Raw genomic sequence first — 115,343 nt, forward strand, 5'->3', positions numbered from 1 at the left:
GTCAATTCTACAGAAGCAAAACTCGCTCCTCCTATCCCATCTCTCCCAGTAGATGCTCCTACATACATAACTAAATTTCCAACACCTGCTGCAGTTCCTCTGTGAATTTTATCGTGCTCAATAACTCCGATACACATAGCATTTACTAAAGGATTACCTTTGTATGATTTATTAAAATATACTTCTCCACCTACTGTTGGAATGCCGATACAGTTTCCATATCCTCCAATTCCTGAAACTACTCCACTAAATAAATATCTCATCCAGTCATCATCTTCTATTTCTCCAAATCTTAGAGAATTTAGAAGTGCTATCGGTCTTGCTCCCATTGCAAAAATATCTCTAATAATTCCTCCAACACCAGTTGCAGCTCCTTGATAAGGCTCTACTGCAGAAGGGTGATTGTGGCTTTCTATTTTCATTGCTACAGCCTTATTATCTCCTATATCAATAATTCCAGCATTTTCACCAGGCCCTTGAAGTACTCTTTCATTTGAAGTCAGAAAATGCTTAAAAAGTGCTCTTGAATTCTTGTAACTGCAATGTTCAGACCACATAACGCCATACATATTTAACTCTAAATTATTAGGTTCTCTACCTAGAATTTCTAATATTTTATCATACTCTTCCTTAGTAAGTCCTACACTTTTCCAAGGCTTATTATTCATCACTTGAAATGTCCCCTCTCTAAATAATCTATCATGGATTTAAATAGAGCTAATCCGTCTTCATTTCCTAACAGTATTTCTGAAGCCCTCTCAGGATGAGGCATCATCCCCAATACATTACCTGCTTTATTGCATATTCCTGCAATACTATTTACAGAACCATTCGGATTTGACTTATCATCTATCAAACCTTCTTTACTGCAATATCTAAAAACAATTTGATTGTTCTTTTCAAGTTCAGCTAGACCTTCTTCATCAATAAAATAATTACCTTCACCATGAGCTATAGGTATATTAATAACTTGACCTTCTTTATAATTTAAAGTAAAAGGTGTAGTATTGTTTTCAATTCTAATAGGAACAGTTTTACATATAAACTTAAGATTATTGTTTCTTATAAGTGCTCCAGGAAGTAATCCTACCTCTGTTAATATCTGAAACCCATTACAAATTCCTATTACTAATTTCCCTTTATTAGCATGTTTAACTACACTATCCATGATTTTAGAAAATCTCGCTATCGCTCCACATCTTAAATAATCGCCGTATGAAAAACCTCCTGGCAAAATTATCACATCATATTCTTCTATATTTTCTGTATCATGCCAAATATAATCTACATCCTTCTTAAGAACATTTGATAACACTTTATAACAGTCTATATCACAATTAGAACCTGGGAAAACAACAACTCCAAATTTCATTTTTAACCCTCCAGTATCTCAAAACTGTACTTTTCCATAACTGTATTAGCCAATAATTTCTCACACATCTCTTTTATCTTGCTTTCAGCTTCTTCTCTTTTTATATCTTCAAGTTCAAGCTCAATTATCTTTCCTATTCTTACTTTGTCAACTTCTTTATAACCTAAAGAATTTAATGCTTCTTTAACTGCATTACCTTGAGGGTCTGAAATGCCTTTCTTTAAAGTTACATAAACTACTGCCTTCATTATAAAACCTCCTCTACTCTCCTTAATACTTCTCTATAAGCGTCCTTTACCTTACCTAAATCTTTTCTAAACCTATCTTTATCCATTTTTTGATTTGTTTCTTTATCCCATAATCTGCATGTATCTGGTGATATTTCATCAGCTAAGATAATTCTACCATCATATCTTCCAAACTCCAATTTAAAATCTATAAGTCTTAAACCAACCTTTTCGAAAAAATCCACTAATATCTCGTTTATTTTTAATGCCTTTTCCTTTATAGCTTCTAATTCTTCCTTATCTGCAAGTTTTAATGCTTGTATATGATAATCATTAATTAATGGATCACCTAATTCATCATTTTTATAACAAAATTCAAGAACTGTAGTTTCTAACTGTGTTCCTTCTTTAAACCCAAGTCTTTTTGCTAAAGAACCTGCTGCAACATTTCTAACAATAACTTCTATTGGTACAATTTCTACAGCTTTAACAAGCATCTGTCTTTCGTCTATTAATCTAACAAAATGTGTTTCTATTCCAGCATTCTCTAATAATTTAAAAAGCATTGCTGACATTTTATTGTTTATAATACCTTTGTTTTCTATTATTCCTTTCTTTTCTCCGTTAAATGCTGTTGCATCATCCTTGTATTCAATCAAATATACTTTTTCATCATCAGTTTTATAAACTCTTTTCGCCTTACCTTCATAAACAAATTCTTTTTTCATTCTAAACCCTCCTAATTTTTTTAATAAAATCAGTTGCCAGTTACCAGGGAACAGGGGACAGGATAATACTAGTTACCAGTTGCCAAGGAACAGTTGCCAGTCCCCTGTTCTCTGTTTTTAATTTTTTAATCCCTGTCCCTGTCATCTGTTCTCTGTTCTCCATTCACTATCAACTATTTACTAAATTCTACATTTTACATTTTCAATTTTACATTTCTATATTCCCAGTACCCAACACCTTCTTATCCTTCTCTTCGACAATTCTTTTCATTTCTTCTCTGTACTCTCTTAGCTTATCCTTTAATTCTGTATATTTTAGTGACAATATTTCAACTGCTAATAATCCTGCATTTTCTGCTCCATTAATAGCTACAGTTGCAACTGGTATACCTTTTGGCATCTGAACAATTGATAATAAAGAATCCATACCATCTAATGTTGATGATTTAATTGGTAAACCAATAACAGGTAAAATAGTTACTGCTGCTAAAACACCAGGAAGATGAGCTGCTTTTCCTGCCGCTGCAATTATCAAGTCAAATCCATTGTTTTCTGCATTTTTTGCAAATTCTAAGGCTTTATACGGTGTTCTGTGAGCCGATAATACTCTTACTTCCCTCTCTATCCCGAACCTATCTAATATTTCTAACGCTTTTGAAACTATTGGAAAGTCTGAGTCACTTCCCATTACCACAGCTACTTTCATTTCAAAACCTCCTTTTAATTATCGTCATTCGCTATTCGTGATTCGTTTTTCGATATTCGATATCTCTGCAGCATATCATACCACCTGTAGCAGAGAATTAGTTCTCCGCTACTAGTATACCCAGTACCTAGTACCCAGTACCAAGTCATAAACATAAAAGTCCGAAATGATAATACTTTATTCCGGACTTTTACTACTAAGCTGACCCCTCACACTCATTAGTGTGGCATTATAAACTTTAATACAAACAATATTCCTAAAATATACATTATAGGTGAAACTTGCTCTCCTTTACCTGTTAATAGTTTTAGTAAAATGTAAGAAATTATACCAAATACTATACCTTCAGCAATACTATAAGTTAATGGCATCATTATTATTGTCAAGAATGCTGGAATTGCTTCTGTAAAATCTTCTAAATCTATTCTTTTAATTGGTGACATCATGAATAAACCAACCAATATTAAAGCTGGTGCAGTAGCAGCACTTGGAATCATTATAAATAATGGTGAGAATAATAAGGCTATTGCAAACATACCTGCAGTTGTTAATGCTGTTAAGCCTGTTCTACCACCTTCAGCTACTCCTGATGCACTTTCTACATAAGTTGTAACAGTGCTTGTCCCTAAAATAGCTCCAACAGTAGTACCTACAGCATCTGCAAATAGAGCCTGTTTTGCTCTAGGTAGTTTACCTTCCTTATCAAGCATATCTGCCTTAGATGCAACTCCTACCAAAGTACCAACAGTATCAAACATATCAACAAATAAGAATGTAAATAAAACTATTAACATATCTAAACTAAAAATATTTGAAAAATCAAATTTAAATGCTATAGGTGCTATTGAAGGAGGCATACTTATAAATTTCATTCCTTCAGGTAACTGTGTTACACCCATAGGTATACCTATTATCGTAGTAACAACAATACCTATTAATAATGCACCCTTTACATTTCTAGCTAATAAAATACCTGTAATTACTAAACCTATAAGTGCCAATAAAGGTGCTCCACTTGTTATATCCCCTAATTTAACTATTATTCCACCTAATTTATCGTTTCCAACATGAAACATACCAGTTTTAACAATTCCTGCATTAACTAGACCTATAAAAGCTATAAATAAACCAATTCCCACTGAAACAGCATGTTTTATATTTAATGGAATACAATTTATAATTGCTTCACGAATGTTTAAAAATGTTAATATAATAAATATAATTCCTTCTAAAAATACTGCTGTCAGTGCGAATTTCCATGAATATCCCATTCCTAAAACAACTGTATAAGCAAAGAATGCATTTAACCCCATACCTGGTGCTAAAGCAAAAGGATAATTTGCATATAAAGCCATTACTAATGTTGCAGCAATAGCTGATAAAGCGGTTGCAGTAAATAATGCTCCAAAATCCATCCCAGTTGCAGATAAAGTCAATGGATTAACTATAAGTATGTAGGCCATTGTCATAAAAGTTGTTATACCTGCTGTAATCTCTGTTCTGATGTTTGTGTTGTTTTCTGTTAGTTTAAAGAACTTATCCATTACTAGCCCCTCCTTAATTATTATTATTGCTTAAAAATAATTTAAGCCCAGTCAGGGTAGGTTTACGCTATAAGTGAAACCTACCCGACCGGGCTTTTGTCCCCTCGGTGTGATATTACACATAGTAATACCTGTACCGCTCGGACCAGACAAAAACATTACATAAAAGTAAGTTTTTCGGAACCCTAGGTACACTTTCACTCATAGTCAGGCAATTTACGGTTGCCTGGTAGAAACTCCCCAGCCATATTCCAGGGATTATATGAGTGGTAAATATTTTATTTTCCTAAGCTAATAATAACAAATTAAAATATATAAGTCAATACATTTTGCGAATATTAAATATAATTAATAAAAATAAAGTTTGTTATAATACGAACATTTTTTATTCCCATTCGATGGTTCCAGGTGGTTTAGATGTTATATCGTATACTACTCTGTTTACATTTTCTACATTATTAACTATCTTATTTGATATTTCCTCTAATACATCAAATGGTATTTTAGCCCAATCTGCTGTCATTCCATCTGTACTAGTTACCGCTCTTAACACTATCAAATGACTATATGTTCTTTCATCTCCCATAACTCCTACACTTTTTACGTCTGGTAGAACAGCAAAGTACTGCCAAATCTTTTTATCAAGTCCATTTTTCTTAATCTCTTGCCTAAATATCCAATCAGCTTCACGAACTATTTCTAATTTTTCTTCAGTTATTTCTCCTAGAACTCTTATAGCCAATCCAGGTCCAGGGAAAGGTTGCCTATTTACTATTTCATCTGGAATGCAAAGCTTCCTTCCAACATCTCTCACTTCATCTTTAAATAATAATCTCAAAGGTTCTATTATTTCAAAATCGACATCTTCAGGAAGTCCACCTACATTGTGATGACTCTTTATAACAGAAGCTTTATCAGTTCCACTCTCTATAACATCTGGATATATTGTACCTTGAACGAGATAATCGACTTTCCCAAGCTTACTTTTCTCTTCTTCAAAAACTCTAATAAATTCCTCTCCTATTATCTTTCTTTTTTTCTCTGGATCTGTTACCCCTTTAAGCTTATTTAAAAATCTATCCTTTGCATTAACTCTTATTAGATTCATATTGAATTTTTCTCTAAATATTTTCTCTACCTGATCCCCTTCATCTTTTCTAAGCAAACCATGATCAACAAAAATACAAGTAAGATTATGTCCAATCGCTTTATGAACTAATACTGCTGCAACAGAAGAATCTACTCCTCCTGACAATGCACATATAGCTTTTTTGTCTCCTATTTTCTCCTTTATTTCTCTAATAGATTGGCTGATAAAATCCTCCATAGTCCAATTAGGCTCACACTTACAAATGTTATATATGAAATTTTTAATTATATCTCTACCTCTTTGAGTATGTTCTACTTCTGGATGAAACTGAACTGCAAAAATTTTATCTTCATTTTTCATTGCTGCAACAGGACAAGAATCTGTGCTTGCTATAACTTTAAAACCTTCAGGAAGTTTTTCAATAAAATCAGTATGACTCATCCAGCATGTTATACTTTCTTCTAAACCTTTAAATAAATCACCATTATCGATAATTTCTAATTTAGTCTTTCCATATTCTCTAGAATCAGCTTTACTCACTTCTCCACCAAAAACTTGTGCTATCAACTGACCACCATAACAAATTCCTAAAATTGGTACATTTAAACCAAAAACTCCTTGCTTGCATTTTGGAGAATCTGATGCATAAACACTAGCAGGTCCTCCTGAAAAAATAATTCCTTTTGGAGATTTAGCTTTTATTTTTTCAATATCATAATCATAAGGTACTATTTCACAATATACATTTGCTTCCCTTACTCTTCTAGCTATTAATTGACTATATTGGCCCCCAAAATCAAGTATTAAAATTAAATCGTTCTTCATCATACTACCTCCGTTTTCTCACTATTCGTCATTTGATATTCGTCATTCGCTTTTCGCTACTCGCTATTCGATTGTCGAGAAACGAAAAGCGAATAGCCAATGCTAGTACCCAGTACCAAGTACCTAGCACCTAATATCTATCTCCTACTATAATTAGGTGCTTCTTTTGTAATTTGTATATCATGAGGATGACTTTCAATCAAACCAGCCTGAGTTATCCTTATGAATTGTCCTCTTTCCTGTAACTCTTTGATTGTTGGTGTACCACAATAACCCATTCCTGCCTTAAGCCCACCAACTAATTGGAATATAGTATCTTTAAGTGGTCCCTTATATGGAACTCTTCCTTCTACACCTTCTGGTACTAGTTTTTTACTATCTTCTTGGAAATATCTATCTTTACTTCCAGAAGCCATAGCTCCCATCGAGCCCATACCTCTGTATACTTTAAATCTCCTACCTTGATATAACACAGTTTCTCCTGGACTTTCTTCAGTTCCTGCAAATAAAGATCCCATCATAACTACATCTGCTCCTGCAGCTATAGCCTTAACTATATCTCCAGAATATTTAATACCTCCATCTCCTATAATAGGAACATTGTATTTCTTTGCCGCTTGTGCACAATCATAAATAGCTGTAATCTGAGGTACTCCTACACCAGCTACAACTCTTGTTGTACATATTGAACCAGGCCCTATACCTACTTTAACAGCATCCGCACCAGCCTTTATCAAATCTTCAGTAGCCTCTGCAGTTGCAACATTTCCAGCTATTAACTGAAGTTCAGGAAATTTATCTTTTATCTTGCTTACAGCTTCAAGAACCCCTTTAGAATGACCATGTGCTGTATCTATAACAACAACATCTACCTGTGCATCTACCAATGCTTTAACCCTATCAAGCATATCTTTTGTAACTCCAACTGCTGCTCCAACTAATAATCTACCCTTACTATCCTTAGCAGAATTTGGATATTCTATAGATTTTTCAATATCTTTGATTGTAATTAATCCTGCTAATCTTCCATCATCATCGATTAATGGAAGCTTTTCTATTTTATATTTTTTCATTAATTCCTGAGCTTCTTCCATAGAAATCCCTTTTTTAGCTGTAACAAGGTTATCTTTAGTCATAACTTCTTTGATTTTTTTACTTGTATCAGTTTCAAATCTAATGTCTCTGTTTGTTATAATCCCTACTAATTTTTTATTTTCGTCAGTTATTGGTACGCCAGATATATGATACCTTTCCATAAGTTCTAATGCGTCCGATACATTATGCTCCGGTGAAAGATAAAAAGGATTAGTTATAACTCCGTGCTCTGACCTCTTAACTTTATCTACTTCCATAGCCTGACTTTCTATAGACATATTTTTATGAATAATACCGATTCCACCTTCTCTTGCAATAGCTATAGCCAACCTAGATTCCGTAACCGTATCCATACCCGCACTCATTATAGGAATATTAAGCTTGATTTTTCTTGTAAGATAAGTTTCAACACTTACTTCTTTAGGCAGTATCTCAGATTTAGCTGGTATTAAAAGAACATCATCAAATGTTAATCCTTCTTTTAAAAACTTTTCCATTAAAATTCCTCCCCAATTTATTATTAGACAATGAAAACAAAAAAACACAAACTCCTGAGTGGAATTTGTGTTTTGGGTACAAAAACTACACCATAGCTACAAATATAGCTAGGTTTAATACAAAATCCCACTCATAGTCAGACAATTTACGGTTGTCTGGTAGAGACTTTCTGGCCATATTCCAGAAATTATATGAGTGACAGCCGCTATTTAGTTTTCTTTTTAAGTTAACAGAAATTTATAGAGTTGTCAAGATTAATTTATATAGAAAATTGTGTATCTTGTTTGAATTAGAAAAAAGAGGTATCTCCAAAGATACCTCTTTTACTTATCTTTTTTTATTGCAACATATATATTAAAAACCAAACCAATAATTAATATATACATAACAAAGTCATTAACATAATATTCAGAATATCCAATTATATTCGTCCCAAAAAGAGTTGCAGTTATATTTTTTAGCTTCTCACTATTTAAAACTAATCCAATACTATAATTCAGCCTGCTTACATAAAATATTTTTAATATGATAACAGCAATAAATAAAATCACATTAACTATTGAAGTTTTTTTCAACACTACCTTTCACCATCCGAATTAGTTTTTACTAATTTCTCTTTAACAATTCTTCTCATTCTACCATTTCTGACATCTTGCTGTACAATATCTGCTAAACTGTTATCTGATTTAGATTTATTTCTACTGCCAATTATTCTTCCTATTTTATTATTATATAAATCCATTTCTTTTTCAATTTCAGGTTGACCGGATGCTCCTATTTCATGCGCTGTTGCCCATCTATAAGCCCAACATAATCAATATGTTTAACCATTAAAGCATTCCAATAAGCATGTCTAAAAGCATCTCCATTCCCATTATGTAACCCAGAAGAATATCTTTCATTTGCCTCATTAAATGCTTTTTTGCCCTGCCATATTGCTTTCAACCCTTTAGTAGGATTTTCATTATATAACTTTTGTTCTTCTGGATTCAAATCAACTGGTGCTGGATAATTTGAATAAGCTATAACTTCATTAACTTTAATATTTTTATTTAAGTATTTTTTACGCATTTCAGCTTTAAGAAATCGATTTAATTCTTCATTAGTTGCATCTGGATTTTGTTTAATATAATCATTCAATTTCCCCATAAAATATTCAACATCTTCTAATTTTAGAAGTTTTCCATAATTGATCTCATCATAAACATGACTTGGACTAATTTTTTCAATATTAGATGTCGCAAAAACTGTAGATACTCCTGTCAAGATAGTTAACACACATACAAAAACAATAAAGAAAGTTTTTAGATGTCTCATTTGTCATCCCCCTCTTAATTTTTAATTATTATAGTTAATTACAGAACTCTACAATTGTTAAAAAAAACTAATATTATTTAATAATAATGATGTGTTATACGATATAAATTATATATATATAATATATGAAATGTCAATTATTTTTTTAAATGTAATTATTTTGTAATAATGTAGTCTTAATATCATATTTTTTAAAATATTACTCTAATGATAATATAAAGAAGAATTAAATATCCATCGTTAAACCTAAACGTAATAAAAAAGATAAAGATATTGCTTTAACTAAAAGCAAAACTAAAAAGTTTATAGACATCCTAAAGGTCTTTCTAAAAACAAGAACATAATAAACTTAAAAAATTTACGTTTTAAAAAAGTGATAGAGGTATACTTAACATGCTGGAAGAAATCTTTTTTAAGCAGCGTGCTTAATTAAAGCACGCCACTTATCCTTAAATAACAAGCAAAATAACTAAACTATACTCAATCCGTACAGTTTTTTATTTTATCTTAAATAACACTTTCTCACGATAATTTTACACTATCTCCATATATAACTCTTAAAGACCCTAAAAGTTCCGTATCCCTCTTACCTAATCCATACCCAATTTTCTCAATACTTATTCTAGGTAATGAAACAAAATCTTCTGCAATACTTTTTATTATGGCAGCACCAGTAGGAGTAACTAGTTCGCTCCTTATTCCTGTACTATATATAGGTACTCCTTTTAATATTTCTAATGTTGCAGGAGCAGGTATAGGTAATTTACCATATCTATAATCCATAAGACCTGTTCCGACATGTATATAGGATGATAATATTTTGTCTACTTTAAGCATATTTATGCAAATACACGCACCGACAATATCAATTATTGAATCTATAGCTCCTACCTCATGAAAATATACCCTCTCTATTGGTCTATTATGTATTTTACTTTCAGCTTCAGCTATTAATTTAAATATTTTTTTACTCATTTCTTTAATCTTTATATCAAGTTCGCTATCTTCTATCAGCTTAATAATATCAAATAAATTTCTCTTATTATCCTTTAAAGAACCAGTCAATATTACATCAAAATCCGTTCCCGCTATACCTTTCTTTTTCTTTTTTTCAATATTTATCGAAAAGCCTTCAATATTAATCTTTTTTAATTCTTTTAAAAAATCGTCTTTGTTTATACCTAAATCTAATAAAGCTCCGATAATCATATCTCCACTTATACCAGATAAACAGTCAAAATATAACATTTTTTTCATTTAATCACCTCATTTTTAAAATCGTTTATCGTCTTTCATCATTCGCTGTTCGTGAAATTATTAAAAACAAAAGTCTCAGTTTTTCACAAGACTTTTGACTTTATCAATCGTTATTCCATCAAAGTAAATTATATCTTACTTTTTCCCTTTTTTTCAATTTAAACTATTTTATTGTTTGCTATCTCTTTTTTTCATGCTATATATTTTTTTATAAGTAAAATACTAATAATGAATGAAATTAATTCGTCGTTCGTCATTCGCTGTTCGATATTCGAAAGACGAAAAGCGAATAACGAATATCGATTTATTAAAAATTGGAGGTATTGCCATGGCAAATTTTAATTCTAAGTTAGATTATAAAACACTTTCATTAATCGAAGAGCAATTAAAGCAAGAGAAACTGCTATATAAAAAATACTTAAATTATGCAGAAATGTGTTATGATAGTGAACTTAAAAACTTATGCTACAACGCCAGTAAGAGACATAAGAAAAATTATAAGAAAGTACTTAGTTATTTAGTCGATAGTCGATAATCGATAGAGAAATTAAAAATTGAAAATGTAAAATTTAGAATTAGTTAACGGTTGACAGTCAACAATCAATAGTCGATAGATAAAAAAATATTGGCTGACAACTAACAGTTTTCAGGTATCAGTTATTCTTTAAGTCTTAATTTTCAATTTTAAATTTTACAATTTCCTGTTCTCTGTTAACTGGCAACTCACATAAAAGGAGGCATGCCTCATGTACATTATTAATAATTTATCAGAACAAGAAATATTAAATGACTTAGTCTTATCGGAAAAAGAATTAGCAATTTCTTATAACAATACAATTGTTGAATCAACTTGCCCAGTTTTAAGGAAAATACTATCTGAATGTCTAAATGATATTCAAGATATTCAATATACAATATATAAGATAATGGATGAAAGAGGATGGAATCGAAGCCGTTTGGTAAGCGAATCAGATTTACTTAATACAGTAGAAAAATTTCAATCTATACAATAAAAAAATCTTCGATTTAAAAAAACTTAAATTAAGGATGATTTTTTTGAAATCCATTACGGAAATTATATCTTAAATTATCTACAATTCAATAAGGAATATAATTTCCTATAAATTATAAAAAACCTCCGGCAAAAAACCGGAGGTTTTCATTACATCATTGGCATTCCGCCTGGCATTCCGCCACCCATTCCCATATCTTTTTCTTCTTCTTTATCTGCTACTACAGCTTCAGTAGTTAATACCATTGCTGCTACTGATGCAGCATTTTGAAGAGCTGATCTTGTAACTTTAGTTGGGTCTACTATACCAGCTTCAATCATATTTACATATCTTTCATTTAATGCATCAAATCCTATACCTTTTTCGCTTGATTTAACTTTTTCAACTATAACTGAACCTTCTAAACCAGCATTTGCGGCAATTTGTCTTACTGGTTCTTCTAAAGCTCTTCTTATTATATCTACACCTGTCTTAACATCTCCTGTCTCAGTTTCAAGTACTTTTTCAACTGCAGGAATTACGTTGATTAATGCAGTTCCACCACCAGGAACTATACCTTCTTCAACTGCTGCTCTTGTTGCAGCTAAAGCATCTTCTATTCTTAATTTCTTCTCTTTTAATTCAGTTTCAGTAGCTGCACCAACTTGGATAACAGCAACTCCACCTGATAATTTAGCTAATCTTTCTTGTAATTTCTCTCTATCAAAATCTGAAGTTGTTTCTTCAATTTGAATCTTAATTTGTTTAATTCTATCTTTAATAGCTTCTTCTGAACCTGCTCCACCTACAATTGTAGTATTTTCTTTATCAACTTTTACTCTGCTAGCTCTACCTAACATTTCAATTGTAGCTTCTTTTAAGTCATATCCTAACTCTTCTGAAATAACTTCTCCACCAGTTATGATAGCAATATCTCTTAACATTTCTTTTCTTCTATCACCAAATCCTGGAGCTTTAACAGCTACACAAGTGAATGTACCTCTTAATTTATTAACAACTAATGTAGCTAAAGCTTCTCCCTCTACATCTTCTGCTATTATTAATAACTGCTTTCCTTGTTGTACAATTTGTTCTAATACTGGTAATAGATCTTGTACATTTGATATCTTTCTATCTGTGATTAAGATGTATGGATCATCTAATACAGCTTCCATCTTTTCTGCATCAGTTACCATATATGGTGATAAATATCCTCTATCAAATTGCATACCTTCAACTACTTCTAATGTAGTTCCCATTGACTTTGATTCTTCAACTGTAATAACGCCATCTTTTCCTACTTTCTCCATAGCTTCAGCAATTAATTTTCCAATTTCTTCATCAGCTGCTGAAATTGAAGCAACTTGAGCTATAGCTTCTTTACCTTCAACTTGCTTTGATAAAGCTTTAAGTTCTTCTACTGCAGCATCTACTGCTTTATGTATACCTTTCTTAATTAACATTGGATTAGCACCAGCAGCTACATTTTTTAATCCTTCTCTTATAATAGCTTGAGCTAATAATGTAGCTGTTGTAGTACCATCTCCAGCAACATCATTAGTTTTTGTAGCAACTTCTTTAACTAATTGAGCTCCCATGTTCTCATATGGATCTTTTAACTCAATTTCACGAGCTATTGTAACACCATCATTTGTGATAAGTGGTGAACCAAACTTTTTATCTAAAACAACATTTCTTCCTTTTGGTCCTAAAGTCACTTTAACAGTATCTGCTAATTTATTTATACCTCTTTCCATTGCACGACGAGCTTCTTCACTAAATTTTATTTCCTTCGCCATCTTAAATTACCTCCTTTTTCTTTTTTTAACATAAAACCGTCTTTCACTTCTCACTATTCGCTACTCGTAATTCGCTATTCGATTTTCGAAAAGAAAGTAGCGAAAAGCAAATAGCCAAAACAATTTTACATTTTACATTTTCAATTTTACATTTCTTTATCCCAGCGTCTATTCAATTACAGCTAAAATATCTACTAATTTTAAGATAGTATATTCTTCACCATCTACCTTAACTTCTGTACCAGCATATTTTGAGAATATTACCTTATCTCCCACTTTTAATTCTTCTTTTTTCTTCTCATCATTAGCAATACCAGGTCCTACAGCTATTACTTCTGCCATTTGAGGCTGCTCTTTAGCTGAACTTGGTAAAACGATACCGCTTTTAGTTTTTTCTTCAACCTCGATTTTCTTAATAACCACTCTGTCGCCTAATGGTTTAATTTTCATCTTATAACCCTCCTTATCATAATTTATATTAAATAATATTACTTTCTCGGTTGTTAGCACTCACCACTATCGAGTGCTAATGTTTACAAATATATGTTATAAAATAGATTTTATGTAGGCAAACACTTTCACTCTCTATTTTTTTGAACTATAGGCGATTATACTCGTTTATTTTAATATTTATTCTATTTTCTTTGTTTTGCGTTTATTTACTACATAAATCGCTAATTGCCAGAGAAAAGGAACAAATTGCCATATTCGTCGTTCGTCATTCGCTGTTCGTCATTCGAAAAGCAAGTAGCGAAAAGCAAATAGTCAAAATAATTTTATATTTTCCATTTTTAATTTTACATTTTCTAATCCAGTCCCTAATCCCTAGCACCAATCCCATTCTCTCTTGCATAATAAAACAGATATTGCTGTGCAAAACCTGCATATTCACCAAATTTGTTTTGTGCATATCTTTGTATATCTTTAAGTTTAGTATCTTTTTTAAGATAAAAATACTCCATTACCCTCTTTACCCAAACATCTATCGGAAAAGCATCATATTTCTCCATAGAAAATAGCATTATACAATCAGCAACCTTAGGTCCTACACCAGCAAATAGCATCAATTCTTTTTTCGCTTCTTCTGTAGATAAGTTTTTCAACCTATAGATATCCATCTGCTTATTCGAAACAATCACTGCAGCATTAAATATGTATTTAGCTCTAAATCCTGTCTTACAATCTCTTATATCATCTATTGTCAGCTTACTAAGAGTATCTGCTTTAGGAAAACTATAATATTTTTTTCCATTATATTCACCAATAAACTCTCCATATTTTTGACTTAAATTTTCTATAGCTCTTTTTATCATCGGTATTCTATTGTTAGCCGAAATAATAAATGATATTAAAATTTCCCAAACATCCTGCTTTAATATTCTTATACCATAGCCATATTCTACAGCTTTTTTTAAAATTGTATCCTTTGAAAGCTCTCTTTTTATTTCACTATAATCTCTACCTAAATCAAAATATTCAAACCAAACATCATTAAATTCACTTAGATTAGTATTAGAAAAAACAATCTTTCCATCTTCTTTTTTTACATTTATAATTTTTCCATTTGCTACACCTGTATAGCTACCATCTTCCTCTTTATTCCATCTAAAACATTGTCCACATTCGAATATATGCTCAGGTTCAAAATCTTCTAGATTTTCAATGATAACTTTATCTCTCTCTTCAATTATCTTCAAAGTGATACACCCTTCCTCTTTAAAGGTCGTCCAATGAAAAAAAGCTGGCATTACGCCAGCTTTTTATTAATACCAACCTCTTAACTTCATAGCTTCAGCTATTCTCTTGATTGACATCATGTATGCTGCAGTTCTCATGTCAACTTTGTTTTCTTCCATTAATTCATATATTTCATTGAATGCCTTAACCATTAATCTTTCTTGTTTTTCTTGTACTTCTTCAAAGCTCCAGTAGTAGTTCATTAAGTTTTGTACCCACTCGAAGTATGAAACAGTAACTCCACCTGAGTTAGCTAAGATATCAGGAATTACTAATACTCCTTTATTGTATAGTATTTCGTCTGCTTCAGGAGTTGTTGGACCATTAGCTCCCTCACTTATAATCTTAGCTTTTATGTCATTAGCGTTTTTACTAGTTATTTGGTTTTCTAATGCACATGGTAATAATACATCAACATCTAATGTAAGTACTTCATCTCTGTTAACTTCTTTTTCAGCTCCAGGGAAGCCTTTTACATGTCTGTTTTCTTTTACGTATTCCATTAATTCTTTTACATTTAATCCGTTTTCATTGATTATACAAGCTGATGAATCAGATACACCTATAACCTTAGCTCCCATTTCTTCCATATACATAGCTGCATAACTTCCAACGTTACCAAAACCTTGAACAGCTACTTTTAAGTCAGCTATATTTAATCCTAATCTCTTAGCTGCTTCTCTAACCATTATAGCAACACCATATCCAGTAGCTTCAGTTCTTGCTAATGAACCTCCGAAGCTAACAGGCTTTCCAGTGAATACTCCTGGAACATTGTGTCCTTGTAATTTTGAATATTCATCAACCATCCAAGCCATTATTTGTCCATTTGTATTAACGTCTGGCGCTGGTATATCCTTTTTATCTCCAATAATTGGAGCTATTGCTCTAGCATAAGCTCTTGATAATCTTTCTAATTCTCCTTCTGATAATTCACGTGGGTCAACTATAATTCCACCTTTTCCTCCACCATATGGAAGACCAATTACTCCACATTTGAAAGTCATCCAAGTTGATAAAGCTTTAACTTCGTCTCTAGTTACATCTTGATGGAATCTTATACCACCTTTTGTTGGTCCAGGCGCGTCATTGTGCTGTGATCTGAATCCTTTGAATACTCTGATACTTCCGTCATCCATTCTTACAGGAATTGACACTTCTAGAACTCTCATTGGCTCTTTTAATAATTCATATACTTCTGGTTCTGCTCCAAGCTTATCACATGCTGTCTTAATTTGTTGTTGGGCAATCTCAAATGGATTTAAAGTTTTTTCAGCCATTATAGGACCTCCTTATAACATATAGTAATTTAATATTGTTAAAATATTAACATTTATATATTTTAGGAAAAGGTTTTCAAATTGAAAACCTAACCTTTTATAACGCTACCGATATGTAGTATTTCTGTCCCACATGGGAATTATAACATATATATTTTTTTTTGTAAATAAATATTAAATTTTTATCATTTTTTTGACACTAACATCAACAGAAAGTATGTTTAAGGAAGTCATATATTCAACTTCATCTACTATCTGCTCCTGCATTCTTCTCACAAGAGGTTTTATCGGATTTCCATATACCATTTCCACATCTAAAGAAATTATTATTCCTTGTTCTTTAGTTTTTATATCTATATTTCCTACCTTAGAAATACCTATAACCTTGTAAGCAGCATATTTAACTAAATCTCTTATTACATTGCGTGATATGGTGTATTTGCCTAAGTAACTGAATGTAGGTCTTACTACTGTTTTTTCAAAATACTGCTTATCATTGTTTGTTTTTTTAAAAAATACTTTTAAAGTATCTATAAAATATCCTGAAAACTCCTTTTTTATCTCAAAAGTAGGTACAGGAATAACATGTTTCCCTTCTAACTGCCTCTGTTTTTTTGCTAAATCAATTTCATATTTATCAGATATGTCTTGTATATATATTCTTTTAGATATCGCAGGAATTTCTAATATTTCAACAATTTTATCTACCATTCTATCTGATGTGCCTAATATTAATAGAGCATCAGGCTTAAGATTTTTTATAGCTTCCTTCATTTCTTTTCTATGGTCCTTGTCCATAAATAAAGCTCTTTTTACTGCACTTACAATAGTGTCTTCCCTCTTAGCAGACTTTCCTGCCAAAACTTTTGTCCCTTTTATCAATAATCCATCGTCAATTATATATTCAATTCCTAATTCTTTAGCCAGCATAATAGCCTTGTAACTCTTACCCGTACCACTTTCGCCAATAAGAGCTGCCACTTTCATAAACATTCCTCCAAAAAAATTAACTATATGGACATTGTATCATATGTTATTAGTTGATAGTCAATAGTCTGTTCTCTGTCTCCTATTTTTCACTATTGAAATAACTAATACTAACGCTGGGATTATAATTTGAAATGGAATAACATAATAAGGATAAACTTCACCAGCCCATCTTACCATATCTGGCAAATTATCATACACCCATATAGAAATCACAACTGCAATTGCAACTACAGGAATAACAAATGGCTTATAATCATCTAAGTCAAATAATTGAGTAATTCCAATAAGTGAAGCATAAAGACACATTACTATTTTCATGCTTCCTGCTATAAGCAAATTCACTGAAATAAATGGCTCAACAGCTATTCCAGGAATCAAACTTATTGTCACATGCGACGGAAATAAATCTCTATTTAACATATCTGCTCCTAAAACCATCAAATTACTCATTACTACACTTAACAAAATAAAGCCAATAACTGTAAGTGAAATATAAGATACCTTCAGCAAATCTTTTTGTTTTTTCAGATAAGGGAATATCATTAAAAGCACTACAGTTTCACCAAACGGAAAAGTTAGTACAGAAAAACTCACTTTTAATACTCTAAAAAAACCATATTCTAAAAAAGGCAAGAGATTCTTCACTTCATAATGACCCATTACCAATAAAAATATCGAAAGAACCAAAATTAACATTACTGGAACAGTTATTTCTCCTACTCTAACGATAACTTCTAACCCTTTTTTTAAACTATAAGTTAATACTAAGGCTATAGAAATTATAATAAAAATAAGTGGTGTTTCGGTATAAATAGATGTTACCATAAACTCGCCCAAATTTCTGAAGACAAGTCCTGCTAAATGAATAAAATACCAAATATAAAATATCCCAATAACACTACCGATGTATTTACCAAAAGTATCTCTTAATATTTCTATAAATGTTTTTGATGGATTTAATATCGATATATATGCATACATTCCAATTAGTATATAACCTCCAGCCCAGCCAAAAATATAGGCTAACCATGAATCTTGACAAGCAGCTACTGCTGGCGTTATTATAGCAGAACTTCCAAAAATAAATCCCATTATTACAAATGATAATTGGACTGGTGAGATTTTTTCATTGCTAATCAATTTCTTCACCTCTTAAAAACAGATTTTACTAGATTTTCAATAACTATAGAAGGAGTTGTTGGCATTTTTTCAAACATCAGAAGTATACTTACAATAAAACTTAATCCTAACAATATCGAATATACAATAATAGTTTTTTTCTTTTTATTTGTTCTTGATATTACTGGTATATCAAAAACTACAATCAAAATATATATAGTAATCAAACCTATTACCATACCGACCCCTGCCTTCACCTAACTTTAGATGGCTTTCCTATAATTCCAGTACCCCTAATTTTTACTTCTACCTTTATTTCAACTGGAGCATTACTAAAAATATCTGACCAATCGTCTTTAACTTGCTTCCAATAGTTTAAATGTTTCTTATAAACAACTTCTCCAAAGCCAAAAATGTCACTTTTATATTTTTTTTGTGCAATATTTACGACATCTTGAATATCTCTCTTTATAGCTTTTTCTGCCTGTTTACTTAACTTTTTAAAAATCTCTTTTGTAGTTAAATCACCATTTCCCTGCTGGTCTGCTATATTTCCTATTGCTTTAACTTCTATTAACAAAGCTAACTTTCCATCAACTATTTTAACATCTATTTTCCCATTTGAATTTGATATCTCTATTGCTACTTTTTTACTTTCATCTAAAGGATTATCCACATTGTAAACTGCATTTTTAACTTCATCTTGTATAAATAAAAGCCCCCGAGTTTGAGTAGTATTAAGATAACCTATCAATTTATCACCTTTAAAAACAGCAGTACTATCTATTTTCATATTTTCAATTTTTTGTACTTTTTCTTTTTTAGCAACTTTTATAGCCCCTATAGCTGGACTTAACCCAGGCTGAATAAGCTGCTTTAAAACATCAATAATAGTAACTTTCTTTATTTTAGCAAGCGCTTTATTATTTTCTAATATACTTTTTATATGTATAGAAGGTATTTTTTCTAAATCGCTCTTAGCTTTTAATATTTCCTCTGCAGTCGTCCCCTTAGCGACAAGAATATCTGCACCTAATCTCGGTTCATGATTTCTCTCCCAGAAATCTAATGCTTCCATAATACCATTTCGCGCAAATTCCTCTCCTATAACCATTAAATCTGCATGATTATAAAAAGGTTTTCTATTTACCGTAATCATCTGATTTTTAGCTGCTTCAAAAATGGTATCTCCAGTAGTTGTAAAAACCCAAAATGCTTCCTCTTGCGCAGCCCCTTGCTCTCCTGCTTTCATTATGGTAGGCTTAACTATCTGCAAAGTCAACTGTATTTTGCCTTCGCTAGTTTTATCAACACCTACAGCAGTAACAAATGCTTTTTCTGTCAAGTCCTTATTATCCCAACAAGCAGAAAATATTACAATATTAAAGATAATCATCAACAATAGAACTAAAATTTTCTTTAGCTTAATCATATCAATCCTCTTTCTTTATATGATTAACTTTCATTCTATACTCAATCCTTCTGTTTTTATTGCCAGTAATAGCTTTTGGCCTTGTAATCATACTCCATATTGGAAATCTTACAATAGAATCTTTTAATCCCATACCATCAAGTGGAGCAAATGGAGACGTATAAGGTACTCCAAATGATCTTAATGAACATAGATGAATAAGAACTACAAATATAGATAAAAACAGCCCCATAAACCCCAATGTATTTGCAGGAATGAGAAATAGTACTCTTAATATGGGAATAGTGCCACCCATCGGAGGTACTACAAAACTACTAATAGCAGTCAATGCAGTAACCATAATCATCAAATTACTAACAAGACCTGCTTTAACTGCAGCTTCACCAAGTACTAAAGCACCTACTATACTTACGGCTTGACCGATTGGCCTCGGCATTCTAACACCTGCTTCTCTTAACAGCTCAAAAGAAAGTACCATTAATAGAGCTTCAGTAAAAGCAGATGTAGGCAATCCCTCTCTCGATGCAGATACTGACAATAATAACTTAAATGGAATTACATCAGCATGAAATGAAATTAATGCTACATAAAAACTAGGCAGTATAACTGAACCTAAGAAAGCTAACACTCGTGCAAATCTTGCTATTGAAGCAAAATACGGTCTTGAATAATAATCTTCACTTGCTTGTATTGTTTCTATTAATAAATATGGAACTGTTAATGCAAAAGGAGTTCCATCACAAAGAATCGCAATTCTACCTTCTAGTAGCTTAGCTGCTACAACATCTGGTTTTTCGCTATTCCCTACAGTAGGAAATAGTGAAAATGGTTCATCTTCAATAAATTCTTCTATATATCCTGACTCAAGTATTGCATCTATCTTTATCTTTTCTAGTCTTCTTTTAACAGTTTCTATGATATCTGGATTAGCTATACCCTTTATATAACAGATACATACCTCTGTATTAGTCTGCTCTCCTAATTTAATCATTTCAAACTTCAGTTTAGGATTCCTAATTTTTCTACGTAAAAGTGCTGTATTAGTTCTCAAAGTTTCTGTAAAACCTTCTCTAGGACCTCTTACAACTGCTTCTGTATCAGGTTCCTCAACGCCTCTTGACTCCCAACCTTTAGTATCCGCTTTAAATGCTACAGTTTTGCCATCGATATATATAACAGTATCGCCCGAAAGAATATCATCTACCGTTTGTTTAAAATCACTGATAATTTTAAGGTCCCCAATGCTTAACAAGTTCTCCTTAAGTATATCTATAATAGTTTCTTTGTTTACTACTCTATTTAAATTTGATATTCTGGACTCTATCATCAATGCTTTTAAAATATTTGTATTTACAGTTTGCTTATTAGTTAATCCATCAATAAATGCAACTAGTATTTTAACTTCTGAATTTTCACCCATTACTATCTCTCGTAAAACAAAATCACTTGAATCAGAAAATATCTCTTTAAGTTTCGCTTTAACACTCTCAATAGACCTTGGTATTTTTTCAGTCTTTGTATAATACTGCGAATCTTGTGCACTATCATTTTTAGCTTTTAATACAAAATAATTTAACAATCTGGTGAAATATCTTAACACCTTAATCACCTCATAAATAATACATTTGACTCAATTATTAGTATTTCATGGAATGAAAAATATATTCAAACATAAAAAAAGCCAATCCCATTTGAATTTCTTGGGATTGCTTTAAATAATCTAAATACTTTTCATAATTATATACTTATTAAAAATGAAAATCCTTTTTGAAATCATGATTTTCTTAAATTTACATATTCTTATACTTTATCAAAATCTAAAGTCTACTTATAAAATAGTAAGCTAATTTAATATCCTTGTATTACAACATCGCCTGCACTTGGTGGCTTAATATATAGTTTTACTCCATTTGCATCTAATTTTACATCATCTAATCTCATATGAGCCTTTTGCATACCATTAATACTAACTTTAGTATTTTTAGGAATTTTAATTTTCATAAATCCAGTTTTGGACTCAAACATATATTGCCCATCATAGCTTATTGTTCTTAAATGTACACTAATGTCCCCTATTTTTGATTTAACATTTGCATTTACTAGTTTTTCTATATCTAAATTAATGTTTCCAACTTTTGTTGAAATATCAACTTTTTCACTTTGACCTTTTACTTTAATATCTCCTGTATCAGATACTAACTTAGTTTCTTTTGCCTTCTCCAAACTAGCATTTATACTTCCAATTTTCGTTTCTACATTTATCTTTTCTAATGTTGTATCTATATTTATATCTCCAATTTTAGTAGTAACGTCAATTGCCAATAATTTCTCTGGTATGCTAAGTTTTAGCTTTCCAGTTATACTATATATGCCTTCTGGCTGATTGTCACTAATAGAATTAATTTCTATTATATCCCCTTCTTTTTTTATTCTATAATCCATATTTCTGAGCATTTTCTCTACAACTTCTTTATTTTTACCTTCAACTTCATTAAATACTGCTATGTTAATTGAATTACCTTTGACTGTCTTTACTTCTACATCTGATATATTGGCATTTATTTTAAGCTTTTCACAATTAATTGCATCTACTTTTTTTTCATATGATATATTTTTTACATAACCTTTTTTAGAAGCAAAATCATTTATTTTGATATTGTTACTACAACCCACAAATAAACTAACTGCAAATATAGTTAATAAAAATAGTTTAACTATTTCTTTTACCATTAACTTACCTCCGTTTATTTTAGTTTAAAATATCATATAGCTTGTTTTTCACTTCTTTTTTTAATTTCTTTATTTTTTTCATTTCTTGTCTTATAAACATAAGTATATTTTAATATTTCTTCTAAATTATATTTCCATTTTTCACAATTAGGTTTCCCTAACCTTTTTAGATTATATGGACATCCTCCCATACACACAGGTAAAAGTTTACATTCCAAACATTCTTCATGTTCAAAAGGTACTGAAGTAAGCCAATTCACATGGTTCATAATCATTTTTTCATCTGTTAAACTTTTTATGGTTTTAATATTTCCTACTGCCATATCTTTATTTCCAACATTATTCCAACATTTATACATATATCCTTTAGGATCGATTACAAAAGAATTTATTTGATCAGCACAACAATAATTTGCTTTTATTCCAGGATAATATGGATATCTTTCAGCTTTAAATCCTTTTTCGTGTAATAATTTTTGATATTCTAAGTTTAAATCAGCATATTCTTTAGTAGTTAAACATGAATCAGAAATTGAACTACAAGCTTCAGTATAAGGAGTTATATGGCCAAAAGAAACATCTAAATTAGTAAGATTATTATCTTTTAGTATATCTAATAATTCGGGAATAAATTTTGAATTCTCTTTATCTATATTTATTCTCAATCCTACTTGCATATCTGCGTCTTTTAACTTTTTAATATTTTTTAAAATAACATCAAAAGTACCTTTTCCTGTTCTAAGAATTCTGCGATTATTATGAATATGTGGTGGACCATCAAGTGTAATTTGTGCTCCTTTAACTTTATATTTTTTAAAATTTTTAATTATCTCATCATCAATTAAATATCCATTAGTAACTATATAAGCATCATACTTACAATTATTCTCCTTGCTTATCTTAATAAACTCCTCTGATAATTCGTATATTATATCTTTCACTAATAAAGGTTCTCCACCGTACCATGTTATATGAATTTCCTTAAGTGTTTTGGCTGATTCTCTAACAAAATTTACTATTGCTTGTCTTATCTCTTGGTTCATAATATGTGTATCGAGTGTCTCATAACAATATGGACATTTAAAATTACAATTTAAAGTAGGAGCTATTGTTAATCCTAACCCATTTCTACCAAATTTACCTTGATAATGCTTAAACTTTAGCATTTTTAGTTCATCAATATAATCATGGACTATAAAATTTCCTAAAAGCATATTATCTACTAACTCTTTTTTTGCTCCTTTTAATTCCTCATATTTTATTTTTTCAACATTTTCTAATATTTCTAAAAATTCATCATTAACCTCTGCTAATCCACAGCTCATAGAATTAAATGCTAATTTATTACCATTTTCTAAATCCCATATAAAATTATATTTAGAAGCTTTCATTATCCCCCTCCTAATCCCATCTATTTATACTTATAAACTAATAAGTTATATAGTAATTACACATAGTAATCACATCTATTTACACACTCTTTAGTACAATTTTTACAATAACAATATATTCCTTCTATTCTATTTTGTGGTTTGATAATATATTTCACCTTTTCACCTCCTTAAATCAAGTATAGTTAAAAGTTTTAATATACTTTTCAACTCAAAGTTTACATTACATTTGCCTTTTTAATATATCCTGCATAAACCCCATTACTTTTTACTAACATTTCATGCTTTCCTTCCTCTAAAATAGAGCCATCTTTAAAAACAAATATTTTATCAGCACTCATTATTGTAGAAAGCCTATGTGAAATAATTATAATAGTACATTGTTTTGACAACCTTTTTATTAAATCACATATTTTCTTTTCACTTTCTGGATCTAATGCAGAAGTCGGCTCATCAAATACCATAATTAATGGCTTTCTAACTATAGCTCTAGCTATTGCAATTTTCTGTTTTTGTCCTCCAGAAAGATTAGGCATTTCATAAATCATTGTATTATAACCCTTTGGTAGTTTAATAATATCCTCGTGTATCCCTACATCTTGACAAACTTTTATAATTTCAGTATGTTTGATAGTTTTATTTCCACATCTAATATTTTCAATTATTGTTGCATTTAATAAATCTATATCTTGAGATACATAAGCTACATTACTTCTTAAAACACGTAACCCAAGAGATTTAATATTGACTCCACCAATATATATATTCCCTGATGAAGGAGAATATAGGCCTAGCAATAATTTAACTAAAGTACTCTTTCCAACCCCAGATGGTCCTACAAAAGCAACTATGCTATTTTCTTTTATACTCAAATTTATATTCTTTAATATATAATTGTTTTCATATTTGAACCATAAATCTTTTATAATTATGTCTCCTTTAAGAATATTTTTTTTGTTTTGTATAATTTTATTTTCAATTTCATCTTTATTAACTTCTTCATTTTCTAATTCTAAATATTCATATATCCTATCAAAAATAGGAATAATTTTCTGTATTCCAATATTACTATTTAATAGTTCAAGAACCGGATATATAAGCATTTGAAAATATAGTCCTAAAGCTACTACTGTTCCTAAAGTCATCCTATCTTGTATTACATATACAGTCCCTAATCCATAAATAATCGTTATAGATATAACTGTTAATGCCTCAGCTGAACTATTTAAAAATATTTCTAGATAACGGAACTTAATATTATCTTTATAAGCTTTATCTAATATCTGAGAATATTTTCCTATAAAATATTCTTCTAATTGATATACTTTCGCAGTTATTATCGAATTAGTTGCTTGCTCAATCATCGTGCAGGAATCGTCATAGTTTTTTCTTACCTCCAAAGAGATTTTTCGAAATTTTTTGCTTAAGTAAAAATTAAATATAAGAAATAGAGTGCTTATAACTAAAACTATTGATGTTATTGTTATAGATAAGTAGAACATTCCACCTAAAATGATTATTACTAAAATTATGTTTTTTATTATAACTATAAATAAATTTGTAATGAAATTACTTGCATTTCGGCTGTCATCAATAATTCTTGACACAATTGCACCTTTTTTAGCCTTATTAAAAAATTTTAAAGGTGCATACATTATTCTAGTAAACATATCTCTCCTAAGATGAAATGTAATGCTTTCAGATATCTTCATAAATAATAAGTTTTTGAAATAGCCAGTTATAGGCTGTGATATACAGACAACAAAAAAGATAGCAAGTCCATAATAAACTTTATTAATAGAATTACTAGGTAAAACTTCATCAATCAAATACCTCGAGACAATTGGTGCTGCAAAATAAGTAGCAGAATATAAAATTGTTAAAAATAACCCTACTACCTGCAATTTTGTATATGGTTTTATTACCTGAATAATTTTTTTTAAGAGTTCTTTCATATACACACCTCTTTGAAATCCAGCTTATTATTTAAATAGGTTTCACGAGTCTAGTCCTATAACTCAATAATCCAAGATACCGCAATCCTTCAATCACTCTTGAATTATGCTGAAATACATCTGCTTGCAGGTATTTAGCATCATTTTCTTTTGCCCAATTTTCTGCTGCTAAAAACAATCTTCGTGTTAATTTATAGTTTCTAAACTCTTCTTCTACAAAACAATGTAAAATATATGCATAATCATCTATAAAAAAATAAAAATCTTTTTCCTTAAGCCATATTTCAATAAATCCAATTACCTTATTTTCGCTTTCTGCTACAAAAATACAACATTTTGGATTTTTTATTGCATTTAAAAAAGTAGTTTTTTCATCCCCAAAGTCTATTTTGCCTTTATAATATGGATCTTTGCTTAACTGATCTACAGATAACTTTTTCCAAAGATCAACTATTGAATCTACATCTTCTATAGATGCTTTTCTTATTTTTGCCGACCTCACTTCCCACCTCTCCCTTTTTTTAATAACACCTATCAGAAACAATGATATTTTTAGTACAAATTCCACTTATTTTTTGCAAAATTTTTGACATAATCAATATAATTTATATATTTCAGATATATTAAATAATAGCTATTTAGCTATTTGTTTTACACAATCTACACCTATAATTTCATCTTGTAAAAAATTAGTTTTATAATTAATTTTAGAAATAATTTTTTCCAAACCATGTCTCTTAATAAGCAGTAAAACAATATACGCCGAAATTTGGTAGAAATTCGGATCATTATAACTTAAATCTAATAACGATATGCTAGCTAAATTTTTCTTCTGAATAATAGATTCATTATTGATTTGGTTAGCAAAGAACATTGCTAACCCTTCGTTTAACCATAAAGGACATCTATATCTAGTAATTTCATTAATTATAATATGAACCATTTCATGAATTACTATTTGTGAAAATGACTCAGTATGACGATTTTTCCAAATATTGTAATCTAAGATCAGGACATTATTTTTGAAATTAGTACCAATAACCCACTTAGGAAGCTCACTCCCTACATAATTAGCTAATTGATACAAGCTATCAAATACTAAAATATTAATCCTCTTATCATAACAAAATAATTGCCTTAACTGGGATATTCTAATTAAATATTTTTTTTCTTTATATAATAAAGGTAATGAACTTAAATCTTTCATACTCAATTTTAATTTTTTCATAACTATTTCCATTTTTGTTTAATTTTGCTATAATTTAATTGTAAAGGGGGAAGGTGCATAGTAGCGATATATTAGAAAATTAAATTATCTATATTATACAAAATTTATTTTATAGATTATCTTATAAAATATATCGCTACTAGCAACCCATTAAATAAGTACTTTCTTTACGTATTTATAGTTTGTTCTCCACACTTATTTTGACACTGTGTTCCACATACATAACAATATCCTTCTTTATAATCAGTAGCTGGTTTTACGATATATTTCATACTTTCACCTCCTTTCTAAGCAACTTTAAGCGTGTATAGTACATTGGTCATAGCATTTATAATCGCACTTGTTACAATAACAATAGCCATGATGAAATAAAGTATTAGGTTTAATTATAAACTTCACTAAAACTTCCCCCTTTAGCTTGTTTTATCAATGCATTGAGTTGTGCAATCATTTTGGCATTGTTCAGTGCACACATAACAATATCCTTCTTTATAATTAGTAGATGGTTTTACTATATATTTCATACTTTCACCTCCTTTCTTTTTAACTATAATTTAATTGCAATTAACTTATGCATTGTTAATGCAATGTTCTATGCAGTCATTACCACAATGAATATCGCATACTGTTTTACATGCAAAACAATATCCTAAAACTTCAGATTTCAAAGGTTTTACTATATATTTCATCTTAATTCACCTCTTTTCTTTATTCTGAAATTAAACTAAAATATCACATCCGCAATTATAAGAACAATAAGTACCTATACAATTATCGCATTGATCACATATTATACAATATCCATTTGTGAAATAAGATGTAGGAAAAACTATGTAATCCATTAACTTATCGCTCCTCTCTTTTTTAAATTATTCAAATTTATAGTTTGTACATTTTATACTATGTTCTCTATTCTCCAAATATAATAACTCTCCCTATCCATTTTCTTAAATAGCCAAATATAATGAATAAATAACCTTTTTAAAAACCTGAAAAGTAAATTTTTTAAAAGAATTGGTACTCTTCACATGGCATATCATACATAAATTTGATATAAAAATAAAATATTACATATTCTAGAAGTTCTTTTGGCTTATGAATATAAATAAGAAAAGATTATCCCTTTAAACTTCAGGGATAATCTTTTCTTTTAATTCTTCAAACTTATATCTGCTCATTAAAGCAATTTTACTTGTATTAGAAAATCTAATTTCAAAAGATCTGTTGCCTATATTTGTTATTCTTGTGATTTTATCCTTATTTACTATATAGGATTTATGGACTCTTAAAAAATTCTTTGGTAACTTGTTTTCTAGTTCATTCAACGTCTGTTTTGACAAATATTCCTTATCTCTCACATGAATTATTGTATCTTTATTTTGTTTTTCTATAAATAAAACAGTGTCTAATGGAATAAAAAATATTTCTTTTTTATTTTTTACTACTATTTTATCAGTTTTATTATTTTTCACTATTTGATTTATTAAGCTGTTTAATACTTTCATAAATTTTACAACATTAACTGGTTTGAGAATATAATCATATGGATGCACACTAAAAGAATCAATCGCATATTTTGAATATCCAGTGATAAAAATAAAATTTATATCTGGTTTAATATTTTTTATTATTTTTGCAATCTCTACTCCATTTAGTTCTTCGTTCGAACTAAGTTCAATATCTAGCAAAGCAATACTGGGGCTAAATTTTCTAATATAATTAAGAGCTTCTTCACTGTTTTGAGCTTCAAAAACTCTATATACTAATGGATTCTCTTGTACCAATTTTTTAATAAATCTTAAGGTATAACTTTCATCTTCTAAAATCAAAACATCAACCATTCAAATCATTCCTTACTTTTTAAATTTTTAGGAATGTCTGGCTCATAGAAAAACCATAAACTATTTACACTAGCACTTACTGTAGCAATAAAAGTTAGAAAAACTATAAAACTAGATATCATCAATTTATTTGCTTTTCTTAACATCCTTTTCTCCTCCTTTCTTTTAAAAAACTTAATGTTTTAAACCATTCAAAAAAGCTGTTTAATGTGTCAATAATTGCATATCCTAATGTTGTCATAAATAAAAAGCTGACTAATACACCTAAAATACTTGCAGTTGCAAAAGAAATATATAATTTTTTTATTAACATCATAACACCTATCATCCATACTACCAATACTAGTAATGTATTTCTTTTCGCTTTTATTATTTTTTTACTATTGGTAATTCTTCTTTTTTCTGTATCTGCTGGTACATACTTAATAGTCACATATAATCCAAATAAAATTACCAATAATAATAAAATCATTAATATATCACTTGAAATATTTATCTTTGACAATTTTCCAATCATAAGAAAAATAATAATACTTAATGACAAACACCCAAGATATGTATCTAAATGTGCACCCCCTCCAATAATCCTAAAGGTAACAAAATTTAAAATGCATATAAAAGTAGTATCAAAAATTTGCAGCATTAATGATAATATTACAGTCATAAAAATCTTTATAATTGTTCTAACTGCAATTTCCATTCCATATGCTAAAATTTCTATATCAGTTTTTTCAGACTCTGATTGATTCTTTAAAAAACTTGCTATTTTTATAGAAAATCTCTTAATCAACCTTATCACCACTTTTAAAAGGTAAATGTACTATAAAAACTGTCCTTTTATCTGATATTACTTCAATCCAACCATTATACTTTTTTACTATATTACTTACAATATACAATCCAAAACCACGTCCTATAGATTTTTTAGTCGAATAACCCGCAGTAAATATTTTTTCTTTTTCAATAATTTTAGGCCCATTATTATATACATATATTACATGCTCATTATTATCAAATTTTATTTCTAAACCAACTTTTCTATTCTTTTCTTCTTCAAGAACTGCCTCAAATGCATTATCAATAAGATTCCCTAATATACTACATAAATCCCAAGAAGAGATTTCCAATTTCCTTAAGTCGCATTTTATAGCAAAATCAAAGTTTATTCTTTTAGACTCTGCAACTTTAATTTTGCTATTTAACAATGCTGTTAAAGCAGGATTGTTTTTAATAACAATAATATCATTTCTATCATTTTTATATTTTTCAGATATACCATCTATATATTGTTTAGCACTACTTATCTCATCTAAATAAAGCATGGCTTGCAGTGTTTGAATATGTCTTGTATGCTCATGTTGCTGCATTTGCAAAGTTAATATCAATTTTTCTACTTGGTCTAAATGTAACTTAAGAAAATTTATTTCCGTTTTTTTTCTTATTTCATCTCCAAGTCCTCTTATTACATATAATACTGAAACTGTCAAAGTCAAAATTATTAAATCTACAAATAACAAAACACTCTTTATTTTACCTAAAGTCTCAATAGCATAAATAAATTGATTAATAAAAATAAATAAGCATTGTGCAAGAATTAATAGAATAGCTAAAATATTTTTATCTATGTTCAAAGCTATCAACCCTTGCCATAGACTTTAAATCTATAAGATAAATAGACTTTTTCTTTATAAATATATAAAATAAAAACATTATAACTAAACATGGTAAAAAATATATAATTGCTAAAATAGGCTTTTCTGCTACATTCGATATATTTCTTCCAGTTACAGAAAGAAGAAAAAGAGATATTGTATTTTGTAAAAATCCTGATATTAATGCCCCCAATAAAACACCAACTAAAGAATAAACGAACTTAATCCTTTCAATCAAAACTACAATAATAACTGTAAAAATAATAATTAATAATGTATGCAATCCAAATACTTTAACAACTTTTCTAATAAAATAAGCAAAAATAGCTGATATAATAGATATTATTAAAATATTTTTATTATTTATTTCTATGTTGCAAAGTTTAAACCCTAATTTTATAACAAAGAATAATTCAGGTATACTCTGAAAAAAAACAACATACCAAGGTATTGAAAACATTTTAACCTCACCCCATAAAACAATCGTTTGATTTTTTGTATTTTTCTGATAATTTTATTATATAAAAAGCCAATTGCAAAATATGTCGAAATATATAATTCAAAAAATATTTTTATTATACAAAAAAGATTAAAGCCAATCTCATTCCGAGATTGACTTTAACCTCTTACTCTACCTTAAATCTATCCATTTCTTCTTCTAAGCTCATTGCCAATCCACTTAACTTATCTGCTGCTTTAGCAACTTCCTCTATAGCTGAAGCTTGCTGCTGCATTGATGCACTTACCTGCTCTGATGAAGCTGCTGTCTGTTCTGCCACAGCAGAAATACTGCTTATAGAATCTACAATTAAGTCTTTATCTCTATTTATTCCATTTACAAATTCATACAAGGTTTCAATTTTTCCTGTTATTTTTTCTATAGATTCAGATATAAGCTCAAACGCTTTATTAACTTCAAATACATTTTGAGACTGTTCTTCTGATCTAACTTTAACTTCTTTCATTATTTCAACTGTATTCTTACTCTCTTTTTGAATTTCAGTTATAATCTCTTTAATTCTATCTGCTGCACTGCCAGAATCTTCAGCAAGTTTCCTTATCTCATCTGCAACAACTGCAAATCCCTTTCCATGTTCACCCGCTCTAGCGGCCTCAATTGAAGCATTTAATGCTAAAAGATTAGTCTGTTCAGAAATTGAAGTTATAGTATCTAGGATATCTCCGATATTTTTAGTCTTATTATCTAATTCTATAATCGCTCTTTCAATTCTCTTAATTGATTCATCATTCTCCTTTGTCTTATCCTTAAGCATTTCGACCAAATCTATACTAGAAGTATTTACATCCATTATCTCCTTAGCTGAATTTAACATTTCATCTGCACTTGTATTTAGTTCAACAATTTTTTCAGCTAAACCATTTACTATTTTAACTCCTTTTTCAGTATCTGCAGCCTGCTCTGTCGCACCATTTGCAATTTCTTCTACAGCACTTGTAACTTCTTCTGCAGAAGCACTTACTTCTTCAGCAGTAGCAGCTAAATTCTGTGAAGCTGAAGTAACTTCATTTACTACTTCCTTAACATTTCTTATCAATTTACTCAATTCTAATGTAGTAATATTGAAATTCTCTGCAAGTTCACCAATCTCATCTTTAGACTTCACATTACATTTTGCAGTTAAATCTCCATTCTTTATTTTCCTCATTTCAGCAACCAAAGACTTAATTGGTTTAGTTATAGATTTTGATAATAAGTAAGAAGCTACAATCCCTACTAATAGGAAAATTCCACCAAATAACAATGTATTTCTTAAAATGAGCATAACATTTTCTTTTATTTCGTTAACATACATAACTACAAGTATTCTCCAACCTAATCTATCAACAGTTGTGTATACAGCAAACTTGTCATACAGTTTTCCATTTTCCTCAAACTTATAATCCACAACACCTTCTTTATTCTTATTCATCGCCTCTACTATTTCTTTAACAGGTACTGGTTTACCAATCAGTTCTCTATTTTTATGAGTCATGATTTTTCCATTCTTGTCCATTAAAACTGGGTATCCTTTTTTCCCAACTTGAATATTATTTACCATATTAGCTAATGTATCAAGAGAAATATCTATAGCTAATACTCCTACAAATTCATTAAAACCTGACTTGTTGTATATTGGTATTGCAGCAGAAACAACAAGCTCTCCAGTACTGTCATCTATATATGGATCTGTCCATGTTAACTTCTTATTTGCTACAGCCTGTTTATACCAAGGTCTTACAGTAGGGTCAAATCCTTCACTTAACTTTACCTCGGGATACAAATACATTTTTCCATCTTTTGTACCTAAATAAATGTTTTTTATATCTTTATGAGCTTTCATATAGCCTTCAAAGCTCTTAATCATTCTATCAATACTATCAGGATCAGAAATAGCTTTTTGCACATTTTGATCATGGCTCATTGTAATAAAACTTTCTTCAATTCCGTTTAAGTAATTATCTACCGTTGATTCTACTTGTTTTACTAACTGAAAAGTTGTAGATTTTAATTCTTTTTCTAATATTTCAACTGATCTTAAATAAGACATTATTCCAAATCCAGACATCAACAAAGCTATGATTATAATATACATAAAAGTTATTTTAAAACCCAATCCATATCTTCTTTTTCTCTTGTTCTTCATAAAACTTACCCCCTTTTGAATATATTTTGTATTTCAAGTTTCGACAAAAAATTATATATTCCTTCTTTTTTTTGCATAAAAAAAGGAACATCATGTTCCTAAACCATTAATAAATCTATAAATAAGACTAAAGTACTAATAAGCTTTAAGTAACTTATTCACTCATTTTTTCTTTTAACATATATGATAACGTAAATAAACTTTCATTTAAATGAACATTTTCAACAACAACATCTTCAGGAACTCTTAAATCAGCAGGTGCAAAGTTCCAAATTCCTTTCACACCGCTATTTACTAATTTATCTGCTATTTCTTGACTAACAACCTTAGGTGTACAAATTATTCCTATCTCTATTTGATTTTCTTTAACAAAATCCTCTAATTCTTTAACATCCCTAACTTTTATACCTCTTATTTCTGTTCCTATGACTCTAGGATCTGCATCGAATATAGCCTGAACCTTAAAACCTTCTTCTTCAAAGGAACGGTAATTAGCTATTGCATGCCCCAAATTACCAGCTCCTATTATTACAGTCTTATATACTCTATCAAGACCCAATATTTTTCCTAATTGAGTATGTAAATCTTCAACATTATAACCATATCCTTGTTGGCCAAAGCCACCAAAGTTATTTAAGTCCTGTCTAATCTGTGATGCAGTAAATCCTGTAAGTTGACTTAACTGCTGAGATGAAATTCTTTTTACATCACTCTCCATTAGTTCTCCAAGATATCTATAATACTTTGGTAGTCTTCTTATAACAGCCATTGACACTTTATTACCTTTTTTCATTTTTCTACCCCTCACTTTAAGAAATTTAAAATTTAAAATTTAAAATTCAAAATTTAAAATTATTATTAAAAGCATATTTTTAATATGGTGTTTATCAAGAACGCCCATGCTTATCACTATAGAATTTGTTTAAATTGTACCCATTTTTTCTATTTACTTTAATTTTTCATAAAACTTCTGGCATTACATTTTGTTAATTATAGACATATTGTACCATTTTGCCAATATTCTGTCAAACTCTTCACATCTGCACTATATTATTTAAACAGTTGCTTTTAAAATTTATGAAAAATAAAGCGAATTCTTGTAAGATTTTGGTTAGATAGCTACAGAATTAAACAATCCTCTTTACTATTATTTTATAATATTAATAATTAACTTTAAAGTAAAACATTATACAGTAAAACTAATATAACCCCTAAGTTTACTGCATCAGTTTTATGGTTTATCTTATATCCTTTTTCTGTTAAAATTATATACAAAGTGTAATTTAGCATAAATCAAAGGAGTTGTCATTATGATTGTATTATCATGCAGTAATTTATCTAAATCATATGTTGCCAATAAAATCTTAAACAATATATCATTTACTATAAATAGTGGAGAAAAAATAGGTTTAGTTGGTCTGAATGGTACAGGTAAATCTACGCTATTTAAAATACTAGCTGGTAAATTAAGTAAAGATTCAGGAGAAATTTATATAGCTAAAGACCATAAAATAGGATACCTTGAACAAAATACACAAGTCGAAAGTAATAGTACAGTATTTGAAGAAACTTTAAAAGTCTTTAAACAACTCATTGATATGGAAAAAAAATTAAGGAATTTAGAAGAAGAAATAAGTGTTGAAAGTAAAAATGGTTCATCAACAAAACTGCAAAATTTAATGGACCTTTACTCAAAATTGATGGAAGAATTCACTAACAAAAATGGATATGGTTATAAAAGTGAGATAAAAGGAGTTTTAAAAGGTTTGGGCTTTACTGAAGACGAATTTGATAAACCTGTAAACAAGTTAAGTGGAGGTCAAAAAACTAGAATTTCTCTAGCAAAATTATTGCTTGAGAAACCTGACATCTTACTTTTAGACGAGCCAACAAACCATCTTGACATAGAAGCTATAGGCTGGCTTGAAAAGTTTATAAAAGACTATAAAGGAACTGCAATAATAATTTCTCACGATAGATATTTTCTAGACTCTATTGCAAATAGAATATTTCTAATCGAAAATTCTACACTTAAATCATACAATGGAAATTACTCAACCTTTATGAAAAAAAGAAAAAAAGAAAGGAAGCTCCTACAAAAAAAATATGAAGAACAACAAAAAGAAATTAAAAGACAAGAAGAAATTATTAGTAGATTTATGTCGTATGGTGGTAAACGGTATATAAGACAAGCACAAAGCAGACAAAAAATGCTTGATAAAATGAAAAAAATCGACAAACCTATACAAGATCGAAAAAAAACTAAAATAGTTTTTGAGCCTAAAATTAAAAGTGGTTATGAAGTTATTAAAGTAAAAGATTTATCCATGAGTTTTGGTGATTTCAAGCTTTTTAAAGATTTAAGCTTTTCTATATACAGAGGAGAAAAAGTAGGACTTATCGGTCCTAATGGTATCGGAAAAACAACATTATTCAAAATTATTTTAAGCGAAATAAATCCAACAAGTGGTGAAATAACTCTAGGCCATCATGTAAATATAGGTTATTATGATCAGGAACAATCAAACCTTAACTTAGAAAAAACTATTGTAGATGAAATCTGGGATGAAAACCCTGATTTTGACCATTATCAAATAAGATCTATCCTTGCAAAATTCTTATTTCAAGGAGATGATATTTTCAAAGAAATTAGCACTCTGAGTGGTGGGGAAAAAAGTCGCCTAGCCCTACTAAAATTAATGCTGTCTAAAGCAAATTTTCTTCTAATGGACGAACCTACTAATCACCTCGACATAGATTCCAAAGAAGTTTTAGAAGATGCTCTTAAGGATTATGAAGGAACACTACTTGTCATATCTCATGACAGATATTTCTTAAATAAAGTAACAGATAAAATATTAGAACTAAGTAGTGAAGGAATCAAAGAATATCTTGGTAATTATGATTATTATTTAGATAAGAAAAAGGCTAATGAAGCTCAAGAAGAAATTTTCAATGATAAAACTAAAACTCAAATTAAAGCAGAAAGAAAGAAATTAAAAGAACAGAAGAAAAAAGAGAAAAAACTTAGAGAAAAAATTAAAAATTTAGAATCTAGAATTAGTCAATACGAAGAAAAAATATCTGAGCTAGAAGAATATATGTGCAAGCCTGAAGTCTTTAATGATCCAACTAAAAGTATAGAAATTAGCATGGAAGCTAATAGTTTAAAAAAGGAACTTGAAGAACTTTATGATGAATGGATGGAATTAACTGAAAATAATGTATAAACCCAGATTTAATTTGTTGACAAAATAAATTCTTATGAAAATAACACTCATACGAAAAAATTTAGAAAAAACTTAAGGCTCAAATTTTTTGAAAATCCTAACGCTTACAATGAGTCGTCCTGACTCTGTAAGCTGGCTTAGCGTCCATGCTAAGCCCACGGATTTTCTTTAAATTTTCACCTAGTTTTTTCACTAAATTCTTTCAAGTATTCGCTTTTATTTTCATAATTTTTTCAAGTATAAGTTTATTGATAATCCAGATTCAATTTTAAATTGACATATTAAACTATATATTGTATGATTTAATTGTCAACTTAATATAATGTTAAGTTGACAATTATTTTTTTAATGGGAGGTATTAATATGTCAACGAGAAACTTAGTCTTTTCAGCTATGTTTGCTGCACTAACTGCAGTATGTGCTCAAATATTTATTAACTTACCTTTTACACCTATTCCTGTCACTCTACAAGTTTTAGCTGTATTCTTATCAGGGATTATATTAGGTGACAGAATGGGAGCTTTATCCCAATTAGTTTACTTATTTATAGGTGCAATTGGCATTCCTGTATTTGCTGGCTTTTCTGGTGGTTTGCAAGTATTAGTTGGGTATACAGGAGGTTTTTTAATTGCTTTTCCTATAGCTAGCTTTGTAATAGGAAAAATAGTTAATTCTTTCAGTAAGACTTCTCCAAAACTAAACTTAGCTGTAAATACTTTAGCTATGATAATAGGACTAATTATTATTTACTTAATGGGAGCAACTCAATACGCAATAATTGCTAAAGTTAGCTTTATTAATTCATTAAGTGTAACTGTATTACCTTTTATCTTTGCAGACTTACTTAAATTAATTGCTGCTGTTTTAATAGCTGAACCTGTTAAAAAAGCTTTAAAAAATGCAAAGTTGATATAGGATTAGGTGCTAGGTGTGGACAAGGTGCAAATTATGTCAACATTCTACAGTGCAACTTGTCCACATTTTTTACCTTACGCTGCTTAAAATTTTTATTTTATCCAAATAATCCACAAAAAATTCACATTATCCACATAGTTGTCCACATTTATATATTAAGTCAGTAACAAATTTATATTTATTTTCCACATTATCCACAATTATTTGTTGAAATAGAAAGTACGTTCTGTGGACAAGCTGTGTCTAATTATTAGTAATAATGTCGAAATAATATTTGTATTTAGTTAACATAAATATATCTACATAATTTAATATTTTTTGTCTCCAAGTTTAAGATTAGGTACTGCATTTAAGCGCAAATCAGCTCTATACCCTTTTAAATAGTCATAATATGCGGCACACCCAATCATTGCTGCATTATCTGTACATAATTTTTTTGATGGATATCTTAATTCTAATCCCTCTTCAATACATCTTTTACTTATAAGATTTCTTAATCCTTCATTTGCTGCTACACCACCAGCTAAAGCAACTACATTAACTCCTTTATCCTTAGCTGCTTTTATCGTCTTTTCTACCAAAACCTCTATAACAGATTGCTGGAAACTAGCTGCTACATCTTCTACTACTATTTCTATACCTTTTTGTTTAGAGTTGTTTAAATAATTTAACACAGCAGATTTCAATCCACTAAAGCTAAAATCAAAACTCCTATCATCTAAATATACTCTAGGAAAATCAATAGCGTTTTTATTCCCTATTGCAGCTAATTTATCTATAATAGGACCTCCTGGATATCCAAGCCCCAATGCTCTTGCAACCTTATCAAATGCCTCACCAGCAGCATCATCTCTCGTTTTACCGATTACTTCATATTCGCCGTAATCTTTAACTAAAACTAAGTGTGTATGCCCCCCTGACACAACTAAACAAACAAATGGAGGCTTTAGCTCTTTATCTTCTATAAAATTAGCACATATATGTCCTTCAATATGATTTACTCCTACTAAAGGTATATTCTTCCCAAAGGCTATGGCTTTAGCCGTAGATACCCCAACTAGTAAAGCTCCAACTAGTCCTGGACCGTATGTAACTCCTATATTATCTATATCATCAAATGTAACATTAGCTTCATCTAAAGCTTCTTGAATAATTATATTAATACTTTCAATATGCTTTCTTGAAGCAACTTCTGGAACAACTCCACCAAATTTTTTATGTATCTCTATTTGAGAAGAAATAATGTTAGATAATACTTCTCTACCATTCTTTACAACAGAAACAGATGTCTCATCACATGAAGTCTCTATAGCTAAAGTTATTATATCTTTCATGCTTTCCAAATTTTATCCCTCCTTCTTTTCATATATGGTATATTATAACCTAATGTTCGCTTTTCGTCATTCGCTATTCGTTTTTCTAAAGTTTATAGTCAATGATTATTGTGAATTATCAATTGTAAATTTAAACAAAATCTTCAATTTTAATGAATTTAGGTAGATTTTCCCCATATCCGTAAACAGAAATTATATTTAAATTTATCTACAGTTTAATAAGGAAAATAATTTCCTATGAATTATAAAAAGTCGAATGACGAACGACGAATAGCTATAAGCCATACATATATATTAACCAATAAACCAATACTAAATATATATCTTATTTAGGAGTGTAAGATATGGAAAAGAAAAAATCTATTTATAATAGAATTTCAGAAGCTAACATTCTGCCTGATGGACTATTAAAAGAAGTTAGCTATGATGATTTGGCTTTAGCAATAATTGCTAAGAACAGACCATTAGCTTCAAAAAATGAAGAGAAAAACTTAAAATAATTTGGGGCACCATACGGTGCCCTTAATCTAATTTTGAGTCTAGATTAGATAAAATCTCATCCACTAAATTAATATCACATTTATTGTCACTAGTAAAATGTTCACAATTTACGCAGCTTTTATTCCTATCGTCAGTTACTGCTGTAGAGCTCATCATAGAAGCTCCTTTTGGTCTATATTGACTACAGTTTTGAGCCACCATTTTTAATTGTTCTCTGCTGGCCATCCGTCACCCTCCTTTTATCTTTTGCACTTATTATTTCAAATATATATTATTATTATTCATTTTGTAGATTGTGACGGTTTAATAATTACATCGGAGCTTTCAAAGTTGATAACCCTCCGATTATTAATAACCAAGTTATCCAAGGCAATAATACTGCCAAAGTAGATTTTTTTCTTGGTATTCCATATACTTGAGAAATACCTATAATAGCTAATATTTGATACCAAATTATAAATATATCAATTTGAGATAATATGCTGTATAGTAACCCACCAGTCATTGATTCTGGCAACAGTACTGCAAAATTAATAAGTACCTCAAATTTCCCTATTATTAAAGAAATAATAGTTACAATAACCTGACCTAATAATACAGGTATAAAAGCATGTGAAATAACAGAAAAAGCATTTTTAAATTTTCCATCTCCTCCAAAAACAGATGCAAGCCCATTAGTTAAAAAGCTCTTAAATACCCAAACAACTATAGGCGTAACAGCCATCGCAATTACTGATATATATACCTGTGTATTAACTAAGCCTTCTAAATTTGGTACTTCTGTGCCCTGTTTTGCTAACTGTTCCATCATCTTACTACTTAAAAATTCCCTATAACTGTCTAATCTTAATAATATTAGCAGCATCATTCCAATACTAACTAATAATATTGGAAATAAAACTTTAGGATACTCTCTTAAATTATCAAATAGTTTAACAGGATTTGTAAATACGTACTTTAACCTTTCCCACCAAGTAAATGGTTTAGTTTCATTAACGTCCTCATTTATAATTTCGTTATTGTTTTGATTTAAATTTTCAGTCATAATCCCACTCCTTTTTAATTATAGTCATTCGCCATTCGCTATTCGTCAAATTAGAAAGCGAAAAGCAAAAAATTATTACCAAATTCATTCAAATATCTTATTCGTATCTTAATGCTTCTATTGGGTCAAGTTTTGCAGCCTTATTAGCTGGATATATTCCAAAGAATATTCCAACACCAGCAGAAAACAATACCGCTATTAAAACAGTAACTATTGATACTGTTGGTGGTAACCCCATTGAAATAGCAATAACATTTGCAATAATTAAACCTAAAATCGTTCCTATTAAACCACCTATACCTGATATGATCATAGCTTCAACTAAAAACTGCATGAGAATATCCTTTCGTCTAGCACCTATAGCCTTTCTTATACCTATCTCCCTTGTCCTCTCTGTTACAGATACAAGCATTATGTTCATTACACCAATTCCACCAACTAATAAAGATATCGCTGCTATCGCTCCCACAACCTTTGATAAAATTCCTAATACATTATCCATAATCTGCATTTGCTGTTTTGCACTCTGGCTCCTGTAATAATCGTTACCTGAATTTCTATGACGCCTTTCTACAAGCTTTATTATATCCTTAGAAACTTTCTCAATTTTGCTGCTATCCGCCATATTTACTTCAATAGCCCAGTACCTATTACCATAACCTAATTTTTTCATATATGTTACAGGCAAATATATATTTGTAGGTATTTCTTGACCAAATCTTTCAGCTAACTTCTCAAATGAAGATGCTTGAGATTCATATATCCCAACTATTGTAAATGAAATTTTCGAGTACCCAGTATCTACAAGAATTTTCTCTCCTATTACATCAGTTCTCTTAAAAATTTTCATTGCAAGTTCTTTGTCTATTACTCCAACACTTCTTTTTCCTTTTATATCTGATGTTAGTAAAAATCTTCCATCGACAATATCTATGCTCTCAATTTTATTGTAGTCTTCATTTACTCCATATAGTGTAACTGAAGCTGTTTCTCTACCTTTATTTGCCTTACCATTAATATTAAAATTGGGAGATATCGCCTTTATATCATCTTTAAATACTCTTTTAATATCTTCAATATCACCATCATCAAAACGATCTCTATACCTTGGATTTGCACTCCAATTCATCCAAAAAATAACTCTATTCGTACCAAATTTTTCAAATTCACTTCCAATTTTCGCTTGACTGCCTTGACCTAAAGACACAATAGCAATTACAGATGTGATACCTATTATTATTCCCAGCATTGTTAAAAATGAACGCATTTTATTAGCCCAGAGGCTAGAAAGTGCAACTTTTACGCTTTCTAAAAAATTCATATTATCACCTCTTCTCTTATCCTCATATTAAAAAGCTTATTTAAGCTTCCTATCTTCTACAACCACTCCATCCCTGAATGTAACAACTCTTTTAGCCTTCTGAGCTATATCTGCTTCATGAGTTACAATAATTATGGTTACTCCTTCTTCATTGAGATTTTTAAAAATATCCATAATTTCTTCTCCAGATTTTGTATCTAAGTTACCTGTCGGCTCATCAGCCAATATTATTGCTGGGTTGTTAACCAAAGCTCTAGCTATAGCAACTCTCTGTCTTTGTCCTCCAGACAATTCGTTAGGTTTGTGATCTATTCTATCTCCAAGTCCAACTTTTTCTAACAATTCTATAGCTCTCTTTCTTCTTTCTTTAGCTGGAACCCCTGCATACATCATTGGGAGCTCAACATTTTTTAGTGCAGTTGTTCTTGGTAGTAAATTAAATGCTTGAAATACAAAACCTATCTTCTTATTTCTTATCGAAGCTAATTCATCATCATTTAAGCCTTGAATGCTTACTCCATCTAATACATATTTGCCTTTTGTTGGCTTATCTAAACATCCAATTATATTCATTAAAGTCGATTTTCCAGAACCTGACGGACCCATAATAGCCACAAATTCTTCTTTTTCAATACTAAAACTAACATCCTTTAATGCAGTAACAGAAATATCTCCCATTTTATAGATCTTAGTCAAGCCCTCTAACTTAATCATTTCTTATCACCTTTCAGTATATTAACATCCATTCCATCCTTTATTTTTTCACTAGGATTTAGTATAACTTGGTCCCCTTCTTTTAAATCTTTAGAAATTATTTCTACTTTTAAGTCCCCTTCAACACCTATCAAAACTGGTATTTCTACTGCTTTACCTTCTTCTACTTTAAATACAACTATACTTCCATCTTTCTTATGATATAAAGCTTCATATGGAACTACTAAAGCATCTTTTTTATTTGCAGTATTAATAGAAACATCTGCTGAAAAACCTGGCTTTATCTTTTCATTAGGATTTAATATATCAATCTTTATTTTTACATTTGTTTCAATACCTCTTCCTGTATTCATTTCAGTTGCTATAGGTGCTATATATGAAACTTTACCTTTATATTCCTGATTTTTAAACGCTTCTCCAGTTATTTTAACTTCTTGCCCTAATTTTATATCATTTACATCGTATTCACTAATATTTACTTCAATCTCCAAATCACTTACATCATCAATAACAAACAAAGGTGAAGCTGTATTAGCTGGTATACCAAGCTTAGCACTTGAATAAACAATAACTCCATCTATTGGGCTTTTTATTATACATTTACTAAGAGCTTCTTTTTGGTTATTTAAATTTAACTCTTGTAACTCAATTCTCTTTCTTTGATTTTCTATATTTTTAGTTTTGTTTGCATCTTCTAACTGTTTCTGAGCTAATTCGAAACTAATCTTAGCCACAGTTAGTGCTGACTCATCAGCATCTAATTGTGCTTTGCTTATCGCCCCTGCATTATATAATTTAACAGAATTCTGATATTTCTTTTGAGCACTTTCATAATTTAATTTTGCATTTTCTAAATTCTTCTCGAGTTGAAAAGTATCTGTACCTTCAAGCATATCCTTTAAAACCTGTTTTTCTATTTCCAAATTGATTTCTGCAGTCCTTATCTTAAATTCAATATCCTCTGTATCTAACTTTGCTAGTATTTGGCCTTTAGATACTCTATCCCCTTCTTTAGCTAATATTTCTTTTATCGTATATGGAAGTGTTGTTACTACATTTCTCTGATTTTTAGATTTTATAGTACCATCTGAAATTATTGTTGAAGATATATCCTCTTTAGATACTTCAACTACTTTTACAAAAGCTCCTTTTTTATCTTCCTTTTTTGCTGCTTTATATGCTCCTATCCCTATTATTACTATTCCTAAAATAACTAATAAAGAAATTGCTAAAATCTTTTTTCTCTTTGCCATATAAAAACCCCCAGTCTATTTAAATATATTTATCACTCCCATTTTAAATACTAATTTTACTCTAATTCTACAAACTCCTTCAATTTCCTGCCAAAACATTGAATTTAATGAAATAATATGTACAAAATAAATTTGAGATGCGATAAAATCACATCTCTTTCCACATTATTATTGCATCTTCTTTTGTATCAGAATAGTAACCCGGCCTTATACCGCACTCTTTAAAGCCAAATTTTTTATACAAAGACTGAGCTATCTTATTTGATTTTCTAACCTCTAAAGTCATCCTATTTATTCCTCTTTCTCTGCAAATCTTAATAAGACCCTCTACTAATAAATTTCCTATTCCTAGTCCTCTAAAATTAGGATGAACAGCTATATTTGTTATATGCCCCTCATCTACAATAAGCCAAATGCCACCATAACCTACTACCTTCCCCTCAATAGAAGCTACTATAAGCTTAGCAAGCTTATTCTGATTAACTTCTTTTATAAAAGCATCTCTCGACCATGGCGTTTTAAATGACTTTTTTTCTATATCAAGAACTTCATCAATATCTTCTTCTGTCATATCTCTAATTATGATCTTACTCATTTTTTTCACCACAACACTTAATTTTCTCTTCATACTCCCTCTGAGCTTGGGACTTTCTAAGATAATCAGGAACTAAGTCAAAAAAGCTTTCTAGTTTTCCTTCTTTTGCCCTTGATAGTGCTAATTCTGCAACTGACGATGCTCTTGCCATATTTGCAGATTTCGGTGCAAATAATACTTTCTCTCCTAAAACCTCAAGTATTCTCTGCCTGTAAACTAATGTACCATCTCCATTAACAATAATACTTTCATCTCTTTCTTTTAAAATATCCATAAGTTCATCTAACTCTATTGTGTCTGCTTTTTGTATAACACAAAGACTACCATTTTCCCATTTGTAAATTCCAGTAAATACTCTATCCCTTCTAGCATCTATCATTGGTACAATAATCCCCTCAGAATAAGGTAAATTAAATGCTAGAGCATCTAATGTAGGTATACCAATAACTGGCTTATTCAAAACATGAGCTAAACTCTTTATAGTTGCTACTCCAATTCTTAAACCTGTAAATGAACCTGGTCCGATTGATACTGCAAAAATATCTATATCCTCTGGTTTTAATTCACTATTTTCTAAAATTTCTTTTATTATAGGCATTATTTTCTGAGAATGAGTTCTTTTATTATTTAATATATACTCACCGATCAATTTATCTTCATCAAGTATAGCACAAGTTGCAACAATACTAGACGTATCTACCGCAAGTATCTTCACTATTTGATCAACTCCTTAACAATTTCTTCATATCGTTTCCCTTTAGCTTCTATTATTATTTCTCTTTCGTTAAATTCTTTTCCTCTTTTTATAGTAATATCTAATCTTTCTAAAGGTAGTATATCTTCTATTATACTAGCCCATTCAATGATAGTAACTCCTTCTGAATATATATATTCTTCAAATCCTAAATCATACATCTCATCTATATCGTCTATCCTATATACATCAAAATGATATACTGGATATCTTCCCTCATATTCATTAATCAATGTAAAAGTAGGACTAGTAACATAATCTTTAACATCAAGTCCTTTAGCTATTGATTGTGTTAATGTTGTTTTTCCCGCTCCTAAATCACCATTTAAACACAAAACATCCCCACTTTTTAAAAGTGTTCCTAATTTATATCCAAAAAAATTAGTTTCTTCAGGACTGTTTGTTTTTATCTTAACCATAATTTCATCCTTCCTTATTTTCATTCCCTCATCTTATGTATCATAGTAACAAATAATTGTAAAGTCTATCTGCTAATTTTTTGTATGAATTCTGCAATTCTATTTAATCCTTCTGTTAACGTATCTATACTACATGCATAAGAAATCCTTATATAATCATCCATTCCAAAAGCTATGCCAGGTACAACAGCTACCTTACTTTCTTCAAGTAATCTGTCTGCGAAATGAATAGAAAAACTCCCATCATAATTCATATTTTGCTTTAATTGCGAAATGTCGATAAATAAGTAAAAAGCTCCTTCAGGATAAATAAATGATAATGGTTTTATTTTATTTAATATTGAAACTATCCTATCTCTACGACTTTTATAAACCTTAACCATCTCATTTATTTCTTCTTCACAATAAGATAGTGCTCCGAATGCTGCCCATTGTGATATTGTTGAAGGATGAGAAACTAAATGCCCTTGTATAGTAGAAATAGCTTTGGCTATTTCTTTATTAGAAGCTGAATATCCTACTCTCCATCCAGTCATAGAAGCTGATTTAGAAAGTCCATTTATAGTTATTGTTATATCTTTAGCTTCCTTAGAAATAGCAGCAATACTTTTATAATCGTCAATATAGCGTATCTTTTCATATATTTCATCTGAAATTATATATATATTGTTCTCTAAACAAAACTTAACTATAGGAATTAACTCTTTTTCTCTATATATACTTCCAGCTGGATTTGATGGATTCGAAATTATTATCGCCTTTGTCCTTGAACTTTGAGCCTCTTTCAATTCTTCAACTGTAACCTTGAAATTGTTAGATTTATCTGTTTCTACAAATACAGGTTTTCCTCCTACCAATTTAACCATCTCAGGATAACTTACCCAATATGGCTTAGGTATAAGCACCTCGTCCCCTTCATCTAACAAAGCTAATAATGAATTAGTTATAGAATGTTTAGCTCCACTAGACACAACTATCTCATCAACTTCATAATTGATTCCATTTTCAGTCCAAAGTTTGTTTTGAATAACTTTTTTTAGTTCCTTTAAACCTGAAGCGGAGTCATATTTTGTTTTATTATTATGTATAGCCTTAATCGCTTCTTCTTTCGCTTTATCTGGAGTAAAAAAATCTGGTTCTCCAATACTTAGATTAATTATGTCTAGACCTTCTTCTCTAAGTTTTTGAACCTTATTACTTATACCAATTGTAAATGACGGAGTAATATTGTTTAATCTTTTAGATAGCATCTACTCTCTCCCCTTTATATTGTTCTTTATCACCATATATTTTTATTATAATCCATAGGAAATTATATTCCTATTAATTTTAAAGATAATTTTAAATATAATTTCCGTAGTTCGTTATTCGCTACTCGTCATTCGCTATTCGTCAAAAAAATGTAAAATCGAGGGCTATGCCCTCGATTCTCAATTACTTGTGTAAAATTGGTGATATTTTCTTATACAATACGATCGTAGCCAATGATACAATTATCCCTTTTAATAAATTGAAAGGAACTATTGCAAATAAGATAAAAGTTTTATAGTCAGCAACAAATTTATTAACTTTGGCACCCATTTCAACAAAAGCATCTATCGGAGCACCAAACAGTTTTGCATAAAACGGTATTAAGAAGTAATAATTTGATAAAGAAGCTACAAGCGTCATCATTACAGTCCCTATAACCATACCTAAAACTGCATTTTTAAATGTTTTTTTCTTAAGATAGATATAACTTGCAGTATAAACTAATACGCTTCCTACTAAGAAATTGGCTAACTCTCCAACTCCCATAGTTACAGTTCCTTTAATTACAAGATGAAGTATATTTTTAACAAATTCAATTATAACTCCAGCCATAGGACCTAATGCAAAAGCTCCTATTAAAGCAGGTATATCACTTAAGTCAATCTTTAGAAACTCTGGTGTAAACCATAAAGGTACTTCAATATACATAATAAGAAATGCAAGTACTGATAAAACAGATATTTTAGTAAGCATTCTAGTATTAAGTCTTTCTTTTAGTGTTAACATGATACCCCTCCATTATATTTTTTCTTTTTTCACGGGAGGATTAGTAACAAAATCCTCAATTTTAAAACAACAAGGATGATTTTGTTGAAATCCATAAACGGAAATTATATTGTTAATTATCCACGATTTAATAAAGTATATAATTTCCTATGAATTATAAATTAAAAGCTCCTGAAGACGATCTTCAGGAGCATACATACACAACAATTGTACTAATCTTCTCCCATCCAGACTTTAACTGTCGGCCCTGGAATCTCACCAGGTCAACTGCAATGCAGCTCGCGGGCTATACCGCCGGTCGGGAATTTCACCCTGCCCTGAAGACTAGAAAGAAATATATTTAATTCTTAACTTTATTATCACATTATTATCTATTTTTGTCAAGAAGTAAAATACCGTCTTTCGCTATTCGCTACTCGGCATTCGACTGTCGAAAAGCGAAAAGCCAATGACGTATAGCCAGCACCCAGTACCAAGTACCTAGTCCCCAGTACCTAGCACCTATCTTTTATAAACCACCTTACCATCAATTATTGTTACATATACTTTACAATCAACATCTCTTAATGGATGACCATCAAATATAACGATATCAGCATCTTTACCTACTTCAATACTTCCAACTCTATCATCTATTCCTAATATTTCAGCAGCATTTATAGTTATAGCTTTAAATGCTTCCATTTCATCCATACCTGCTTTTACAGCAAGTCCAGCACAAAGAGGTAAATACTGCAATGGTATTACTGGCGAATCTGTCATTATTGCAACTTTAACACCAGCTTTTTGTAATATTCCAGGAGTTTCAAAAGTTAAATTCTTAAGTTCAAATTTACTTCTATCAGTTAAACTTGGACCAACTATAGCATATTTACCTTCTTTTACTAAATGTTCTACAATTAAATGACCTTCAGTACAATGATCTAAAGTTATATCTACATCAAACTCCTTAGCTATCCTTATAGCTGTTAGTATATCATCTGCTCTATGAGCATGAGCCTTAAGCGGTATTTCTTTTCTAATTACCTTTGCCATAGCTTCCATTTTAATATCAAATTCAGGCATTTTTGATTCATCTTCTTTAGCTTTTTCTAATTTCTCAACATATCTTTTAGCTTTAAAAAGTGTTTCCCTAAGTTTTGCTGCAGTTGCCATCCTTGTAATTGGAGATTTCTTTTGACTATGATAAACCCTCTTAGGATTTTCTCCAAAAGCTATTTTCATAGCCAAAGGTTCTTTTACAATCATATCATCTATTCTATCTCCATATGTCTTTATGGCTGCAAATTGTCCTCCAACTACATTAGCACTACCTGGGCCTGTCGCTACACATGTAACGCCACCTTCATATGCCTCTTTAAACGTTCTATCCATAGGATTTATACCATCAATAGCTCTCAAATGTGGAGTTATTGGGTCAACCCACTCATTGCCGTCATCTCCTTCAAAACCTATACCATCTTCCCATAATCCTAAATGACAATGTGCATCAATTAATCCTGGAGTTACAAGTTTTCCTTTAGCATCAATTACTTCAACATCTAGTGGTACAACTATGTCTTTACCCACTTCCTTAATCTTTCCATTTTCTATTAAAATACTCCCATTTTCAATTATTTCTCCAGTCATAGTCAAAATTTTACCGTTTTGAATTAATAACATTTCTTTTTCCCTCCAATTCTCTCTTTTTATCAATTACGTTTTTTACAGCTTTAATAACCTCTTTAATTGTACAAGGCTTATGCATTATATATTCTATTTCACTTAAATCTTGTCCCTCTAAGTCATTGGGCCATCCTGTCATCAGGATAATTTTCAAATCCTTTTTAACACTTTTTATTTGTTTAGAAAGCCTAATACCATTCATCTTCGGCATAGCTAAATCACAAATTATTATATCATATTCCTTTCTAGATAGTCTCTTTAAAACATTATTACTATTAGTTTCAATATCAGATTCTATTCCAACTATCCTAAGCATCTTTTTTAAAGAGTATGCTACATGAGCCTTATCATCTACAATTAACACATTTAGTCCATTAAACTTCGGTAAAATGTTATCATCATCAGCATATTTTTCCCCTTTTTGATGTCTATTAAATGAAATAGTAAACTTTGTTCCTACTCCAACTTCACTCTCTACTTCTATACTCCCATTATAGCTGGCTATTATATTTTTAGCTATACTTAAGCCTAAACCTGTTCCTCTAGATTCCTTTGTACTAAAAAACGGTTCAAAAATTCTGTCTTTAACTTCATCTGGTATTCCACATCCTGTATCTTCAATACAAACATAAGCCTTATCTCCTCTGTCATAAGTTGTTACCGTCAACTTGCCTCCATTTTCCATAGAATCTATAGCATTCAATATTATATTAAGAATTACCTCCCTTATCTCGTGAGCATCACAATATATATAGCTGTTTGAGTTCAACTCTTTCACTAAAGTAAATTCTTTTCCTTTTACGGCATAGATGTTATTCCATTTAGGTCTTGCCATATCTATTGAAGTTTCCACAATACTATTAAGAAGTATTGACTTCTTGTTAGAACTTACTTTTTTCCTCGTGATTTTCTGTATTTTGTTAACTATCGCCTTGCCATCAAGAGCCGAATTATATATTATTTCCAGATTTTTCTTTATATTTTCATCTTGTACCTGATATAAAAGCAGTTGAGATAGACCTATGATAGTAGTCAATATATTATTAAAATCATGTGCTATTCCTCCAGCAAGTTCACCTAATGTCTTAAGCTTTTCAGCTTTTAACAAATCCTCTTGATGCTTCTCGATTTGTTTTTGCTTATCCAACAAAGCTAGTATTGTATTGCCAATTGCTTTTAGGAAAGACATATGATGATAGAAATGCTGTCTACTGTTATAAGAGGCTAATACAAGAAATGCAATAGGACTGTTTTCATCTTTACCTATAGGTATCTCAACAAATGATTTAATACCAAGTTCATTCATTAGTCTGGCCTTATTGCAACTTTCTAATTTACTGACATCATAGACTTCTATTCCCTGTCTGAATTTCTCTCGAAGTCCGTTTTTGCTTAAAGTTCGACTTGTAATATATCTTGTAATATATTTATCAATTTCATAAGGCAAATTGTACTTTATTATAAATTCTAAATTAAATTCAGTATCTAAATATGTAAAAATCAATCCAAAGCTAGCATTTACTACTTTACAAATTTTTTCTAATGCTGTTTCCAATAGATGTCTGCTATTATGTTTATATGAGATATCCAGAATAAGTTCATTTAACAATTCAAGTTTCTTATTCTCTTTATATAATTCAACTTTATCTAAGTATAAAATTCTTAAATATTTATAAAAAAGTTCTATCTCGTTAGGGTTATCTATACGAAATACATTTACGCTATCATTATTCCTTAAAATAAAAACATCATGAAGAGGAACTAAACGATAGAAATGTTCTTCAGTAAAATTATCAATTAAATACTCTTTTATAATCATAATTCCCTTCTCTTTAGCAAATTTTTTAATTTGCTTGTGATATTCATGTAGTACCTCTAAATCCGTTTTATTATTATAAAAATCATCTCTAATTCCATATATTACTATTTTTTCGCATCCTTTTTTACAACAATTATTAATTAGGTTCTCATAGAATTTCACTACATTTTCTACTTGGAGTAGTCCGTCTTTGAAGTATTTTTTTTGAGCAGAGATAAATATAAGCCTTCCACTTTTTACCAGCTCATCTATTGCTAATCCCCATTTTTCTAACTTCTCTTTTTCTGTATGCAATTGACTAATAAAGTTATATACATAAATGAAGCAGCCACCATTTTTAATAACCTGTAAAATAAGATTTTTTAAATGATTCTTTTTAGAATTTAATATACTTGAACTTAAAATTCCACAAAAAGCCCCGCTAATATACTTTATATCTCTACCATTACACAAAATGACTACCCCCTTAAGTAAGCTTGAAGATGAGAACTTTTTGTGTAAGTTCTACAAAATTACAAAAATCCCTCTTTTTTTATTAAAAAAATATTAAATTTTTTTAATATTTTCCGTTTTCAATATTCATAAACAACTTTATAATAAACAAAGACACACTCAAGTGCGCCTTTGTTTAGATAAAGGGGGATTTTCATTTTTAAATTTAAATAGATATATTTAATTCTTCATATTCTAAAAATGGATCTGGAATCAAAATTTTATGAGCTTCTGCATCGGCTATCCCTGCATAGAATTCTGCCTTGCCATTCTCAAGCCTTCTTATACCACCACTAAAAACTACATCTACTAAATCAGGTCTTTTTGCAGGCCCTTCTGGAAAATTACTTCTTGTTGCAAAAATTTTCATTTCAGTAGCTTCTTTAGTGTTTGGATTAAATGCAAAAACCATAGGATAATAATGTCTATTGCCTTCTTCATCAAAACGAGCAATATGTCCTAAAACTCCTAGTAGTCCGTTTTTTAATAAATGAATCTCATTAGCTCCTCCCCATTCTTCATCAATAAATTGCTTTTCAATTAACTCAGCTTTCATAATAACTTCTGAATTAAGCTCATCAAGAGAATTAATTATCGTAAATCCTATTTTACCTCTTCCTCCTATTTCTCCTTGTGGTCTAGTAAATACTCCTATTCTACCATCTGAAAGCTCAATTAGTCGTATATCTTTCATTCCATCAGGACCAACTGCAAATTTTTCTAGAGAATTGATATTTTTACCTCTATAAAATACTGTTCTATACCAAAGTGCATTCTCAATTTCAGGATGTGGAAAAATTTCAACTCCACCAAATACTAACTCTGAACCGATTTTTGTAACAAATGGATCTTGCAAAGAAAATGTTTTCGTATTCTCTCTTGGCTGCCATTTACCATTCCTAAATACAAAGAATACAACTTGAGAATACTCGCTATCTCTTTCTTCTACTCTTCCAGCAATAACCATATCATTATCATCTTCAAATGGTGCAGTTATGTTGTATACATCCTTATTACCAACACCAGTAAACTCTAGCTTTTCTCCTTTAATTTCATAATTCTTTTCTCTAAAAATTGAAAGCAGCTGCTCGCAAGTTTTTGGCTCTAATCTTTTATAAAACTTCATTTCGCCCCTCCTAAAATTAAAATTTTACTTTATCCTTTTCAATCGCTGCTACTCCAATATGTGTATCAGCTCCACCATAATATACATAATAAATACCATTAACTTCTACAGCACCACAACTAAATACTACATTTGGAACTAATCCATTAACCTCCCAATCTAATTCTGGTTCTAAAATTGGCTCAGATTGTCTTGCAATAACTTTAGAAGGATCATTTAAATCTAATAATGCAGCACCTAGTCTATAAACATGATTATCATCTACAGCATGATATATTAAAAGCCAACCATCTTCTCTTTTTATTGGAGGTCCTGCAATACCTATTTTCTTTGACTCCCATGTATTTTCAATAGGAGACATGATTATCTTATGGTTTGTCCATGTTATTAAATCATCAGAATAAGCAATCCAAATATCCGGTACTCTCCTATGAAGCAAAATGTATTTACCATTAATCTTTTCTGGAAATATTGCTGCATCCTTATTTGACTCATCTAATACAACCCTGTGACCTGTCCAATTTTTCATATCATTAGACCAAGCCATACAAATCTTAAAATCATCCCATGATCTGCCACCAAAGCCCGTATACAACATATAGTATGTATCGTCTATTTTTGTTATTCTTGGATCTTCTACTCCCCAGGCTTCTTGTTCTGTTTCTCCTACAAATACAGGTTCATTAAATCTTTTGAAATTAATTCCGTCTTCGCTTACAGCATATCCTATTGAAGAAACAAATTTATTCTCTTCTTCTGGTTTTTCCGAATCAAGTATAAACTTATTATTTGAAGCTCTATAAAACATATGGAACTTATTATCCTCATATATAACTGCACAGTTAAAAACTGCTTCTTTCTCCCATTCATGTTCCTTTACTGGTGATAGTATAGGTTTATTACTTAAACGTCTTAGTTTAAACATTACAAGACCCCTTTCTTTATTCATATCGTATAAAAATATTTAAAATATTACTAATGACAATATAAGATACAATGCTAAAATATAAAATTAAATAAAGATTACTAGCATATGGTATCATTAATAGAATAATCGATATAACTATAGGTATAGAAGTAATTACAATACTTTTCGTCATATTCAACATTAAAATACCAAATGTATTTCTATAAATTCTTCTAAGTGGTATGTCATATCTTACAATCATCGTAAAAACAAACAAATGAACCATTAGACCTATAAAAAATATAAAAAAACTCATAATTAAAATAAGCTTACCAATAAAATTATCTAGTATTACTCCATTGTAATAACCTATATAGAAAAGAGAGTAAACAACAGCAATAGTCAGTAAAACAAAAACACCAGCTATCAAACTCTTCTTAAAATTATCAATAATCCCTTTTTTAAAGTGATAAAAAACATCTACATACTCATCTTCAACAAATCTCCTGACAACATAAAATAAACCGGTAATAGATAATCCTATAGTAACTATAGGCAAAGAACAAAAAATAAACAAAATATTAAGAAAAATAAATTTGCCATATTCATCAATAAATCTTCTTAAAAATTTTCTAAAGGGACCCTTTATTTCATTTTGTTCTTCAAAAGGCTCTAAACATTCATATTCATTTATCTCTTGCTTTTTCCATTCATTCATAATATCACCTGAATTAATTTGTTAAGTGTTTTTGGTTAACCGGTTACTCTAGTAAAATTATAATTGATAACGTTTTACTTGTCAATTTCTTTTTTCTTTAGTCGACAGGGAACAGAAGACAGGATACAGAAGGCAGGGGACAGGGAAATGAAATTTAAAAATAATTACTTGCTATTCGTCGCTCGCTTTTCACTTTTCGATAATCGAATGACAATTAGCAGATTACGAAAGGCGAAAAGCGAGCGACCAACACTTTACTTAATCTCTTTAACCGAATCCCTAATTACAATATCTGTTCCTATAACTATCCTCTGCCCTAAATCTTCGTTATTTTCAATCCTCCACAATAATTGTGTTACAGCTTGTCTAGCCATTTCATCTCTTTTAACCTTTACAGTTGTAATTGGAGGATTAAACATAGTACTATATTCAACATCATCGAAACTTACTAAAGATACATCATCGGGAATCTTATAACCCATAGCATTCAATTTGCTTCCTAAAAGATATGCAGCTTTATCACAGTTACATACAAATGCAGTAGGAAGCTCATCTGGAATAATTATATCAATATAATTTCCTTTATCATCTCTCTCTTTAAGCAAATACTTTTCATCAAAAACTAAACCATACTCTAGTAAGGCTTTATGATAACCTAAATAACGATCCTGAATACTACTATATAAATTGATGTTGCCACAAAATCCTATTTTCTTATGACCCTTTTCTATTAGATAACTTGTGATATTATAACTAGCATAAAAATTATCTGTCACTACATGGTCTAACTTAATATCCCGATAATAAAAGTCCACTAATATCATAGGCAAATTAAGTTTATTTAAAAAAGTAACATATTTAGGTGAAACTTGTCCTAACAATAAAAGACCATCTACCTTTTGCTCTTGACACATTAAAGGAACTTTATTCTTAGCTTCTTCTTCGGCTGTTAATATTGTAAGTATAGTATTCATCTTTCTCCTTGTAGCTTCCATTTCAATATAGTGAAATATTTTTGTATAGAAAAATTCATTTTTAGTAAAAAATATCTCTGGAACGATAACTCCAATATTTCCTGTTCGTTTAGTTTTTAATGCCTTCGCTATGGAATTAAATTTATAATCCATTTCTACAGCTAAATCTATTATTTTCTGTTTTAATTCTTCACTAACGCCCGGTTTATCATTCAAAGCCTTAGATACTGTAACCTTACTTACTCCTAATCTATCTGCAATATCCTGCATCGTTACCTTTTTACTCACTGTCAACTCACCCTTTACAAATAAAATAACTGTCATTATATACATAATATAACAATAGAAAAACATATATTTAAATATATCTTAACTTAATTTATATGAAGTTACAATAATTATTAACATCTAACTAATAACGCTTCATATGGAAATAATTTTACTTTATCTTTTATATTTAATTCTTTTCTTTTACTTGAAACAATCATTTCTACTTTATTTGCATTAAAATTATCTAAACTTATTTCTTTATATTTATCTGAAAAGTTTAGAAATACTGCATATCTCTCACTTTCAGTCTTTCTAATATAATATATTACATCATCTTCCCTTTGCAGAATAACATATTCACCTCGCAGTAGTGCATCACTCTTTTTCCTTATTCGGATTAATTTCTTGTAAAAATTTAATACAGAATCTTCTTCTTCACTTTGTTTTTTTGCATTTAGCTCTTTATAATTTTCATTTACAGGAAGCCACGGAGCAGTTGAAGAAAAGCCAGCATACTTGCTACTATCCCATTGAACAGGGTTCCTACCACTATCCCTTCCTGCTTCGTTTGCTATTTTTATAGCTTCATCTTCAGTTTTCCCTTCTTTTACAGCTTTTTCATAAGCTAATATACCCGCAACATCTCTCATATCTTTTATATCTTTAATATATATATCAGTCATTCCTAATTCATCACCCTGATATATAAAAGGAACTCCTCTTGCTGTTAAAATAAGCATAGAAAACAATTTAGCCATATCTTCCCTATTATTATCATTGCCAAATCTCGTAACATGTCTTGGCATATCATGACTACTAAAAAATATAGTTGGTAACCCTCCATTTAAATTCTCTTCTAATGACTTCAGTTCTTCAAATATTTTATTGACATCAAATTTTTGAATACTTCCTAAATTAAAATTAAACACCAAATGAAGCCTTTTTTCTTCGTCCAAGTAAGGTGCTGCTTCTAAAACATTTTCAGTCCCTACTTCACCTACTAATACTTTGTTTGGATATTGGTCAACTAATTTTCTTAATTCTTCTACTATATTAAGTGTTTCTGGTAAGTCCTTGTCATATTTATGAATTTGTTTGCCTTTTTCATCATAAGGATTATCTTTAAACTGCTTGTCTACCATTAGAAAATTAATTACATCTAACCTAAAGCCATCAATACCCTTTTCAAGCCAAAACTTAATGACATCAAACATAGCTTTTTTAACATCTTCATTTCTCCAGTTTAAATCTACCTGTTCCTTCGCAAAAGCATGATAATAATACTGCTTTGTATTTGAATCATATTCCCACGCTGATCCTTCAAAAAAAGATTCCCAGTTGTTTGGAACTCCACCTTCTTTCGGATCTTTCCAAATATACCAGTCTCGTTTAGGTGATTGTAAAGAACTCTTAGATTCAATGAACCATGGATGCTTGTCTGAAGTATGATTTAAAACTAAATCTACTATGACTTTTATATCTCTTTTATGTGCTTCTTTTAAAAAAGTTTCAAAATCTTCCATAGTTCCATAATCAGCATCTATCTCGTAATAATCTGAAATATCATAACCATTATCTACTTTTGGAGATTTATAAAAAGGTGTAAGCCAAATACAATCAACCCCTAAATCTTTTAAATAGTCTAGTTTTTTTGTAATCCCTATAAAGTCTCCTATTCCGTCCCCATTACCATCACAGAAACTTCTAATGTATATCTCATAAAAGATAGCTTTTTTCCACCAATTTTTCACATATATGCCTCCTTTAAACAAATGAACACTAGGGGAATATTCTCCTCTAGTGATCTTTCCTCATTAGCCTTTTATTCCTGTAAGTTTAATACCTTCAGTAAAATACTTTTGTGCTGAAAAGAATAATATAAGCACTGGTAATAAAACTAATAACGAAGCAGCCATAAGCTGTCCCCACTCTACCTTATTTAAACTTTGATACATTGTTAAACCAATTTGCAAAGTGAATTTATCCAAGCTATTTAAATAGATTAGTGGTCCTAACAAATCATTCCAGCTTCCTTGAAATGACCAGATAGCAATAGTTGCTAAAGCTGGCTTTGATATAGGAAGAAATATTTTATAAAATATCTGAAAAGAACTGCAGCCATCTATTCTTGCAGCTTCTTCCAATTCCTTTGGAATAGAAGCAAAATACTGTCTCAAAAAGAAAATAAAAACTGCAGAGCCTCCAAAATAAGCTGGTACAATAAGAGGTTTAAACGAATCTATCCATCCAATTTGCTTAAACATAATAAATACAGGTATTAAGGTAATTTCACCTGGAATCATAATTGTTGCAAGTAATATCAAAAATAATATTCTCCTTCCAGGAAACCTAAATCTTGCGAAACCATAAGCTACTAATGCTGCTGTAAAAACTTCACCAATCATTTTCATAACTGTAATAAAAGCACTATTAAAAGTATAACGAATAAAAGGAATAGCCTTTATAGCATTAGGATAATTCTCCCATGCAAAACGCTCTGGTATCCATTGAGGTGGTATCTGGAAAACTACTGAACTATCCTTCAAAGAGGTTGACAGCATCCATAAGAAAGGAAGCATTGCTAAAATACCACCTATAGAAATTATTATATATAAAATAGTTTTTCTAATTATTTCACGTCTTTTTTTTCTGCGTTTTATCCTCTTCAGTTCCTCACTTACTTGTACATCATTCTCTACTACCGTTTCAACTTTAGAAACCATTTTAGTCACCTCTTAATCATCATTTGATTCATAATAAATCTGGTACTTGGTACTAGGTACTTGGTACTGGGTGCTGAGTACTGGATATTTTGATTAATCATCATTTGATTCGTAATAAACCCATAACGAAGATGATTTAAATATAATAAGTGTTAATAAGAAAATAATAACAAATAAAATCCATGCTAATGCTGTAGCATAACCCATCTTAAAGTACTTAAATGCATTATCATATAAGTAAACTAAATAGAATTTTCCTTGATTCCCAGCACCGCCTAAAATATAGGCATCTGTAAATTTTCTAAATGCACCTATTATACCCATTATTAAGTTATAGAATAATATCGGCGTCATTAAAGGCAAAGTAATTTTGAAAAACTTTGTTAATGGACCTGCTCCATCAATTTCAGCAGCTTCATATAAATTTTGCGGAACTTCTCTTAATCCTACCAAATACGTAATCATTCCTCCACCTGCTCCCCAAAGAGCCATAAGTATATACGATGGTAATACCCAATCGGGATCAGATAACCAACCAGGCCCTTGTATTCCAATTTGAGCAAGCAAAAGATTTATAAGTCCAAACTCAGGATCTAATACCCATCTCCATAAAAGTGCAACAGCAACTCCTGAAACAACTGCTGGTAAATAATATACCGTTCTAAAAAATCTAATTCCTTTTATTTCAGTATTCATTAAAATAGCAATTGTTAATGAAGTAATTATACCTAACGGAACAGCAAATACAGCATATTTCACTGTTACCATTAGAGAATTCCAAAAGTTCTCATCATGAAATATGTCAATATAATTTTGAAATCCTATAAAATTAGGTTTAGTTAAAATTTTCCATTCTGTAAACCCTATATATATCGCAAACAAAATAGGTCCTATTGTAAAAAGCAACATCCCTAACATCCAAGGCAAAATAAATAAGTATCCTTCGTATTTTTTTAGTTTTTTATATAATTTATTCTTTTGCTTCATCTTTTCACCTTCTTAAAATAATAAAATTAGAACAAAATCTTCGATTTAAATAAATCAAAGAAGATTTTGCCTATATCCATTACGGAAATTATATTCATAATTATCCACAATTTAACAAGGAATATAATTTCCTATGGATTATAGACTAGGAAAACATAGAAGAGTAACATTAATGCTACTCTTCTATGCCCCAAATTACTGACCTAAAAGTTTTCTTAGTTTGTCAGCAGTTTTCTTAGCTGCTTCTTCTGGTTTAGCTTCTCCTCTTAAAATAAGGTCATATAAGTTTTCCCAAACTATTGAATCAATTTCTGCTTGTTTAATTTGGTTATTGAAACCTCTACCAAATTCCATTGATTTTCTAATTGCAGGAATTGCATTCTTTTTATCAGGTCTAATTTTTACAATATCATCAACTTTTGATTTTACTGGAGGTACAACTTTCCAATCTAAGAATGCTTTTGTTAAATCTCTTAAAGCTTTATAAGCAACTTCTTTATTCTTAGTTTGACTTGAGATTACAGTTGAAGCAATCCAGTTAAAAGTAGCTTTTTTAACTCCATGAGGTATTGGAGCAGTTCCAACTTCAAAATCTTTTATAGTTTTTTCAAAATCGTCAGCAGCTCCACCCATGAACATTGCAATCTTACCTGTCTTAAACTGTTCACCAAAACCTTGAGCTTCTATTTGTGCTCTACTTGGAGTAATCTTATGCACATTTATAATGTCATTTAATACTTTAATTCCTTCAATTGATTCTTTAGAGTCGATAACAACTTTTCCTTCATTATTAATTATATCACCACCATAAGTCCATAACCATAAATGAATTGGCGGCCAACCATTTACTATAAATCCGTACTGATCTACTTTACCATCACCATTTGTATCCTTTGTTAACTTTTTACCTACTTCAATAAATTGTTCCCATGTCATATCATCAGTTGGGTATGGAATATTTGCTTCATCAAATAATTTTTTATTGTAGTACATAATTACTGGTTGTGAAATCCATGGATAACCATATAGCTTGTCCTCAAATTTCGCTGTAGCTAAAGTTGCTTCATAGAAATCATTTAAATCTAAGCTTTTATCTTCTTGTGCAAACTTAGTAATATCTAATATAGCACCCATACTAGCATACGCTGGTATGTATTCTTGTGATAACCATATAAGATCTGGTGCAGTACCACCTGCTATCATAGTTTGAATTTTTACATAATAATCTGATGGGATACTCATTACTTCGATTTTATACTCTTTTGATTGACTATTTAATCTGTCAACTATTTCTTGAAGCTCTTTTAACTCTTGTGCTCCCGCCCAAGTAGCAAATTTAAGTTCTACTTTTTGGTTTGAATTAGAAGCAGTTTCTTCTTTGTTTTTGTCTGCTCCACATCCAGTTAATACTAATGAAAAAATCATTATTAGTGCTAAAATACTAGCTAAAGCTTTTTTCATTATATTGCCCCCTTCTTAAATTTGTTAAGTTACTTTATGTTTATCGGTTACCTAACTTAATTATAGTTGAAAGCGTTTACCTTGTCAATTATATTTTTAGAAAATTATTATTTTTAATACAAAAAAAATCCTGATAATTCAGGATTCCAGACTGTAGACAAAATAAAACTATAATGATTGAAAAAAGAACAAAATCTTCGATTTAAATAAATTTAGGAAGATTTTGTTGAAATCCATAAACGGAAATTATATTTTAAATTATCCACAAATTAACGAGGTATATAATTTCCTATGTATTATAAAAGCGAATAATTGCAAAGCTTTAGTAAAGAAAACTTGATGAAGAATTTCAGAAAAATCCGTAGGCTTAGCATGGACGCTAAGCCAGCATCCTACAAGACAGGACGTCTTGATTAGGTGAGTTAGGATTTTACGAAATTATGAATCTTAGTTTTCTCTAAAGATTTGTCTATGAGCGTTATTTTTTCAATCTATTAAGTAATATAACTTTCTCAAAAGCTCAAAAGAACCCTGATATTCCAGGGTTCTTTCTTAATCGCTTAACTATATATGTTTTTACATCTAGTTTCCTTAACAAATAATATACTTACAACAGCAATTATAGAAGCTATTAAACATATTAAGAATGCTTTATTATATGAAGCTACTGTATATACTTTAACTCCCTCAACTAATTTACCAGTCCAGTTTTTATCTAGTACATAACCAATAAGAGGCTGTATAGCTGCTGCGAAAAGAAAACCTCCCATGTTTACTGTCCCAGTAGATATTCCTGCATAGCTAGGATTATTCACTTCTTTAGAACATGCCCAAGATAGTACAAAACCTGATGATGAGAAGCCCATTATAAACAATAATATATAAAGTACTGAAAAAGACATTCTACCAGGGTTAACATACATTAAGATTACCCATGTTAATGTATATACTAAAGAAAATGCCAAAAATGGAGCTTTTCTTCTTCCAATCTTATCTGAAATTGTACCAACAACTAAACTACCTATCATAAGTCCTACTGTTACTATCATAGTAAAAGTTGAAGCTTTTGCTTTTGATACACCATATACATGTATCATATATGGAACTCCCCAAGCACCCATAAAAGCTATTACTGAACCAAACATACCTCCAAAAGCAAAGAAACCTGGCCAAGTTTTTGGGTTAGAAAAAACATTTTTTATACTTTCTGATAATGATACATTTTTCTTTTCAACTTTTTTAATTATTGGATCAAACCCCATATCTTCTGGACTATTTCTTACAATTAAATATGCCAATACAGCTACAACTAACGATACAACTCCTATCGCAGCAAAAGATAATCTCCAACCTATATTTGTAACCATTACTACTAAAGGAAACTGCGCAAGTAAAGCACCACCATTACCAATAAAAGAAGTTAACCCTGACATTCTTCCAAACTCGTCTTCTCTAAACCACTGTGATAACACCTTTAGAATAGAAATAAATACTACAGATACTCCTAATCCAACTATCAATCTACCTATATAAGCTAATGTTATGCTTGTAGCAAAACCAAATATTATAGAACCTATACCTGCTAATAATGTACCTACAGAAACCGTTTTCCTAGCACCTAAAGTATCTGCCAATATTCCTGATGGTATCTGCATAATCATGTAAGCATAGAAATACATTGAACCTAAATTTCCAAATTCAACATCTGTAATATTAAATGCTTTAATCAAATCTTGTCTAACTACCCCCGCTGCAACTCTATGGAAGAATACTATTACGTATGCTAATGCAAGTATTCCCCATATATACCAGCGATAAGTATATAACTTGTTTCTTTCTGTATTCATTTCAAAAACTCCTTTCGTTTTTTTTATAGGGTACAGAGATCAGGGGACAGGGAATAGGTACCCAATACCTATACTTCCCTCATGCTTAGTGCTATTCTCCCCTTCTTTACATCTACCTCTATTACCTTAACCTTAACAATATCACCTACCGAAACTACTTCCATAGGGTGCTTAATAAACTTGTTACTTAATTGAGATATGTGTACTAAACCGTCTTGCTTTACCCCAATGTCAACAAATGCACCAAAATCTACTACATTTCTTACAGTCCCTGTCAGTACCATATCTGTTTTTAAATCTTCAATTTTTAATACGTCAGTTCTAAATACTGGTTTTGGCATCTCATCTCTTGGGTCTCTGCCAGGCTTTTTTAACTCTTTTATAATATCCTTTAGAGTTGGTAAACCTACACCTAAATCCTTAGCTAAAATTTCTATATTAATATCTTTTAAATTTTTGTCTATCTCTTTCAAACTTCCATTCTTTATATCTTCCTCTGAAAAACCTAGTCTTTCAATAAGTTTAATTGTAACATCATATGACTCTGGGTGGACAGAAGTATTGTCTAATGGATTAGTTCCATCAGATATTCTCAAGAAACCAGCACACTGCACAAAAACCTTATCTCCAAGCCTAGGAACTTGCTTAAGTTCCTCTCTATTTTTAAACTTCCCATTTTGTTCTCTGTATTTAACTATATTTTTAGCAACACTAGAAGATATTCCAGCAATATAGCGAAGTAATGATACTGAAGCAGTATTTAAGTCTACTCCTACACTATTAACACAATCTTCAACAACACCCTTTAAAGCTTCATCCAATTTCTTCTGGTTTATATCATGCTGATACTGACCTACCCCTACATGTTTAGGATCTATTTTTACTAGTTCAGCTAGTGGATCTTGTAATCTTCTAGCTATAGATATTGCCCCTCTTAATGATACATTAATATCAGGATATTCTTCATTAGCAACTTCTGATGCTGAATAAACCGATGCTCCTGCTTCACTTACTATTGTATAACATGTATTTTTATCTATTTCACTTAGCATTTCAGCTACAATAAGCTCTGACTCTCTTGATGCAGTTCCATTTCCTATCGCAATTATATCTACATCATATTTATCTATAAGCTCTTTAAGCTCTTTTTTAGTTTCTTCAATTTTATTTTGTGGTTCAGTAGGATACACAGTAGTTGTAGCTAATAATTTACCTGTTTCATCAACTACAGCTATCTTACATCCTGTTCTAAATGCTGGGTCAAATCCCATAACTACTTTTCCTTTGACTGGTGATTGCATAAGTAAGTTTTTAAGATTTCTAGCAAATACCTTTATAGCATGCTCTTCTGCTCTTTCAGTTAAACTATTTCTAATTTCCCTCTCTATAGATGGTGCGATTAGTCTTTTGTAACCATCTTCTATTGCTTCTTTAAGATATTCTGTAGTAATAGCTTTATCATTAGTAATAACATTATCCATAAGATAAGTCATAATCTCTTCATATGGTGCATCTATCTTTACTCTTAAGTATTTCTCCTTCTCTCCTCTATTAATAGCCAGTATCCTATGATTTGGTATCCTCTTGACAGGTTCTTTATAATCATAATACATTTCATATACGGACTCTGATTCTTGATCTACTGCTTTTGATACTATCATACCTTTATTAAAAGTCACATTCCTTATAACTCTTCTAAATTCCGCATTATCAGAAATAATTTCAGCTATTATATCCTTAGCTCCATTATAAGCATCTTCAATGCTGTTTACACCCTTCTCTTCATTTATAAATTGCTTAGCTAAGTCTTCTAAACTTATATCTACTATTTCTTGAGCTAATATTATATTTGCTAGAGGCTTAAGTCCCTTTTCCTTTGCAATTGTAGCTCTTGTCCTACGTTTAGGTCTAAAAGGCCTATATAAATCCTCTACTCTTTGAAGCACATCCGCCTCAGTAATTTCCTTTTTTAATTCATCAGTCAATTTACCCTGTTCACTAATAAGCCTTATAACTTCTTCTTTTCTACTTTCTAGATTTCTTAAATAAGAAAGTCTTTGACTGAACTCTCTTAAAACAACGTCACTTAATTCCCCCGTCTGCTCTTTTCTATATCTAGCTATAAAAGGAATAGTATTTCCTTCATCAATAAGCCTAATAGTATTTTCTACCTGATATCGTTTCAATCCAAACTCTTCTATAAGCTTTTTAACAATATCCATAATTTCTCTCTCCTTCACGCAATCTCCCACTTAATTATATAATTTTATGCATAATTAAACAAGGGATACAACTGTTGCTACCACAAATTCAAAGTCAACAAACAAAATGCGGCTAAAAGCCGCATATACTCTTTTCTACTCTAATTTAAACCCTTTTATCAATGTATCCAATCTATAAGCCATATCATGTAATTTTTCAGCAGATTCATTTATCTGATGAATAATTGACTGTTGTTCTTCTGTACTTGCTAATATAGTTTGAGTTCCTGAAGCCGTTTCTTGAGAAATCTCACCAACTTGAACAAATGCTGCTTCTATTCCATTCATTTCTTGAGATAATTCTTCTACTATACCGTAAAACTCTTCAACAATATTAAATACTTTATCTGTTTCAGCAATAATATTGTTAAAGGACTTTGTCGTATTATTAATTATTTTTCTTCCTCTGTCTACTTCATTTATTCCTTCATCCATGGATTTTACAACTTCATTCATCTCATTTTGTATTTCATTTACTATTTTAACTATATCGTTTGAAGCACTACTTGTCTGTTCCGCAAGTTGTCTTACTTCTTCAGCAACAACTGTAAAACCTCTTCCATATTCACCTGCTCTTGCTGCCTCAATAGCAGCATTTAAAGCTAAAAGATTAGTTTGTTTTGATATGTTATCAATAAATGTAACTATATTACCAATTTCCATTGTATGCTGCTTTAACTTTTCTAATTTCTCTGCTGATTCTCTAACCCTTTTCGTAATTAAATCCATAGTTTCTTCTGACATCTTTACATCATCAGAACCTGCTTTAGCTATATCTGAAGCAACGTTTGTAGCTTGTAAAATATATTTAGTTTTATTTTCTACATTTTTCACACTCTCTGCCATTCTGTTTATAACTTCACCAGCTTCATCCATGCTTCTAAGCTGTCTTTCTGTTCCAGCAGCAACCTGTTCAACGATACTTGAAATTTCTTCTGAAGATTTAACAGTAAGCTCAGCACTATTTTTTAATTCCTCAGAAGATATATTTATTTCATCTCCAGCAGCTTGGACATTAGATATTATCATATGCAATGCATCAAGCATCTGATTAAAGGCTTTCTGTAAGTCTCCAATTTCATTTCTTGCATTTTCTTCTGCTCTCTCAGTTAAGTCTCCATCTTTAATTCTATTTGCTACATTTACTAATTTTACAATAGGATTTGAGAATATTCTAGCAGCAATAGATGTAAATATGATAGCTAAAATAATTGCAGCTAATGTAACATATAAAGTTCTATATAAATCTTTTAAATAGCTTTGTGCTATTTCATCTTTATTTTGTTCAACTATAACTCCCCAACCAGTTGAAGGTACTATTGTATATGCTCCTACTACATCTACTCCTTTATCGTTTTTATATGATAATTCAACACCTGTTTTTCCATTAATCGCATTAATTGCACCTATAATTCCATTCTCTTTTGCATTAAATCTATTTAATACCTTTTCTCTAAACTCCGGATGTCCAATTACAACCCCCGTCTTATCAACTATATAAGCTATACCAGTTTGCCCAATCTTATGTTCTTTTGATAATTCTACTAAATCATTCAAAGCTATTTTGGCAACTATAACACCTGTTTGCTTTCCAAACATATTTTTCATAGGCATAGCTATATTTACTCCTGAAAGCCTATTAGTTTCATCAATATAAGAGTCAGAAACTGCCTTTTCTCCCTTTAAAGCTTTTTTAAACCATTCTTCTTTGCTTACATTTTTCCTATCTTTTTTATTAGATGTAGATATAACCTCATTACCTTTCATATCGTATATGTATAACATCTGTATTTGATCTATTTTATTTACTGTAGAATTTAGTACAGTAGAACAATCAAATTGGCTCATATTTATAAAATCATGAGTTGCAGTTAAAGTATCTAAAATATCAAAAGAACTTAAAACAAATATATCTACTTGCTTTGCAAGAGATTTAGCAATAGTAAGATTTGTAGATTCTATAGTCTTTTCTACGTTTTTAGTTTGGAAATAGTAATTTATTAATCCTACAGAAATGATAGGTATTATTGTAAGGATTAAAACAATCGCCATTATCTGATTTTTAATTTTATGCTTTCTTACAGTTTTCTTTTTATCTTTCTTTACCCATTTAGATAACAATGTAATTTTTTTCTTTGGTGATTTCTTTTTATCTTTTTTATATAATTTTTTTGAAAAAGTAAGTTTTGATTTTTTTCTTTTAAATAGACCCACTCAAGTAACACCCCTTAATTAAAATTTTCACTGTCCTAAGTTATATTCTACATTTTTTTACATAATCCTTTTTATTTTCTGAATATTTTTGTTTTTACAAAAGCAAAACCACCAGAAAATCTGGTGGCCTATCTAGCTTTAGACTTCAAATATTCATTTATAAATAAATCTATATCTCCATCCATAACGCTATTCACATTTCCAACTTCTGCACCAGTTCTATGATCCTTTACAAGATTATATGGATGAAATATATAAGACCTTATTTGAGAACCCCAAGCAATTTGGTTATATTCTCCTTGTAAATCTTCAATTTTTTCCTTCTGTTTAAGTCTTTCTAACTCTATTAATTTAGCTTTTAGTATCTTCATAGCTGTTGCTTTATTGCTATGCTGTGATCTTTCATTTTGACATTGTACAACAATCCCAGTAGGTATATGAGTTATCCTTACAGCTGATTCGGTCTTGTTTACATGCTGGCCTCCAGCTCCACTTGCTCTATATGTGTCAATTCTTATTTCATTAGGAGCAATTTCTATATCTACTTCATCTTCTATTTCTGGAACTACATCAACCGATGCAAAAGACGTATGCCTTCTTCCTGATGAATCAAACGGAGATATTCTAACAAGCCTATGAACTCCTTTTTCAGATTTCAAGTATCCATAAGCATTAAGTCCTTTTACAAGCAAAGTTACGCTTTTAATCCCAGCTTCTGAATCTGGTAATATATCTAGAACATCAATAGTATAACCCTTTCTTTCACACCATCTTCGATACATTCTCAGTAACATCTGTGCCCAATCTTGAGCCTCTAATCCACCTGCACCTGAATGTATTGATAATATAGCATTATTCTTATCATATTCCTCATTAAGAAGAGTATTTATCCTTATATCGTTAACTTTTTTATCAACACTATCAATTGTCTCTTTTATCTCATCAATTAAAGATAATTCCTCTTCCTCTTGAGCTAATTCTAAAAGCACTTCGATATCTTCAATTTCCTTAAGGATATCTTTGTATTCTTTCACTTTATCTTTTATATTCTTAAGCTCCTGAGCTACTTTTTGAGCTCTTTTGTGGTCATTCCAAAAATCTTGTTTTGACATTTCCTCTTCAAGTTTTTCAATTTTATCCTCTAACCCCTCTACGTCAAAGAGAAACACCTATTTCTTGCATTTGCTCTTTAAAACTAGATACCTTGTCCCTAAATTCCACTAAATCTATCATTGTAACACCTCGCTATTTATTAGTCTTTCGATATTCGATTTTCGTCATTTGATATTGGCTATTCGATATTCGAAAAGCGAAAAGCAAACGACAAATAGCCAAATAATTTTCCATTTTACATTTTCAATTTTTAATTTTTTCCTGTCATCTGTTCTCTGCTAACTGTTTTTGCCGCAGCACTTTTTATACTTCTTTCCACTACCGCATGGACATGGGTCATTTCTTCCTATTTTTTTACCTTTAACAACAGTCTTAGGTTTACCACTATCTCCATGACTTTCATTAGTTATCTTAGCTACCCTTTCTCTTTCTATTCTTTCAGCAGGTTGTAGATTAAATAAATATCTTACTGTATCCTCTTGAATATTTTTTATCATTTCTTGGAACATATCATATCCTTCAATCTGATATGCTCTAACAGGGTCTTCATTACCCATTGCTCTTAAGCCAATACCCTGTCTTAATTGGTCCATAGCATCAATATGGTTCATCCACTTAGTATCTACAACTCTAAGTAGTATTACCCTTTCAAGTTCTCTTAACTGCTTTTCTCCTACTTCATTTTCTTTCTGTTTATATAGCTTTGTAGCTACATCCATTATTATATCTTTTAAACCTTCTCTAGTTAAAGATTCTAAATTTTCTATTTTAAGCATTCCTTTAGGTAAGAATATATTTGCTAAATAGTCTTCAAGACCTTTCAAATCCCACTCTTCAGGATATTTAGCATCAGCTGTATAAATGCTGATAGCTGCATCTACAATATTTTCTACCATAGAAATTATATGATCTTTAATATTTTCGCCTTCTAAAACCTTTCTTCTTTCAGCGTATATAACCTCTCTTTGTTTATTCATAACATCATCATACTGAAGAACATGTTTTCTTATATTGAAGTTTCTAGCCTCTACTCTTTTTTGTGCTGTCTCTATTGACTTTGAAAGCAGAGAATGCTCTAAAGGTTCATCATCTGGCATACCCAAAGATTCAACCAAGCCTTTAATTCTGTCACTACCAAATAGCCTCATTAAATCGTCTTCAAGTGAAATATAAAATCTAGAAGAACCAGGATCTCCCTGACGTCCAGAACGTCCTCTAAGCTGATTATCAATTCTACGTGACTCATGCCTTTCTGTACCTATAATATGAAGCCCTCCAGCTTCAATTACTTTTCTTTGCTCATCTTTTAAAGCCTCTTTAGTTTTATTTAATATCTCCTTGTATACTCTTCTTGCTTCTAAAATTTCTGGATCATCAGTATCTTCAAAACTATCTGCAAGAGAAATTATATGGTCACTATAATTTCTCTTTCTCATTTCACTTTTAGCTAAAAATTCAGGGTTACCACCTAAAACAATGTCAGTTCCTCTACCTGCCATATTTGTCGCAATTGTTACAGCTTTATATCTACCTGCCTGAGCAACAATTTCAGCTTCTCTCTCATGATGCTTAGCATTTAACACCTCATGTTTTATTCCTTCTTTTTTAAGCATTTTACTTAGTATTTCAGATTTTTCTATAGAAATAGTACCTACAAGAACAGGCTGTCCTTTCGCATTTTTCTCTTTAATCTCTTTTACAACCGCCTTAAATTTGGCTTCTTCAGTTTTATATACAACATCAGGATAATCTATCCTAATAACTGGTTTATTTGTAGGTATTTCTATTACATCCATACCATATATTTCTCTGAACTCTTCTTCTTCTGTTTTCGCTGTACCAGTCATTCCAGCCAATTTTTTATACATTCTGAAGTAATTTTGGAATGTTATAGTTGCTAAAGTTTTTGATTCTCTTCTTACATTAAGACCTTCTTTAGCTTCTATCGCTTGATGAAGACCATCGCTATATCTTCTACCAAACATAAGTCTCCCTGTAAATTCATCAACTATTACAACTTCTCCATCTTTAACTACATAATCTCTATCTCTTTTCATAAGATTATGTGCTTTTAAAGCTTGATTAATATGATGCGTTAGCTCCATATTCACAGGATCGGCTAAATTCTCTATATTAAAAAATTTCTCTGCCTTTTTTACACCTTGTTCAGTAAGAACTACAGTACGTGCCTTTTCATCTATAACAAAATCTCCTTTTTCTTCCTTTATCTCAAAATTGAAACGGTCTTTTTTCTCATTAGGATCTACTTTTGTTCCCTTTAATGTCTGTACAAAAGAATTAGCTGCAAAATAAAGACTAGTTGACTTATCTCCTGTTCCTGAAATAATAAGAGGAGTTCTTGCCTCATCTATTAAAATACTGTCAACCTCGTCTATTATTGCATAGTTTAATTCTCTCTGCACCATTTCACTCTTGTATATAACCATGTTGTCTCTTAAATAGTCAAATCCAAACTCATTATTTGTACCGTATGTTATATCACAATTATAAGCCTTACGTCTTTCTTTGCTATCTAATCCATGAACTATACAACCTACAGATAATCCTAAAAATTCATAAATTTTACCCATCCAATCTCTATCTCTTTTAGCTAGATAGTCATTTACTGTTACTACATGAACACCTTTTCCTGTAAGAGCATTAAGATAAACAGGTAAAGTAGCTACCAAAGTTTTACCTTCACCTGTTTTCATCTCTGCTATCCTTCCCTGGTGAAGAACAATACCACCTATTAGCTGAACTCTGTAATGTCTCATACCAAGAACCCTATCAGAAGCTTCTCTGACAACTGCAAAAGCTTCTGGTAAAATATCATCCAAACTCTCTCCATTTGCCAATCTATTTTTAAATTCTTGAGTTTTTTGCTTCAATTGTGCATCTGTAAGCTTCTTCATTTCATCTTCTAATGATTCTATTTTCTCAACTAACGGATTTAATCTTTTAATTTCCCTCTCACTATAAGTCCCAAAAATCTTTTTAAATAGTCCTTTCACTCTCATCACCCTTCGGTTATTTTTACCTTATCTTTATATTTTATCACTAAAATTTGTAAGGAACAAGTGGAACGCTTTTCGTCATTCGCTATTCGTTATTATCCACATAAATAAAACAGTGGAGAGTAATCTCCACCGTCTTCTACACTCTATTTTAAATCTCTGGCTCTATTAAACCATAATTCCCATCTTTCCTTTTATATACTACATTTACATCATCAGTTACTGCATTTCTAAAAACGAAGAAATTATGACCTAAAAGCTCCATTTGTAATACAGCTTCTTCAGCATCCATAGGTTTAATAGCAAAACGTTTAGTTTTAACAATTCTTGGCTCATCATTTTCATTTTCTTCTAAAGGTATTATATTTTCAAATCTTATTGTTTCTCCACTATGATTTCTTTTTTGTAATTTAGTTTTATGCTTTCTAATTTGTCTTTCTAATACATCTATCACTTTATCAATTGAAGTGTACATATCACCATTTGCCTCTTCTGCTCTAATAATACCACCTGCAAAAGGTATAGTCACTTCTATTATCTGTCTGTTTTTCTCAACATTCATTGTAACATGTGCCTCAACATCTTTATGGAAATACTTATCTAACTTTTCCATCTTCTTTTCTACTATGTCCCTTAGGGCATTTGTAACCTCCATATTTTTTCCACTTACTATGATTTTCATGTATTTCCAACCCCTTTCAATTTATATAAGTTGTTAAAAAATTAAATACTACCTTAAGTTTTTTCCTAATCGATTTTCGTCTTTCGTCAAAAAGACTTCAATTTTTTAATTGTTTTTAATTTAATCCCCCCAAAAATTTTCTCTTTAATATATTTTATAATCCATAGAAAATTATATTCCTTATTAAACTATGAATAAATTTGAATATAATTTCCGTTTATAGATTTCACCAAAATCTACCTCAATTTATTTAATTAAAGATTTTGTTTTTTTAGATTTTATATTCTTATGATACCCACATATGCAGAGTAATTAACAAGAAATTTTGAAAAGGAAAATTTTTTTCTGTTTTATTCTTAAAGTTTTTTAAATCATTTCTACATTTACTAAAAAAAATGAACAAATAATTATGTTTTTCTATTTATTAGTACAAATATATCCATTATTTTTTCGATATACAGTTAGTTGTATAAATATTAATACAGCTTATCCACAATGAAATTATTAATAATATGTGGATAAAATATATGTCGTTCTGTGGATATTGTTGATAAGTCTGTGGAAAAAAGTATATTTGTACATATTTTATTGTGGAAAACTATGTGTATATATAGTGGATAAAAAAATTTTTCCTTTTTTATCTGATTTTAGACATAATATGAAATTTTTTCACAATTATATTTATTTTTTTGTTAGTAGTTGCATTTTTTTTATATACAATATATTGAGGTACTGGGTACTAGGTGCTAGGTACTGGGGGCTGGGTACTAGGATTAGAAAACAGGGAAAATGGAAAAGAAATTGAAAATTGAAAATGTAAAATTTAAAATTATATAGTAGTTTCAAATTTATTCGAAACTATACATTTTGCAAAGCTTACATAATTAAATAAACCTCAGACTTTATGTCTGAGGTTTAAAACTCAAAACTTTTTTATTTTTTCTTATCAATAAAATATCCTTCTATCTGAACAGGTATCCTATAATAGTTAGATGTAACCTGTTTACCCTTCTTTATCTGTTTTAGTTTAGCTTTAACTAATTCGTAGTCTTTCTGTATTATTTCATTATTTTTCTTCTCAACTTGGTGTATTTGAGTCATGATATTATACATGTCTTCTGTTAGTTTTTTAAACTTAATCAGATTCTCATTTCCAACATCTAATTCATAAATTTCTTCAATATTATACTCTTGTCTTATATTTTCAAATGCTTTATTAAATCTACTATCTATACTATTTATCTTATCAATTCTTAACTGTTTACTATTTATTAGATTATTCAACCTATCGTACTTTTGTTCTTTTATTATCTTCGTTTGAAGATTAGTTATTTCCAAAATCTCATTTAATAGCTTATGTTTCTCTTTTAAAAGTGAGAGTAGCTTTTCAATCTCACTATTTTTTTTTAGCATTTCTATTTCCCCTTTTTAGCTATCTTCATAGCCTGTTGCCATGTGTCTCTTAACTCTTTTATCATCACATAAACTTCTTCTAATACTTCTATATCTTTCTTAAAATTTGCTTCTCTTAACCTATAATTCATAAATTCATATAATTTGTATAAATTATCTCCTATTTCATATTTTCTATCGACTGTTGACATAAACTCAACTAAAATGTCCTGAACTCTTAATATCCTTTCATGAGCACTTTCTATATTTTTTTCTTCTATATATAGAATTGCCTGCTTCAAAAACTTTAATGCTCCATTATATAACATTAAAGTTAACTCTTCAGGAGAAGCTGTCATTATCGAATTCTGCTGATACTGTGCATATGGATTTTTCATTGCCATACTTTTTCATCCTTCCATAAAATTCTTTATTAGATGTAATTATTTTAATGCCATTTATTGCATTACAATATATATTTTATATAATTTGAACCTACTATCCGTTATTCCCTCGTTCTTATACTTTATTCTCACTTTTATATTTAATTTTACATTTTACATAAAGAATGCAATGCATTCTTTATGCTTACATTCCACCACCTAATTGACCCATAAGCCACGCTGATTGATTATTCATCTGCTGTATCGCTCTTTCCATTCTTGCAAACATCGTATAATAGTAATTTTCTTTATCTGCTAATTCATCTAATAGCTCATTTATCATTTCATCATAGTCACTTATTTTCTCATTTAACACATTATTATATTCTGTTACATCATTTTCAATACCTGCCTTTTCTAATAACAACCCTTTTCTTCCATTACTATCTCTTGTAGTCCTTATATTATCCTGCAAAATATCATATAATCTATGTGCTAACCCTTCTTCATTATACCTTTGAGCCCTATTTGAAGTATCAGAATAATCAATATCTGATTCCTTAGCAAATAAATTCATTACATCTTGAGGTCTGTCCTCTAAAGCCTGTCTTAATTTCTCTTCATTAATAACTAATTTTCCTCTGTCTTTGTAATTGGAGCTTGTTGTTATGCCTATATCATACAAGCTTATTCCTACACCTTCAACAGAATCATATAAAGCTGTTCTCATATCATTAACTATGCCTTCAAGTATAGAATCACTTCTTAAAATTCCACTTTTCGCCTTCTCTTCCCATAGTTCTATTTCTTTTTCTGTCATCTCATCCTTTTGAGCATCAGTTAACGGTTTATAATCATAATATTTCTTTTCACTAAGCTTTCCATTTATTGTAGAGATAACCTCATTATACTTCTCAACAAATCCCTTTATTTTCTCTATTAAGTCATCTGGATTAGAACTTATAGTAATATCTATAGGATTTACATCTGTATAAGTTGAATTTAATGTATATGTTACTCCGTCAATAGTAAATGTATTAGAGCTTCTTGTTGTAGTAACACCATCTAATTTAAATATAGCATCTTGACCTTGACTAGTATTTATTAGCTTAAAAGTACCTGTTAGCAGATTCCCAGTTACATCGGATAAAGAAATATTATTTACTGCCCCTTCTTGATTAGCCTGCAGTGTAAATTTATCTGTTAAACTACTGTAACTTAAAGTTACATTCGCATCACTTGAATTTACTTCATTTATTATATCAGCATATGTATAACTAGTATCAAAACTAAATGTTATACCATTTATTGTAAATTCAACATTAGAATCTAAAGTTTTATTTAAGTCAAAAATATTTTTATCGCCTGATGTAAAACCTAAATCACTAACTGTAGTATCTCCTGTATTAGTATCACTAATGACTAAAGTATGGCCATCTGCTTCAAAAGTAAGAGTTCCTCCATTTTCAATAACAGTTATATTACCAGCTCCAAAAGCATTATCTATTAATACCTGTAAATCATCTTTTAGCTGTGTAACGGTTAAACTTCCATAATCTTTTTCTAAAGTTATTGTCTTTTTCACCCCATCTAAAGTCAAATCAAAAGTGTCACCGTTATTTAATCCCGCTAAATTGACAGCCGCTCCAGTTAACCCGCTTGATACTTTGTCTGAGCTTGTCCACGTATCTTTTGTCGCAAGCTGTGTAATTTGCTCCAATTTATGAGTACCAAGTAAAGCAGATGAAGTAGCTTCAACAGTAACAGCACTTGTTACAATACCATTTACTTTAGCAGTAGCTTCATAGGCTTTAAACATACTAGATGACATGAAATTTGTTTCTGGTTTAAGTACATCAAAATATTCGTCTTTAAATCCTCTAAGCAAATTGCTAATTTCTCTATAAGCATCTCTTTGCCATACTAAGTATTGTCTTTCTTGTTTCGCTTTGTCTACTTTAATATTTTCAACTTTCATTAAATCTTTTATCATTTGATCTGTATCTATACCAGTAGCTAGTCCTGTTATCCTTAATACATCACTCACTTTATCACCTCACTTTATCTTCTTTCATCTACAAATATCCCTGATAGTTCAATAATCTTAGCCACTACATCAAGAATCTTTTCTGGTGGTATTTCTCTGATAACTTCATTAGTTTCTATATTTACAATTTTTATCATTATCTGTTTAGTTGCTTCATGTATACTAAATCTTACTTCTTTTTGTGCGCCTACTAATTTCTTATTTGCATCCTCAATAGCTTTAATTAAAGCCTTTTCTCCAATAGATAATTCATATTGCGGTTTCTGAGACAAAGGAATATCAGCATTTTCATTCATATTTGTATTGCCATCTATTCCTTGTATTTTACTTACTTCTTCAACATACTTTATATTTCGAATAGAGGTTTGTGAATTAATATTAGCACTAACTAACGAATTTTCTATTTTCATTCTTCTCTCCTCCGTTCTTACTCTATCTTCTATTATAATTATCGGAAGAATTTATAAAAAGTTTAAAAAAAAGAGCATATTTATCATGCTCTCCTAATTATTTTCGCTATTTTATCTATATCTTCAAACGTTAAAGATACAGAAGAAGGTAAATTGATTCCCTTTCTGCTTAACTCATTAGTAACTGTTAATTTGCCGCATTTATATTTTTTATATGGAATCATATTGTGTATCGGATTAAAAAATGGTCTTGTTTCTATTTTATTCTCAGCCATTATTTTAATTAGTTCATCTCTTTTAATACCATACTCATCTTCTATAACTATCGAATATAGCCAATAACAGTTTTTTGCCCAATCTTTTTCTATTGGAATTGTTATACCCTCTACTTCTTTCAATAACTGATTATAATACTTTGCATTATCTCTTTTGATTTTAATATATTCTTCAATTTTCTCTAGCTGAGCAACTCCCATAGCCGCTAAAAGATTCGGCATTCTAAAATTATATCCTATTTCTGGATGGGAAAAACTTTTATTTTCTCCTATTACTTTTGCCTGAGTACTTAAGAATTTCGCTTTTTCTCCAAGCTCTTCATCATTAGTAACAAGCATTCCTCCAGCGCCTGTTGTAATCAATTTATTACCATTAAAGCTAAAACATCCTATATCTCCAATTGTTCCTACTTTATGCCATATTCCGTCACTAGTCATATATTCTGACCCTAAGGCCTCAGTTGCATCTTCTATAACATATAGATTATATTTCTTTGCTAATTTCATTAAAGGTTCCATATCCACGGGATGCCCATATATATGAACTGGCATGATAGCCTTTGTTTTTTCAGTTATAAGTTCCTCGACTTTATTAACATCCATTACATATGTATCTCTACATATATCAACAAATACCGGTTCTGCACCAACATAAATAATCGGATTTATCGAAGCAACAAAAGTCATAGATGGAACTATTACCTCATCTCCAGGTCCTATTCCCAATATTGACAATGCTAAATGTAAAGCAGATGTTCCATTCACAGTAACTATAGCTTTTTTAGAACCAATGTACTCTTTAAATCTTTCTTCAAACAAATCAACATATTTACCTGCTGATGAAACCCAATTTGTATCTAAACATTCTTTAATATATTTCCACTCATTCCCTCTTATTTCTGGTATACACAATGGTATCACTTTTATCCCTCTTTCATTAAATTAAACATTATATATATCTGTCTTAAAATAATTTAAGTTATTATTTATCCATTCTATAGTTTCCATTAGTCCCTCATCTAATGTATATCTAGGACTCCATCCTAATATTTCTTTAGCTTTTGTATTATCGCATAATAGTCTATTTACTTCACTTTTCTCAGGTCTTAAACGTTGCTCATCACATTCTATTTTTACTTTTTTACCTGTAAGCGAAATTATTTTTTTAGCTAAATCTCCAATAGAAATTTCTCTATTCGTTCCAATATTAATTACTTGTCCAATGCTTTCATCTACTTCTGCCATACGTATAAAACCTTCTACAGTATCCTTTACATAATTAAAATCTCTAGTTGGCGACAAAGCCCCTAACTTTATCGTTTCCTTTCCTGATAATATTTGAGAAATAATTGTAGGTATTACTGCTCTTGCAGACTGTCTTGGACCATAAGTATTAAATGGTCTGATAGTAGCTACAGGCAAATCAAAAGACCTATAATAACTTTCAGCAATCTTATCTGCACCAATTTTGCTAGCAGAGTATGGCGACTGTCCTTGTAAAGGATGTTTTTCATCAATAGGTACATATTGAGCTGTACCATAAACCTCACTTGTTGATGTGTGTACAATTTTCTGAACCTCATACGTCTTACATGCTTCCAATATATTTAGTGTACCTTCTACATTTGTTCTAACATATGCAGCAGGTGACTGATAAGAATATGGTATAGCAATTAAAGCTGCTAGATGAAATACAACATCTTTACCTTTAATAACTTTAGAAATATTATCATACTCTCTTATATCCCCTGTATATACTTCTATTTCTTTTTTTACATGCTTATCTAATGTTTCAATCCATCCCCAGTTATTAAACGAATTGTATTGTACCAAAGCTGTTACATTCGCCCCTAACTCAACTAATCTCTCAGTTAAGTGGCTACCAATAAATCCATCTGCTCCTGTTACTAAAACCTTTTTATTCTTTAGTTGCACAAGCCTCACTCCTAAAAATATTATAATAATCCTGAATAGCTCGTTCATAATCAGGAATCTGTCCAATATCTAACCAATATTCCCTAATTGGAAAACTTCCTACATTACAATTATTTTCTAAAGCTTTATTTATAAGTTCTGTAATGTCATAGTATTCATTATCAGGTATATACTCTATAAGTTCTGGATTTACGCAATATATACCACCGTTTACAAAAAAATTCATTTTAGGTTTTTCCTCAATTTTTTGAACCCTTGTCTCATTAATATCCAAAACTCCATAAGGGATTTGTATATCATACTTTTTGCTTGCAATAGTAATATCAAACTTATTATTTTTATGATACTCTAGAAAACGTTCAAAATTAACCTTGGTCAGTATGTCACCATTCATTACAATAAAAGGCTTATCCAGGTATTGTTTTGCTAATTTTAACGCTCCTGCTGTACCTAAACGTTGCTTTTCATGGATATATTCTATGTTTACATCAAAATCTTTACCGTCTCTAAAATAGCTCTCAATTATTTGTGCCTTATAATTTACAGCTAATAAAATATTTTTAAAGCCATATGAACTTAACTGTTCAATAATAGTTTCTAAAATAGGTTTATCCCCTATTTTCAACATTGGCTTAGGAACTTCATAAGTTAAAGGCCTCAATCTTGTTCCCAAACCTCCTGCCATAATTACTGCCCAATTTTCTTTGTCACTCTTCTTTAAAATATCATTTAACAGAACAATATCTATAACTCTTCCATCATCATCTAATATAGGGATTTGCCGTATTTGCTTTATCTCAAATAATCTATTTATAAACCTTTTAGATGCACCTTGTCCAACAAAAACATAGTTCTCATTCATAATTTTTTCTGCTTTTTCTTCAAAACTCATACCTTTTAGAATTGCTCTCCTTATATCTCCATCAGTTATCGTTCCCAATAAATGTCTCTCTTCATTAACAACCAAAGCAATTCCTAATGCACCTCTATCAATTACCTCAATAATATCTTTAATTTTCATATCAGGACTGATAAGTATGTTACTAATATCTCTTCTCATTTTCATCATCCTTATATTTTATATTTTTAGCTGGTATTCCAACGACAATAGCATTATCTGGAATATCTTCTATAACTACAGCTCCTGCTCCAATAGTTACATTATTACCTATTTTTACTCCTTGAATTATTGTGCTTCCAATACCTATAAAAGACCCTTTACCTATTTTAACTCCACCAGCTATCTTAACTCCTGGAGATATGTGAACATGGTCTCCTATAACACAATCATGCTCTATAATCGACCCAGTATTGATAATACAATTATTTCCAATGCGAGTACAAGCATTAATTATCACACCTGGTAATATTACATTACCATTTTCCATAAAAACTTGTTCACCAATAATTGCTTGTGGATGAATAACATTAATAAAACTAAAACCTATTCGTTTTACCTTATCGTACAGACTTATTCTATAACTATTATCTTTTATGCTCCCCAAAGTAATTAGAGCTTTATTTATACCACTATTACGAATTTCTTGAAGTTTGCTATCATTCCCTATAATAGGAACATTTAAAACCTTTTCTCCAATACTTCGTATATCTGTTATACCAACTATTTCATATCTATTTTCTCTTTTTATAGCATCAATAACCACCTTACAATGGCCACCGCCGCCTATTAGAATGACTTTTTCTTTCATATTTGGTTAAACCCCTTCTACTATTTGAAAGATAATTTTTTCTTTAATAAATTTTTATTTAATAAAGCCTCCTTGATAATTTTCACAACTTGGCTACTACAATCACCAGAACCATATATATTAATTTTATTATTTAAAGAGTTTCTAAACTCCTTATTCAAAGCTTTATTAATACCTTCAACAATGTCATCCTCATTATAAGACACATCTACCACATTAGGTGGTCGCATCCTTCCCTTTTGTCTATTTCCAATATTAACTGTAGGTAATTTAAAAAATGGTGATTCTAAAATACCACTAGATGAATTACCTATCATAACATCAGAGTATTTAAGCAAGCTCAAATATCTTATTTGCCCCAAACTAAAATATACATGTGCATTTTGATGATGTGTTTGAAATTGTTTTATTTTATCAATTATTAATCTTCCACCACTATCCGCATTAGGATAAGTAAATATTATATTAGCTTTAAATCTACTCAAAGCATTCAAAAGATTATCTATCTGATACTCAAGACTATCATTTTCTAATGTTACTGGATGATAAGTTACCACAAAATTCGTATTATCTAGTTTTATACCTAATTCTTTCTCAAGTTGTGTTTTGCTAAGTAAAGGTAATCTTTTTATATTTTCAAAAGCAATGATGCCTATATTATGAACTCTCCATTCTTCTTCTCCCATTTTTATAATTCTTTGTCTATAAAATTCACTTTGAGCAAAATGTATATGCGAGAGTTTAGTTACTGCATGTCTAATCTGTTCATCTATCGCTCCTTCAGTTGACTCTCCACCACATAAATGTGCAATAGGTATATTCATAGCCACAGCCGTGGAAGCTGCAGCTAATACTTCATATCGGTCGCCTAGTATTAGTAAAATATCTGGTCTTAATCTTTCAAGAGATTGAGCCAAACTTATCATAAGCACTCCCATAGATTTAGCTATACCTTGCTCACTATCTGTTGAAAGAATCATATCTATTTTTTCAGCTATTGGTATACCACTTTTCTCAATTTCTTTAACCGTTAGACCATATTCAGGTGACAAATGAGTACCAGTTACAATTAATTGAAGCTCTAAGTTCGGATCATCATGTATTGTTTTTATTATCCAATACAATAATCCATATTCTGCTCTTGTTCCTGTTAATACTGCAATCCTGGTCATTAAGCATCCTCTTTTCTAATCATATTCCACGTAATAGGAGTATCTTCTTTTATGCTCTGTACAGCTTTATAACCTATTATTTCATCAATGTACTTTGGTTTTATCCCATACTCTGGTCTTTTTATTGCTATCTTATCCTCAGTGATTACTTCACCCTTTTCTATATATTTAACTGCAACTATACTTTTTCTTGCTACTTTTTTCACATTTTCTTCATTCGGTGTACATCTTTTTATCCCATCTCCCATTGATAATTCAATGTTTCTAATACTACTTACCATTTGTTTAAGTTCTTCTGGTTCAAGAGAAGCTCTATGATCTGGCCCTTTCATTTCTTTATCTAATGTAAAATGCTTTTCTATGACACAAGCCCCCATTGCTACTGCAGCAATGGAAACTTCTATACCTATAGTATGATCAGAATATCCTACTGGTAATTTAAAGGCTTGTCTCATCGTTTCCATAGCTTTTAAATTTACATCCTTATAAGAAGTAGGATAATTTGATGTGCAATGCAGAAGAATAATCTGATTATTACCTTCCTGTTGAATCCATTTAACTGCCTCTTCTACTTCTGCTAAACTTGCCATGCCTGTAGATAAAATTATTGGTTTATTTTTGCTAGCTACATATTTAAGCAATGGCTTATTAGTTAAATCGCCAGAGCCTAACTTATACATTTTAACACCCAATTTTTCTAATAAGTCTACACTATCTATATCAAAGGGAGTTGAAATAAACATAATCCCTTTTTTTTCACAATAATTATATAACTCTAAATGATCCTCATATGTTAATTCTAATTTTTTCAACATCTCATATTGAGATTCATTAGTTTTTGTATTTTGTTTCTGATACTCGGCTTTTTCAGCCTTTTTTGTAACAAGTTTGTCAGCTCTAAATGTTTGAAATTTTATAGCATCTACTTTTGCATCAGCAGCTGCATCAACAAGTTTTTTAGCTAAATGCAAATCCCCATTATGATTTACACCAGCTTCTGCTATAATAAAAGTTCTATCTCTCAATAAATCTTTATTTAGATACATTTTTTATACTCTCCTTAATAACTAATTCAGCTATTTTAAAATCTAATTCCGTATCAATATCGATAGATTTCATGACATCCATTATATAAGGCATAACAGTATCTCCATAAAAACTCTTTCTCTCTTTTATAACATTAACTGAAGTCAAATAAATTGCACCATTTAACTGGTATGCTTTAGGCATATCCTGTCTACGTGTATATTTTTCCTTTTTAAGAACAAAATCTTCAAGTCTACCCTTATTATCAATCTTTTTGCATAAATAAGGATGTGTTATAGCTTCACAAACACTTATAACGCTATCACAAATATTTTTCTTATATAAATCAATACAATTTTCTATATCTTTACTATCTCTTAAAGGAGAAGTTGGTTGCAGTAACATTATATCTTTATAATAGATGCCTTTTTTCTCAAAATGCTCTATAGCATGTAATACAACATCTATTGAATTTGCTGTATCTGTAGCCAAATGTCTAGGTCGTATAAAAGGTATATTAGCACCATAACTTTCAGCTATAGCAGCAATTTCTTCACTATCTGTAGATACAATTATATTAGAAAGCCTGTCAACCTTTGCAGCTTCGATAATAGTATAGGCTATAAGTGGAATACCATTTAATTTTCTTATATTCTTTTTTGGTACTCCCTTAGACCCACCTCTAGCTGGTATAATTGCTAATATACTCATACTATTAATACTCCTTTTATTGAAAATATATCTTATATCTATAATATCGACAAAAACTCCAATATTTTTAAATACATATTTAAACATAAAAATTACTGTTTCTCAGTTAATTTTTCCATATCTTTTATACATTCATCTAATAAAGGAATAGAATAATCTATTGCCTCCTTTATACCGCTATACAATAGCTCACTTTTTTTAGCTATACGCATTCCTTTTTGTCTTTCACTTTCATCTTCTTCTGAATTTAACACATTAAAAACACTATAAATAACTGGCTGCAAAACAGAATTTATCAATTCAAATTGTGATTTTCTATCCTTTATGTAGTTATCTATTTTGTCCAGTTTTTCTAAAATTTTATCTGTTTCTGCAGTATTATATCTATTATTCTTATATATCTTATATAGTTTTGAGCTTAAATCTAAAGCTTTTTCACATTTATTTTTAATCCTTTCAAATTCTTTTCGAATTTCTTTATAATTATCTATAATTTTAATAATATCTTCTTTTTTAATTACACGTTTATTGTCAAAAATATCTTTTATTTTTCTTGTAACATCTATATCTTCTAAACAGTATTTATCTATTACTTCTGCAAAAGTCATAACTTTTGTGCCTTTTATCTTTGCTCCGCCTTCAGTAGCGTCAATATACATCTTTTCAGATTTATCTTCAGCAATTTGTTTTTCAAACCATACTAAAAATGTATATAAGCCCGCATCTGTCAAAATATCTTGACCATTTATGTCTTTAACTGTCATATATATTTTATTACTTTTTGATTTTTGATCATCTAATTTGTTCCTACCATCATACATTGTACCTTCTGCATGAGTTTTTTTACCCGTATATGCTAAGTCTTGCCCTATAAAAATAATAGGATCTGCACCCATTTGTACAGCTAGGCTAAAAGCAGAAGTAGCAACTGACCCACCTATGCTTAAATATCCTGGATCAACATGTAATTCTTTAAATAACCTTACAATAAACTCTTCATCTCTTAGTAAAAATAATATTTTTTCTCCTTTATGGTCTTTTAATATATCAGGATATACTTTAATAGTATAAACTAAAGGAATATCATCATAATTAATCCCCTTGAATTTTTCATAATTTAATATATCACCATCTACAGATATGACTAAATCAGGTTTTATATTTTCTTTTAAAAGCACTTTTAAAGCAGTATCAACACAGATTATAACCGCCTTTTCTTTTACTTTTTTTAATAAATGTACATTTTTATTTAAAGATGGACCTGCTGAAACAATAATTGCTGGTTTCTTTTCAAACATATTAAATAAATCTTTTACAAAATTACTTTCAAATATATATGGGAGATTTTTAAATAGATTGAACTGCCATTTTTTTGAAAATAACATTACAGTATTCCTTTCAGCAGTTCTTATATACATTATCTCTTTTATAGCTTCTACAAAGTTCTTATAATCTTTCAAAAACAGCTTATCATAGTTTGGTATACTTTTATAAATAACTTTACTTACATTATTCAAAGTTACAATCTGCCATAAAATATTTTTATATTCTTTTCCTAAAGCTAGATATACATTTTTATTTTCCAATATATCGCTACAATCAATATGTCTAATAGCTTCTTTAAACACTTTTACATTCGGTTCAACAATAAGCAAAATATTATCCTTATCCATTTGTTTTACTATTTCTTTTGCATAATATCCTAATCCAAAACCAAACATTATGATAACAGAATATTTGGTTATTTTAAAAGTATCAGCCCATCTTCTTGCTTCCTGCAAAGGACGGTACTTACTATGAATGTGCATAGTATAACCTTGATTTTTTATTACCATAGATTTATTCTCATCTTTAGAATCTACAACATAGATGTCTAATTCAGAATCATCTTCAGAATTTAACTTTTCTAAACAACGTGGATATCTCTTTTCTAAACTATTCAAATTCATATTATATATTTGATTAAATTCAGTCACTTTTTTCTACCACCTCTTCTAATACTCGTGTAAAATCAATATATCTATCCTTTAATTTTTCTTCTATAACCTCTTTCAGCGTCATTATAATAGTTCCTCTTATTTTAGCTCCACCCTCAGTAGCATCAATAAAAGTAACTCTTTTTTCTTTTTCTATTCTATTTTCAATCCATCTGCGAAATATTGATAAACTCTTAGTTGTAAACACTGGTTTGCCATCTATTCCCTCAACTTTTCTCAAGTTTTCTTTCATTATTATTTCTTGGCATAAATATGTATCTCTAGCATGAGACCTACCATTAGTATAAGCCAAATCTTGTCCAACAAATATAATAGGATTACATCCAAATTTTATAGCTATATCTAGAGCTGTAGTTGCAACTGACCCTCCTGTCCTAATTAGCATATTCCCATTTTCCTTTGCATACTTTTCTGCTAAATAATACCCTTCTTGCAATGCTATAAATTTATAGCCTTTGTAGTTATTCATAACTTTTTCACTACACGTAGAAAGTACAATTATAGGAATTTTAATATCTAATCCTTCTAGTTGATTATATACGATATCATAAGGATCGGTAATAATAATAATATCTGGATAAATACCTTCTCTTATAAGAGGTTTTACAGCTCTACCTACAGCTAATATAATAGCTCTATTCTTTACTTTCTTTAATAAAGTCTTATTTTTATCGAGAGATGGTCCTGCTGAAACAAGTACGAGAGGAATATCAATAAACTTTTTAAATAAAACATCTATATTTTTGTCATAATTCTTAATATTTTTCTCGAAGTTTTTATCTAAAATATTAGATGCATTTAGCATGGAATGCTCTTGAACTCTAAATTCTTCTAACAAATATCTTATTTCTTCAAATTTTCTCGGCATAGACTGTAAAGAAGGCAAATGTATAATAAATTTTTTGTTTTCCAGCTTTAAAAGGTTTCTAAATCTATTAACAAAAATATTTATATCATCTTCTACTATAATGTGAACTTTAGGATTTTTTATTAAATCACTTAAATCTATGTTTTCAAGTGCAGCTTTAAAAACATATTTATTAGTTTCAAAAACATACAACTCAATATTATGATTTAATTCCAGTAATTTTTCTATATGATAAGCAAACCCAAAACCATAAACAACATAGTTTAATACATTATCATTATAATTTTTTTCAGCAAAAATCTCTGCCTCTTTTATTGGATTATACTTACTGTGTAAATAATAACTTCGACCATTACTATTTATTCTCAAAGTAGGAAATTTATTTTTAGATTTTATAATCTCAAATTCATTATCATTAATACTTATATCTTTAATCTTGCAATAAATATCCGGATAGTTTTTTTCTAGTAGCTCTACATTTTTCTCGTAGTACATATTAATTCACCTGAAAATTCATTTTTTGTAAACCCTTTTGCCATTCTTTCAATAATTCAATGATTTCATACTCCAGTAAGTCTGAAATTAATACATAGTCTTGATTCTCAACTGCATCTAAAAGTTCATTAAGTAAATCCTTTATTTCCTCTTCTTCTATTTCAATTTCATACTCCTGCAGAACATACTTTGTTCTAAAAACAACTTCTATTGCCCATTGAAGTCCTTCTATAATCTGAGGCAATATTTCTAATCCTTTGTCCTCTCGCTGCTCTCTAAAATCTTCAACTGCTGCATTAATTCCATCTATCAATCTAAAAGAATAATCATATAATGTTTCTAAAGCTTCATAAACAATATTTTGTCCCATAACTTTCTCCTCCCAAGTTAAAATAAGGCTGACCTGTATAAATTGGTCAGCCCCCTAATTAACCTAAATTATCTTAATAGCTGTAATACTCCTTGTGGAGCTTGGTTAGCTTGTGCTAACATTGCTGTTGCAGCTTGGTTTAGAATGTTTTGTTTTGTAAATTCCATCATTTCCTTAGCCATATCTACGTCTCTAATTCTTGATTCTGATGCTTGTAAGTTCTCAGCAGATACATCTAGGTTCTTAATTGTATGCTCTAATCTGTTTTGGTAAGAACCTAATGTTGCTCTTTCTGCAGATACAGACTGAATTGCAGTATCTAATACACTTAACATAGCTGTAAGAGAAGCTGCATCTGTACCATTAGAAATAACAATTTTACTTACATCTAATGCACCAGCTGAAGCGTGCATTTCTCCAATATTTATCTTCATAACTTGTCCGCTATTTGCTCCGATTTGGAATGTAGCAGTTGCTGTACCTGCTGCTAAACTACCGTTTAACAATTTCTTATTGTTGAATTCAGTTGTATCAGCTATTCTATCAATTTCTTGAATTAACTGCTCAAGCTCTTTGTTTATTTGTAATCTGTCTTCTGTAACATTAGTATCATTTGTAGCTTGAACTACTAACTCTCTCATTCTTTGAAGTATAGCTTGAGTTTCTTGTAATGCTCCCTCAGCAGTTTGGATTAAAGAAATACCGTCTTGAGCATTTCTTGATGCTTGTTGTAATCCTCTGATTTGAGCTCTCATTTTTTCTGAAATTGCAAGTCCTGCTGCGTCATCTCCAGCTCTGTTTATTCTGTATCCTGAAGATAATTTTTCAAGTGACTTTTCTTGTGCGAAACTATTGATTTTTAATTGTCTGTGAGCATTTAAAGCCATTAAATTGTGATTAATTCTCATGAAATCTCCTCCTTGAATTATTATTTTTGGCATCCATGCCGTATCCGCCTTCGGCGGAATTGAAATTTTAAAATTCAAAATTAAAAATTTAGATTTTAAATACAAATAGAAAATTTTGAATAAAAATGATTCTCCACGTCGGCCGCCCGTAGAGAAGTGTTTATTTTCTTCTCATTATAATTATCGGCAGGTACTTGTCCGACTTTAGCGTTTTTTGAAAAAATTTTTTTAAATATCCATCATAAATTGTCAATTATTTTTTAATATTTTCTTTAGAGCTCTAAAATCAATATTTGGTGTATTAGCAGCTTTTTTGTTTTCTTTTTGAATGGCTTCGTAGATTTCTTTTCTATGTATTTCTACATTTTTAGGTGCTTTTATACCAAGTTTAACCTTTCCATCCTCTATTCCTACCACAACAATTTCGATATCCCCATTTATAACTATACTCTCGTTTTTCTTTCTAGTCAGCACAAGCATATTTATACCTCCTGACCTAACTTGCCAAGTTCATCTAATATCAGATGTTTAGTAGTATATCTACTATCTTCTAATATTATTTGCTTCCCTAGTTTATTTTTTGAATTGATTATTATAGGTCCTACCAAATTAGCTGTCATTTTTGTTATATCCTCTGGTACAACAACTATTGAGTATACTAAAATATCTTTTTCTTCTTTTATATCAAGCTTATCAATAACTGATTGGGGGATATCAATCTCGTAATCTTTTTTGAAAAGAAATGGATTTATTATTACAAAGGCAAGATTAGGATTGTCTATTGATTGAAGCCATTTAAATGGGATTTCTTCATCTGGGTTATTTATTATTACAAATCTCTTTTGTTCTTCAAAAGCTAATAATCCATCCGAGAATGTAATTATGCTGTCTTCATCTATTTCAATCTCTCCGAAATGTTTAGTATTGAGTTTCATTATTGCGCCTCCTTTTTAGTAAAAAATCGTCTTTCGCTTTTCGTCTTTCGATCTTCGCCTTTAATTTAACGAACAGCGAATGACAAATAGCGATCGACAAATCAATTTTACATTTTACATTTTTAATTTTAAATTTATTTATATTTTCACGTCCACATATCTTATTTCTATACTAGGCTTTTGTTTAAGATATATTTCCACTTTCCCTCTTTGAAAATTAATAATCGGTCTATTTGTTTTATAGTCTATATTTACCTTTCCTAACTCCCAATCTATATTTAAACTTCCCTCTACATCTATTTTAGGTCTTGATTTTGGTATAATATCTATATTATAGTCAAATTCTTCCCATGCATTTTTTTCTGCTAGTTCTGGAATAGCTGGAGGCATACCATTCTCTATTTGTGCCATTCTGTTACCATCTTCTACTATTCTTGCAATCCCTTCCAGTACCCTCTGATAGCCAAGCATTGCAGCTTGTTTTTCTAAATCCAAGTAATTTTTAAGACCAGATTCAGCAAAACACTGATACTGGTCTATAATAACCCTTGGTTTTTCACTCTCTATTTTAACTCTTGGCATAGTCGTTTCTATATTTTGCTCTCCTTTAGGCTGTCTAATATTCATCTGTCCATTTGTTGTATTAATTTGTATTATTGGTTTTGTGGTAGTTATTTGTAGTGGCATTTTCTACCCCCAGAAAAAACAATTTTAAATTTTAAATTTTGAATTTTAAATAATAATAAATTACTTCTCTTTTCATTATCAATCTAATATTTAACATTTAACATTTACAATTTACAATTCGACTTTTTAAGGTAAAATATTTTACCTTAAAAAGTCGACAAGTGTTGGTTGTATTATTCTTGCACCTGCTGATAATGATGCTCTGTATACATTTTCGTTCATCTTTAAGTTCATAATAACTTCTGCAATATCTGCTTCTTCATTTTCAGCTAAAAGTTTTGTAAAGTTTACTGACTGAGATTCTAGTCTCTTTTTAGTTAATTCAAGTCTATTCATTTTAGCTCCTATATCTGCTCTTACAGACAATAAGTTTTCCATAACTTTATCTATTCTTCCCAAACTTCTTTCTATTGTATCTACATCTCCATTATCCATTGCATTTTTCAAGTCATCAAACAATGCAATAAGATAACTTTGATCTGCATTAGTTGAATCTGAAGTTTTATTTGTTTTATCAATATCATATCCATTCACATCTGTATCAAAATTAGGATTGTCCAAACTTACTTCTAGCTTACCAAATACTCTAACTCCTACTACATTAACTTCTACGTTATCCGACACTCCGACATTGTACTTAGATATTTCATTCTTTTCTAATTTATTCGATGCGAAAATTCCTGCACCAACATTATAGTTAGTAAGTTTATACTTACCATTTTCATCAAGCAAAGGTACATCAGTTTTAAATCCAGTAAAAATATATCTTCCTGCATATGTAGTATTTGCAATATTTATTAAATGGTCTTTTAATTGATCAATTTCTGATGATATCTGTTTCAAATCAGTAACATCATTTGTACCATTTGCAGCTTGAACTGTAAGCTCTCTCGCTCTTTGTAATACATCTCCTACTTCTGCTATAGCTGATTCTGTTATTTCAAGCCACGATACAGCATCATCTAAATTACGTTTATACTGTTCTATTTTGGCAATATCAGTATTTAACTTCAAGCTTCTAGATACTCCAATTGGATCGTCTGATGGAAGCTGAAATTTCTTTCCTGAAGAAAGCTTTTTCTGTATCTTGTCCATCTTTTTAAGATTATTATTTAAGTTTCTCATCATATTACTTATAAGCATATTATTTGTAATACGCATACCCAATCTCCTTTCAAGATGCCGCTTTTCGCTGTTCGTCATTCGATACTCGAAAAACGAACAGCGGACGACAAATAGCCAATCATCTTTATATTTAACATTTAAAATTTAACATTAAACATTCAAAATTTATCTGCCGACAAGTCCTAATCTATTAATTGTCACCTCATATATTGCATCTATTGTAGTTATCATTCTAGCAGCCGCATTATATGAATGTTGAAACTTCACCATATTAGACATTTCTTCATCTATAGATACTCCAGATTCTGATTCCCTTTTCTGTTTGATATTATCCATAATTGCACTTTGATTTTCACTCATCCTTCCAGCCTGCTGACTATCAACTGCAAGGTTAGACAATACTGCCTTAATAAAGTCATCTGGTGTACCCTGTGGAGTTGTATTATCAAAAAACGTCTTGTCCTCTCTCAATGCAATAAGATTCAAAACATTTCCGTTAGCATTTACTCCATTAGGCTGCATGGCAGCAGCTATATTATCTAAATTAGATACAATATCTCCAGATAGCGATATATTAACAGCCTTAACTTCATTTAACAATTCATTTAAATTGGTATAATCAGAAGTTTTTTTACCGTCAGCAGTAAACAAAAACATTCCTGTTGTATCATTTAAGCCATAGCCACTTGAATGCATTTCATTAATTTTTTCTACTATTTTATTAGCAAATTCATCTAATCTCTTTATATAGAATACAACACCTCTATAATTATTTCCTACTCCATCGCCATCTCTTAAATCTAACAATCCTTTAAGCTCTCCAGATTCTATTACTACATCTTGATTTCCTAATTCCCATTGCACCTGTACTAATTTTTCCTTAGGGTTATTTACATTATCTATTACGTTTGGAGGATCTTTTAATAAATTAACTTGAGTATGATCCACTAATGACATTCCTCCAATTGAAACTGTAAATTTACCATTATTTTCGCTCACTTTAATGTTTACTATTTTAGATAATTCATCAACCAATAAAGCTCTTCTATCTCTTAAATCATTAGCTTTAGTACCATCAAGTTCAAGTCCATATATCTGTTCATTTAGATTTCTAATTTGCCCTGCTAAATCATTCACCTGTTTTATTTTTGTACTCACTGCAAAGTTTAATTCCTTTTGCAGAGCATAAAGTCTTTGAGCAGTTTCATTAATATGTCTTGTAAGAGCTACAGCCTTCTCTCTAACTAATGATCTATGAGCATAGCTAGAAGGATCGGTACTTAAAGTTTCCAGTGCATCAAAAAACTCATCTAAAAATTGTCTAAAGCTTGAATCTGAAGGTTCATTAAATACATTTTCTATTTCAACTAAAGTATCTCTTTTTATTTCCCATTCTCCTGTTGGAGCATTTTCTTGCCAGTATTTAAAGTCAACATAACCATTCCTTACCCTAACTATATCGTATATTTCAGTTCCAGTTCCTAACATCCCTATTCCTGGTAATGGTAATGGTGAAGCAGCCTTTTGTAAGACTTTTTGTCTTGAATATCCTTCAGTATTTGCATTTGAAATATTGTGACTTGTTGTATATAAAGATTTTTGACTTGCTAAAAGTCCAGATACTGCTGTATTAAATCCTATCCAACCAGACATTATATTCACTCCGTTCATAAAATGAATTTTAAATTGCTCCCCCATTTGAAACTTTTTAAATATTTAACATTTAACATTTAGCATTCGGAAGATAAGATGCATTTAGCATCTTATCTTCCGACAACTCCCATTTTATTTATTACATTATCTATCATCTCATCTATCGCATTTACTACTCTTGTATTAGCTACATATGAATGCTGATATTTAAGCATATCTGTCATTTCTTCATCTAAAGATACTGCTGATACAGATTTTCTCTTATCGTCTATTTGCGATATAAGTATTTTTTGACTTTCTTCCATAGTTACAGCTTCATTTGCTGCAACTCCTATAGAAGATATTATATCTCTATAATAATCATCACTGTTCATATCGGCAAATAGGTATTCGTTCCTAAGTTCTGCTATTTTCTTTGCTATCCTTCCATCTCCTCTATCTCCAGATTGAGAAGCCGCTATATTGTTCAGTGTATCTAAACTAGGATTAAGTGCAATATTTCCAGCTTCAATCGGTTTACTCGGATTAGCAGCTACAAAGAAATCTTCTCCAACCGTTCCAAGTAAAGTTATACCTTTTTTGTGTATATAGTTTACATTTCTTGCTATTGTATTTACAAATGCATTTAATTTCTTTTTAACAGAAGGAATAATTTCTAGAAAACTTCCCAATTTACCCATATGTCTGCTTGCAGTATTTGTAGTCTCCTGAGAAAGACTTTCAGCAAAATCAGTTTTAGCAATATCATTAATACTAAAGAATCTTCCACCAGTTCCATCTGTTATACTATCCCAACCATCTTCTCCAACATCCCCAGTGTACTGATATGTAGAATCAGAAATAACAGTTGTAGATATTCCCAAATTATTTAATCTATCAACATAATTTGTTATTTCATTATCTGAAATTACGTTTGAAGTTCCTCCAATATTTTCATCAGTAATAATTATTAGTTTTTTATGTGAATTCTGTCTAAAATCAGCCATTGATTCTATATTAGATATCAAACCAGATAAATCTTCATTTCCAACTTCCGCAACCTGTGATAAAGATGAAGTAAAATCATCAACAAAACCACCTGTAATATCTGTAATAGAACCATTTCCGAATGTAATAAGCTTGAATTTAGGCTCAAGGCCTCTATTTTTTAAATCATCTTTATAATTATTAATCATATTATTTATATCAGCCATATTTGAAGTAGTTATATCTACTGCAATAACTACATCTACCTCTTTATTTACAGTACCATTTCCTTCAGTTAATATAGTTGTTTGAACATCTCCTCTTGAATGAAGTAATCCTAAAAGTTCTCCACCTTCTATATTTACTTTTTCCGAAACATCTTTCCAGAATATATCTACAAAAGCACTTCCATTTTTTCTAGTCTCTATTTCACTATAAAACTTTCCGTTCACTAGCCTTTTTCCACCAATAGAAACATTAACTACACCATTAGACTCTTCATTATACTCTATATTTACAAGCTCTGATAGTCTATCTAGTAAAGCATTTCTATCGTCTCTATAATCATTTCCCTCATATCCCTTTACTTCATAAATTAAAATATTATCATTTATTTTAGCTATCCTTTTAGCTATATCATTTATTTCATTAACTTTTATATTTATTTCCTTATTAAGATTAATTTGCAAATTATCAATCTGCTGACTTAAATGGTTTACAGTTTCTATAAAAGCTATAGCCCTCTCTTTAAGTAACCCTCTTATCGTAAGGTTATCAGGTTCTTTTGATAGTTCTTCCCAACCATTCCAAAACTGATCCATAACCTTTTGAAGCCCACTATTAGAAAGTTCGTTCAAAATTCCTTGTATCTGTTCAAATACCATATTTCTAGCAGACCAATAGCCATGTTGTTCCGACTCTAGCCTATATTTTAAATCTAAAAATTCATCCCTTATTTGTCTAATCTGCTGTATGGTTACTCCTGTACCTATCTGAAAACCACCTGGAAGATTAGAATATTGACTAGTAGATTGAATAACCTGCTGTCTTACATAGCTAGGATTATTTACATTAGCTATATTATGAGATGTTACATCTAATGATTTTTTATTTGTATATAAACCGGATATGGCAATAGACAATCCTGAAAAAGTCGAGCGCATAAAAGTACCTCCTACACTTTCGCATCAAAAATGCTTTTACTTTGTACTACATCATCTTTATTCACCTTATCACTATAAGTGCTGCCAGATAAAGCATTAGTCAAAAGACTTACATTTAAATTAATATACTCTAGTGAATCCTTTATTAAAGTACTATTAAGTGTATTTCTCTCCTTTAGACTATTAAGAACATCAATTAACTGCTGCTTTATGTCTTCTATTTCTTTTTTCTGTTCTTCACTTAAATAATCAGCAAGCTTTGATATGCTTTGAATTTTTTTCAATTTTAATTTTTCTTGAATTTTTGATAGAATATCTTCTCTTATATCTTCTAATTTACCTGCCTTTAATATCAATGCCTGCTCCTTTTGTGTCATCTTATCTAATTCACGTACCTGACCTGAAGTAATAATCTCTGTTTTATCTATAGATAGCTCTAGCATATGCTTATATAAATTTAGTTCCTGAAGTAAAATCTCCTTCAAATCCTTAATCAGATTCTCCATTTTCTTCACCACCCATTAAACTCGCTTGTCAATATTTACATTCTCAAACATCTTTTCAACAATCTTACCAGAGTCTATTTTGTAAGTTCCAGTTTCTATTTGTTTCTTTATCTCTTCAACTTTGTCTTTTCTAATATCAGGTACATCCCTTAATGCTTTCATAGCAATTTGATATTCTATTGCTTTGTTAGACAAGCTTAATTTATCTTTTTTCTCAGTTTTAGCTGATGTTTTTATATCCTTAGTTAATTTTTGATTTTTATACAATTTCAATGCTTTATAGATGTTATTATTAATTATTTTCATAAAAAACACCCCATCCTTATTTTCTACTTCTATTATCGGTAAGGATGGGGTAATACTTTAGATTATTTTTTGTATCTTTCTGCAATATACATTTTGTCTCTCGCTCTATTATTACTTGTAATTCTTTCCTTTTTAACTACAGCACCTTTTAATTCTCGTTGTAACTCTACTACACACTTATCACAAAATCTTCCTGTTTTAATAGGTCTTCCACATCTTTCACAAGCTAGTATCAAATTGTTATGTGCATCTTTCAATTCTAGCTTGCCTTCTCTTAAATATCTAAGTATCTTTTTTACAGGCACGCCAGTCTCTTCAGATACTAACTGTATATTTGCTCCTGGATTATCATATATATATTCTTTTACTCTACCAAATTCTTCCTCTTCCTCTTTTCTACACTTAGGACATAATTTATTAAACCCATCATATGCATATATTTTCCCACACTTTGAACAGTTTCTAATATTCAAGATATCACCCCCAGATAAAATATTATGTATGTATTGGTACAGTAGCTAGTGTAAGTACATAAACTTTGTTTGCTCCTGCTTTCAATAAAGTTTTACTACACTCATCTACTGTCGCACCTGTAGTATAAATATCATCAATTAAAAGTATATTTTTATTTTTAAAAACATGGTTATTTACAACCTTAAATGCATCCTTTACATTCTTAATTCTCTCTCTTTTATCAAGTTTATTTTGTATTTCTGTCTTTTTTATTCTCTTGAAATTTTTTGTATCTAATGGTATTTTCAATATTTTAGATATATATCGGCATAAAAGTTCAGATTGATTAAACCCTCTATATGCTATTTTAGATTTGTAAAGTGGAACTGGTACAATAATATCTATATCATTTATATCACTTTCTATAAAGGCTTGTACTAAAATTGGTCCTAAAGCCTTATACATATATGCCTTCTTACCATATTTATATTTGTATATAGCTTCCTTTACAAGCCCTGTGTATTCTAATGGTGATATTACCTTTTCAAAATAATGCTTAAGTCTAATACAGTCAGGACATCTATCCGGCAAATATCCCGGTTCTAACGGCTTACCACAAACAGTACATATGTTGCCTTTTACAAAAATAAGCTCATTAAAACATTTTTTACATATATGTCTTTCATCTAAAGCTACATCATACTCTTCACAAATAAAACATATACCTTTTTCAGGATAGATAAGCTCTAAAATCGTATCAAAAAAAGCTTTTAATACGCCTTTAAATTTATTCATTATTTTTATCCTTTCTGAATAAATTCTAAAACTCTATGCAATCGCTTATTAAGCCCTGAATATCTTTTTGTAATTCTATTGTTATTTATCATCATATATAAAAACTTTTTATTGCCTACAAGTACAACTAACTCTTTTGCTCTAGTAATTGCAGTATATAAAAGATTTCTTGTCAAAAGCATTGGTGGTCCCCAACATATAGGCATTACAACTACTGGAAACTCACTTCCCTGACTTTTATGAATTGTTGTAGCATATGCTAATTTTAGTTCATCTAACTGACTAAAACTATAAATTGCTTTTTTATTATCATCAAATAAAACAGTCATTTCACTTTCTTCTTCATCTATATCATAAACATACCCAAAATCACCATTAAATACTCCTTCACCTTCTTCATTTATACCATCATCTTTTATAATTTCCCACTTCATTCTATAGTTATTTTTTATTTGCATAACCTTATCCCCAACTCTAAAAATGCTTTCCCCTACCTTTTTTTCATTCTTAAGTTTATGCTTAGGGTTTAAGACCTCTTGGAGCCTTTCATTTAAAGCATTTACCCCGGTATCGCCTTTTTTCATAGGTGTCAAAACCTGAATATCTTTTACAGGATCGTAACCATAAAACTTAGGCAGTCTCTCTTTGCAAAGCTCTATTATAGTATCGACTACTTCTTCGCTAGAATCCTTATTAATAAAAAAGAAATCTTTACCCTTTACATTTAAAAAAGGTAAACTTCCTTTATTTATTCTGTGGGCATTTACTATAATCATGCTTTCTTGGGCCTGTCTAAATATCTCATTTAATTTAACTACTTTTACAACCTTACTATCTATTATATCTCTTAATACATTACCAGGTCCAACTGACGGTAATTGGTCAACATCACCTACCAATATCAATCTAGTCCCTGGCATTATTGCCTTAAGTAAATTATTCATTAAAAGTATATCTACCATAGAAACTTCATCTATAATTACTACATCTGAATCTATTGGTGTACCTTCATCTCTTGCAAATGCCATTCCTATTTCATCATCTACAAAACTATACTCTAATAATCTGTGTATAGTTTTTGCTTCTCTACCAGTAGCTTCACTCATTCTCTTCGCAGCTCTACCAGTTGGAGCTGCTAATACTACAGACAATCCTTGGTTTTCAAATAACTTTATTATGCTGTTTATTGTAGTCGTTTTTCCAGTACCAGGACCTCCTGTTATAACTAAAACTCCATTAAAAATTGCTTGCCTTATGGCTTCTTTCTGATTCTGTGCAAATTTTATAGAGCTTTCCTGTTCTAATTTATTAATTTCTTCTTCTACATCTATATTAAGTTCCTTTAATTCTGTCAAAGCCAGTTCTATAATTTTCTTGCTTACATTAGCCTCAGCATAATAAAATGGCATATAGTAAACTCTAATTTCATTATCGACATTCTCAAGCTGAATCTCCTGCTTTAGTGCAAGAGCAGTAATTCCGTCCTCTACAAGTTCTCTTTCAACTTCTAACAAACTCTGCGTTTTATCTACAAGTTCTTCTTTTGGTACATATGTATGACCTTCAGAAGAAAACTCCATCAAAGTAAATTTTATACCTGCAAACACTCTATAATTAGACCTTAAATCTACACCCATACTCCTTGCAATCTTATCTGCCATTTTAAATCCTATACCAAAAATATCTTCTGATAATCTGTATGGGTTTTCTTTTATTTTTGATATTGTTTCATTTCCATATTTCTTATATATTCTAACTCCATACGTAGGACTTATGCCGTATTCCTGAAGAAAAATCATAACATCCCTGAGCTCTCTTTGCTCTGCAAAAGCTTCTGCAATCTTTTCTGCCTTTTTCTTACCAATTCCCTCAACTTCTATTAATCTATCTGGATTATATTGAAGTATATCTATAGAGTTAAGTCCGAATTTTTCAACAATTTTTTTTGCAGTTTTAGGTCCAATCCCAGGTATTAAACCTGATGAAAGGTACTTTTCTATCCCGTTTAATGAAGCAGGAACTACTGCCTGATATGTATCTACTTTAAACTGCTGCCCATAATTAGAATGATACATCCAGTTTCCTTGAACCTTAAGAGTTTCTCCAAGATTTATTATTGGTATATAGCCTACTATAGTTACTACATCATCTTCAGTTTCTAATATGGCAACAGTATATCCGTTTGATTCATTTCTATAAATTATCTCTTCAATAGTTCCCTGTAAAGTAATCAAAACTCAGCCTCCAATTATATTTTATATTTTTCATAATCCATAGGAAATTATATACCTTGTTAAATTGTGGGTAATCTTAAGATATAATTTCCGTAATGGATTTCAAAAAAATCTTCCTTAATTTTAAATTCATTTAAATCGAAGATTTTTTATAATTATTATATCATTTGTCTATTATTGGTGTATAGTGTCTCGCTATTCGTCGTTCGCTATTGGCTATTCGATGTTCAATTTTGAACAGTCGACATTTGAATTGTCAATTGTCCATTGTCAATTGTTAATTACAAAATCTACAAACTATTGGCTTTTAATTTTACATTTTCAATTTTAAATATTAAATTCCTTTCGTTCCCTGTATCTTATACTCTACTAGCTTTCTTAAAATATCCATCAACTGATTCACCAAAAAAGCTATATCTCCTTTAGTAGCTGGTTTATTATATGCGCTATAAAAATCGTGACTATTTTCTTTAATTAAACCATATGTTTTTCTATCATATACTCTTTTTACTATTTCACCATGTCTTACATGCTTATAGGCTGTCTTTAAAGTTTGATTAATTCTTACTTTAATATTTCCTTCGAGTATTATATATACCCCATTCTTCTCTTCTTTTATATCGTTAATAAACTTCAAATTAAAATATCCAAACGAACCATCATTTTTAAATATAGGCTTTCTAACCTTTAATGGTATAAAAATATTTTCACTATCGAATGGAATAGGAACTATGTTAGAAATTCCTATAATTTTACCATAGAATTCTCTTGAAGCCATCAAATCAAGAGTGTAAAATTTAGCTATATTTTTAAGCACAGTCTTTATACTCTTAAAGATATAATTTTCTTGTGTTTTCAAGGTTATTACCTTAGTACAATTCCCGTACATATCAATATATATAGGAATTATAGCCATAATTTCATCATTTAATAATTTTTCAACATTAACCATTTTTCCCACCCCTTTCATATCAAAATTATATATCGAACATATGTTCGTGTCAAGCTATAAAATGGCAAAGCCATTTCGTCATTTGCTATTCGCCGTTCGTTATTCGCTATTAGCGGCAAGGAAACGTTTTGTTTGCCATATTATGCCGAAAACAGAAGGTAGGAAATAAGTGGTATGATGATAGGTACTGGGTACTAGGTATTAGGTGCTGGAGGAATTTGAAAATAAATCGCTACTTGCTATTCGTCAAATAAAAGTAAGAAGCGAATAGCGAGTAGCGATAAGCAAAAGACGGTAGCATTGCTTTAAGATTTAATTGCAATTATGGCTTTTGCGAGCTCATTTATACTCTCGGTTAATCTATCCAGTTTACCTTCTATTCTAACTAATAGATATATGGAAACTGCTATTGGAAAACCAAGATTAGCAATTTGAGCATACAAATCTTCCATATTACACCTCCTTATCTTAGGTACTAGGTACTGGGTACTTGGTACTAGATATTAGAATTAGAGAACAGAGAATAGGATAATAGGTACTAGGTGCTAGGTACTAGCTTAAAATTTAAAATTGAAAATGTAAAATTAAAAGTAAAGCTGAGCGGCAACTGCACACTCAGCTTTTCATTTCTATGCTAAATTTAGCTCTTGAACATCTGTAGTAACTATTCTAGCACCTGCTATAGCTACAAGGTCTCCTCCTGAAGAATTAAAAATGTTTTTAAGTATTATCTCATTCATAGCAGCAGATACCTCTGCTTCTGTTAAATCATCTCTTGGATTATCAATAGAAATAGTTGTTTTTTTATCTAACTGATTTTTGAAAACCATCTCTAATCTGCTGTTCGCCATCCTCACACCTCCTTTACACTAATTTAAGTAATTTAAATGCCCTAAATACTTTCTACTAACTCAACTTCGTCAATTCTCCTTATAGATACTACAGGCAGCTTCTGTAGACCTGTTAAAGCTATAGCTACTGAGTAAACATCTTCATTTGACGCAGTAGCTTTAACCTTAGAATAAGTTTTGGATTTTACTATCTGCTTTCCATTCTGGTCTACTCCACCATCTAAATTTAGTTTAATTTTTGAATCTTGACTTACTGTATTTACAGCCATCCTCTCACCTCCCTTCTACTCCTTATATAGAAGAAAGGCTAAAAAATTACTATAAATTTTTTCACTTATTCATTTACCTATTAATAAACTATTTATTTATGAAAAATATACGCGAATGCTTGTAATAATTTAGTTAGAAAACTAGGTGAAAATTTTTTAGAAAATCCGTAGGCTTAGCATGGACGCTAAGCCAGCTTCCCAGAGTCAGGACGACTCATTGGGAGCGTTAGGATTTTCAAAAAATTTGAATCTAAAGTTTTCTCTAAATTATTACGCATGAGTCTTATTTTTCATAAATATCTAGAAAAGTTCTATCAATAAACTCAAAATTACAATAATTTTCTTAATTTCTTTATTGCAGAGGTTTTGATATTTACAGCAGTTCTATAGCTTATATTTAATTTCTTACTTATCTCCTTTAAAGAAATATTTTGAATATAATACATAGTAATTACATCTCTTTGTCTTTCAGTAAGCTTATCTAATGCTCTTGCCAATTCTAATATTTCTTCATTTTTTATAACCATTTCATCTTGCAATAAGTTTTCATCAGCAATACAATCAATAAGCTCTAAACTGTCATCTCTTGAACTTATCATTTGATTTAATGAAATATACTCTTTATTCTTCCTGCTATTATTTAAATAATGAAACTTCAACATTGCCTTTACATACCCTAAAAGATGAACCCCTTTATCCTTATCATAATCTTTTAAAGCTCTTAAGATTATTTCGTATCCCTCTTGAATTAAATCCTCATATAAATCTACCTTGTTAAAATATCTTGTGATAGAAGATAACACTATTGGCTTTAGTTTAAATAGTAGTATTTCCTTCGCTGCTATATCTCCATTTTGAGCAGCATCAAGCAATTTATTTATTTCATTATACATAAGCTCCCTCCAAATTAGAGGGGCGCCCCTTCTTTATTACCGGCAAGTATATAGTATCTTGATGCTGCTTATTTTAAAATTTATGACTAGTTCTTTTTCATTGAGTGAATTGAACTAAATTCGCTGTTCGCTATTCGTCATTCGTAGTTCGACAAAAAAGAAAAAGAGAAAGTCAATCTGTGACTTCCTCTTCATCCTCAATATTAACCAATATTTCATAATCTACATTATAGTCTTTCGAAATTACTTCTATTGCTTTTATTATTTTATCGTTTTCTTCTTTTAACACAAATATAATACGGTCAAAATCATCCTTTAAAGTATCTAATAAGTATCCTACGTCATCTTCACTTTCCACAAGCACCTTGATAGTTGTATCTCTCTTATCCACATATCTACACACATAATCTACATATAAGTTCTTTATAAATACAACTACTCCATAAACAAAAAATACGTATACTATTATAGTAAATAAAAGTATTATCATAATAATCACCCTCTTTTTATGGGGTATATTATTATGATATGAATTTAAACTTATAACGTTACTTTTTCTCTGCTCCCAGGTTTTTCAATAGGTAAGCCCTTTTTGCAAAGAGGGCATTCTTGTTTATCATAAGTTTCTATATCTAACTTTACTGCACTAAAGATAGGCAGTCCTAGATCTACATTATTCCCTCTCCTGTCTACTATACAAGCTATTCCAATAACTTCTCCACCGAATTCTTCAATTATTTTTTTTACTTCCAAGCTAGATTTTCCGGTAGTTACAACATCTTCTGTTATCAATATTTTATCTCCTTTATTTATCTCAAAACCTCTTCTTAGCTGCATTACACCATCTTTTCTTTCTGTAAAAATCGCTTCTTTACCTAACTGTCTGCCTATTTCGTATGAAACTATTACTCCACCCATTGCAGGTCCTACAACTTTATCTATCTCCAAGTCCTTCACTTTATCTACTACTACTTTCAAAACCTTTTCAGCAAAGTTCGGATATCTTAAAACTTTGGCACATTGAACATATTTATTACTATGTTTACCTGATGATAACAAGAAATGTCCTTCTAATAACGCATCACACTCTTTCAAAATCTCAAGTACTCTTTTCTCTTCCATACATAAGCCTCCCTTTTCTCGCTATTCGAAATTCGCCATTCGATATTCGATTTCAGCTATTCGATTGTCTAAAAGCCAACAGCCGACAGCTATCAGCCTTTAATTTAACCGATAGCTGTTAGACGTTAGCTGATCGCCTTGATTCCCAATTTTACATTTTCAATTTTAAATTTTCCCCAGTACCTAGTACCCAGCACCTAAATTATCCCCCTTATCTCCTCTATAGACTTTATTCCTTCTTCTTTCATAAATCGCTCAATTCCTTCAAGTATTTCTATACCTGCTTTTGGATTCATGAAATTTGCCGTTCCAATTTGTATACACGTAGCACCAGCCATAATAAACTCTATTGCATCTTTCCAGTCTGTAATTCCGCCCATACCCATAACAGGTATTGATACATTTTTACAAACCTCATGCACCATTCTTAAAGCTATAGGTTTTATTGCAGGTCCAGAAAGTCCAGCATAAACATTCTTAAACATAGGCTTTCTCTTTCTTATATCTATAGCCATTGCCTTAAATGTATTAACAAGCGATATTCCATCTGCTCCTTCTTCTTCACATACTTTAGCTATCTTTACAATATCCTCTGCATTTGGAGAAAGCTTTACTACTAGAGGCAATCTAGTAATACTTCTAATCTCTCTTACAATCTTTCTTGCACTTTCTTCTTTTATTCCAAAAGCCATTCCGCCTTCCTTAACGTTTGGACATGATATGTTTAGTTCAATTATATCCACATCTTCCTTAGAAACTATTGAAACAGCTTCAATATATTCATCTAACGATTTACCACCAATATTCACTATAGTAACTAAATCTAGTTTTCTCAAAAAATCTAGTTCACTTTCAATAAATCCCATCACTCCAGGGTTTTGAAGTCCAACGCTATTCATAATTCCTGAAGGAGTCTCCCAAATTCTTATTCCGTCATTCCCTTCCCTTTTATTTAAAGTCAATCCTTTAGTACATATTCCGCCTAACTTTTCTATATCATAAATTTCACCATATTCCCTACCAAAACCAAAAGTTCCAGAAGCCATTATTATAGGATTTTTAAACTCAACCTCTTTAAATTTAACTTTAAGATTACACATCAAATACCACGTCCTCTCCAAGAAAAACAGGTCCGTCCTTACAAGTTCTCTTATTCCCTGATTTAGTCTTACAAGTACATACTAAACATGCTCCAACTCCACATGCCATCCTCTTTTCGATTGAAACATACACTTTAGTATGATACTCTTTCGCCATATCAACAATCTTTTTCATCATAATTTCAGGTCCACAAGTAAATATATAGTCATATTTTTTAAAATCTATTTCATCAGTTATAAATCCATCCACATTAATATAGATATTGTCTGCGAATTCCTCGTACTTTTCCTTTAAGATAGCCTCATTTCTAAAACCCATGTATATATCAAGCAAGTCTACATCTTCGTTTTCACTTAACTGCTTTGCTGTTAAATATAATGGAGCTATACCTATTCCTCCACCAACTAGTGCTATTTTACCTTTAACTAAAGGAAACCCGTTGCCATAAGGACCTTCTAAGCTTATTTCATCTGATGGTTTTAACTTACTCAAAATACTAGTCCCCTGTCCTTGCACTCTATATAGAAACTCAATATAATCTTCACCTATATCATGAATACTTAAAGGTCTCGAAAGTACAGGAAATTTGCCCCATGCTCTTACCATGTAGAACTGACCCATTTTACCTTCAAATTTTCCTTCTACTCTTAAAACAAATATGTCCTGCCGAATGCATTCATTCGAAATTACTCTTGCCACCTTAAAATATCCTCCTTCATCTTTATAACCTGTTTTCTTGCAAGTTCATTAAAGCTCTGTCCTTCATCAATGCCTTTATGGGCTTTAATTATTCCTCTTGATGAATTTACTACTCCGCACATCTTTTCTCTAAAAATTTCTTTTAAATCTTCTCCTGTACCTCCCTGCGCTCCATAGCCAGGTATCAAGAAAAACATATTACCGCACACATCTTTTATCTTTAAAAACTCCTTAGGAAAAGTAAGCCCTACAACTCCACCTATCAAACTAAAACCGCTCTTTCCAACAAAACTTTCTCCCCATTTCTGCACATTTTCAGCTACCTTCAAGTAAAGAGGCTTAGCGTTTACCTCTAGCTCTTGAAAATCCTTCGAGCTTTTATTAGAAGTCCTTATCAGTACAAAAAGTCCTTTTTCACCTGTACTAAGGTACTTAAAATATGGACTTATTGCATCTAACCCCATATATGGGTTCACTGTAATGAAATCAGCTTCAAAATCCCCTTCAAAATGTGCTTTGGCATACATTTCAGCAGTAGATAGTATATCTCCCCTCTTAATATCCGCTATTACTACTTTTCCCTTTTCTCTTATAAACTGAAGTGTCCTACTATATGCCTTTAACCCTTCAATACCAAAAGCCTCATAGCATGCAATCTGCACCTTATAGCATGCCACTAAATCATAGGTAGCATCTATTATCTTTCTATTAAATTCAAAAATTTTTTCTTCAAGCGTTTTAGTACTGTTTAGTAAATATTCAGGTAAATATTCCAATCTAGTATCTAATCCAACACAAACCGGCCCATTTTTCAAAACCTCTTCATACAGCTTATCTATTATCATACTTAACGCTCCCTCTCTTAAAAGTCATCTTCACCTTTCCTAAAACTTTCTCTCCATTAAATGGATTATTTTTACCCTTAGATATAAAGTTATCTGTATCTATTTGGTATTCTTCGTCTAAATCTACTAATACTAAATTTGCCTCATAACCTTCCTCTATAAGTCCACAGTTTAGGTTTAATATTCTAGCAGGATTGTAAGACATAAGCTCAGATAGTTTGTTTAGTGAAATACCATTTTCATGAAACACCTTATACACCATAGAAAACGCCACTTCTATTAAAGAAATTCCAGGAGCTCCATTTTGTTTATCCTCCAAACTATGAGGTGCATGGTCTGTACCAATGACATCTATATACCCCTGTTTTATACCTTCTATTAATGCAATTACATCTTCTTTTTTCCTAAAGCTAGGATTTACCCTATAATCTACCTCGTATCCAAATATATGATGTGGAGTTACTTCACAGGTAAATTTGAGATTTGCATCCTTAAATTCTTTAATTAAACTTAAGGTCTTTTTAAGACTTATATGGCATACATGAAGATTTCCTCCTACTTCCTTTAAAAGACCTAAATCTCTTTTTACAATCTCAAATTCCGGCTGACAATGAGTCAGTACTCTAAATTTTAGCTTATTTGAAAGTATTAACGCCTTTTTCATTACTTCTTCGTTAAAAATAGTATTTCCATCATCTGAAAACAATCTTGTATATTTTAACATCTCTTTAAAATCAACAAATTCTTTTCCTTCTAGATTTTTAGTTAATGCAGAAATCTGTATAATATCACATAAATTTAATTTTCTGCTCTTATCGAGTATATACTCTAAGACTGCTGTATTATCACAAATGGGCTTTGTATTTGCCATAGTACAAAGTGTAGTATATCCACCCTTTAACGCTGCTTTCTGTCCACTTTCTAAATCTTCCTTATATAGATAACCTGGATCTCTTAAATGACAGTGCATATCTACAAATGAGGGTAAAAGTATAAGACCTTTACCCTCTATTATTTCAGTGTCCTTTGATATATTTACATCTTCGTCTGCCTTAAATATTTTTTTAATAAGCCCATCCTCTATTAATACCGAACCATGGAAAGCTCTTTTTGCATCAACTATCTTTACATTTTTTATAACGATGTTCATTTTTATCACCTACAGAGAAGTTTTTGCATCACAATATTCACATTTGTATTCCTTTGTTTTTTCATCTACCAAAGTAAACTCAACGTCTTCAATTTTTTCAATAGTTGTTACACATCTAGGATTCTTACATTTTAGTATTCCCTTTACTGTCTTCGGTAAACTTAATTTTATTTTCTCTTTTATCTTCTCATTTTCTATTATGTTTATTGTTATATCTGGGTCTATTAATCCTAAAATTGTTAAATCTAAATCTATTTCATTTTCTATCTTTATTAAATCCTTCTTTCCAAGTTTATTAGATGGTACATTTTTAATTAAAGCTACTGTATAATCTGCTTTGTGAAGTCCTAATTCTTTAAATATCTTATATCCGCATCCAGCTTTTATATGGTCTATTACTATACCTTTTTTTATCGCATCTATATTAAGCATAAATCTCAACCCCCAATAATTTTATAATCAGTGCCATTCTCACAAACATTCCAAACCTAGCCTGTTTAAAGTATACAGCTCTTTCGTCACTATCTACTTCCATAGCTATCTCGTTTACTCTTGGAAGCGGATGCATTATTATCATGTCTTTTTTTGCATTCTTTAATTTTTCTAATGTAAGAATGTAGCTATCTTTTAGTCTTAAATATTCTTCTTCACTAATAAATCTTTCTCGCTGAACTCTAGTCATATACAGTATATCCAGCTTGTCTATTACATCTTCCAGACTAGAAGTTTCATAATATTCATGTCCTTTTAATTCATCCTTAATATATTGGGGAATTTTAAGCTCAGATGGGGATATAAAAACAAACTTTATATTTTGATATCTGGATAATGCTTTTACAAGAGAATGAACTGTCCTACCGAATTTCAAGTCACCACAAAGTCCTATTGTATGATTAGAAATGCTTTTTTTGATAAGTTTAATAGTGAGAAGGTCGGTAAGAGTCTGGGTTGGATGCTGATGTCCTCCATCACCTGCATTTATAACTGGAATATTGGAATATTTTGAAGCAAGCTTTGGAGCACCTTCTTTAGGATGTCTCATTACAGCTATATCTGCATAACATCCGATAGTTCTAATGGTATCTGCAATACTTTCTCCCTTTGCTACCGAAGTTGATTTTGCTTCTGAAAAACCGATTACATTTCCACCCAATCTCAACATCGCTGCTTCAAAACTAAATTTAGTCCTTGTAGAAGGTTCATAGAAAAGTGTTGCCAATAACTTCCCTCTACAAATGTCTGAATAAGCATCTGGTTTTTTAATTATGTCTTCTGCTAGAGTAAATATTTCGTCTAGCTCCTTAATAGTAAAATCGTTTGGTTCAATTAAATGCCTTCCTTTTAACATTTTATCTCCTCCTTTTTAGCCTCACTGGACTATATTAAAGGCAAAACAAAAACCTTCCTCATCGAGACGAGGAAGGTTATAAGCACATTTATAGTCATATAGACACGACAATTAAGCCATGTGCTATATATACACACACAAACGCCACTATTTAATACCTTCCTAGCCTCTCTGGACTAGGTTAAAGATACTTTGTCTTTCAATTATTCTACTATGAACAAGATTATATGTCAAGGATATTTTAAATATTATTCACCTAAACCTTCTTTTCTTAATATTTCAGCCTTGTCTGTCTTTTCCCATGGTAAATCTATATCTGTTCTTCCAAAATGTCCGTATGCAGCTACTTGTCTGTAAATTGGTCTTCTTAAGTCTAAATCTCTTATGATAGCTGCAGGTCTTAAGTCAAAGTGTTTCTTAACTAATTCTTCAATTTTGCTTTCTTCTATCTTTCCTGTTCCAAATGTATCTACAAGTACTGAAACTGGATGAGCAACACCTATAGCGTATGCAAGTTGAACTTCACATTTATCTGCTAATCCAGCAGCAACTATATTTTTTGCAACATATCTTGCAGCGTATGCAGCTGATCTGTCAACTTTAGTAGGATCCTTTCCTGAGAATGCTCCACCACCATGACGAGCATATCCACCATAAGTATCAACAATAATCTTTCTTCCTGTTAAACCAGCATCTCCTTGAGGTCCACCTATTACGAATCTGCCAGTTGGGTTGATGTAATATTTTGTTTCATTATCTAAGTATTCATTTGGTATAACTTTTCTTATTACATGTTCTCTTAAATCTCTTTCGATAGTCTTTAAATCTACCTCTGGACTGTGTTGAGTAGAAATAACTATCGCATCTATTCTTACAGGTTTATCGTCATGATATTCAACTGTAACTTGAGTTTTACCATCTGGTCTTAAGTAATCTAGAGTACCATTCTTTCTAACTTCTGCTAATCTTCTTGCTAATTTGTGTGCTAATGATATTGGAAGTGGCATAAGTTCTGGTGTTTCATTACAAGCAAAACCAAACATTATACCTTGGTCTCCAGCACCAATTAAGTCAAGTTCATCTTTTGCTTCTTCTCTGTGTTCTAATGCTTCATCAACTCCCATAGCAATATCAGGAGACTGCTCATCAATAGAAGTTAAAACTGCACAAGTATCGCAGTCAAAACCATACTTAGCTCTAGTGTAACCAATATCTTCAATAGTCTTTCTTACGATTTTTGGTATATCTACATAACACTTAGTTGTAATCTCTCCTGATACTAAAACTAGTCCTGTAGTAACTGATGTTTCACATGCTACTCTTGCTTCTGGGTCGCATTTTAATATAGCGTCAAGCACTGCATCTGAAATTTGGTCACAGATTTTATCAGGATGTCCTTCAGTAACTGATTCTGAAGTAAATAACCATTTTCTCATCTTCATACCTCCCATACAATATGAATTTTAAATTTAAAATTTTAAATGTTAAATATTAAATTCAACATTAAATATAGATAGAGTTTACATGGTTATTATTAGCAATTATAGTTTTTTTATGTTATATCATAAGTTGTCAACTCACAGGTGATGGTTATTAGTTAGTAGTCATTAGTCTATTGACTATCGACTATTGACCAATTTCAACATATCGTGTCATCTGTAGCAGAGTATCTTCCATAGTAGCGGAGAATTAATTCTCCGCTACAAAAAATTTTCAATTTTACATTTCTCTGCCCCAGCACCTAGTACCCAAAATTAAAAAAATCCCCTTCCAAAAGGAAGAGGTAATACTCTGAATTAAACCTCATCTTTCAGAATCTACATTCTGTGGGACTTAGCACCGTGTAACTTTAGTTACCGGTTGCCGGGTTTCACAGGGCCCATTCCCTCCACCACTCTTGATAAGGTATCAAGATTTTTATTAAATTGTCCTCAAAGTATAATATCACAGCTTGCAAACTAAGTCAACAGTTTTTTCTTCATTTTTCATAAAGTTTATAATCTAACTGTCGTCAGTATTTTTCGTCATTGGCTATTCGTCATTCGCCATTCGCTTCTTGTCTTTATTTGACGAACAGCGAAAAACGAATAGCGAACAGCGATTTATTTCGCATTTTTTCCTGTCCCCTGTCCTCTGTTCCCTGTCTTCTTTTTTATATCTAGTACCTAGTACCTAACTATCTACATCAATCCAACAACTTGATTACTTAAAATAAAAACTATTAATCCGGCTGTAAATACACCTGCCACAATTGCTGGAAAAGAATATTTGAAATCTATATTAAACAAAGTCGCTGCTACACATCCAGTCCAAGCACCAGTAGATGGTAATGGTATTGCTACTAAAAGAAATAACCCTAAAGCACTATATTTCTCAACTTTTTTACTTCTTTTTAAAGTCCTTTGCTTAATCCAGTCTACAATTTTACCAAACATCTTCGTCCTTCCAAAATAATCAAATAAAGGTTTCAATAACTTAAGCAAAAAAGGTACGGGTATTAAATTACCTATAATACTTAATACTGTACTATGTACAGGTGTAAAACCCATAGCTATTCCAAGTGGTATCGCTCCTCTTAATTCAAAAATAGGTGCAGCAGCAACAAGCATTACAATGAGTTCATCCTTTAAAACTTTTAAAGTTTGCACTAACATATAAATCACCTCGTTCTATATTGGTTATTCGTCGCTCGCTATTCGCTTTTCGCCTCTTGTTTTCGATCCATCATTTGCAATTTGCGTTTCGAACGACGAACAGCGAACAACGAAAGACAGCACTATAATAAATTATATAGTATGAAGAAAAAAATAGAAATATTTTTTCGCAATTCTACATTGGTTATTTCATAATGGTAAGAATTAGAACCAAATCTTGGATTTAAATAAATTTAGGAAGATTTTGCCTATATCCATAAACGGAAATTATATTCAAAATTATCCACAATTTAACGAAGTTTATAACGACTCTGGCATGTAAGCATGCCAGAAAAAGTTTCAATAAAATCAACATTAATTTTTTTATATAAGATTTTATTATAATTTCCTATGAATTATAAAGAAAAACTAAGAATTAATTAGAATTTCTAATGTAATTTCAATTGATTGGTTGTTAACAGTATTGCAAGTTAACTCAATATGTTTTAAAATAACATTCGTGACAAGTCAACGGGGTGTGGCGCAGTTTGGTAGCGCACGTGGTTTGGGACCATGGGGCCGGGGGTTCGAGTCCCTCCACCCCGACCAGAAAAAAACAGCTGAGAATATTCTCAGCTGTTTTTTTGTTTTGTAATCCTTTTGTAATCTAAACCTTAGCTAAATAGTATATAATAAGTATTACAAACAAATCCATTTAATACAAACATTACACACAAGAAGAGGAAGGATTGATTACATGAGAAGAATAGTAGGGGCAATAAGAAAAGCAGTAGAAGAATTTAACCTTATAGAAGATGGCGATAGAATTGCCGTTGGAGTTTCAGGCGGAAAAGACAGTTTGACTCTATTATATGGATTAAAGATATTCCAAAGATTTAGTCCAGTAAAATATGAATTAGAAGCTATCACTTTAACTTTGGGTTTTGAAGATTTTGATTTATCTAAAGTAAAAGAATTCGTAAAAGAAATTGATGTCCCATATACTATAAAAGAAACCCAAATAGGTAAAATTATTTTCGATATTAGAAAAGAAAAAAATCCTTGTTCGCTTTGTGCGAGAATGAGAAGAGGAGCCCTGCATGACCTCATGAAAGAAAAAGGTTTAAATAAACTAGCTCTAGGACATCATGCAGACGATGCCATCGAAACATTATTCTTAAGCATGTTTTATGAAGGAAGAATAAATACTTTTTCACCTAAAACTTATATGTCCAGAAAAGATATTACAGTAATCAGACCTATGATATATGTTACAGAACATCAAATAAAAGGAGCTGTTAAAAAACATAACCTACCTACTGTAGAAAGTCCTTGTCCTGCAAATAGAAATACCAAAAGAGAATATGTAAAACATCTTATGAAAAATGTATATAAAGATATTCCTCAAGCAAGAGACAGACTTATTACAGCTATCAAAAATAAAGAACAGTTAAATTTGTGGTTTTAGTGACTGGTTACTGAATTCAAAGGGGGATAACTATGAATAGACTTTTCAAAAAAGTAGTTTCATATATAACTAGTGGAATAATCATATTTTCGAGCTTGTCTCTAAGTTTTGCAGACAAGCCAATACTGATCCACGAAAGAAAAACTGTAGAAAATATTTCAAGTGGTATCATACATGAACACATTCAAAAATTTACCTCTGACGGTTGGTGGAATATAAACGTTTTAAGAGTAAATTTAAAAGATAAATACACTAGCTTAGATGTTCTTTTTAATGAAGAAGGAATCTCTAAAAGAGAAACCCTATCTAACATGATAAAGATTTCCCAAGCTGTTGCAGGTATCAATGGTGATTTTTTCTCAACAGCTAAAAATTCCTTTCCTTTAGGAGTTGTCATATCAAATGGAAAGATGATTTCATCTCCATCATATCAATGGGATAAACTGCCTATATTTGCAATAGATAAAAATAATCATCCTTTTATATCCTTCTGGAAGTGGGAGATCAAAGCAGTTCCAGAAGACGGACAACCTGTTATCCTCTCTGCAATAAACAAATCAAGTGACAAATATGAAGAAGTCATTTTATACGATAAAAAATGGAGCTTAAAAACCATAGGAAATACTTATTTTGACGATATGATAGAAATTGTAGTTGAAAAAAATACAGTTAAAGAAATAAGAATTAATGAACCTCCTATCGATATGCCAAAAAACGGCTACATATTAACTGGGCGTGGAAGAGTTAAAGATATACTCCTTAATAATTTCAAAGTAGGTAAAAAAGTAAAGCTTGAAATAAATACTACGCCAAACTACGAAAACATAAAAACAGCTATAGGCAGTGGAACCTATATTGTTAAAGATGGAAATATTGCAGATTTCACATTAAACATAAAAGGTAAACACCCAAGAACAGCACTAGGAATTAACAAAAACAAAGATGAACTTATTCTCGTAACAATTGATGGTAGAGATGTTTCATACAAAGGCGTAGACCTAAATACTTTAGCTGAAATTATGATAGATTTAGGAGCATATGAAGCAGTTAACCTAGATGGTGGCGGTTCTACTACCATGGTACTAAACCCACAATACGAAGAAAATCCTATTGTTGTAAATCGTCCATCAGATGGTAAAGAAAGAAAAATATCAAACGGGATAGGTATATTTAGTAATGCTCCGAAGAGAAGCTTAAGCTATATAAAAATATATACTGATGATACTAACATATTTGTTAATACATCTAGAAATTTTTATATCAAAGGATTTGATAAATATCATAATCCTGTTAATGTAGATATTAATAGAGTAACATTTGATATTTCAGGTATACAAGGCAAATTTAATAAAAACACCTTAATTCCTAAGAAGTCAGGAAAAGGCAAAGTAATAGCTAAATATAGAGGTAAAAAAGCTGAAATTGAAATAAATGTTTTAGACGAAGTAAAAGAACTACAATTCGGCTTTGATAAGTTCCATATAGATGTAAATAGTCAAAAAGATTTAACTGAAATATACGGAAAAAATGATGAAGGCTATACAGCAAAAATAAATCCAAAAGATATTACTTGGATGACATATGGCAGTATTGGTAGAGTCATAAACGGAATATTTTACAGCTCTAAAAAGCCAGCTTCTGGTGCTATTACTGCTAAAATTATGAATGCTGCCAAAAATATTGAAGTTTCAGTAGGTTACAATGAAGTTTTATTAGAGGACTTTGAAGATTTGAATAACTTAAGTTTCTTAAGCTATCCTCAAGAAGTTAAAGGAAGTATTGAACTAGATAATAAAGATGTAATAAGCAGATTTTCTCTTAAGTTAAATTATGACTTCACAAACTTAGAAAAAACTACAGCAGCATATGCAATTCTAGGAGAAAATGGCATTAAATTAGAAAATAAACCTGCCAAACTTGGCTTATGGTTATATGGCAATAAAAGTAACCACTGGTTTAGAGGTAAAATAATAGACAGCAGAGGAAAAACTTACTATGTTGATTTTGCAAAAAATATTGACTGGAAAGGCTGGAAGTGGATTACAGCAGATATCCCAAATAACGTTACTTATCCTATAACTCTAGATAGAATTTATATTGTTGAAACCGACCCTTTTAATAAAGATGAAGGCTACATCCTAATAGATGGACTAAAGGCTCTATATTCTACCCCATATAAAACTATGATTCTGCCTGCTGAAACCTATATAGAAGATAATCTTCAAAAAAGTGAAAAAATAAGTGAAGGCGGCTTTAGTTTCATAGTTGCCAGAGGTATTGATGAGCTAGATATTTTAATTAAACATCTTATAGGTAGCAAAATAGCAAAAAAAATAAATGAAAATCAATTAGGAATATTACTAGGTAAAATGAATAATGTCATCCTAGATAGAATAAAAGTACCTTTTGCCGAAGCATCTAACGGATATTCATACTTTAGAAATAATAATACGTTATTTATACAGCTTGATGATACTGAAAATAGTCTAAGAGTAATAGATGCAAACCAATGGCTTTGGCTAAAAGAAATACTAAAAAAGTCTAATGAAAATAACATAATTATTTCTTTATCAAAGCCTGTATTTGGAGAATCTGGATTTACTGACAAATTAGAAGCAGAATTATTTCATGAAATATTAACTCAGTATAGAAGTTCAGGTAAAAACATTTTTGTAATCCAAGGAAGCAATAGAACAAATGTAATGCTAAAAGATGGAATACGCTATATCGAAGTAGAAGATATAAATCTAGAAAATATAAACAATGTATTTAATATTAAATATGTTAGATTTGTGGTAAATGGAAATAAAATAGCTTATGAGATATTGCCATTATTTCAACAAAAGAATTAGAGGGACTTATGCGTCCCTCTTTATTTTGTAGAAGGTATGTCTAAAATTGTTCGCTTTATCCAAGTTGGGCCTTGCTCTATGTCATCTTTACCAATCAAATCATTTGCTTGATTTTGTCCTTCATCTGCATGATAGACTTTCATTGCATAATCATCTTTTCCATCAACCCCATCATAAACGCCAGGATTTTCAACATCAACTCTTAAGCTTAACATAATTGCAACAACCAATATTGTTAGTATAACTGCAAATACAGAATAGTAAAGCTTCCTCTTACCCACATGAATCACCCCTTTTCCTTCTTTGTAATATTATATACATCTAAACCGACTTTATACATTTATTGACATAAGTCTTTTTTTTGTTTGGTATACTCCCTTTTCTAACAACATATATTTGAATGAAGGGGGTATGCTATGGGCTCAATAAGAGAAATAAATATACACTATTCAGATGAAAATGGAGCAATAACCTTATCTAAAAATTTAAAACCATACATGACAAATGATTTAGTTATAGTCTGTATAGGAACAGACAAGTGTATAGGTGACTGTCTTGGTCCTTTAGTTGGAACACTTCTTGAAAAATCTAACTTTCCATATCCTATATACGGAACACTATATAATCCAGTTCATGCAATGAATCTAAAAGAAAAAATTAATTATATCAACGAAAAACATCCATACAGCTTTACAATAGCTATAGATGCATGCCTTAGTAATGATGAGAGTATAGGAACTATACAACTAAGAAAAGGACCTATATACCCTGGAAAAGGGGTTGGAAAAGAGCTTC

The 115,343-nt window shown here is 30.4% G+C and carries 115 protein-coding genes, 1 tRNA gene and 4 riboswitches (2 of these 120 cut by a window edge); of the genes, 9 read left to right on the forward strand and 107 right to left on the reverse strand.

Translation table 11 applies throughout. The features are described 5' to 3' along the window. The 12 genes from purL to larC form a co-directional block, all read right to left on the reverse strand. Positions 1 to 668 carry the 5' end (the start) of a phosphoribosylformylglycinamidine synthase subunit PurL gene (gene purL / locus BFN48_RS07555; protein WP_069650420.1) on the reverse strand. The gene continues 1,534 nt to the left of window position 1, outside the view, so only the first 668 of its 2,202 coding nucleotides appear in the window; its start codon is at positions 666 to 668; its stop codon lies beyond the left edge, outside the window. Beyond that, complete coding sequence (gene purQ, locus BFN48_RS07560; RefSeq protein WP_069650295.1) at positions 668 to 1,372, reverse strand: phosphoribosylformylglycinamidine synthase subunit PurQ; 705 nt, start codon at positions 1,370 to 1,372, stop codon at positions 668 to 670. The genes purL and purQ overlap by 1 nt, the downstream gene beginning before the upstream one ends. Before the next feature lie 2 nt (positions 1,373 to 1,374). Continuing rightward, positions 1,375 to 1,620 (reverse strand): phosphoribosylformylglycinamidine synthase subunit PurS, encoded by a 246-nt coding sequence (purS, locus tag BFN48_RS07565; RefSeq protein ID WP_207644711.1) that lies wholly within the window; start codon positions 1,618 to 1,620, stop codon positions 1,375 to 1,377. Then, positions 1,620 to 2,327: a phosphoribosylaminoimidazolesuccinocarboxamide synthase gene (gene purC, locus BFN48_RS07570; protein WP_069650297.1), complete on the reverse strand. Its 708-nt coding sequence runs from the start codon at positions 2,325 to 2,327 to the stop codon at positions 1,620 to 1,622. The genes purS and purC overlap by 1 nt, the downstream gene beginning before the upstream one ends. Positions 2,328 to 2,535: 208 nt before the next feature. Further along, entirely contained in the window at positions 2,536 to 3,033 is a 498-nt protein-coding gene (gene purE, locus BFN48_RS07575; protein WP_069650298.1) for a 5-(carboxyamino)imidazole ribonucleotide mutase, read from the reverse strand. 218 nt (positions 3,034 to 3,251) lie between these two features. Continuing rightward, the gene (locus tag BFN48_RS07580) at positions 3,252 to 4,577 is read right to left on the reverse strand and encodes an NCS2 family permease (protein ID WP_069650299.1); all 1,326 of its coding nucleotides are present in this window, start codon (positions 4,575 to 4,577) and stop codon (positions 3,252 to 3,254) included. A 184-nt stretch (positions 4,578 to 4,761) separates the two neighbouring features. Continuing rightward, a riboswitch (purine riboswitch) is annotated at positions 4,762 to 4,863 on the reverse strand. 99 nt (positions 4,864 to 4,962) lie between these two features. Next, a complete protein-coding gene (guaA, locus tag BFN48_RS07585; protein ID WP_069650300.1) occupies positions 4,963 to 6,492 on the reverse strand; it encodes a glutamine-hydrolyzing GMP synthase in 1,530 nt (509 codons plus the stop codon). A 137-nt stretch (positions 6,493 to 6,629) separates the two neighbouring features. Next, positions 6,630 to 8,084, reverse strand: a complete 1,455-nt coding sequence (gene guaB / locus BFN48_RS07590) for an IMP dehydrogenase (protein WP_069650301.1) — start codon at positions 8,082 to 8,084, stop codon at positions 6,630 to 6,632. Between the two features lie 114 nt (positions 8,085 to 8,198). Continuing rightward, a riboswitch (purine riboswitch) is annotated at positions 8,199 to 8,300 on the reverse strand. Between the two features lie 108 nt (positions 8,301 to 8,408). Beyond that, positions 8,409 to 8,663 carry a hypothetical protein gene (locus tag BFN48_RS07595; RefSeq protein ID WP_069650302.1) on the reverse strand — a complete coding sequence of 85 codons (255 nt, stop codon included), beginning with the start codon at positions 8,661 to 8,663 and terminating at the stop codon, positions 8,409 to 8,411. Continuing rightward, on the reverse strand, positions 8,663 to 8,863 hold the full coding sequence (locus BFN48_RS12140; RefSeq protein WP_083238854.1) for a DUF6973 domain-containing protein: 201 nt from the start codon (positions 8,861 to 8,863) through the stop codon (positions 8,663 to 8,665). The genes BFN48_RS07595 and BFN48_RS12140 overlap by 1 nt, the downstream gene beginning before the upstream one ends. Then, positions 8,860 to 9,402: a DUF6973 domain-containing protein gene (locus BFN48_RS07600; protein WP_069650303.1), complete on the reverse strand. Its 543-nt coding sequence runs from the start codon at positions 9,400 to 9,402 to the stop codon at positions 8,860 to 8,862. Before BFN48_RS07600 ends, BFN48_RS12140 begins: the two co-directional genes overlap by 4 nt. A gap of 522 nt (positions 9,403 to 9,924) precedes the next feature. Beyond that, on the reverse strand, positions 9,925 to 10,659 hold the full coding sequence (gene larC / locus BFN48_RS07605) for a nickel pincer cofactor biosynthesis protein LarC (protein ID WP_069650304.1): 735 nt from the start codon (positions 10,657 to 10,659) through the stop codon (positions 9,925 to 9,927). A 328-nt stretch (positions 10,660 to 10,987) separates the two neighbouring features. Here larC and BFN48_RS07610 point away from each other — a divergent pair, with 328 nt between their 5' ends. Both BFN48_RS07610 and BFN48_RS07615 read left to right on the forward strand, forming a co-directional pair. After that, on the forward strand, positions 10,988 to 11,194 hold the full coding sequence (locus BFN48_RS07610) for a hypothetical protein (protein ID WP_069650305.1): 207 nt from the start codon (positions 10,988 to 10,990) through the stop codon (positions 11,192 to 11,194). Between the two features lie 211 nt (positions 11,195 to 11,405). Next, the gene (locus tag BFN48_RS07615) at positions 11,406 to 11,672 is read left to right on the forward strand and encodes a spore coat protein (RefSeq protein ID WP_054871369.1); all 267 of its coding nucleotides are present in this window, start codon (positions 11,406 to 11,408) and stop codon (positions 11,670 to 11,672) included. Positions 11,673 to 11,821: 149 nt separating this feature from the next. On the opposite strand, the gene groL is transcribed toward BFN48_RS07615, so the two are convergent. The 26 genes from groL to BFN48_RS07715 form a co-directional block, all read right to left on the reverse strand. Further along, complete coding sequence (groL, locus tag BFN48_RS07620) at positions 11,822 to 13,450, reverse strand: chaperonin GroEL (protein WP_069650306.1); 1,629 nt, start codon at positions 13,448 to 13,450, stop codon at positions 11,822 to 11,824. A gap of 168 nt (positions 13,451 to 13,618) precedes the next feature. Continuing rightward, positions 13,619 to 13,900 carry a co-chaperone GroES gene (locus tag BFN48_RS07625; RefSeq protein ID WP_069650307.1) on the reverse strand — a complete coding sequence of 94 codons (282 nt, stop codon included), beginning with the start codon at positions 13,898 to 13,900 and terminating at the stop codon, positions 13,619 to 13,621. A 368-nt stretch (positions 13,901 to 14,268) separates the two neighbouring features. Then, positions 14,269 to 15,153, reverse strand: a complete 885-nt coding sequence (locus BFN48_RS07630) for a DNA-3-methyladenine glycosylase family protein (RefSeq protein ID WP_423230247.1) — start codon at positions 15,151 to 15,153, stop codon at positions 14,269 to 14,271. A 60-nt stretch (positions 15,154 to 15,213) separates the two neighbouring features. Then, positions 15,214 to 16,467: a Glu/Leu/Phe/Val family dehydrogenase gene (locus tag BFN48_RS07635; RefSeq protein WP_069650309.1), complete on the reverse strand. Its 1,254-nt coding sequence runs from the start codon at positions 16,465 to 16,467 to the stop codon at positions 15,214 to 15,216. 174 nt (positions 16,468 to 16,641) lie between these two features. Beyond that, positions 16,642 to 17,454, reverse strand: coding sequence for an Asp23/Gls24 family envelope stress response protein (locus BFN48_RS07640; protein ID WP_069650310.1), 813 nt, complete (start codon positions 17,452 to 17,454; stop codon positions 16,642 to 16,644). A 60-nt stretch (positions 17,455 to 17,514) separates the two neighbouring features. After that, positions 17,515 to 18,597: a GerAB/ArcD/ProY family transporter gene (locus BFN48_RS07645; protein ID WP_069650311.1), complete on the reverse strand. Its 1,083-nt coding sequence runs from the start codon at positions 18,595 to 18,597 to the stop codon at positions 17,515 to 17,517. 5 nt (positions 18,598 to 18,602) lie between these two features. Further along, positions 18,603 to 18,815, reverse strand: a complete 213-nt coding sequence (locus BFN48_RS07650; RefSeq protein WP_069650312.1) for a hypothetical protein — start codon at positions 18,813 to 18,815, stop codon at positions 18,603 to 18,605. A 14-nt stretch (positions 18,816 to 18,829) separates the two neighbouring features. After that, on the reverse strand, positions 18,830 to 20,008 hold the full coding sequence (locus BFN48_RS07655) for a Ger(x)C family spore germination protein (RefSeq protein WP_069650313.1): 1,179 nt from the start codon (positions 20,006 to 20,008) through the stop codon (positions 18,830 to 18,832). Between the two features lies 1 nt (position 20,009). Further along, the gene (locus BFN48_RS07660) at positions 20,010 to 21,608 is read right to left on the reverse strand and encodes a spore germination protein (protein ID WP_242863244.1); all 1,599 of its coding nucleotides are present in this window, start codon (positions 21,606 to 21,608) and stop codon (positions 20,010 to 20,012) included. A 248-nt stretch (positions 21,609 to 21,856) separates the two neighbouring features. Beyond that, complete coding sequence (locus BFN48_RS07665; protein WP_069650315.1) at positions 21,857 to 22,738, reverse strand: DUF4097 family beta strand repeat-containing protein; 882 nt, start codon at positions 22,736 to 22,738, stop codon at positions 21,857 to 21,859. Positions 22,739 to 22,770: 32 nt separating this feature from the next. Then, the gene (ctpM, locus tag BFN48_RS07670; protein WP_069650316.1) at positions 22,771 to 24,129 is read right to left on the reverse strand and encodes a radical SAM/SPASM domain Clo7bot peptide maturase; all 1,359 of its coding nucleotides are present in this window, start codon (positions 24,127 to 24,129) and stop codon (positions 22,771 to 22,773) included. 218 nt (positions 24,130 to 24,347) lie between these two features. Continuing rightward, the gene (locus BFN48_RS07675) at positions 24,348 to 26,084 is read right to left on the reverse strand and encodes an ABC transporter ATP-binding protein (RefSeq protein ID WP_069650317.1); all 1,737 of its coding nucleotides are present in this window, start codon (positions 26,082 to 26,084) and stop codon (positions 24,348 to 24,350) included. 31 nt (positions 26,085 to 26,115) lie between these two features. Further along, the gene (locus tag BFN48_RS07680) at positions 26,116 to 26,586 is read right to left on the reverse strand and encodes a GNAT family N-acetyltransferase (RefSeq protein ID WP_207644713.1); all 471 of its coding nucleotides are present in this window, start codon (positions 26,584 to 26,586) and stop codon (positions 26,116 to 26,118) included. 132 nt (positions 26,587 to 26,718) lie between these two features. Further along, entirely contained in the window at positions 26,719 to 27,312 is a 594-nt protein-coding gene (locus BFN48_RS07685) for a gluzincin family metallopeptidase (RefSeq protein WP_069650318.1), read from the reverse strand. Between the two features lie 167 nt (positions 27,313 to 27,479). Continuing rightward, entirely contained in the window at positions 27,480 to 27,584 is a 105-nt protein-coding gene (locus tag BFN48_RS12145; RefSeq protein WP_083238855.1) for a Clo7bot family Cys-rich peptide, read from the reverse strand. Between the two features lie 25 nt (positions 27,585 to 27,609). Then, a complete protein-coding gene (locus tag BFN48_RS12915) occupies positions 27,610 to 27,711 on the reverse strand; it encodes a Clo7bot family Cys-rich peptide (RefSeq protein ID WP_141706143.1) in 102 nt (33 codons plus the stop codon). A 14-nt stretch (positions 27,712 to 27,725) separates the two neighbouring features. After that, positions 27,726 to 27,836 carry a Clo7bot family Cys-rich peptide gene (locus BFN48_RS12150; protein WP_083238856.1) on the reverse strand — a complete coding sequence of 37 codons (111 nt, stop codon included), beginning with the start codon at positions 27,834 to 27,836 and terminating at the stop codon, positions 27,726 to 27,728. A gap of 45 nt (positions 27,837 to 27,881) precedes the next feature. Continuing rightward, the gene (locus tag BFN48_RS12230) at positions 27,882 to 28,001 is read right to left on the reverse strand and encodes a Clo7bot family Cys-rich peptide (RefSeq protein WP_141706144.1); all 120 of its coding nucleotides are present in this window, start codon (positions 27,999 to 28,001) and stop codon (positions 27,882 to 27,884) included. Between the two features lie 30 nt (positions 28,002 to 28,031). Next, complete coding sequence (locus tag BFN48_RS12795; protein WP_278287321.1) at positions 28,032 to 28,154, reverse strand: hypothetical protein; 123 nt, start codon at positions 28,152 to 28,154, stop codon at positions 28,032 to 28,034. 282 nt (positions 28,155 to 28,436) lie between these two features. Further along, positions 28,437 to 29,153, reverse strand: a complete 717-nt coding sequence (locus BFN48_RS07690) for a LytR/AlgR family response regulator transcription factor (RefSeq protein WP_069650319.1) — start codon at positions 29,151 to 29,153, stop codon at positions 28,437 to 28,439. A 5-nt stretch (positions 29,154 to 29,158) separates the two neighbouring features. Next, positions 29,159 to 29,299: a cyclic lactone autoinducer peptide gene (locus BFN48_RS12155; protein ID WP_083238857.1), complete on the reverse strand. Its 141-nt coding sequence runs from the start codon at positions 29,297 to 29,299 to the stop codon at positions 29,159 to 29,161. Then, positions 29,293 to 29,943, reverse strand: coding sequence for an accessory gene regulator ArgB-like protein (locus BFN48_RS07695; protein ID WP_069650320.1), 651 nt, complete (start codon positions 29,941 to 29,943; stop codon positions 29,293 to 29,295). The genes BFN48_RS12155 and BFN48_RS07695 overlap by 7 nt, the downstream gene beginning before the upstream one ends. Further along, positions 29,936 to 30,784: a sensor histidine kinase gene (locus tag BFN48_RS07700; protein ID WP_069650321.1), complete on the reverse strand. Its 849-nt coding sequence runs from the start codon at positions 30,782 to 30,784 to the stop codon at positions 29,936 to 29,938. Before BFN48_RS07700 ends, BFN48_RS07695 begins: the two co-directional genes overlap by 8 nt. After that, positions 30,771 to 31,265 carry a hypothetical protein gene (locus BFN48_RS07705; RefSeq protein WP_069650322.1) on the reverse strand — a complete coding sequence of 165 codons (495 nt, stop codon included), beginning with the start codon at positions 31,263 to 31,265 and terminating at the stop codon, positions 30,771 to 30,773. The genes BFN48_RS07700 and BFN48_RS07705 overlap by 14 nt, the downstream gene beginning before the upstream one ends. Positions 31,266 to 31,431: 166 nt before the next feature. Beyond that, entirely contained in the window at positions 31,432 to 33,450 is a 2,019-nt protein-coding gene (locus BFN48_RS07710; protein WP_069650323.1) for a methyl-accepting chemotaxis protein, read from the reverse strand. 154 nt (positions 33,451 to 33,604) lie between these two features. Further along, positions 33,605 to 34,243, reverse strand: a complete 639-nt coding sequence (locus BFN48_RS07715; protein WP_069650324.1) for a redox-sensing transcriptional repressor Rex — start codon at positions 34,241 to 34,243, stop codon at positions 33,605 to 33,607. Positions 34,244 to 34,760: 517 nt separating this feature from the next. Between BFN48_RS07715 and BFN48_RS07720 the strand changes: the two genes are divergently transcribed. Then, positions 34,761 to 36,680, forward strand: a complete 1,920-nt coding sequence (locus BFN48_RS07720) for an ABC-F family ATP-binding cassette domain-containing protein (protein WP_069650325.1) — start codon at positions 34,761 to 34,763, stop codon at positions 36,678 to 36,680. Between the two features lie 363 nt (positions 36,681 to 37,043). After that, positions 37,044 to 37,595, forward strand: a complete 552-nt coding sequence (locus BFN48_RS07725) for a biotin transporter BioY (RefSeq protein WP_176718849.1) — start codon at positions 37,044 to 37,046, stop codon at positions 37,593 to 37,595. A 308-nt stretch (positions 37,596 to 37,903) separates the two neighbouring features. On the opposite strand, the gene tsaD is transcribed toward BFN48_RS07725, so the two are convergent. Then, positions 37,904 to 38,929: a tRNA (adenosine(37)-N6)-threonylcarbamoyltransferase complex transferase subunit TsaD gene (gene tsaD / locus BFN48_RS07730; protein WP_069650423.1), complete on the reverse strand. Its 1,026-nt coding sequence runs from the start codon at positions 38,927 to 38,929 to the stop codon at positions 37,904 to 37,906. Positions 38,930 to 39,273: 344 nt separating this feature from the next. Here tsaD and BFN48_RS12455 point away from each other — a divergent pair, with 344 nt between their 5' ends. Then, complete coding sequence (locus BFN48_RS12455) at positions 39,274 to 39,429, forward strand: hypothetical protein (protein WP_176718850.1); 156 nt, start codon at positions 39,274 to 39,276, stop codon at positions 39,427 to 39,429. A gap of 22 nt (positions 39,430 to 39,451) precedes the next feature. Here BFN48_RS12455 and BFN48_RS07735 read toward each other — a convergent pair whose 3' ends face one another. The 67 genes from BFN48_RS07735 to BFN48_RS08065 all read right to left on the reverse strand — a co-directional run bounded on the left by BFN48_RS07735 (position 39,452) and on the right by BFN48_RS08065 (position 110,249). After that, positions 39,452 to 39,655, reverse strand: coding sequence for a hypothetical protein (locus BFN48_RS07735; protein ID WP_069650326.1), 204 nt, complete (start codon positions 39,653 to 39,655; stop codon positions 39,452 to 39,454). Positions 39,656 to 39,740: 85 nt separating this feature from the next. After that, positions 39,741 to 40,475: a Yip1 family protein gene (locus tag BFN48_RS07740; RefSeq protein ID WP_069650327.1), complete on the reverse strand. Its 735-nt coding sequence runs from the start codon at positions 40,473 to 40,475 to the stop codon at positions 39,741 to 39,743. A 97-nt stretch (positions 40,476 to 40,572) separates the two neighbouring features. Next, positions 40,573 to 41,796, reverse strand: a complete 1,224-nt coding sequence (locus BFN48_RS07745; protein WP_069650328.1) for an ABC transporter permease — start codon at positions 41,794 to 41,796, stop codon at positions 40,573 to 40,575. A gap of 36 nt (positions 41,797 to 41,832) precedes the next feature. Further along, on the reverse strand, positions 41,833 to 42,510 hold the full coding sequence (locus BFN48_RS07750; RefSeq protein WP_069650329.1) for an ABC transporter ATP-binding protein: 678 nt from the start codon (positions 42,508 to 42,510) through the stop codon (positions 41,833 to 41,835). Next, positions 42,507 to 43,763 (reverse strand): efflux RND transporter periplasmic adaptor subunit, encoded by a 1,257-nt coding sequence (locus BFN48_RS07755; RefSeq protein WP_069650330.1) that lies wholly within the window; start codon positions 43,761 to 43,763, stop codon positions 42,507 to 42,509. The genes BFN48_RS07750 and BFN48_RS07755 overlap by 4 nt, the downstream gene beginning before the upstream one ends. 148 nt (positions 43,764 to 43,911) lie before the next feature. Beyond that, a complete protein-coding gene (gene rimI, locus BFN48_RS07760; RefSeq protein ID WP_069650331.1) occupies positions 43,912 to 44,358 on the reverse strand; it encodes a ribosomal protein S18-alanine N-acetyltransferase in 447 nt (148 codons plus the stop codon). Next, a complete protein-coding gene (gene tsaB / locus BFN48_RS07765) occupies positions 44,351 to 45,073 on the reverse strand; it encodes a tRNA (adenosine(37)-N6)-threonylcarbamoyltransferase complex dimerization subunit type 1 TsaB (protein ID WP_069650332.1) in 723 nt (240 codons plus the stop codon). The genes rimI and tsaB overlap by 8 nt, the downstream gene beginning before the upstream one ends. Next, complete coding sequence (gene tsaE, locus BFN48_RS07770) at positions 45,073 to 45,555, reverse strand: tRNA (adenosine(37)-N6)-threonylcarbamoyltransferase complex ATPase subunit type 1 TsaE (RefSeq protein WP_069650333.1); 483 nt, start codon at positions 45,553 to 45,555, stop codon at positions 45,073 to 45,075. The genes tsaB and tsaE overlap by 1 nt, the downstream gene beginning before the upstream one ends. 41 nt (positions 45,556 to 45,596) lie before the next feature. Continuing rightward, positions 45,597 to 46,781 carry a pyridoxal phosphate-dependent aminotransferase gene (locus BFN48_RS07775; protein WP_069650334.1) on the reverse strand — a complete coding sequence of 395 codons (1,185 nt, stop codon included), beginning with the start codon at positions 46,779 to 46,781 and terminating at the stop codon, positions 45,597 to 45,599. Positions 46,782 to 46,965: 184 nt separating this feature from the next. Then, positions 46,966 to 47,568, reverse strand: a complete 603-nt coding sequence (locus BFN48_RS07780; RefSeq protein ID WP_069650335.1) for an ECF transporter S component — start codon at positions 47,566 to 47,568, stop codon at positions 46,966 to 46,968. A gap of 211 nt (positions 47,569 to 47,779) precedes the next feature. Beyond that, positions 47,780 to 47,897, reverse strand: a riboswitch (FMN riboswitch). A 172-nt stretch (positions 47,898 to 48,069) separates the two neighbouring features. Further along, positions 48,070 to 49,230, reverse strand: coding sequence for an amidohydrolase (locus BFN48_RS07785; RefSeq protein ID WP_069650336.1), 1,161 nt, complete (start codon positions 49,228 to 49,230; stop codon positions 48,070 to 48,072). After that, the gene (locus tag BFN48_RS07790; protein WP_069650337.1) at positions 49,208 to 51,505 is read right to left on the reverse strand and encodes a hybrid sensor histidine kinase/response regulator; all 2,298 of its coding nucleotides are present in this window, start codon (positions 51,503 to 51,505) and stop codon (positions 49,208 to 49,210) included. Before BFN48_RS07790 ends, BFN48_RS07785 begins: the two co-directional genes overlap by 23 nt. Positions 51,506 to 51,710: 205 nt before the next feature. Continuing rightward, the gene (locus BFN48_RS07795; protein ID WP_069650338.1) at positions 51,711 to 52,670 is read right to left on the reverse strand and encodes an MTP-1 family protein; all 960 of its coding nucleotides are present in this window, start codon (positions 52,668 to 52,670) and stop codon (positions 51,711 to 51,713) included. Between the two features lie 16 nt (positions 52,671 to 52,686). Further along, positions 52,687 to 53,595, reverse strand: a complete 909-nt coding sequence (locus BFN48_RS07800; protein WP_069650339.1) for a beta-1,2-mannobiose phosphorylase — start codon at positions 53,593 to 53,595, stop codon at positions 52,687 to 52,689. Positions 53,596 to 53,611: 16 nt separating this feature from the next. Then, a complete protein-coding gene (locus BFN48_RS07805; RefSeq protein ID WP_069650340.1) occupies positions 53,612 to 54,295 on the reverse strand; it encodes a DUF624 domain-containing protein in 684 nt (227 codons plus the stop codon). A 254-nt stretch (positions 54,296 to 54,549) separates the two neighbouring features. Continuing rightward, the gene (locus BFN48_RS07810; protein WP_069650341.1) at positions 54,550 to 55,557 is read right to left on the reverse strand and encodes a substrate-binding domain-containing protein; all 1,008 of its coding nucleotides are present in this window, start codon (positions 55,555 to 55,557) and stop codon (positions 54,550 to 54,552) included. 113 nt (positions 55,558 to 55,670) lie between these two features. Then, entirely contained in the window at positions 55,671 to 57,290 is a 1,620-nt protein-coding gene (locus tag BFN48_RS07815; RefSeq protein ID WP_141706147.1) for a glycoside hydrolase family 13 protein, read from the reverse strand. A 63-nt stretch (positions 57,291 to 57,353) separates the two neighbouring features. After that, complete coding sequence (locus tag BFN48_RS07820; protein WP_083238861.1) at positions 57,354 to 58,262, reverse strand: carbohydrate ABC transporter permease; 909 nt, start codon at positions 58,260 to 58,262, stop codon at positions 57,354 to 57,356. A gap of 93 nt (positions 58,263 to 58,355) precedes the next feature. Next, positions 58,356 to 59,249 carry a carbohydrate ABC transporter permease gene (locus BFN48_RS07825; protein WP_069650342.1) on the reverse strand — a complete coding sequence of 298 codons (894 nt, stop codon included), beginning with the start codon at positions 59,247 to 59,249 and terminating at the stop codon, positions 58,356 to 58,358. A gap of 195 nt (positions 59,250 to 59,444) precedes the next feature. Then, positions 59,445 to 60,710, reverse strand: coding sequence for an ABC transporter substrate-binding protein (locus tag BFN48_RS07830; protein ID WP_069650343.1), 1,266 nt, complete (start codon positions 60,708 to 60,710; stop codon positions 59,445 to 59,447). A 560-nt stretch (positions 60,711 to 61,270) separates the two neighbouring features. Continuing rightward, a complete protein-coding gene (locus tag BFN48_RS07835; protein ID WP_069650344.1) occupies positions 61,271 to 62,557 on the reverse strand; it encodes an MFS transporter in 1,287 nt (428 codons plus the stop codon). Positions 62,558 to 62,625: 68 nt separating this feature from the next. Beyond that, on the reverse strand, positions 62,626 to 64,779 hold the full coding sequence (locus BFN48_RS07840) for a Tex family protein (protein ID WP_069650345.1): 2,154 nt from the start codon (positions 64,777 to 64,779) through the stop codon (positions 62,626 to 62,628). Between the two features lie 135 nt (positions 64,780 to 64,914). Next, positions 64,915 to 67,032, reverse strand: coding sequence for a methyl-accepting chemotaxis protein (locus BFN48_RS07845; protein WP_069650346.1), 2,118 nt, complete (start codon positions 67,030 to 67,032; stop codon positions 64,915 to 64,917). A gap of 128 nt (positions 67,033 to 67,160) precedes the next feature. Beyond that, a protein-coding gene (gene prfB / locus BFN48_RS07850; RefSeq protein WP_141706148.1) for a peptide chain release factor 2 occupies positions 67,161 to 68,265 on the reverse strand; the annotation gives its coding sequence in 2 pieces (ribosomal slippage) (positions 67,161 to 68,198 and positions 68,200 to 68,265; 1,104 coding nt in all). A gap of 158 nt (positions 68,266 to 68,423) precedes the next feature. Then, on the reverse strand, positions 68,424 to 71,159 hold the full coding sequence (secA, locus tag BFN48_RS07855; RefSeq protein WP_069650348.1) for a preprotein translocase subunit SecA: 2,736 nt from the start codon (positions 71,157 to 71,159) through the stop codon (positions 68,424 to 68,426). Positions 71,160 to 71,313: 154 nt separating this feature from the next. Then, entirely contained in the window at positions 71,314 to 71,844 is a 531-nt protein-coding gene (hpf, locus tag BFN48_RS07860; RefSeq protein ID WP_069650349.1) for a ribosome hibernation-promoting factor, HPF/YfiA family, read from the reverse strand. Positions 71,845 to 72,777: 933 nt separating this feature from the next. Then, complete coding sequence (locus BFN48_RS07865) at positions 72,778 to 73,257, reverse strand: flagellar protein FlgN (protein WP_069650350.1); 480 nt, start codon at positions 73,255 to 73,257, stop codon at positions 72,778 to 72,780. A 2-nt stretch (positions 73,258 to 73,259) separates the two neighbouring features. After that, positions 73,260 to 73,640 carry a flagellar export chaperone FliS gene (gene fliS, locus BFN48_RS07870; RefSeq protein WP_069650351.1) on the reverse strand — a complete coding sequence of 127 codons (381 nt, stop codon included), beginning with the start codon at positions 73,638 to 73,640 and terminating at the stop codon, positions 73,260 to 73,262. A 184-nt stretch (positions 73,641 to 73,824) separates the two neighbouring features. Then, complete coding sequence (gene fliD, locus BFN48_RS07875) at positions 73,825 to 75,666, reverse strand: flagellar filament capping protein FliD (RefSeq protein ID WP_069650352.1); 1,842 nt, start codon at positions 75,664 to 75,666, stop codon at positions 73,825 to 73,827. Positions 75,667 to 75,680: 14 nt separating this feature from the next. Continuing rightward, a complete protein-coding gene (locus BFN48_RS07880) occupies positions 75,681 to 76,076 on the reverse strand; it encodes a flagellar protein FlaG (protein ID WP_069650353.1) in 396 nt (131 codons plus the stop codon). 83 nt (positions 76,077 to 76,159) lie between these two features. Beyond that, complete coding sequence (locus tag BFN48_RS07885) at positions 76,160 to 77,272, reverse strand: LegC family aminotransferase (RefSeq protein ID WP_069650354.1); 1,113 nt, start codon at positions 77,270 to 77,272, stop codon at positions 76,160 to 76,162. 21 nt (positions 77,273 to 77,293) lie between these two features. Beyond that, positions 77,294 to 78,286 (reverse strand): NAD-dependent 4,6-dehydratase LegB, encoded by a 993-nt coding sequence (locus tag BFN48_RS07890; RefSeq protein ID WP_069650355.1) that lies wholly within the window; start codon positions 78,284 to 78,286, stop codon positions 77,294 to 77,296. Further along, positions 78,270 to 79,346 (reverse strand): nucleotidyltransferase family protein, encoded by a 1,077-nt coding sequence (locus BFN48_RS07895; RefSeq protein ID WP_069650356.1) that lies wholly within the window; start codon positions 79,344 to 79,346, stop codon positions 78,270 to 78,272. The genes BFN48_RS07890 and BFN48_RS07895 overlap by 17 nt, the downstream gene beginning before the upstream one ends. Next, positions 79,330 to 79,995: an acetyltransferase gene (locus BFN48_RS07900; RefSeq protein ID WP_069650357.1), complete on the reverse strand. Its 666-nt coding sequence runs from the start codon at positions 79,993 to 79,995 to the stop codon at positions 79,330 to 79,332. Before BFN48_RS07900 ends, BFN48_RS07895 begins: the two co-directional genes overlap by 17 nt. A gap of 20 nt (positions 79,996 to 80,015) precedes the next feature. Next, complete coding sequence (gene neuC / locus BFN48_RS07905) at positions 80,016 to 81,167, reverse strand: UDP-N-acetylglucosamine 2-epimerase (protein WP_069650358.1); 1,152 nt, start codon at positions 81,165 to 81,167, stop codon at positions 80,016 to 80,018. Further along, positions 81,167 to 82,213, reverse strand: coding sequence for an N-acetylneuraminate synthase (gene neuB, locus BFN48_RS07910; protein ID WP_069650359.1), 1,047 nt, complete (start codon positions 82,211 to 82,213; stop codon positions 81,167 to 81,169). Before neuB ends, neuC begins: the two co-directional genes overlap by 1 nt. After that, complete coding sequence (locus BFN48_RS07915; protein ID WP_069650360.1) at positions 82,200 to 82,904, reverse strand: acylneuraminate cytidylyltransferase family protein; 705 nt, start codon at positions 82,902 to 82,904, stop codon at positions 82,200 to 82,202. The genes neuB and BFN48_RS07915 overlap by 14 nt, the downstream gene beginning before the upstream one ends. A 92-nt stretch (positions 82,905 to 82,996) precedes the next feature. Continuing rightward, positions 82,997 to 84,880, reverse strand: coding sequence for a motility associated factor glycosyltransferase family protein (locus BFN48_RS07920; protein ID WP_069650361.1), 1,884 nt, complete (start codon positions 84,878 to 84,880; stop codon positions 82,997 to 82,999). Then, positions 84,873 to 86,264 carry a motility associated factor glycosyltransferase family protein gene (locus BFN48_RS07925; RefSeq protein ID WP_069650362.1) on the reverse strand — a complete coding sequence of 464 codons (1,392 nt, stop codon included), beginning with the start codon at positions 86,262 to 86,264 and terminating at the stop codon, positions 84,873 to 84,875. Before BFN48_RS07925 ends, BFN48_RS07920 begins: the two co-directional genes overlap by 8 nt. Position 86,265: 1 nt before the next feature. Beyond that, positions 86,266 to 86,634, reverse strand: a complete 369-nt coding sequence (locus BFN48_RS07930) for a DUF8042 domain-containing protein (RefSeq protein WP_069650363.1) — start codon at positions 86,632 to 86,634, stop codon at positions 86,266 to 86,268. Between the two features lie 68 nt (positions 86,635 to 86,702). Further along, positions 86,703 to 87,542 carry a flagellin N-terminal helical domain-containing protein gene (locus BFN48_RS07935; RefSeq protein ID WP_069650364.1) on the reverse strand — a complete coding sequence of 280 codons (840 nt, stop codon included), beginning with the start codon at positions 87,540 to 87,542 and terminating at the stop codon, positions 86,703 to 86,705. A 249-nt stretch (positions 87,543 to 87,791) separates the two neighbouring features. Continuing rightward, a complete protein-coding gene (csrA, locus tag BFN48_RS07940) occupies positions 87,792 to 88,022 on the reverse strand; it encodes a carbon storage regulator CsrA (protein WP_069650365.1) in 231 nt (76 codons plus the stop codon). 2 nt (positions 88,023 to 88,024) lie between these two features. Then, positions 88,025 to 88,477 (reverse strand): flagellar assembly protein FliW, encoded by a 453-nt coding sequence (gene fliW / locus BFN48_RS07945; RefSeq protein WP_069650366.1) that lies wholly within the window; start codon positions 88,475 to 88,477, stop codon positions 88,025 to 88,027. A gap of 138 nt (positions 88,478 to 88,615) precedes the next feature. Then, positions 88,616 to 89,164: a DUF6470 family protein gene (locus BFN48_RS07950; protein ID WP_069650367.1), complete on the reverse strand. Its 549-nt coding sequence runs from the start codon at positions 89,162 to 89,164 to the stop codon at positions 88,616 to 88,618. Between the two features lie 141 nt (positions 89,165 to 89,305). After that, complete coding sequence (gene flgL, locus BFN48_RS07955) at positions 89,306 to 90,325, reverse strand: flagellar hook-associated protein FlgL (RefSeq protein WP_069650368.1); 1,020 nt, start codon at positions 90,323 to 90,325, stop codon at positions 89,306 to 89,308. A gap of 129 nt (positions 90,326 to 90,454) precedes the next feature. After that, entirely contained in the window at positions 90,455 to 91,942 is a 1,488-nt protein-coding gene (gene flgK, locus BFN48_RS07960; protein WP_069650426.1) for a flagellar hook-associated protein FlgK, read from the reverse strand. Positions 91,943 to 92,052: 110 nt separating this feature from the next. Next, positions 92,053 to 94,071 (reverse strand): flagellar hook-associated protein FlgK, encoded by a 2,019-nt coding sequence (flgK, locus tag BFN48_RS07965; RefSeq protein WP_069650369.1) that lies wholly within the window; start codon positions 94,069 to 94,071, stop codon positions 92,053 to 92,055. An 11-nt stretch (positions 94,072 to 94,082) separates the two neighbouring features. Beyond that, positions 94,083 to 94,577, reverse strand: coding sequence for a flagellar protein FlgN (locus tag BFN48_RS07970; RefSeq protein WP_069650370.1), 495 nt, complete (start codon positions 94,575 to 94,577; stop codon positions 94,083 to 94,085). A 15-nt stretch (positions 94,578 to 94,592) separates the two neighbouring features. Further along, on the reverse strand, positions 94,593 to 94,883 hold the full coding sequence (gene flgM, locus BFN48_RS07975) for a flagellar biosynthesis anti-sigma factor FlgM (RefSeq protein ID WP_069650371.1): 291 nt from the start codon (positions 94,881 to 94,883) through the stop codon (positions 94,593 to 94,595). 62 nt (positions 94,884 to 94,945) lie between these two features. Continuing rightward, positions 94,946 to 95,356 (reverse strand): TIGR03826 family flagellar region protein, encoded by a 411-nt coding sequence (locus BFN48_RS07980; RefSeq protein ID WP_069650372.1) that lies wholly within the window; start codon positions 95,354 to 95,356, stop codon positions 94,946 to 94,948. Between the two features lie 22 nt (positions 95,357 to 95,378). After that, entirely contained in the window at positions 95,379 to 96,131 is a 753-nt protein-coding gene (locus BFN48_RS07985; protein WP_069650373.1) for a ComF family protein, read from the reverse strand. Between the two features lie 5 nt (positions 96,132 to 96,136). After that, positions 96,137 to 98,365 carry an SF1B family DNA helicase RecD2 gene (recD2, locus tag BFN48_RS07990; protein ID WP_069650374.1) on the reverse strand — a complete coding sequence of 743 codons (2,229 nt, stop codon included), beginning with the start codon at positions 98,363 to 98,365 and terminating at the stop codon, positions 96,137 to 96,139. Between the two features lie 334 nt (positions 98,366 to 98,699). Then, positions 98,700 to 99,317 carry a hypothetical protein gene (locus BFN48_RS07995; RefSeq protein ID WP_069650375.1) on the reverse strand — a complete coding sequence of 206 codons (618 nt, stop codon included), beginning with the start codon at positions 99,315 to 99,317 and terminating at the stop codon, positions 98,700 to 98,702. 305 nt (positions 99,318 to 99,622) lie between these two features. After that, entirely contained in the window at positions 99,623 to 99,769 is a 147-nt protein-coding gene (locus BFN48_RS08000; protein ID WP_069650376.1) for a YvrJ family protein, read from the reverse strand. A gap of 177 nt (positions 99,770 to 99,946) precedes the next feature. Beyond that, positions 99,947 to 100,168, reverse strand: coding sequence for a DUF2922 domain-containing protein (locus tag BFN48_RS08005; RefSeq protein WP_069650377.1), 222 nt, complete (start codon positions 100,166 to 100,168; stop codon positions 99,947 to 99,949). 41 nt (positions 100,169 to 100,209) lie between these two features. Then, positions 100,210 to 100,437: a DUF1659 domain-containing protein gene (locus BFN48_RS08010; RefSeq protein WP_069650378.1), complete on the reverse strand. Its 228-nt coding sequence runs from the start codon at positions 100,435 to 100,437 to the stop codon at positions 100,210 to 100,212. A gap of 329 nt (positions 100,438 to 100,766) precedes the next feature. Continuing rightward, positions 100,767 to 101,330 (reverse strand): RNA polymerase sigma factor, encoded by a 564-nt coding sequence (locus BFN48_RS08015; RefSeq protein ID WP_069650379.1) that lies wholly within the window; start codon positions 101,328 to 101,330, stop codon positions 100,767 to 100,769. Between the two features lie 172 nt (positions 101,331 to 101,502). Further along, positions 101,503 to 101,820 (reverse strand): hypothetical protein, encoded by a 318-nt coding sequence (locus tag BFN48_RS08020; protein ID WP_069650380.1) that lies wholly within the window; start codon positions 101,818 to 101,820, stop codon positions 101,503 to 101,505. 50 nt (positions 101,821 to 101,870) lie between these two features. Beyond that, positions 101,871 to 102,452: an orotate phosphoribosyltransferase gene (gene pyrE / locus BFN48_RS08025; protein ID WP_069650381.1), complete on the reverse strand. Its 582-nt coding sequence runs from the start codon at positions 102,450 to 102,452 to the stop codon at positions 101,871 to 101,873. Between the two features lie 197 nt (positions 102,453 to 102,649). Next, positions 102,650 to 103,552 (reverse strand): dihydroorotate dehydrogenase, encoded by a 903-nt coding sequence (locus BFN48_RS08030; protein WP_069650382.1) that lies wholly within the window; start codon positions 103,550 to 103,552, stop codon positions 102,650 to 102,652. After that, positions 103,545 to 104,252 (reverse strand): dihydroorotate dehydrogenase electron transfer subunit, encoded by a 708-nt coding sequence (locus tag BFN48_RS08035; protein ID WP_069650383.1) that lies wholly within the window; start codon positions 104,250 to 104,252, stop codon positions 103,545 to 103,547. Before BFN48_RS08035 ends, BFN48_RS08030 begins: the two co-directional genes overlap by 8 nt. After that, positions 104,240 to 105,097 carry an orotidine-5'-phosphate decarboxylase gene (gene pyrF, locus BFN48_RS08040; protein WP_069650384.1) on the reverse strand — a complete coding sequence of 286 codons (858 nt, stop codon included), beginning with the start codon at positions 105,095 to 105,097 and terminating at the stop codon, positions 104,240 to 104,242. The genes BFN48_RS08035 and pyrF overlap by 13 nt, the downstream gene beginning before the upstream one ends. Next, positions 105,084 to 106,247, reverse strand: coding sequence for a dihydroorotase (locus BFN48_RS08045; RefSeq protein WP_069650385.1), 1,164 nt, complete (start codon positions 106,245 to 106,247; stop codon positions 105,084 to 105,086). The genes pyrF and BFN48_RS08045 overlap by 14 nt, the downstream gene beginning before the upstream one ends. A gap of 9 nt (positions 106,248 to 106,256) precedes the next feature. Continuing rightward, positions 106,257 to 106,679, reverse strand: a complete 423-nt coding sequence (locus BFN48_RS08050) for an aspartate carbamoyltransferase regulatory subunit (protein WP_069650386.1) — start codon at positions 106,677 to 106,679, stop codon at positions 106,257 to 106,259. Continuing rightward, positions 106,672 to 107,595 carry an aspartate carbamoyltransferase gene (pyrB, locus tag BFN48_RS08055; protein WP_069650387.1) on the reverse strand — a complete coding sequence of 308 codons (924 nt, stop codon included), beginning with the start codon at positions 107,593 to 107,595 and terminating at the stop codon, positions 106,672 to 106,674. Before pyrB ends, BFN48_RS08050 begins: the two co-directional genes overlap by 8 nt. Before the next feature lie 248 nt (positions 107,596 to 107,843). Further along, positions 107,844 to 109,031: a methionine adenosyltransferase gene (gene metK / locus BFN48_RS08060; RefSeq protein ID WP_069650388.1), complete on the reverse strand. Its 1,188-nt coding sequence runs from the start codon at positions 109,029 to 109,031 to the stop codon at positions 107,844 to 107,846. A gap of 364 nt (positions 109,032 to 109,395) precedes the next feature. After that, positions 109,396 to 109,502, reverse strand: a riboswitch (SAM riboswitch). A 273-nt stretch (positions 109,503 to 109,775) separates the two neighbouring features. After that, positions 109,776 to 110,249: a COG2426 family protein gene (locus tag BFN48_RS08065; RefSeq protein WP_069650389.1), complete on the reverse strand. Its 474-nt coding sequence runs from the start codon at positions 110,247 to 110,249 to the stop codon at positions 109,776 to 109,778. Positions 110,250 to 110,760: 511 nt separating this feature from the next. On the opposite strand from BFN48_RS08065, the gene BFN48_RS08070 reads away from it, so the two are divergent. From BFN48_RS08070 to BFN48_RS08080, 3 genes are all read left to right on the forward strand, one after another. Beyond that, a tRNA-Pro gene (locus BFN48_RS08070) sits at positions 110,761 to 110,837 on the forward strand. Between the two features lie 148 nt (positions 110,838 to 110,985). Next, entirely contained in the window at positions 110,986 to 111,696 is a 711-nt protein-coding gene (locus BFN48_RS08075) for a tRNA 2-thiocytidine biosynthesis TtcA family protein (RefSeq protein WP_069650390.1), read from the forward strand. A gap of 32 nt (positions 111,697 to 111,728) precedes the next feature. Then, a complete protein-coding gene (locus tag BFN48_RS08080) occupies positions 111,729 to 114,548 on the forward strand; it encodes a phosphodiester glycosidase family protein (protein ID WP_069650391.1) in 2,820 nt (939 codons plus the stop codon). 20 nt (positions 114,549 to 114,568) lie between these two features. Here BFN48_RS08080 and BFN48_RS08085 read toward each other — a convergent pair whose 3' ends face one another. Continuing rightward, positions 114,569 to 114,829 (reverse strand): hypothetical protein, encoded by a 261-nt coding sequence (locus BFN48_RS08085; protein ID WP_069650392.1) that lies wholly within the window; start codon positions 114,827 to 114,829, stop codon positions 114,569 to 114,571. A 135-nt stretch (positions 114,830 to 114,964) separates the two neighbouring features. Here BFN48_RS08085 and yyaC point away from each other — a divergent pair, with 135 nt between their 5' ends. After that, a protein-coding gene (gene yyaC / locus BFN48_RS08090) for a spore protease YyaC (RefSeq protein ID WP_141706150.1) crosses the window boundary here: on the forward strand, positions 114,965 to 115,343 show its 5' portion. It continues 143 nt past the right edge of the window; the window shows 379 of its 522 coding nt (coding positions 1–379); it begins with the start codon at positions 114,965 to 114,967; its stop codon lies beyond the right edge, outside the window.

The organism is Caloranaerobacter ferrireducens (assembly GCF_001730685.1).
Lineage (GTDB): Bacteria > Bacillota > Clostridia > Tissierellales > Thermohalobacteraceae > Caloranaerobacter > Caloranaerobacter ferrireducens.

What these genes read in the sequence shown, in the direction of transcription:
- purQ (WP_069650295.1), bottom strand. Translation starts at nt 1,372, where the DNA reads ATGAAATTTGGAGTTGTTGTTTTCCCAGGTTCTAATTGTGATATAGAC.
- purS (WP_207644711.1), bottom strand. Translation starts at nt 1,620, where the DNA reads ATGAAGGCAGTAGTTTATGTAACTTTAAAGAAAGGCATTTCAGACCCT.
- purC (WP_069650297.1), bottom strand. Translation starts at nt 2,327, where the DNA reads ATGAAAAAAGAATTTGTTTATGAAGGTAAGGCGAAAAGAGTTTATAAA.
- purE (WP_069650298.1), bottom strand. Translation starts at nt 3,033, where the DNA reads ATGAAAGTAGCTGTGGTAATGGGAAGTGACTCAGACTTTCCAATAGTT.
- BFN48_RS07580 (WP_069650299.1), bottom strand. Translation starts at nt 4,577, where the DNA reads ATGGATAAGTTCTTTAAACTAACAGAAAACAACACAAACATCAGAACA.
- guaA (WP_069650300.1), bottom strand. Translation starts at nt 6,492, where the DNA reads ATGAAGAACGATTTAATTTTAATACTTGATTTTGGGGGCCAATATAGT.
- guaB (WP_069650301.1), bottom strand. Translation starts at nt 8,084, where the DNA reads ATGGAAAAGTTTTTAAAAGAAGGATTAACATTTGATGATGTTCTTTTA.
- BFN48_RS07600 (WP_069650303.1), bottom strand. Translation starts at nt 9,402, where the DNA reads ATGAGACATCTAAAAACTTTCTTTATTGTTTTTGTATGTGTGTTAACT.
- larC (WP_069650304.1), bottom strand. Translation starts at nt 10,659, where the DNA reads ATGAAAAAAATGTTATATTTTGACTGTTTATCTGGTATAAGTGGAGAT.
- BFN48_RS07610 (WP_069650305.1), top strand. Translation starts at nt 10,988, where the DNA reads ATGGCAAATTTTAATTCTAAGTTAGATTATAAAACACTTTCATTAATC.
- BFN48_RS07615 (WP_054871369.1), top strand. Translation starts at nt 11,406, where the DNA reads ATGTACATTATTAATAATTTATCAGAACAAGAAATATTAAATGACTTA.
- groL (WP_069650306.1), bottom strand. Translation starts at nt 13,450, where the DNA reads ATGGCGAAGGAAATAAAATTTAGTGAAGAAGCTCGTCGTGCAATGGAA.
- BFN48_RS07625 (WP_069650307.1), bottom strand. Translation starts at nt 13,900, where the DNA reads ATGAAAATTAAACCATTAGGCGACAGAGTGGTTATTAAGAAAATCGAG.
- BFN48_RS07635 (WP_069650309.1), bottom strand. Translation starts at nt 16,467, where the DNA reads ATGGCTGAAAAAACTTTAAATCCATTTGAGATTGCCCAACAACAAATT.
- BFN48_RS07640 (WP_069650310.1), bottom strand. Translation starts at nt 17,454, where the DNA reads ATGAAAGTGGCAGCTCTTATTGGCGAAAGTGGTACGGGTAAGAGTTAC.
- BFN48_RS07650 (WP_069650312.1), bottom strand. Translation starts at nt 18,815, where the DNA reads ATGGTAATAGGTTTGATTACTATATATATTTTGATTGTAGTTTTTGAT.
- BFN48_RS07655 (WP_069650313.1), bottom strand. Translation starts at nt 20,008, where the DNA reads ATGATTAAGCTAAAGAAAATTTTAGTTCTATTGTTGATGATTATCTTT.
- BFN48_RS07665 (WP_069650315.1), bottom strand. Translation starts at nt 22,738, where the DNA reads ATGGTAAAAGAAATAGTTAAACTATTTTTATTAACTATATTTGCAGTT.
- ctpM (WP_069650316.1), bottom strand. Translation starts at nt 24,129, where the DNA reads ATGAAAGCTTCTAAATATAATTTTATATGGGATTTAGAAAATGGTAAT.
- BFN48_RS07675 (WP_069650317.1), bottom strand. Translation starts at nt 26,084, where the DNA reads ATGAAAGAACTCTTAAAAAAAATTATTCAGGTAATAAAACCATATACA.
- BFN48_RS07685 (WP_069650318.1), bottom strand. Translation starts at nt 27,312, where the DNA reads ATGAAAAAATTAAAATTGAGTATGAAAGATTTAAGTTCATTACCTTTA.
- BFN48_RS12145 (WP_083238855.1), bottom strand. Translation starts at nt 27,584, where the DNA reads ATGAAATATATCGTAAAACCAGCTACTGATTATAAAGAAGGATATTGT.
- BFN48_RS12150 (WP_083238856.1), bottom strand. Translation starts at nt 27,836, where the DNA reads ATGAAATATATAGTAAAACCATCTACTAATTATAAAGAAGGATATTGT.
- BFN48_RS12230 (WP_141706144.1), bottom strand. Translation starts at nt 28,001, where the DNA reads ATGAAATATATAGTAAAACCTTTGAAATCTGAAGTTTTAGGATATTGT.
- BFN48_RS12795 (WP_278287321.1), bottom strand. Translation starts at nt 28,154, where the DNA reads ATGGATTACATAGTTTTTCCTACATCTTATTTCACAAATGGATATTGT.
- BFN48_RS07690 (WP_069650319.1), bottom strand. Translation starts at nt 29,153, where the DNA reads ATGGTTGATGTTTTGATTTTAGAAGATGAAAGTTATACCTTAAGATTT.
- BFN48_RS12155 (WP_083238857.1), bottom strand. Translation starts at nt 29,299, where the DNA reads ATGTTAAGAAAAGCAAATAAATTGATGATATCTAGTTTTATAGTTTTT.
- BFN48_RS07705 (WP_069650322.1), bottom strand. Translation starts at nt 31,265, where the DNA reads ATGTTTTCAATACCTTGGTATGTTGTTTTTTTTCAGAGTATACCTGAA.
- BFN48_RS07710 (WP_069650323.1), bottom strand. Translation starts at nt 33,450, where the DNA reads ATGAAGAACAAGAGAAAAAGAAGATATGGATTGGGTTTTAAAATAACT.
- BFN48_RS07715 (WP_069650324.1), bottom strand. Translation starts at nt 34,243, where the DNA reads ATGAAAAAAGGTAATAAAGTGTCAATGGCTGTTATAAGAAGACTACCA.
- BFN48_RS07720 (WP_069650325.1), top strand. Translation starts at nt 34,761, where the DNA reads ATGATTGTATTATCATGCAGTAATTTATCTAAATCATATGTTGCCAAT.
- BFN48_RS07725 (WP_176718849.1), top strand. Translation starts at nt 37,044, where the DNA reads ATGTCAACGAGAAACTTAGTCTTTTCAGCTATGTTTGCTGCACTAACT.
- tsaD (WP_069650423.1), bottom strand. Translation starts at nt 38,929, where the DNA reads ATGAAAGATATAATAACTTTAGCTATAGAGACTTCATGTGATGAGACA.
- BFN48_RS12455 (WP_176718850.1), top strand. Translation starts at nt 39,274, where the DNA reads ATGGAAAAGAAAAAATCTATTTATAATAGAATTTCAGAAGCTAACATT.
- BFN48_RS07735 (WP_069650326.1), bottom strand. Translation starts at nt 39,655, where the DNA reads ATGGCCAGCAGAGAACAATTAAAAATGGTGGCTCAAAACTGTAGTCAA.
- BFN48_RS07740 (WP_069650327.1), bottom strand. Translation starts at nt 40,475, where the DNA reads ATGACTGAAAATTTAAATCAAAACAATAACGAAATTATAAATGAGGAC.
- BFN48_RS07745 (WP_069650328.1), bottom strand. Translation starts at nt 41,796, where the DNA reads ATGAATTTTTTAGAAAGCGTAAAAGTTGCACTTTCTAGCCTCTGGGCT.
- BFN48_RS07750 (WP_069650329.1), bottom strand. Translation starts at nt 42,510, where the DNA reads ATGATTAAGTTAGAGGGCTTGACTAAGATCTATAAAATGGGAGATATT.
- BFN48_RS07755 (WP_069650330.1), bottom strand. Translation starts at nt 43,763, where the DNA reads ATGGCAAAGAGAAAAAAGATTTTAGCAATTTCTTTATTAGTTATTTTA.
- rimI (WP_069650331.1), bottom strand. Translation starts at nt 44,358, where the DNA reads ATGAGTAAGATCATAATTAGAGATATGACAGAAGAAGATATTGATGAA.
- tsaE (WP_069650333.1), bottom strand. Translation starts at nt 45,555, where the DNA reads ATGAAAATAAGGAAGGATGAAATTATGGTTAAGATAAAAACAAACAGT.
- BFN48_RS07775 (WP_069650334.1), bottom strand. Translation starts at nt 46,781, where the DNA reads ATGCTATCTAAAAGATTAAACAATATTACTCCGTCATTTACAATTGGT.
- BFN48_RS07780 (WP_069650335.1), bottom strand. Translation starts at nt 47,568, where the DNA reads ATGTTAACACTAAAAGAAAGACTTAATACTAGAATGCTTACTAAAATA.
- BFN48_RS07785 (WP_069650336.1), bottom strand. Translation starts at nt 49,230, where the DNA reads ATGTTATTAATTCAAAACGGTAAAATTTTGACTATGACTGGAGAAATA.
- BFN48_RS07795 (WP_069650338.1), bottom strand. Translation starts at nt 52,670, where the DNA reads ATGAAGTTTTATAAAAGATTAGAGCCAAAAACTTGCGAGCAGCTGCTT.
- BFN48_RS07800 (WP_069650339.1), bottom strand. Translation starts at nt 53,595, where the DNA reads ATGTTTAAACTAAGACGTTTAAGTAATAAACCTATACTATCACCAGTA.
- BFN48_RS07805 (WP_069650340.1), bottom strand. Translation starts at nt 54,295, where the DNA reads ATGAATGAATGGAAAAAGCAAGAGATAAATGAATATGAATGTTTAGAG.
- BFN48_RS07820 (WP_083238861.1), bottom strand. Translation starts at nt 58,262, where the DNA reads ATGGTTTCTAAAGTTGAAACGGTAGTAGAGAATGATGTACAAGTAAGT.
- BFN48_RS07825 (WP_069650342.1), bottom strand. Translation starts at nt 59,249, where the DNA reads ATGAAGCAAAAGAATAAATTATATAAAAAACTAAAAAAATACGAAGGA.
- BFN48_RS07830 (WP_069650343.1), bottom strand. Translation starts at nt 60,710, where the DNA reads ATGAAAAAAGCTTTAGCTAGTATTTTAGCACTAATAATGATTTTTTCA.
- BFN48_RS07835 (WP_069650344.1), bottom strand. Translation starts at nt 62,557, where the DNA reads ATGAATACAGAAAGAAACAAGTTATATACTTATCGCTGGTATATATGG.
- BFN48_RS07840 (WP_069650345.1), bottom strand. Translation starts at nt 64,779, where the DNA reads ATGGATATTGTTAAAAAGCTTATAGAAGAGTTTGGATTGAAACGATAT.
- hpf (WP_069650349.1), bottom strand. Translation starts at nt 71,844, where the DNA reads ATGAAAATCATAGTAAGTGGAAAAAATATGGAGGTTACAAATGCCCTA.
- BFN48_RS07865 (WP_069650350.1), bottom strand. Translation starts at nt 73,257, where the DNA reads ATGCTAAAAAAAAATAGTGAGATTGAAAAGCTACTCTCACTTTTAAAA.
- fliS (WP_069650351.1), bottom strand. Translation starts at nt 73,640, where the DNA reads ATGGCAATGAAAAATCCATATGCACAGTATCAGCAGAATTCGATAATG.
- BFN48_RS07880 (WP_069650353.1), bottom strand. Translation starts at nt 76,076, where the DNA reads ATGAAAATAGAAAATTCGTTAGTTAGTGCTAATATTAATTCACAAACC.
- BFN48_RS07895 (WP_069650356.1), bottom strand. Translation starts at nt 79,346, where the DNA reads ATGAGAAGAGATATTAGTAACATACTTATCAGTCCTGATATGAAAATT.
- BFN48_RS07900 (WP_069650357.1), bottom strand. Translation starts at nt 79,995, where the DNA reads ATGAAAGAAAAAGTCATTCTAATAGGCGGCGGTGGCCATTGTAAGGTG.
- neuC (WP_069650358.1), bottom strand. Translation starts at nt 81,167, where the DNA reads ATGACCAGGATTGCAGTATTAACAGGAACAAGAGCAGAATATGGATTA.
- neuB (WP_069650359.1), bottom strand. Translation starts at nt 82,213, where the DNA reads ATGTATCTAAATAAAGATTTATTGAGAGATAGAACTTTTATTATAGCA.
- BFN48_RS07915 (WP_069650360.1), bottom strand. Translation starts at nt 82,904, where the DNA reads ATGAGTATATTAGCAATTATACCAGCTAGAGGTGGGTCTAAGGGAGTA.
- BFN48_RS07925 (WP_069650362.1), bottom strand. Translation starts at nt 86,264, where the DNA reads ATGTACTACGAGAAAAATGTAGAGCTACTAGAAAAAAACTATCCGGAT.
- BFN48_RS07930 (WP_069650363.1), bottom strand. Translation starts at nt 86,634, where the DNA reads ATGGGACAAAATATTGTTTATGAAGCTTTAGAAACATTATATGATTAT.
- BFN48_RS07935 (WP_069650364.1), bottom strand. Translation starts at nt 87,542, where the DNA reads ATGAGAATTAATCACAATTTAATGGCTTTAAATGCTCACAGACAATTA.
- csrA (WP_069650365.1), bottom strand. Translation starts at nt 88,022, where the DNA reads ATGCTTGTGCTGACTAGAAAGAAAAACGAGAGTATAGTTATAAATGGG.
- fliW (WP_069650366.1), bottom strand. Translation starts at nt 88,477, where the DNA reads ATGAAACTCAATACTAAACATTTCGGAGAGATTGAAATAGATGAAGAC.
- BFN48_RS07950 (WP_069650367.1), bottom strand. Translation starts at nt 89,164, where the DNA reads ATGCCACTACAAATAACTACCACAAAACCAATAATACAAATTAATACA.
- flgL (WP_069650368.1), bottom strand. Translation starts at nt 90,325, where the DNA reads ATGCGTATTACAAATAATATGCTTATAAGTAATATGATGAGAAACTTA.
- flgK (WP_069650426.1), bottom strand. Translation starts at nt 91,942, where the DNA reads ATGTCTGGTTGGATAGGATTTAATACAGCAGTATCTGGACTTTTAGCA.
- flgK (WP_069650369.1), bottom strand. Translation starts at nt 94,071, where the DNA reads ATGCGCTCGACTTTTTCAGGATTGTCTATTGCCATATCCGGTTTATAT.
- BFN48_RS07970 (WP_069650370.1), bottom strand. Translation starts at nt 94,577, where the DNA reads ATGGAGAATCTGATTAAGGATTTGAAGGAGATTTTACTTCAGGAACTA.
- flgM (WP_069650371.1), bottom strand. Translation starts at nt 94,883, where the DNA reads ATGAAAATAATTAATAATAACATCTATAAAGCATTGAAATTGTATAAA.
- BFN48_RS07985 (WP_069650373.1), bottom strand. Translation starts at nt 96,131, where the DNA reads ATGAATAAATTTAAAGGCGTATTAAAAGCTTTTTTTGATACGATTTTA.
- BFN48_RS07995 (WP_069650375.1), bottom strand. Translation starts at nt 99,317, where the DNA reads ATGGTTAATGTTGAAAAATTATTAAATGATGAAATTATGGCTATAATT.
- BFN48_RS08000 (WP_069650376.1), bottom strand. Translation starts at nt 99,769, where the DNA reads ATGGAAGATTTGTATGCTCAAATTGCTAATCTTGGTTTTCCAATAGCA.
- BFN48_RS08005 (WP_069650377.1), bottom strand. Translation starts at nt 100,168, where the DNA reads ATGGCGAACAGCAGATTAGAGATGGTTTTCAAAAATCAGTTAGATAAA.
- BFN48_RS08010 (WP_069650378.1), bottom strand. Translation starts at nt 100,437, where the DNA reads ATGGCTGTAAATACAGTAAGTCAAGATTCAAAAATTAAACTAAATTTA.
- BFN48_RS08015 (WP_069650379.1), bottom strand. Translation starts at nt 101,330, where the DNA reads ATGTATAATGAAATAAATAAATTGCTTGATGCTGCTCAAAATGGAGAT.
- BFN48_RS08020 (WP_069650380.1), bottom strand. Translation starts at nt 101,820, where the DNA reads ATGATAATACTTTTATTTACTATAATAGTATACGTATTTTTTGTTTAT.
- pyrE (WP_069650381.1), bottom strand. Translation starts at nt 102,452, where the DNA reads ATGGAAGAGAAAAGAGTACTTGAGATTTTGAAAGAGTGTGATGCGTTA.
- BFN48_RS08030 (WP_069650382.1), bottom strand. Translation starts at nt 103,552, where the DNA reads ATGTGTAATCTTAAAGTTAAATTTAAAGAGGTTGAGTTTAAAAATCCT.
- pyrF (WP_069650384.1), bottom strand. Translation starts at nt 105,097, where the DNA reads ATGATAATAGATAAGCTGTATGAAGAGGTTTTGAAAAATGGGCCGGTT.
- BFN48_RS08045 (WP_069650385.1), bottom strand. Translation starts at nt 106,247, where the DNA reads ATGAACATCGTTATAAAAAATGTAAAGATAGTTGATGCAAAAAGAGCT.
- BFN48_RS08050 (WP_069650386.1), bottom strand. Translation starts at nt 106,679, where the DNA reads ATGCTTAATATAGATGCGATAAAAAAAGGTATAGTAATAGACCATATA.
- pyrB (WP_069650387.1), bottom strand. Translation starts at nt 107,595, where the DNA reads ATGTTAAAAGGAAGGCATTTAATTGAACCAAACGATTTTACTATTAAG.
- metK (WP_069650388.1), bottom strand. Translation starts at nt 109,031, where the DNA reads ATGAGAAAATGGTTATTTACTTCAGAATCAGTTACTGAAGGACATCCT.
- BFN48_RS08065 (WP_069650389.1), bottom strand. Translation starts at nt 110,249, where the DNA reads ATGTTAGTGCAAACTTTAAAAGTTTTAAAGGATGAACTCATTGTAATG.
- BFN48_RS08075 (WP_069650390.1), top strand. Translation starts at nt 110,986, where the DNA reads ATGAGAAGAATAGTAGGGGCAATAAGAAAAGCAGTAGAAGAATTTAAC.
- BFN48_RS08080 (WP_069650391.1), top strand. Translation starts at nt 111,729, where the DNA reads ATGAATAGACTTTTCAAAAAAGTAGTTTCATATATAACTAGTGGAATA.